Genomic DNA, 115,343 nt, shown 5'->3' on the forward strand with positions numbered 1-115,343 from the left:
CCCGCATATCAGGCAATTTCTTCTTTAGAGTCTCAATAGGTTCATCCCCGCCATATACTGATAGATCGCCTATCCTTTCCTCTGAATACTTAGAAAGGTAATCGGCTAACCGTTTTCCTTCAGTTGGATCGTTACTCTTAATGTGAATTAAAAATTCCTCATTGGGAAAGTGGGTTAATACTTTATTTAATGTAGGCATCTGCCCTATCCCTTTCCCTCGAAAAGGATAGGTCTTTCCATTGTCAGCTGTATAACCATATCCTATATCAAGCTTTCTCAGTTCTTCCATTGTATGGTCTCTTGTCTTCCCAGATCCATCCGTTCTACAATCAAGGGTCCAATCGTGGAAAATGGCAAATTCCCCATCTTCCGTAGGTTGGATATCAATTTCCACTATATCTGCTCCTGCTTTGAAAGCTGCTTCCATTGAAGGAATAGTGTTTTCCAGGTAAGGGTGCTCGGGTTCATTGATCATTTCTGCTGTACACGTTTCGCCAGTAATCCCTTCCATTGGAAAGGTTTGAGCCAAGCCCCGATGAGCCAAAAGGATTGGCTTTCCTTTTCTTTCTTCAGTAAACATAGAGCTATTATTTAGATAAACAAAAATTGTTAATGCGAGGCTGACTACTATCGTTACTTTCAAGCCTTTTTTTATTCTTTTCATTCGTTTCCCATCCCTATCAAAATAAATGATTTCCCTTACATCGAGGAAAAACCGGACGTTTCCCTTGCTTGTAAAAAAGCAGAACCGTCCGGCGCTTCCCGTTTTATATATTTAACTCTCTTTGATTACATTTGTCTACTGTTATAAAACGATCATACTTAATAAAGCCTATAAAAATAAACAATGATCCGAAAATATTACATGCAACTCTGAACCAATGTACCATTTTGAATTCTCGAACCGTTTGCTTTAGGAATTCTACAGAATGAACGTCCACCCCTTCAATAAACATGATTTCATTTCGAGGCCACTCAAATAGGATTGAAGCTGCCCCTTCCAAAATGATCGTCAGCAGACTAAATAGTATCCACTTCCTTGCGGGTTTCACTTTCCACCCTAAGATCGTTGCTAGAACACCCGTTACTATACTTACAAATCCTAAGGGCGGAAAGTAGGTATGGGGACTTGCGACTTCCATCCATTCCATAGATGATTCAAATGTTTGCGGTACGTTGTGAAAAATATTTGGATAGACCATGAATGTATTGAGCAAGATGCTCCCTAAAATAATCCATTGTATCCATAAGTGGGATATAACTGAATAATACCCTAATTTTTTTATCATAAGATAAACCCCTTTTCATTAATATGATTTTAGTCGTTCGGGAGTACGCTGTATTCCTTTCGGTAATATCCTCATCTTAATGAGGAAATCTAAAAACATTCTTATGTATTTCTTAATTAATTCTTAAATAGATGTGTTATTGTTAAGCTCCCGTGTCATTCCTTCACTTTCTTTTTTAATATCGCATCATATTTTATTGCCAAATAGAAAAAGACACTCACAAAGGAGTGTCTTTAAGTATAAATATAGCGTTACCCAATGTTGTTTTTCTTCACTGGAATCCAAATGTCACTTCTATACTTTGGATCCACTGTGTCCTAAAGGGATTACGCCTTTTGAGACTATAGTTTATTCATTACAATATTTCGATAAACCCTTCTGTTCCATTCACGCGAATTCGTTGCCCATCCCTTATCATTTTAGAAGCGTTTTCAACACCGACTACAGCCGGTAAGCCATATTCACGTGCAATGACGGCTCCGTGGGTCATCAAGCCACCAACTTCGGTGACTAAACCTTTGATGGATACAAATAATGGTGTCCAGCTGGGGTCGGTAAAGGCAGTGACTAATATATCCCCCTCTTCCAGTTCAGCTTCTTCCATATTTAAAATGACACGTGCCCGCCCCTCTATCATTCCGGAAGAGACAGGTAAACCAACGATCGCTCCGGCAGGGAGATTTTCTCTTTTATATTCACCTGTAACGATTTCACCATCAGACGTGATCACACGTGGTGGGGTCAGCTTTTCATATAGTCTGTATTCGTCTTTTCGTTTGCTGATCATCCCCTCATCCAGTTTATGGGTGCGTACGACTTCCCGAAGTTCTTCAAAAGTGAGATAGTAGATGTCTTCTTTTTCTCGAAGAATATTGGCTTGAACGAGTTTTTCGGCTTCTTTCCATAATGCCTGCTTATAAACGAAGTAGCGATTAACCATGCCGTATTTCGGATATTCACGATAACCGCTGAAATTACGGATGAGGTCGATCATTCGTTTTGTTTCTTTAACTTTTTGTTCACCATCCGGTAATTCCTTCAATCGATCTACTAACTCTTGTTCTTTTTTCAAGGCTTCCTGTCGTCCTCTCTCAAATTTCCGTTTGCTCTCATTCGGTTCAAAGTTTTTAATGTTACTGAGAATCATTGGGACAAGTGCAGTAGGCTTCTCGCTCCAACGGGCTTTCGTAATATCGATTTCTCCGCTGCATCGCATTCCGTATTTGATGAGAAAATCATCGATTGCTTCCCGGGTTTCCTGCCCACCATCAAGCGTAACCAGTTCATCCAGGAAGGTATCATCTTTGACATGTTGTAAATAATCAATGACCTCGTGATAGGGACGAATCACATCGGCGACATCCATTAAGGCCAGACCCATTTCTGAAGTAATGTTGTTTGGGACGGATTGAGACAGCGTGTCTGCCACGTTTTTTTCACCTAACCACTTGTATATTTGGTCATTGATCCAGAATGAAGCATCCATGGCAGCCATGATCACACGGGAACTTTGCGGATTAAATAGAATCTTCTTTAATTCCTGGATATCTTCTGAAATGAAATCCAACAATTCCAGTCCTGATTTCGTTTGGATAGTTTGCCTTAACTGTTCTATCGAGGTTTGACTACCCTTGATCAAATCAGATACGATTGACAGATCACCTTCCATTTCTGTTGGATCACTTGAAGTCTTATTACTATTACTATTGCTGGGACTATGCACTTTTTCATCTTCTGGTGATGATTGGATAAAATCGCCTCGCTCAACGATGGTCGTGAGAGCGTCTTTTATGAGCGGATCGGATTTTCCCAAGGCATCTATTATCATTTTTCTGCTGGCATATGAATCCAAACGAGGTGTGACATCAACAAACAATCTTCCACCAGCTGTATGCATCGGTGCAGGGGTCGTTAACAGGTAAAAGGATAATCCCAGTGGCTTCATTGCATCTGTCATCATTTGCTGATGACCGACTGATACATAGACATGATTGCCTTGATCATTCGCTTCCGGGATGGGGTATAAAGTGGTGATTGGACGACTCTGGACAATGTAAAAGGTGCCATCGACTAAACACCATTCAATATCTTGCGGAAAACCAAAATGAGCTTCGATCAGTATCCCGATAAGTGCCAGTTGTAAAATTTGGTGATCATTCAGAGTTTGTGTATCTTGCTGATCCGGATGGATTGATTGTGTCTCCGTTCCGCCTTCTTTTCGTCCGTAGATGGCCTTTTTCTTGGTCGCAATCCGTTTATCGATGATTTCCCCTTTATGCACTTTATAACAATCGGCTGAGACCAAGCCTGAGACCAATGCTTCTCCAAGTCCAAAACCGGCATCGATTGATAGCACCTTCCGGTTGGACGTAACTGGATCGGCGGTAAATAAAATCCCTGAAGCCTGTGGGAAAACCATCCTTTGAACGATAACGGACAATTGAACCTGACTGTGGTCAAACCCGTTTTTCATACGGTAGATGACTGCACGATCAGTGAAGAGTGAGGCCCAGCATTTGCTGATATGCTCCAAGATGGCTTCTTTGCCGATGATATTGAGGTAAGTGTCCTGCTGCCCTGCAAAAGAAGCATGAGGCAAGTCTTCGGCCGTTGCACTAGAACGAATGGCATAAGCATGGTCTTCTCCGAAACGGGAGAGATATTGAGTAACGGCTTTCGCAACATCGGAAGGAATGGCTACCTCTAGAAGGACTTGTCTGATCTTTCTGTTGATTTCACCAATTTGATCCCGGTCCTCTGGTTTGAGCTTGGTTAATCGATCCAATAAAGAGTGATACGCTTCGTTTTGTTCAGTCGCTCTTTGAAATCCAACGGTTGTCACGCTAAATCCTTCTGGTACTTGTATTCCCTGAATTTTTGATAACTCACCTAAATTCAACCCTTTTCCACCAACGAGCAAAAGCTGCGTTTGTTCCATTTCCTGAAAACCGAGAACCAACGAACTCATTCTACATCTCCCCTATCCATCAATGTTCTATTGATTTTAGCAGTAGAAAATGGGAATAAACAGTCTATAATAAGAATTTATATCATGCTATAATGGTATTAGGAAGAGATCAAAATTTATAATAAACGACGAATTTTTTGGGTTAAATTTCATTAAATAGTCTGTGAAAAATCTCTGAGTTATATTGCTCCAGAGCTTTTTTTATGGGGTTTTTTCGTTAAAATCACCGCTTATGGAATAAATACAATAAGAAAAGCGTAATCCAGTCTAAGGATTACGCCCTCATCATAACTAAGCTTATTCCTATGTTCTCTTTATTTCCTAACAACAGGAATCCACATTTCACCAAATATCTGCCCGTTTCGGTGGCCCATTTCGACCGTTGCATTAGGTGCACCGACATAAGCAACATCCTTTTCTTCAGGTAAGACATGACCAAAGGCAATGGCAGTAACCATATTATTTAATTCTTCAGCCGTCTTCCCTTCGCCTTTCACCACCACGTATTCTCCCTTTGGAAACTGAATCACTCTAGCCCCATCCGGTACTGGTGACGATGCCTCTGCCATGACGCCTGCATAATGCATCATTTTATTATTCACCGCTTCGTTCACTGCAAAAATGTAGTCGTTTGTGGCTATGGCTTTTAAAGTATCAAGCCTACCATCTTCGCTTACAGCTTGCCAAAAATCCGCCTTTTCCTTACTCAATCCAGCAAAATCAGTATAATCGCTCTTAAGATCGGTTCCTAATCCTATTACGATAAAACCGTCTTTTTCTTCCAACTTATACTCTGCCATATTTTAAACCATCCTTTTGTTCATGTATTTCAAGCGATTTGTTTCCATCACTTGATAAATATATAATAGCGTTAAATAGTATCAAAAAATGACACCTTTTCTGGAGGTCCTGATGAAAAAAGTTGAACGAATTAATGTGATTATGAGATATATCAACAACCGGGCTCACTTTACCATTTCTGAAATCATGCGTGAGTTTGACGTTTCCAGGTCGACAGCTATTCGAGATATCAGGGAAATTGAGTCCATGGGGATGCCACTTGTCTCAGAAGCTGGAAGGGATGGGGGTTATTTTGTCATGCACAATTCTGTCCTGCCTGAGGTCCGTTTCACCGATCATGAAGTGAAAGCTCTATTTATTGCCTTTATGGCGACACGAAATCAGCAGCTCCCTTATCTAAAGAGCCGACAATCAATAGCTGAAAAATTACTCAGCCTCATCTCAGAAAGCCAGCAAGATGACCTGATTCTCCTGAACCAGCTCTTGCTGTTTGAAGGAACCAATCCCCATAATCCCGACTTACTGGACCTATCAGACCTCCCCCATCCCATGGTGGAAACACTTTTCCAAACCCTCCTTTTGGATAGATATTTATGGCTCACGATCCAAGAAGAAAAGGATATCAAATCTTATCCCATCTATCTGCTGCACCTTTACCATGAAAAAAGCTCCTGGATCATTGAAGGTTTTGACTTAACCGAAGAAAAGAAGCGGATTTTCCCCGCCGACCTCCTCCTCGACATCAAACCATACTCGCCGAAAAAAAGACTGAGAGAGCAAGAGATTATAGAAAAACTGAAAATGCGTGAAGAAGGAATCAACCTTGTCCTTGAACTTGGTCCAAAAGCGATTGCGCAGTATAAAAAATACCATCCTTTAAGAGTTTCAATCGCCTATACGAATCCTTACCAAACCACAGCCATCCTAAAGACTTTTGTTCATGTACATAAGCCCGATGAATTAACCGAATTCACAAACTGGTTACTTTTCCTCGGCAGGGATCTCAAGATCAGGGAAATGCCAGAAAAGATCTTAGAAAATGTACGAAGGGGATTAGACCTTTACCGGGAATAACAGCTGCATGCTAGAATATACGCTTTAACTCAATTGGATGTCATAAATTTTGACGATAAGATTTTATCATTTCAAAGTATTGTGTATCTCCTAAGCCGTGGTCTTTGAAATTTTCGATTAGAAGAGACACCAGTTCTTTTATCGGGACGTCCTGGTGTTGTTGAATATACAACATAAGATCACTATCTTTCTTAAGGTAATTCAAATACAGTTCAACCCCTTTGTATAAAGGGATTGGACGAACTTCCTTAGGCATAGCTTTATGAATCATTACTTGTTTGTAGAGTTGATCATATCCTTTTGCCTTTAGGCTGTAATGACTTTCAGGTTGAAAATCATCACCAACAAGATGGAGGTCAATTGAACCTTCATAATCTGTTTGATCTAACCAGGCGAGTATCGTGAGAAGGTTCATTTGACAAAACATATCCTCATCAAACCATAGGGCTATATGATCAAAATCCCCACAAAAGAGAGGGTGCAATGGTTTTAAGGTGATTTCAGCCTATTGCGCAGTTGTTACTTGATGAACATTCGCACGCATTTCGATAAATTCATCGGAAAATAAATCTCCACAGGTTTCCCCATAACACATGGCCTCGTTGAAGGGAATCATCCATTCGGCTTCAAGAAACTGTGTCTCTTTGAAATTCTTATACATTTCTGTTCCATTTAATATATGTACGGTTCCTGTTGGATTCACATTGACACCTCCTGTTCTGTTGACTTGAATATCAGCATTTCTCTATACAGTATACTTACTTATTTCTCCCATAGCTCAATCAGTCTACCTTCAGGATCTTTAATCCAAATAAACGTGCCATATTCACTAACCTCTTTTTCCTTTACAAGGGGTACACCAACTTGTTCCAGATGCTCAATTGTCTCGTTTATATTATAAACTTGGAAATTCAACATCACTTGCTGTTCCATTGGGAAGTAAGGGTCATCTTCAGTAAAGAAAGAAAAAATGGTTTCATTTCCTGATTGGGGTTTAATAATAGTCCCATTCCAATCTTCCATTTCAATCTTCAACACTTCACTGTACCATTTTTTTAAAGCATCCAGATTTTTAGTCCTCCAAAATATTCCCCCGAAACCCTTTATCATAATAAAACTGGCTCCTTTCTCTAATTCCTTTAATGTTCCGATTAAATTAGAAATTCAAGAAATATAAACAAAATCCTTCTTCAATCATCCTATAGTTGTTGAAGGCAATACCCGTTATATATATCGTTTTCATTTATCTATTAGATTGGCTCTTTTTGCAATAATTGTTGTTTTCAAGAATAGAATCTGCCAGGGCTCTGTCAACCAGGTTTATGCCGAATGGTGAGGGGAACTGCTCCGCTTTCCGCGGACGTTCGGCCGAGCCTCCTCAGCTTCGCTTCCGGGGTCTCGGCACGCCCGTTCTTCCGCAGGAGTCTGCGCAGTTCCCCTCACCATCTTTAACAGTTTTTTCATGACAGAGCTTCAAGGTGTGCAAGAAAACAATGTAAATAGAAAAAATAATTCTTCTTCCTTAAAAGGAAATTCAATCTTTACTTACCTTTAATAAGATTGTTTGCTAAAAAGCTTGTTTAAATTGTTTTCGATTTAGGATTCATGCTCAGAAAGTTGATTGGAGAGGAAGGAGGCTCGACTCCTGCGGGAATAGCTGGACAGGTGAGACCCCGGAGGCGCAGCCGAGGAGGCTCGACTCCTGCGGGAATAGCTGGACAGGTGAGACCCCGGAGGCGCAGCCGAGGAGGCTCACCGCCAGCCCCGCGGCAAGCGAGCATCCTGGAGCGGAAATCAACTATTACTTTCTCCTCTACAATAGCAACAAACTATACGAAAAAGATCCATTAGATCTTAAAGTTTTTTTAAGGCTCACTTATGGCCCACAAGGTTTTTGAATGCACCCCAAAGAATTTTAGCTCAACTTCACCAGATTCTTCTATACTTCTTTTTTTCGGCAATATAGATGTAGAAAAAGTTTTGAAAATATTTTAGAGGATATCTCCAGTCTTACTAGAACTTATTTATAGATAGTAAATAGAAAAGGGGAAGATAAGAAGTGATCGATCAACTAATTCCGGCTATTATTGCTTTTATATTAGTCTCCGTTTTATCCCCGCTATTCATTGAACTCTTACGGAAATTAAAGCTCCTGCAACCGATACGAAAAGAACTTCCTTCCAATCATCAAATCAAAAAAGGGACTCCGTTAATGTTTGGCATCATTCTTTTTATCGGGATTATCGTATCGTTATTTTTTTCACCTACACCACTGATGTATTTCCTGGCGATTACGTATATATTATTCAGCTTTATAGGTTTCCTGGATGATTTTTGGAAAGCGTCACGCCAGGATCCTGGAGGGGTATCAAGTAGAACCAAGCTTATTTTCCAATTTCTCTTTACGGGGGCTTTGCTTTTTTATTTGATGAGCGAACTCGGAATAAACTCAACGATTGGTATTTATCAAAATCTCTCTTTGAATCTTCCAATAGTGGTATATTTTATTGTCATCACCTTATTTATTGTCGGTTCTGCAAATGCCATTAATTTTACAGATGGCTTGGACGGCCTTTTAGGAGTTGTGGCCATCCCTACCTACTTTTTCTTTTTTATGATTTCAGACAAATCAGAGGTGGAGCTTTTTTGTTTAATCATGATTGGATGCTTACTCGGGTTTCTCATTTATAATATCTTTCCTGCCAGAGCTTTTATGGGGGATACAGGGTCATTAGCGATAGGGGGTTCCCTTTCATTTCTTGCCATTATCGAGAAAGTTGAGATTCTCATTCCCGTTTTATTCTTTATCTATTTTGCTGAACAGCTATCGGTTATATTACAGGTTGCTTCATTTAAATCGACAGGGAAACGAATCTTCAGAATGACTCCGATTCATTATCACTATGGCTTAAAATATGGCTGGGGTGAAACGACCATTGTTACCGCCTTTGGGTTTGTTTCGTGGATTTGTACGTTTATCTGTTATGCTTATTGGAAGTTTGTACTCTAGCCATAAGGTAAAAGAGGCTGGGACAGAACTACAAAATTACGAAATATAAAGACGATTAATAGAAGTGTAGGTTCTTCATACCGCTAATGATTTCCGTGCAAGACTACGCTTTCCGCGGGTAGCCCGTGAGCCTCCTCGGCAAGCCTGCGGGTAGAAAAGTGGAGGGCTTCGCTCAGAGGCGGTTGGCATAAGGCGGATTGGCCTTGAAGGCGTTCTTTGCCTTCATGGACGATCTGACTTATGACATTTGCCTCTAAGCCCTATAGCTGGACAGGTCTCACATAAGCTACTTTTCCCGCAGGAGTCTTCGTCTTGCACTCCAATCAACCGCTGGAGACTGCTAAAATCAAATGGACCAAGATTAAATAATAAACCCGAACCAATCCGCCTCTAATTAGCGGATTGGTTCAGGTCTTACTTAGACTAAAACACTTTTGTCCCAGCCTCTGTTGATTTATTCACTTCTATCCATTCAGACCAAATGAAAGGAATCTTTCACCATCCCGCTGAATTTTTCTTGTTCTTCTAGATGGGGTGCATGGTTACTATTTTCAAAGATATAAAATGTTGAATTGGGTACAAGATTAAAAATTTCCTCTGAATACACAAATGGGCATTGAGAGTCATGTTTTCCACAAAAAACGATTGTCGGGGTTTTTATGTTCGAAATGTCTTCTCTGATATCAAACGTTGGCAATTCGTTATAAGCATAATACTCTAAACGTTTTTGAACCACTTTTCCACTGCTTGGCTTAGAAAAGTATTCATCATATCTGCATGGGTCATTCAGAGACATTTTCGTCCATTCCCTACGTGCGTGCTTCCGTTCTTCTCTTGTTGCCTCATCGGAATTCAGGATGGAAAATACCTCTTTCAATCGGTCGTTATAGGGATTTTCATCACAATAAATACTTTCCTGATCATTCACATACTCATTGGTAGCTGACGCCCCACCTACAATTAATCGGTTTAGAGAACCCGGATGATCAGCAGCATAAACCAGCCCTAACATCCCGCCTGTGGAATGCCCTGCAAAATTCCAGCTATCATACCCTAAAGCAGATCGGATAGCTTCTAAATCCTTGCTGGTTTCACTCATGCTTAACTCATCTTCATCTTGAATCTCAGTGGAATTCCCCGATTCTTTCAAATTGACAAGGTACACTTTAAAGTCGTCCACAAACCGGTCAGCAAAGTGGTAGCCACGCTCGTTAAACTCGCTATATAGATGAGTCACACATAATGGCTCACCATTCCCGGCTTCAAATATTTCGAAATCCCCTCGATCTGTTTTAATTAGCTTTTGTTCCCACATGTTTTATCCCCCATTCACTCTTCACGGCCCGTTACTTGAAAATAAGAAAAGCCGTAGAGGTGCTATAAATTTAACTATATTTATCTAAATTGATCTTTCCCGAAGTAGAAAGAAGTAGGATGATACTTTTCACCAAATTCTCCTTCTGTGGGATTCCTGCTCAATCAACTAGTACTTACTATCTATTAGACGTTTTTAAAAGAGTGAAAGTTTCGATTTTTTTCATTTCATTGAAAAATAAATAGGGCAATAGCTGGAGATCATATTGGTGATCTTCAGCTATTGCCCCCTTTAGTATAAGCGAAACAATTCACATACTCCTCTAATTTACAACCTCTACATATACAAGAGTGCTTCCGTTTAAATGAATACGTATTATAAAAATGAGTAGAATCCTCTTTCACAAAGCTTACTTTATTTTTGAATAAATACAAGTGTCAGTCAGCTTGCTGCCATCTGAGGATAATTCATCATTTCTTAAGATTCCTTCTAATTCAAAACCTAGTTTTACTGGAATCGAACGACTTTTATTGTTTGTTGATTCACATCTTATTTCAATCCTTCTAAAGTTGAATTGCTGAAAGCCAAGGTTAGTTAACTCACTTACTGCTTCTGTCATATAACCCTTGCCACTAAATTGCGAGTTAATCCAGTATCCAATTTCACATTTAGAAATCTTCCAATCAATTCTGTGAAGGCTGGCCGTTCCAATAAAATCATTAGTACCTTTATGAAAGATAAGATAGCGAAAGCTTTCTCTCTTCAAAAAATTTATATAGGCGTTTCTCAGGAGAATTTCTGTTTCTTCAACAGTAGGAATTTCCTGAAATAAAGCCAACCATTGCTTTAACTCATTAATTGAATCCTTAATAGCTTGGTGTACTACATTCCCTTCCCCAGCTTGTTGTGGTGCTCGAAGAATTAATCTGTCTGTTTCTAATTGAAACGGAACATCTATTAAAATAGGATTCATATAATCCCCCTCTCCAAACCTTTAAATTAAGACCTAATGAAACTCATATATTAAGATTCATTGAAATTGCTATTAATGTAATTCAACAAAAAAGCACATTAATCCTCCGGACCAAAGTACTTAAATTTGTTATTAAATTTTACTGCCCTTTAATATGATATCTATCTTCCCTATTAGGACGAGGCGACCTGCTTTGAAGCTTCAAATTATCTTACAGAAAAAAAAGAGGTTAAATGTTGCGGCTAGTTTCTTAAGAAACTTCGAAAGAACTTCAGGTATTGGGACACCACGATCAATGAAGACCAACTCAGTGGTAATAAGAATGAAAAGCGCAAACAAGGCAGAAATAACAATAAACACTGTCCATGTTTTGCGCTCGTCACTTCTTTTTACATTTTTATGCTTCTTCTTTCTGTATAAGCTTTGCACCATTCGCTGCCGTTGAGTTTTATCTTGTTATCAGAACTCATAGTTTCTATTCCCTTCTTTCAACGATCAGTTTGGTTTAGACAATAAGTTTGACATTAAACAGTTATTATAAAACCCCAAAACCATCCATACTCTCTCCAAGTATATAGTGTGAAAACCACATCAGATTCTGCTTCATAATAGCCCGGTGTATTCCTGGTTTCTCAGAGCTATATCCCATTCCTTCGAATATGATTAATACTGTATCCACTTCCATATCCCTTAGTCCTTTATAGGATCATTTGCATTGACCAGTGGGACTCTTGCATCCTTTTCACCATGTTGGATCAAGGTGGGTGTACAGGCAGATTGAATATAGGTCATGGGTGAAGATTTAGCATAGATCTCTGGGTCATTCCATGGTGTCCCTCCTACATGCATTCTGATAAATGAAGGTAAATCCGTATTCACGTAATTGGTGACCCAATTAGTAATTCCGCCTCCAACTGAGATCGCCTTAAATCGATCACTATAGGTAGTGCAGAAGGCTGAAATAAAACCACCTTGGCTCCATCCCATCACCCCTACTCGATCCTTATCTGCAATCCCCCGCTCCACGAGTGCATCCACCCCGGATATGACATCCTGGTAGTCACCGATTCCGAGGTTTCGATAGTTCGCCTTTAAGAAGTCATTTCCATATCCTGAACTTCCTCTGTAATTTGGTTCTAAAACGATAAAGCCCTTTTCAATAAACGATTCAACAGGATATTTTTCATTGAAGCAGCTTGAATGGATAGGGAAGGAAGCCCAAGCTGGACCGCCATGGATGAAGACCAATAAGGGATATTTCTTATTCCAATCAACGTCTATTGGGGTTGTTAATACCCCTTCTATTTCAAGATTATCACTGCTGATCCATGAGATGATCTCCCTGTTACTTTTGAGTTTCCCCTCAAACAGACCATTCTCGTTTGTTACTTTTTCATCATCTAGATAGACTTTGAAGGTTTCATTTGGTCCAGCCTTACGATAAGCTAGGTGATTTCCATCCCCTGTTATAGAAGCCTCCATGATACAGCACTCTGTTGTTTCGCTTAACATGTTCAGCTTTCCATCTTCAGTTAGTAAGCCGATAAGATAATTTGTTTTATCCTGCCACATCAGTAGAATCCCTTTAGCTGTCCAACGTATTGGAATAACCGTCCGGTCAAAATCTATCAATGGTTGAATCCGCTCACCGCTCGTAAGATCATAGATTTCGAGTGTACTGTCCATGATATGTGTCTTATAGTACTCTTTCTCTCGTATGCTTTCTGAATAGCATATTTTGTTACCATGAGGAGAAAAGCAAGCGTTCCCCCCCAATACTTTATCTCCACTCAGCTTCCGTAACTCTCCTGATTGACGATCGAGTATGTAGAGGTCTCCATTCTGATCATCTTCTCCATCAGGGCTTGGCGTAACCATGAGCACCACCGTTTCCCCATTGTGTGAAACATTAAATTCATGGATGTGAAAATCCCTGCCGTCCGTTAGTTGATACGGAACATTTTCATCAAGACGAGTTGAATCTTTTAATTCCACATACCATAAACAATCATTCTGGTATTCTCTGCCTACATGGTGGAAATTTCCATATGCTTCCCTTCGTTTCTTGATTTCCTCAGATTCCCGTGACTGTGTAACATAATAAAAGCCCTTGCCAGTAGGGTCCCATTTGAATTGACTTACCCCTTCTTTCTCATACGTCATTTGAACCCTGCCATCACCATCGATCGACTCCACAAAGATCTGATTCTTCTCACCGTCATCCACACTGCGAAGATAGGCAATATGTCTGGAATCCGGAGACCATAATGGGCATGTACCCTCTACCCCATTGGTTGTGAATGCGTAACATACTCCCTTATTTTTTTCATATATCCATATGTGATTCCTATATGTATTGTCTTCCCAGTCAGCTGTGTTTTTGACAAATGCTACGTTAATGCCATCCTCACTTATGTTTAAACCTGATATGGTTGGTATTGAAAGAAGCTCTTCTATACTTAGATATGTTTTTTCATTCCTATCCATTCATGAACCCCTTCCGTGTAAAATACTAATACTGCCTATCCGTTCAATGAGAAAGCAATTATTTAGTTTATATGATATGCAAGTAAATGTAGTAATCCCTCAGCTGTTTCTTTTTTACTACTATACTTTATTGGTAATTGAAATGTAGAAACAATAAAATGTTCTGATTCTTCACCATAGAGTGAACCTGTTTTATTAGCAACCATGAATTCCGCTTTGGCAGTCTCCATTCTAAGCTTTGCCCTTTCGAATAAGTACTCATGATCAACTGTATGTTCTAACTTAAAACCGACGAGTAAGACGTTTGGGTTCCATTTCTTTATTTCTGATAATACTTTTGGGGCTTTTTTAAAATGAATGATCGGGGGTTCATCACTCGTCATTTTCCCTGTCTCCAAAATCGGATTCCCTCGTTGATCCAATATTTTATCGACTACCCAATCTGATCCGGCAGCTGCCATGATTACCACATCAATAGGCTCAGATTGTACATTCGATTTGATTTTCTCACCTAAATCTTCTATGCCCTCAAATTGTATCAATCGCATGTTCACATGGTTTTCAGGAAGCTTTGCAAAATAGCCATGTATGTAAATGACCTCTGCTTCATGGCTCAACGCTTCTTCCGCTAGATAACACCCCATCGTCCCTTTTGCTAAATTAGTATGTCCCCTGACCGTATCCCATTTCTCTAGCGTACCTCCGCTTGTTATCAGGATCTTTTTACCTTTTAATAAACTCATGCATTCACCTACTATTTTCATTTCGGATCCATATGTAATTTCATTGATAAACTGGCCATCCGGTTATATCTTGGCTCTCTACCTGAATTCTTCTCAAAAAAAAGACTCTTCAAGAACCCGATATGGCAAAAACGGATTGTTCATTTCCAAAGCGTTGAATCTTCTTCTCTAAACTCATCCCTACCGATAATAATAGTTTGCAAGATGCCTTATTTTGTGACTGTGTTTCGGCCATGACTTTGTCTAATTTCAGGGTATGAATTCCATAATGTAATACCCTATTGATTACTTCTCTGGCAAGACCCTTCCCCCAGAACTCCGGTAAAAATTGATAGCCGATTTCTGTGTGAATTCCATCATGATAGGTATCAAGGAAAACCATTCCTACAAATTCCCGGGAACTTTTATTGAAAATAGTCCAATAATGTTTTTTATTTGGTGACTGGACCATTTCGTGAAATCTTTGCTTAAATGACTCTTCATTAATGGTTCCACCTAAATATTTTCGTACCTGATCGTTGTCATATAATTTTTTTATTTGGTAGGAATCACTATCCTTTAACATGTGTAACTCACATCTCTCTGTGGACAACAATGGCTTCACCCCTTTTGATAATGAGGGCTGCTGCTTGTTAAGCGATTCAGCTATTTCCCCATATTGTTATTAGTACCTAATCTTCCTATAGACCCCCACTCCCAGGTAATATAATAGACCAATCCCCATAATAATCACACCATAGACCATAAATCCTAATCCTTCAAATCCTCTGATAAAGACGATACCTGTTACAAAAGATATGTAGCCTATAATGGATATGGATAAGGGAAGAATGAACCCTCTTTTACTTTTCACCATGTAGAAATGAGTAAAACTCAAAATCAAAATTGCGGTCAACACTGATACTGCAATCACTGCATCCCCGTAGTACTGCCACCACATGGAAATTCCCCTTTCGTATTACCTTTCGACGTATTACCAAAAAAAGATAGGGTCACATATATTCCTCTTTCAGTTCATGAAGAAGATCATTCAAACGGAACACTATACCACATATAATTAAGTTTATTCCGAAACCCTATATTTTCTGCAACTGAAACAGAAGGTTCATTGATCTCCATACAATCCCAATACGGAATAATCTCATTTTCTAAACAGTCTTGAACAAAAGCATGAGCTACCTTCTGTGCAAGCTTTTTCCCTTGATGATGTGGTAACGTTTCAATGTCAATGCCCTGCACATTTCCAGCTACAACTCCTGAAAAAACAAACGCTTACAATTTCTTTTTCAAAAACAACCATATACCCGACACCATGATTTAAGAACCTTTCAAACGATGCCCAAAACTCTAATAGTTTAGAATGCAAAAATCCAACGTTTTTATATGTTACGTGACCTTTGTCTTCCAACATACTTTTTGTGATTTTAACAGTTTCATATCCTTGTTCTAAAAGAGGTTCAGTTTTCTGGATATAATGATCCTTTTGTAATTCATACACCCTTTGATTGTAACCCCTTAAATTTTCGCCAAATACGTTTTTAATCGTCTTATTCCATTTTGAATGGTCACCTATCGCTTCAAAACCTGTTAAACCCATTCTTCTGGCCTCGGGTTTGATTACTGTATTAAAAAAATGGTTCAGTTGACAATTAAAACCCTCATTCTCTTCGTTTCCAATAAAGATAAACCCATTATTGCTCCCCAGCCAAATAAATCCAGAGGTAGGAGCCTGAAGATCATCTACAAATATACGACCGGAATTCCAACCTTCAATGACGGCTTTTGATTCCAAGAGTCCCTCGTGAACTAATAATTCTTTGCATTTATAAAATTCAGACTGTTCAAGCTCTGAAATCATCCGTTTTCATCCTTTCTCCTGACTATAACCACTATTCAATTATCTGGATTGATACGCTCGATTGAACTCCCATTATTGAAGAGAACTCAGATATCGATCCTTTATCAACCTTCGATGGTGAATTTCATGCCCCGCTATAATGTACCCAAGCGCACGGGCCGTCACTTCAGAACCATTGGCGTTTCCACGCCGGCGCAACGCTTCGTCATCCATGCTGCTAAGAAGAAGAATGGTGTGTTGGCGGACAAGAGCTTGATGATGTAAAAGGTCTGATAATGAAAAGCGATTGAACTGCCCTCTCCTCACATACTCATCATCATTATATCCAGGCAGCATCTCCTGTTCTCCCCTTGCAATACAGAGAAGGCGGTAGCACATAATGCGCTCCGTGTCGGTTATGTGGCCGATGACTTCCTTGATTGTCCATTTTCCTTGAGCATACTGATACTGGGCCATTTCCTCACTTAAATCTCTTAACAAATTCATTGTTTCCTTTTGTTGATCATCAAGAATATGGAGCCGTTCTCCATCTGGGACATTGTTTACATATTCCTTATAATACGGAGGATATTCGTTTGTTTCTTGTTTCCTCAACATAGCTTCTACCCCTTTTGTATGTCATTCACTTCAGATGACAAATAATCTATATTAATCCAATTATTTCAAATGCATTTAATTCTTACAATCATTTTATTTAACCAAAAAGCACGCTATTCAATTACGGTCTAAATAATGATTTTCGAATCAAAAAAGTGCATTTCCCAATCTTGAAATGCACTTTCGAAGAATTCACTGTTACTGTTCAGGTTTTCGTTTATGCTTCTCATGAATGATCTTTTTGTTCAATATCCTCACTTCACCTACCATCAGTAACCTCATATCCTCTACGATATATTCAGCCAGCTCCTGATCAGAGATGTCATCCCCCTCTATATCAAGACGGAATTCCTGCCCCTGTATTCCACCGCCATTGGTAAAATCGATTTCAAAATCAAACTGAACCCGTTTGTCCATGTGAATCCCCCTTCAGTTTAGTTATGATCTTTACTTATTATAAGAAACGACTAAATTCCGTGTTCGCCCAAAACTAAAGGAGAGTAAGTCTTAGATACAATTTGTAATAAATATGGGAACATCCCTCTAACAATTTTTTCCAGTCAGTATGAACACTTACTCCCAATACTTCAGTGCTCTAAATGCATATCAGTTATCGATTTGCTTCTAAGAAACCCAAGGTCTTCATAAAGCCTAATCGCTTGATTATCTTTGATGACAGATAAACGGGATGCAGGGTACGCTTTACTCGAACGATTGATCGAATGGGTTAACAAGTATCGTCCAAGTCCCCTCTGTTGATGATCAGGGTCCACGACTAAACTCATGATAAGTGGATAATCCTCAAATTCCATGTGCAGACAGACGCCCACAATGTTGTTCGTACGATTATCGCTCACGACTCTTGAACACTCATCCATGATTTTATTATGTTTATGTTGATCGATAAATTCGTTTACATGGAGAAGATAATCCTCTTTCGTTCCGATTTGCTTATACGCCGGATTGGCTATATAGGCTTTCATAAGTAAACATGCAATATCATTTGCATCTTCTCTTGAAACAGCCCTTGAACTATACCCTTCAGGGAGAATGGCCATCATTGGTTCCGTCGGACGAATCATCCATACATTCACTTCATGAATCTTGCATCCAAGTTGTTCATACGTTGCCACATGATCTTCAACAACTTCTCTTACAATGATTTTATCTTCAGTCTTCGATACCTTTTTTAAATAGTTTAATAGTTTGTGGACCAACCCTTCATAATCCTTATAGGGTGGCACTACAAATAAATCCGACATGAAATTAGGTTTTAGAAATACACCGCCAATGACGGTTTCACCTTCCATAATAAAATATCCGCAATCAAAAATGGATGCGATTTCCATTAAAGTCTCAGAGGACCTTCTAAAATAGGAATCTGCATTTTTTTGTCCATGATAAATGGAATAATAGCGAGTGTATTCTTTGGGTTCTTGATAAACCAACCTTAATCCGCCTTCTATCTCGATAGGTTTATATAAAGATTGAATTTGCTCTCTCATATTTTTCACCCCTTTGTTTTAACTAAACAACCATATTCCGTATCGGAATCAACGAATCTTCTGACCATTTTATTCTCTTTCATCCCCTACTTCCTCTAAAGCGCAAGTAACTACAATTCAGATAAACAAAACTCAATGTTCTTGTTTAGAGAAATCAAATCGTCACGTGAACTTATCTTTATGTAAAAGCTTTTTAAAAATGTCTTACAGTTAGTTTCTAAAAACCAATAATTCTCTTCCTTTACATGTTCTTTCCTACGTTTCAGTTCGGCGGGTACTCCTTTTAGTAACTGTTCTATTTCCCCTACGTCCATTCCCTTTTCTAACATGGCGAGTATCGGTGTTACCATTCTCTCGTCTTCACCATGAACATAGACACTGTCAGAAACAAGTATCTTCTCCCACAGTGGACGTAACATGTCTAAAAGATCTTTCTGTTCGATTTTGTTATTGAGTATCAATTCGTCAAACGCGTCTGCCACATGCGCTATACTATGTGCCCAGCCTTTCCCTGGAACAAAGCCCCTCAGGTCATTTTCCGAGTTGATGTAGTTGATTAAATGATCTTTTGTTTTATAAACAGCGTTTTTGGGAAGAAAATCGTCCTCATTATCCTTGTATAAAATAACGGCGATAACAAGTGAGGTAAACGCCCTTGTAAACACGGTATCCGTGCCATTTTCACGTATCCCTTTGAATAACATGTCGTCACTAAAACAGTAATCCAATAGATCAATCAATAATTCATGCTCCAATTGGTTGTCTAAGGCCAACTGACAAAAGGTGCTGTAGATCAATTTGTCCCTTAGCTCACTATCGGTAGTACCGATAAAATGCATCATGGATTTCACAAGTCCAACATTATTCTTTACGTCCCATGATCTTTGCCCGCTCTTATATTCTTGTAGGTACTTTTTCAGTTCATGTTCTTCCATTTCCAACTCGGTTGATCGAAACTCCACCATCTGCTTTTTCCTCCTAATGAATAAGAACAATCCTCACTCACAATTGCTCTCTTTCCAAATAAAAAAAGAGACTATCAATAAACGATAGTCCCCACTTAATAATAAGATTAAGATAGCTCATGATTTACTATATACAATAAGCAGGTTTGGACATCGTACATTTAATTGTTCTTGTATGAAGTTTCATTGAACGCACGATTTACAACCTCCTTCACTAATCAAATTCCTAACATATTTAATTATAACAAAATGGATTATTTTAGCAATTAATGATGTAAATTTCCAGAAAAATACTAACGTGTAAAAAACTTAATTACTATAAAAATCATGCATCTTCATGCTATGAAGCTAACTCACTTTACTACTGGCCAAAACACTGAAGCATCCTATAGTTGGGAAGTGACCGATCATGGTCACTTCCCTTTTTGATAAAACCGTCGCACTTTCGCACGATTGCCGCAATCGGCCATTGAACACCAGCGGCGACTCCGGTTACGGCTCGTATCGAAGAATAACCATCCACAAGGATCTCCCTCACATTGTTTGACTCGTTCCAATTCGTTTTTTGAAACAAGTAAATTTACAGCGGATTGCAAAATGGGAGGCAACATTGTGTCCATGTTTTTCTCTGGTTGTTTAAACTTCAACATGTATTGATCCTTCTCATGGATGACTTGCAAAGAACGATAGAAGTGGCTCACGTATTCATTGAAGCATCCAAGATTCTGCTCGTGCGGCGAGGTTTTCTTTGAAATGCTCTTGAAAATTCGATACATGACTTCACGCATTTCGATCGCCTGCTTCAGGACTTCTTCTGCTTGAGAAGGGTTTTCCCCGGCTTCAACAAGAAGATCTTGTGCCTGTTGGGCAGTCAAGATTTCAGCATGGACCGACCAGTCGATCAATTTAGCATAACTCGTAAACCAATCCCGTCTTTTCTCCGCACTTTCCCGCCAACTGACGGTATTGATGAAATCCATACACAAACGTTCTCCGACCATCATATAAGGGTTTGTTTCCGACATAATCATGACTCCTTTACTCTAACCATCATAATACATATTGACAGTTAGAAACAACCGGAGTAAACTTATAACCAGCTAAAATGTTTTTGATGGTTAATCATAAATTCGGGAGGTACTAAGATGAATAATTCGATGTTGGCAGCTGTTAAAACGTTGTTGAAGGAAACATTCCAAGGACCTGAAGGAAGCGGAAGCTGGTACACAGAATCGAAGCCGGGCAGTGGTTTATTCGGAACGCTCGAAGGATTATCTGCAGAAGAAGCTTCTATACCGGTCAACGGTACGACAATCGCCGCCCAAACCGATCATACCCGCTATTATTTATGGGTTGCGAGATCATATTTGAATGGAGAAGAACCCGAAAAGGACTGGGAAGCTTCCTGGAAAATCACTAGCGTAGACAAAAACACATGGACACAGTTCGCTTCTGAAATTCAACAAGAATACACCACACTCCTTACAATGATTGATTCACTTAACTCCTTAGATGAACAGACATCAACGGGTCTGTTGGGAACGATCGCCCACTCCGCCTACCATCTCGGTTCTATACGACAAATGATCAAAGAAATCAAAGTCCCAAGCCAACCATAAGCATGAAAAAAGCTCCAGGGAGGCATACTTTGGAGCTTTGTGCTTTTCATATTTCTTTCCTGTCACTCAAATCTAATGAATTCTCCCACTGAAATGGTTAAACTAGATGGTAGTATGAACTATTCAAGTCTAATCGAGGTGACGTCATGAATCCTTTTCTGCCAATACAATCCCCTTCCATCTTACATTCAAACGGAAGTAACTATCAGGAATACACCCCCAACCATTCATTATGTCCCTATGTAGCTTGTTATTGGAGCCTGGATTATTATGCTTCAGATACCCAGGAAACCCACAGGGTATTACCAGATGGATGTATAGATATTATTGTGGACTTAACTGCCTCCTCTCCTTCAAAAGGAGCTTTCATTACAGGACTCATGACCCGTTTTGATACGTTGAACTTTACGAGCGAGCAGCATTTTTTTGGCATTCGCCTATTTTCAAATCACGCACAGCGTTTTCTACACTATCCTGTACAAGAATTTATTAATGAACGTGTCTATCTTGAAGAAGTATGGGGAATAGCAGGTCTACTATTTACCGAGGAAATTCAAGAAGCGCAAGGAAACCTTGAAAGAATGGAAATCGTGGAAACAAAACTAATTCACCTTTTAAACATATTGGGTACTCACAGGAGTCCATATATACTCCAGACATCCCTTCAGTATATTTTCTTGGATCATGGAATGAACTCCATTCAAACATTAGCAAAAAAGGTCAGCTACAGTGAACGAACGATAAGAAGAGTATTCCGGGATGAATTAGGTGTCTCTCCTAAAGAGTTCTCACGTATTATCCGCTTCCAAAGTATTTTGAAAGATCTTCATTCTGTTCATAACCCACGTCTTATGGAAGTGGCTCTTAACTACGGTTATTACGATCAAGCTCACTTCAGCAATGAATTCAAACAATTTTACGGACTTGCTCCGAGTATTGTATTTCCTACCCGAACGTAATGTTGTCCGTTTTTTACAAGTTTGGTCCCTTTGAATAAGGTATCCTAAGGAAGAAGAATCAGGAGACAAGGAGGAAAAAACAATGAAACCAAGAATTACCGTACTAACTCTCGGAGTAGATAATCTGGAAAGATCACTTGAATTTTATAAAAACGGTCTACATCTTCCAACAGAAGGGATATTGGGACAGAAATTTGAGAATGGTGCTGTGGCCTTCTTCGATCTGCAAAATGGATTCAAACTGGCCATCTGGGAACGAAAAAGCTTAGCTGCAGAAGCAAATGTACCCCTCTCTCCCAGAAGTCCCACAGAATTCACAATCGGCCATAATGTAAGCAGTAAAGCGGAAGTGGATCAGGTGATGCTGGAAGCAGAAACAGCCGGGGCGAAAATCACCGACCCTGCCAAAGATACATTTTGGGGAGGATATTCTGGTCACTTCCTGGATTTAGACGGACATTTGTGGGAAGTCGTATGGAATCCAGAATGGGTAGTAGAGGACTAAAAATCATATGGCTAAACCAGCTCATTGTTATTGTGCTGGTTTCTGTCCCCCATTCTAAAGGTCAGTAACTTTGTTTCATCCATCCAGCATCTGTTAGAAAGTCTTTTCTGGTTAGTTTTTCTCCTCTAATAATTTCCCTATACAAATTGATTGTCCCGGCTTACGATCTTCCTATTCTTCTTTCAATATTGAATACTTCCGATAAGCTTTATAATAACTTCCAGCTAAAAAAACAACCATAAATGCGGGAAACAATTTCAAAAGAACAAATGGCGTTTCAAATAAAAACGCTTTCCAAAATAATGCATTCTCCATACTCCAAAGACCTTCATGATATAATGTCGAATCCCGGTAGTACATAAAAGAATAAGCCAGAAACATCATTCCAAACCAAAATGAATAACCCATTATCCTTTTATAATAATGACCCTTTGATTGGCGATCAGAGAAGATTTCATTTTGATCATCATTTTCCTTTTGCCAATATCGTATTCCACTAAGCCAGTACCCCTTTATATAGTTCCAACCGAAATCCTCATAGATCCCTTTGTATTCCACGAACTTTTTCTTAGATAAATAGTCTTGATAATCAAGTCGCATAACATATCTTTTATCCGTTTTTTCGAAAGTGTATATTCCCAGTCCACTAATGTTTGTGCAGCGATAGCCTTTTTGTAATTGCTCGTTCAGCCAATGCTCTTCTTTTTCAATATTAATGAAAATTTTAAACTTCTTCATTCGAACCACTTCCTTCATACAATGATAAAATATGCAATAGCCTTTCTTGCTCCATTTTCAATATGGCTCTTCCTTCTGTCGTAATCATATACATTTTTCTCCGGCCTGAATCTCCAACAGGTTCAATCCAACCATGTTTATTCAAGTTTTCAATCGCACCGTATAATGTACCTGCTGCTAAAATAACGGTGCCATTACTTATTGTTTCTATCTTTTGCATCACGGCATAGCCGTGGAGTGGCTCACGGAGAGCTAATAAAATATAATGCATGGTTTCAGACAATGGTAATAATTTATGTTTCATACTCTCATCCTTTATTCAGTTCAACTATATAGTACAACTTAATAATAAGTTATTACAGTTCAACTGAATAGTCAACAACATTTTTTAAATTCATCGAAGGAACTATAGGTAAACTAAAGAAGCCGATTCCCTTTACGTTGGGAAATCGACTTTTGTGTAATCTTATTCAATTAAAAATTGGCCGATTGTTGAAAACAAGTTAAACATCAATCTTAAACTAGACTGCCCCAATAATAGATAATACATCCTCGGGAAAGCCCTTAGAACATAAGGGAGAAGAAGTATGTTTTGTACCCTTAGGTTGCAATCTTTTTTTAAACATTTTTACCTCAGTTCGTAAACACAATCTCACGCAGCAAAACAACTTGTACTAATGGGAATAATATATACGTTATTGTCCATCGTCTGGTTTATTGTATATGTAATTTTCATTAATTATCTACGAAAATGGCTATTGACTCCTATTATCCAACGTATGATGGAGAAAGCTACAGGCATTGTATTAATTGGCTTTGGGTTGAAATTGGCTTTAGAAAGACAACATTAATAGATAACAAAAAGAACATTGGGGGTTTAAGCTCTTCCCAATGTTCTTTTTCTTCAATTAACCTGCCTTATCTTATTTTCTAATTAAAAATTAAAGGGAAAGTAAATATTACGAAAGCTGCCCAAAGTCCGTATACCGGCAAATACTTAGTAACGGAATCTTGAATAGTTGAAGGTCCGGTTTTGTTTTGTAGAAAACGCATATAGGAGAACATAATCCAAATTAGATTTGCCCAGATAAGTATGTTTACACCTAAAACAGCAAGTCTGTTTGGAGTAATCCCATAAGAAGAAAGTCTGAACACTATGGCTGACAATGCCACACTGTCAATGATAAGGGCAAGAACAATCAGGGCAAAATTTATATAGTCTGAGATGTTTTTTTTCTCGTCTGAGTCGCTTTCGGTAATGGAAAATATGGTAACGACCAATACACCAAGAAGTATTCCGTTGAAGGCTATCAGGAAATTACGGTCCAAGAATGGATTTTTTCCGAGCCATATAACCGCAATAAGATAGACCAATAATGTGACCAGGACAAGAGGGCTAAAAATTTTAGCTATATAAGGTGTAATATTCTTAGCAAGTTTAAGGTTCATTGATACCAAGTATGCAGCCACAATAGCGAGAGCGGAAGCACCAAATAAAACGACATTACTAAAATAAAATTCCTCTATATCCAAGCCGATAAAGCTGAATAACTGCATGGTTAATGCTGCCAGTATCATTCCACTAACAGCCATGCTGGCGTAGAGAATTCCATATTCCAAATTAAATTTGATATAGGCTAATCTAGTACTACCTTTTGAATACTCATTTCCTGTAAATGCAAGCCCTAACACGATCCATAAGAATATGGGAATGTGTAAATAAGCAAGGATAATACTGTCTTTATCATTTAAAGGCAGCATATTAAGATAAATCCCAGAAATGAGGAACAACCCTACAAGGGAATAAATAACACTTTTTTTCGGAGTATTTTTGTAAACAAAATAGGTAGCAATAAAAGGAATTATACCAAAGGCCAGGTTAATTGGAGCAATCACTTCCTGTTCGACAAAATGGAAAATGATCCTGGTAAATATCCCTGCCATAATGGCTAAAAGGCCCATGAATATGAAATCTTTTTGGATCTTGGAAGACTTTTCTGTATTTGCTGCCTCCTTAAAATGCAATCTTTCATACCAAACGCCAAGGACCTGAGAGTCAGGATTTTGTTCCCATGCCTGTAAGAATGAATGTTTAAAAGCTTTTGGATCTTTTCTATAAATTCTCTCCAGTTCATGAGGGTTATCTACGTTTTCAATAATCGAATTGTTAGATTCCATCGTAATACCTCCCCTAATAATTGTTATTTTTTCTCCACAATGTTTACCTATCTTCGTCGCTTTTGTATTCTAAAATATCCCCTGGCTGACACTCTAAAGCCTTACAAATTGCCTCTAAGGTGGATAATCGAATCGCTTTCGCCTTTCCATTTTTCAATATAGAAAGGTTAGCCATCGTTATCCCGACCCTACCCGAAAGCTCTGTTACGCTCATTTTCCTTTTCGCTAACATCACATCAATATTGATTATAATTGCCATTGTTATTCACCTCAGACCGTTAAATCATTTTCTGATTTTATATCAATTGCTTCTTTTAAAAGTTTCTGGAGAACTGCCGCAAACACTGAGATAACCATCGAAGCAAAAGGAACAACCAATCCGACAAAGATAACTCCTGGGGCGTCGTCTACTTCCGCAAAGATATAGAAGAGCGGCAAAACTAGTACATGCAAAATACTGATTGTGATTGCACAATATTTGATATTCTTTAAAGTTTTTACAGATAAATCAGAGAAGGCTTTATTTTTGTCAATGTAGCGCAGGAGTTTAAAAGCCTGATACAAAGCAATATAAAAAGGGATTGCTGATGCATCAAAAACGATGAAAACGAAATATTTTATAACCGCAAACTCTGGAAGTAATGTTGCTGAAAGGTACGCCATCTCAGGCACCAAAAAGATGCACAGAGCAAGAACTGGGACTCCTAAAAAAATAACAGCTATTTTTAAAAACAACGTTGGAATATTTTTCATAAAAGCACCTCATTTGTTTATTCTGATTTTGATTTTAATACAAAGTTTATTGATTTACAATAAATTTTTATTAATTATTATAACAATTTTATTGTAAATTGTTTGTAAATATAATAAAAGAGGCTGGGACAAAAGTGTTTTTGCCTAAGCCTAAGTCAAACCCAAACAAATCTGCTTCTTAGAGTGCAGATTTGTTCGGGTTTATTATTTATTTTCGATTCATTTGATTTTAGCTGTTTCCAGCGGTTGATCGGAGTGCAAGACGAAGACTCCTGCGGGAAAAGTAGCTTATGTGAGACCTGTCCAGCTATAGGGCTTAGAGGCAAATGTCATAAGTCAGATCGTCCATGAAGGCAAAGAACGCCTTCAAGGCCAATCCGCTTTATGCCAACCGCCTCTGAGCGAAGCCCTCCACTTTTCTACCCGCAGGCTTGCCGAGGAGGCTCACGGGCTACCCGCGGAAAGCGTAGTCTTGCACGGAAATCATTAGCGGTATGAAGAACCTACTTCTATTGTTCGTCTTTTTATCGTGGTTTTTTAGGTTTGTCCCAGCCTCTTACTTATTCGATTAATAGCTCCCTTATTGAGAATTAACACCTTTAAGCGCCTATTTCATTAACCGCTCTTTAAATTAATACCAATTTTTTCAGAATATCACCTGTAACTTAATGATAAATTCCACAAAAAAGAAGCTAATCTTGTTCAAGATAAGCCCCCTTAGTTTAAGTGTAATCACTTAAAAGTTATTGTTTTATATTGAAGTCTTGCTTTAACAATGAATACATATATAAATCATCAAATTTTCCACAGGTAAACTCATAATTTCTCAAAAGTCCTTCTCTAATAAACCCTTGTTTTTCAGCTAATTTTTGTGACTGTTTATTAGGAGGTTCTATTAACGCTTCTATCCGTTGTAAATTCATCTGTTCAAATCCATATCTAATAACAGCTTGAAAAGCCTCACCTGCGATTCCTTTCCCCCAGTGTTCTCCACTTAACTCAACACCAATTTCAGAACGATAATGCTGTGGAATCAAGTTAAGAAATCCACAACTACCAATTACCTCCCCTTGATCCTTCAACGTAATCCCCCATCTTATTCCGGTTCTCTTTTCTAATATTGATTTATACCACGAAATCTCATCCAATGCGTCATCAATGGACTTAAATGGTTCTAAACCAACATACTTCATAACGTCTTTATCAGACAAATACTTTAGAAGGCTGTTTGCATCATCTTGTGTTACTTGTCTTAAAATCAACCTATTAGTTTCAAGTATAGGAAATTCACTTAATTCTAGCACAATAAACCTCTCCCTAAATATTATTCATTTTCAGTAGCACCCCATATGCGACTTAACTATCTATTCCATAAAAAGAGGCGTAACCCTGCTTTAGGTTACACCATATTAATTCAGTAGCTTTTCAGCTAGAATGCCCGTTAATGCAACATGTATTAAACTGAAGATCTGGTCACATACTTCAGTTATCTACCAATGATCGCAGAGTCAGGGCTTTGAATCACTTCTAATAAACCTTCTCTTTTTAAGAACATAACTTTCCACATGCAAAAATGGGGCCAACCCTTATTCTGAAGAACTAGTCCAGTGGAGTATCCTTTGAACTAGTTCTTTCAATTATTCTCTTAATTCAGGCTATCCATGATGCTCTCTAATGTTTTCCCATTCTCGGTTGATTTCGGTTCGTTTTCATGAGGGACGGTTGAATTTTCTTTTAGGAAGTTTTGTTTGATATAGTTCATGTCGACCAAATCAATTGTACCGTCAAAGTTGATATCTCCTTTGCGGTCGTTCGTACCCCAATGTTCTTCCAGGTAGATCGCATCAAGAATATCGATTACATGGTCTTTGTTCACATCTCCAGCAAGGGCTGCTTTTTTCCCAATAAATTTCTTTTCACCTACATGACCATCTAATCCGATATAGAAGGATTTTTGTACTGTAAAATGTCCAGGTAAATCAAATATTAATGTTAATGGTTCTCTAGTGGACGGCAGTGAATCCACTTCAAAAGTAGGCTTTTCCATCACTTTCCCCGGATATTGATTTCCATCCTCACCCATAACCTTAACAGTAGCACCCATTGAGGAATAATCAAATAGCTGTACAGGGCCGGATGCTGATAATTCATAGACTGCTTCTCCATTCATGGTACCCACAATGTGTGAATTGGCAGCATTTATTTTGAATGACGGATCAATTACTTCACTTGTTGTTTTCACATCAGATAAGTTTGTGAAATCGGCTTTTGTTAGTGACACTTTTGCATAGTCATTAATGTAGCTATCCTTTTTCACTTCTGCTTTTAATTGAAGCAGAGAGAGTATATCTTCGGCATTCCATGTTGTATTCTTAGCTTGTAATGTCACTTTAATCGTACCATTTTCATTCGTCACTTCTGCATTGAAGCGATCCTTCATTGTTTCTATTAGTTCAATTTCTGTAAATGAAAGAACCTTAGGATCGTATTTAAATTCCATCTCTGCTTTTTTAAACTCTCCTTGATTCGCAGCATTTACATCGAATGTGACCGTCTCACCTTGCGTCACTTCTTTCTGGTTTGCGATAGTTGTCACATATGGTGAACCTTTTTTAACAAAATAGTACTGCACGGAAGAAGATTTATTCCCCACATGATCTGTTGAGTAAAATTCAACAGGAAGTACTTTTAAGTGGCTGGGAATCGTACTTCTTGCAAAATTAAAATTCCCTTCCGCATCAACAGGTAGTCTGGATGGATAATTTGTGTTGTAACGGTAAAAGACCGTGTTATTTGCTTGAGTGATTTCGGAACCCGCAGCTTTTAAATCATTTATTGCTTGATCCACCACATTCCCATTGATATCAATCACCGGATTTGAATCATCAGGATCTACTTCAATTACTCTTCCCGCTAGATTGGTAGTCAATTCAGGATCTGAATTATCAACCGAAATCGGTTTTTCAATAATGATTTGTTTTCCATTTTCTCTCGTAAAGACAAACTTCACCTTATACGTACCCGGCTTTACTTGGATGGGTTCCATCGCTTCAACTTCTTCGTATGTGACTCCAAGAGGATAATAATCTCCATTGAAGAAAGAGTTTAGTTTAATATCTTTCCCTTCAGGCATTTCATTTCCTGCGTAATAGCCAATATATCCGATATCCTTAGAGTTTGTATCCGCTAAGAAAATATCAAGTGAGCGCATATAAGAATTTAATTTTAGACTAGCTGATGCTAAACTACTGTAATTAAAATTCCCATTATTGATGGTTGTAATTCCGGAGCTAGTTTCCAGATATTCAACTCCATCTTTCACCTTCCGAATACTAAAAGGTATACGATACTCCTCTGACGAATCTTCCTTATTTTTATAACGGATGTACCCTTCATAGTAACCGTCTTCAGCTGTCTTAGGCACGTTCAAGAAAACATTGGTTTTCTTATTCTTCCCGGCCTTTACTTTAATATTGTTATCAAAGGTCAGCTGTATTCCATTTTCTGAAGCGTCAAGAGAATGCTTTGTAAACTCTACACTTCCAATAAACGTTTTCGTTTCTTCACCGGAATTATTCATTATGATCGTTCGTTGATCTCTAAGTGAATTATCTTCATGCTGCAAACTAAAGCTCATACTCCCTGTCAGCTCATCAATCAGAATTTCCTCACCATATAAGAAGTTTTTCGTCTCATCCATCACCTGTAAGTTCATATCTGAATGAATCGCTTCATAAGCATCGATACGTCCTGCTCCCACATCAAAGACACTGTACTCTTCTGCCATTTCATCTGCCGTATTCATCAAAGATGTTTTAATATCAGATGGTTTTGCTTTGGGGTTTTTTTCAAGCATTAACGCTGCCACACCCGCTACTTGTGGAGCCGCCATAGAGGTTCCTGATAATCGGGCATAACCGTATTCGTACTGTCCTTCATATTTCTCACCGCGTAAATTGGGAGGAACCGTTGACATAATATCCAGTCCTGGTGCTGTCACCTCTGGCTTAATATCATACGTAAATAGCGCCGGTCCACGAGAGCTGAAATAGGAGAGAGTATCTTCTGGATATATCATATTTTTTTCAGGGTTTTTAAAAGTATATTGTGCCGATTCGTTCTGTAACAATTCTTTAAATGCTTTTCCTTGTTCACCACTAAGAATATAAGCATACGTATTATCTGTAGAGACGGCAATTTTATCTCCTATGAATCCGTTATAGGTACCATATATAAATACTGCTGCCGCTCCATGTTGTTTGGCTAACCTCACTTTTTCATATGTCCGATTCGTCCCGGTTGAAACCAGGGCAATCTTCCCCTTCACGTCGACACTATTGAAATCAGTTTCCAGTCCTTTACCTACATCGACTATATTAAATGTTTTTCCTTCCAATGTTCTGGGATCCTCACCATAGCCATGTGTAGAATAACGGATTTCCGAATCTACTTCTGTACTGCCGCTTTTAAATTTTCCTGTATAATTGAATTCTGCAACTTCTGGATTACTCGAACCAACTGTAATCCCAAGTGCTGAAGCGGCGGGAGTTCCAAGAGTATACTGTCCTCCACCTTCATTACCAGCGGCCAGAACACACGTAACACCTGATAATACTGCATTATTGATTCCAATCGCTAAAGGTGAGTATGGATCGTTAGAGTTTGCCCCAAGCGACAAGTTAATAACATCCATTTCATCTTTCACTGATTTCTCAATACCTGCCAAAATATCTCCCGTTGAACCAGTACCATGTGGACCAAGAACTCTATATACATAAAGGTCCGCATCTGGCGCTACCCCTTTAGTTGCATAGTCGGATTCTGCTTTCCCCTGTCCTGCAAGGATACCGGAAACGTGGGTGCCATGAATGGTAATATAATCCGACGCATTCCCCCCTGGCTTCCCGGCCTTGATCCAATCTTCATAAGTCGTTTCCATTGGATCATTATCATCATCTACAAGGTCATAGCCACCTGCGTAAGCATCTTTCAAATCTGGATGGTTATAATCAATTCCAGTATCAATCACACCAACTTTTATGTCTTTCCCTGTTAAACCTTCTTCATGCAGTTTGTCTACACCCATTATTTCTTGAGGGGTTTTCCCACTATAAGGTGACGTATCCGTATTTTCTTGAGTTGGTTCGATTAACTGTACTTGTTTATTTTCGTAAACGCTTTTAACTTCTTCAGATTGAAGTAAGGTTTCTACCTGATCCGCGGGTAATGTCAATGCAACACCATTGAATGCTTCCGTAAAAGTATCACTTACTTTATGTTTTACCTTTAGTTGAGATAAGTCCTTATTAAATTGTTCATGCGATGCTTCTATCTTTTTGTTCGCATCTTCTTTAGTTAAGGTTCTTCCCTTAAGCTTTTCCAGCATAATTGCAGTGTTTGCTGTATGCTGCTTAAACTCAACAATAACAGATATTTTATTAGAACTATCTAAATTCGTTTCAGGTGAGATATTTATTTCGGGTTTGCTTGTTGTATTCAAATCTTGGAGTGCTTTTCTTTGCTCGGTCGTTAATCCTTTTAAAAACTGGTCAATTTTTGCTGTGGTTTCTCCGTGAACAAGATTTCCTGCCTCTGCTGTTTGTAGAGTTTGTTCCCCATTTTTATTGGGTTGTTCCTCAGATGTTGCTATACCGTCAATTGGATTTAATAACATGGCACTTACAGCTAATACAGACCCTTTTACGATTTTCTTTCTATGTTTCATTATTTTCCCCCATCAGTCTATTTAATTTCATTAAAGCATGCGATTAAGCTTTTAAATGAATTTTTCAACTCCCTTTTTGGAAAACGATTTTCACCACCTTTGAACATAATCTTGAATACTTTGCAATTAGCAAACTATGACCATATCTACCATTTACAGTTAACATGGAAAAATCCCTTTATAAAATGGACTTTCCCAAATGGAAACAAACGAATTTTCCAACATCATAATTCGTTATGATTCTGACAATGTTTTCAATTGTCACAAACGTACCAATAAACAAAACCAGGATATTTAACCTACTAAATTCCCACCATATACTCTGCTCGTATTCTCTTGTATAATTTTTTAATTAGTCACTTGGTCAGGAATGGGAAAGAAAGAATGAAAAATAAATAATGGGAAGCAGGGGGACTCTGAAACACATTTGGTATAACTTCTTCCTCTAAACTGGCCCTTTAATTGAATAAAGGTGTGTGTTTGACATTCTTAGCTTTTAGATAACTAGAATGTCATCCGTTTTGTCATTAATGGGGGTTTTCTGGGTAACGTATAAAAACGAAAAACGCCAAAATCCCTTCCATAACAAGGATCCTTGGCGTTCTTCATTCATTTAGTTAATTTGGTTTTATGAAAAAGCTTTAAAGTTAAAATAAGCAGCAGAACGAAATCCATTTAAGAAAACGTTGTATGACAGCCACTTGTTTACATTAAAGATGTATATTCAATTGCTTCTTCAACAACGTGACTTTCTAAACGCACTAGAACAAGATTGATAAGTAAGTGATGGAGTTTGAGGAATATGAATTCTAACATCAATCCAGGAATAGGTATTAAAATAGCAGCGAATTTCAAAATATCTCATAATATTTTTTTTGAATTTTTCCTCCAATCAAAAAGGATCTGAAAGCTTACTTTCAGATCCTGTCCATATTGACGCGTTAAATTCCTTTATTTTCACATATTTTCACTGGTAACTACTTATTCATTCGTTTGTTAACTTCAATCGTAATGAACTCCGGCAAATAATTGGGAGTACATCCTTTTGATACCATTTCATCTTTGTAAAGACCCGTTTTCTCACCAAGTTTCATACAACGTGCTCGATACTTTTCATCATAAACGCCTATCCAGCCTGCGGTGAAATTCATAGCCCATTGAACTTCCGGTTCTTCCTGCGTAATAGTCGCTTCAATTGCAGATAGTAAGTCTGCGGTGTTATCAGGCGGTGTTTGTCCAGTCCATCTCAATCTCGCTTGAAAATACCAGAAAGCTCGCCTTTGAAGAGCAGATGGACTATTTTCCCATGACTCCATCAATGCAATGTTCTTCTTGTCTTTGGTGAGCTGATTAGCCATTAACCAATCCATTAAGTTATTTCGCTCATCATATGTGTGAGTCTGCATATCCTGATCAAGCTTATTTAGTACATCTTGTGAAAGAAATTTTTTGTCCAAAATTAAGATTGCCAATAGTCTTGGCAGAAACTCTCCGGTTGACCAAAGTTCCATAGCTAGTTCGTGATCTTTTTTAATGTCCTTCGCGATTTTTCGTAAGTCGCCCAGCTTAGTTTTACTAGTGATCTGAGGTAGAATGTTTTCTGCTTTTGATGAGCGTTTTATTTTTGTACTTTTATTAATATTCATTTGCCACAACTCCTTCTTAAAGCACTGTTAGTCCTTGGCAGGATATATCAATAACTGAATTTCGTTATAAGTGTTATTGCATACAATTGTACCATAACAATGTAAAAGGAATGATTCATTTCGCCGTTATTTATGACGGTTCATCTAAATGCATTGGTAATATATGAACACACTTAAAATTCCATTGTATAATAATACTATGGAAAAATAAGTTATCTGGAGATTGTATTATGCCAAAAAATGATTCTACCAATTTCGTTTTGAATGCAAAAAGCAAACAGTTTTACTGGGAAGGTAATGGTCAACTGTCCATTAAAACATTCTTTAATGGTAAAGCCCATTATAAGACTAACAAAGGATTCTTTGCTGTTGAAGGGAGTAGATACCTCCTCCTCAATGAAGGTGCATACACAATTTCAATTGAAGAACCTAAAGTTGTAGAATCCTTTTGTCTTTTCTTTAAAGATGGGTTTGCAGAAGAAGTCCTTCATTCCTTAAAAGAAACAAATGAGCGTCTTCTAAGCGATCCGTTTAAGGATACAAGTTCAATTGGCTTTTTTGAAAAAACCTATCATAAGAATAATATTCTATCTTATCAACTGGAATATTTCATGCAGATATTACCCAGTCTTGATATTGATTCTGTTGGTTATGAGGAACAATTCCATAAGATAATGTTTTCTATTATAAATGAACACATAAATACATATACAGAAATCGAATCATTACATGCAATTCGTAATTCTACACGTGAAGAATTATACAAAAGGGTAAGTATAGCACACGATTATATTAGGTCTAATTTTAATCAACCGATAAAACTTGAGGAAGTTGCTAAAGTTGCTTGTTTATAACCTAACCATTTATTAAGAACTTACTCTCAAATTTACGGCAGAACGCCCCATCAGCATATTTCAGTATTTAGAATACAAAAGGCAAAACAATTACTAGCAGAATTAGACCATACTATGACCGATATAACCTTTGAACTTGGATTTCAAAACCCTGTATCATTTAGCAGAATGTTTAAGCAACATGTTGGTTTATCTCCTAGAGAATATCGAAAAAAAGTGAGATCGGATAAGAAATTATAAGGGAGATTCTTTATTCTTATTAGGAATAAGAAATTTGAAGGGAGAAATATTTTATGGATACTGCAATGATTAAGAATGTTGGGCAAATTGGAATACCTGTAAAAGATATAAAGAGGGCACTGAATTTTTATAAAGATAAACTAGGACTTTCTCTATTATTTAACACGGATAGTATGGCATTTTTTGAATGCGATGGCCTGCGGCTCATGTTAACTCTGCCAGAAAAAGAGGAATTTGCTCATTCAAGTTCGGTAATTTATTTTCAAGTAAATAATATTAAAGATACATATGAGCGCTTAGTAGGTAAAGAAGTTCCTTTTATCGATGAACCACATGTGGTAACGAAAATGGGACAAACTGAAACATGGATGGTATTTTTTAAAGATACAGAAGATAATACTCATGCATTGATGAGTGAAGTACAAATTTAAGAAAACCAAAAGGAGATCGTCTAAATTACACGAACGGTCTCCTTCAAAATAAATTAGACTTTTTAATACTTCTTTATCCAGAATTACTTCTTCCCTCTGCTTTACCACTATTTGTGATACGGTTCACCGTGGTTATTTAAGAGGCAAAAAATAAACGAGTTTGCGTTCAATTCCAAGCTCGTTTAGCCCTAATTTTCAGGGTATAGCGTTTACCTTTATTACTAGTATGGATCCCTAGGACTGACTATGCATGAATGGCTGCAACTTCCTGGAATGATGGTCATCTTGGTTACGATCACCGTACTTAGTGTGAAGCAGTCCGACTAAGTACGTTTTCTGGTTTAATAAATTTCTATACGGCAAATTCTAATATACCCCCTTTTTATATGATAAGGCTTCACCTTTTGCATCTAAACATATCAGATGTCATGAACTCATGAAATCAACATTTATTTATTCTTTATCGCTTCGGCAAGCTCATATAGAGCATTCTGCTTTTTAATTCGATAGTTCCTGCCTTCTTTTTGCAAATAGCCCTTATCACAAAACTGTGTCAGCACATGCAGCAGGTGGCGGTAAGAGACTCCTAAATAATCACAAACAATTACGTGCTTTTCCAGGTAAACTCCTTTATCGGACGTCTGTAAAATAAAGTCTGCAAGCCTGTTTTCCAACGGAAAAGCAAGGCTTTGTGAATACTTGGCTGCCATCAACGTTGCCTTCAGACTCAAGAATTTTGTTAATTCACGTAGGAATTTTGTATCTTCAAGCAGTTTGGTTCGATTCTTGGAAAAAGGCATAGCAAAACAAACTGTTTTTGTGGATGCCTGAATTCCTTTTGTATAGTACACATCGTTTAATAATTCCATCTCACCAATATAATCATGCGCATTGATAAAGTTAATCAGCGAAACTTTTCCATTTTGATGCGTGACGTATATTTTTGCCTTTCCTTCTGTCACATAAAATAAGTAATCAGGTCTCTTCCCTTCTTGAATGATCCATTCATCCCGCTTATATTCCCGTACTTCAAGATATTCTTCAATTTGAAAAGAAAATCGATGAGCGATTGAGTGCTTTTCTAGATATAACCGCTTTTTCTCACCTTTATATATTTCCATCTTCCACCTCGAAAATATGAGATATCTCATATTAATCTTCCTTATTCTCATGATATCATGCGATTGATAAGGAGGATACAAATGAATACACAACGATGGATGAGCACACATTTTTTTAGTTTTTTTCTGACCTGGGGAATCTTTCTGCCTTATTGGTCAGGGTGGATGATACAAACGAAAGGCATTTCGGTTTCAGAAGCCAGTTTCATTATGAGTATTGGATTAGTTGCGAGGGGACTTTCCACGCTTTTTGCGTTTCCCTATTTATTAGAGAGGGTCAGTAATAAAGCACTCTTAAACATAGCCGGAATTGGTACACTGGTCGCAATTCTCTGCTATATCCCGGCTGACTCGTTTCCTGCCTTACTGATCGTAACCGTCATACTGCACATCTTTTACCCGACCTTAATGCCGGCTTTAGACAGCGTTGCCGGCGTTCTTGTACAAAGTAAGCAATTGAAGCACTATGGGAAAAGCCGACAGTGGGGATCCATCGGATTTGTCTCGGTAGGTATACTGTTAACGGTTTTTACAGGAATGTTTGGTGATGACGTAATTTTTTGGGCACTATTGCTGGGAATCAGCTGCTTTGTCGCTCTCAGCTTAACGAATGCCCCGGAAATTTTATCGAAGAAACCGCAAGTAAATCAATCCATAAAGGTCAATATCTTTGATTTATTCCGGACGAAACATTTCCTGGTTGTCCTTATGATTGTGGTGCTTCTTCAAGCAGCCCACGCTGCTTATTACAACTATGGATACATTTTTTTAAAGGAGATTCATGCACCGATCTATCTCATCGGTGTCATCATTAACATTGCCGTCATTGCAGAGATTATCTTTTTTTCGATGGCTGATAAGCGCTTTAATCGATTCTCACCAGGGACCTTATTGGCACTGGCTGCAGCCGGCTCTTCTCTGCGGTGGATATTGGTGTTTACGTTTCCAAACGTTGTGGTGTTTTGCATTGCACAGACGCTTCATGCATTTTCGTTTGCGATGGGGCACTATGCTTTTATGAAATACTTAACAACAAACATTCCGCATACACATATCCCAAAGGCTCAAGGCATGTATTCAGCCTTTGCACTCAGCTGGAGCACAGCGGTGTTTACGATATTCGGAGGGTTCTTATATGAAATTGAGCCAAGATATGCCTTCATCGGAATGCTTGCCTGCAGCCTGCCGGCAATGTTCATTGCTCTTGGGTATCGGAAATTGGAAGTGGAAAAGAATGTTTTGGTGTCTGCTGAATCGCGTTGATTTATTTAGTATGTTAAAAGAAAGATGCTGGGACTAGTTCCTAATAGCACTTTCTAACACCACTAATGATTTCCGTGCAAGACTTCGCTTTCCGCGGGTAGCCCGTAAGCCTCCTCGTCACTTCATTCCTGCGGGTATGAAAAGCGGAGGGGCTTTGCTCAGAGGCGGGTGGCATAAGGCGAATCGGCCACGAAGGCGTTTTTTGCCTTCTTGGACAAGTTGACTTATGACATGTGCCTCTAAGCCCCATAGCTAGACACGTCTTACATAAGCCACTCTTCCCGCAGGAGTCTTCGTCTTGCACTCCAATCAACCGCTGGAAAGAGCTAATATCTAACTGACAATAAAAACCCGAATCAATTTGCTAGATAGTTAACAAATTGATTCGGGTTTTCCTTAGGTTAAATTACTTATGTCCCATCTTCATATTTGCTAGAGGGACTCGCTGCGCTGATGCAGCAACCTCACCTCATTTTTCACTTCCCGACGATCTCATCCATCACGCGGTTGGTTCTCGCACCCGATTCTCCGGTACTTGGACACCACTCGCCGCCATCAGTTAACTCTTTAACGATCGTCGTTACTAGCGGCGGATGGACATGCTCGGGCCGTTCGAAGCTCCATTGTTGCTGTCCTTCACGGGTCGTCAAGATAACGGGGTCATCCCCAAATATAGAAAAGCTGATTTTTCCTTCACTTCCGACAATCTCATTCATATCCACATCTTCAAAAGCCGTGCTTTCCAACCCCATGAACGCTGGATTGAAACTGATATGTACCCGTCACAATATCTTCCGCATCATAATAGCCGGCTTGATTCGAAGAAAAGCCTTTTGCTCCTTGAATCGGTCCGAGCAGGAAGTCGAGAATATCGAGGGTATGGCTCGCCAAATCAAAGAACAAGCCGCCACCGGCTATTTCAGGCTGAACCTGCCATGGAAGATGGTCCAAATCCTTTACGTCGTCCCCCGCTTTTTGATACTGAGTCGAGGAGACCAAACGAACGTCGCCAATTGCCTTTTGATCCAGCAATTCTTTAATTTTCAAAAAGCGCTCCTGCGCCCGGCGGTAGTAAGCCACAAATAAAGGAACCCCAGCTTCTTTGCAGGCAGCCACCATCTCGCTGCATTCCTCTTTGTTACGGGCCATCGGCTTCTCCACATAGACAGGTTTCCCCGCAGCGGCTGCCTTCAGCGTATATTCCTTATGTGAACCGCATCCACCTCAGGATCATCAATCAATGCATCCGCATCATCGTACCACTTCGGGACCTGATGTCTTTCCGCATAATCCCTTGCCAGCCCACCCGTTCTCCGCATGACCGCCACAAGTTCCGAGTTTTCAATTTTTTAAAAGCAGGGCCGCTCTTCTTTTCCGTCACTTCCCCGCAGCCGATGATTCCCCAGCGGATTTTATTGTATTTCATGGTGGATTCCTCCTCATGAATCTTATTTTTCTGCTTGGCTTGTCTATTTATGATACGGTTCCCCACATCCAATGCTAAACTACATCTTCAACAATCTGGCCTGTTAATCCAATAACTCCAATAAAAAAAGCGTTCATCCATACTAGATCAACGCCCCTCTACTTTAACTACATTCCTTTACAAAACCAGTACAAATAGTTGATGATTTCCTAAAATCCATCTAGTGTTATTTCAAATACATTCACAACACCGGTAATCAACATATTGTTGCACTCAACCTAACTGCCGTTTAAATACTTTACTAGCTATGAAATAAGCGATGACCATAATACCCACGCACCAGGCAAGCGAGATCCAGATATCGTTGCCCACGGTCCCTTCAAATAAGAGGGCACGTATTGAATTAACGATTGAAGTCACGGGCTGGTTCTCCGCGAACGCCCGGACAATTTTAGGCATGGTTTCAGTGGGGACAAAGGCTGAACTGATGAACGGCAGAAAAATCAGCGGGTACGAGTATGCTGTGGCTCCTTCCATGGACCGTGCTGTCAATCCAGGTATAACTGCCAGCCATGTCAGCGCTAATGTAAACAGCACGAGTATCCCACCTACTGCGAGCCAATCCAGGATATCAGCACTGGGACGGAAACCCATCAAGAGTGCGACGAGGATGACCACCACAACAGTAAGCGCATTGGAAACAAGCGATGTCAATACGTGGGCCCACAATACAGACGAGCGCTTGATGGGCATGGTAATGAAGCGCGCCATCAGACCACTTTTCACATCATTAAAGAGCCGCAAAGAAGTGTAAGCGACGCCGGATGCGATCGTGATCAGCAGGATTCCCGGCAATAGATAATCGACGTAGTTGTCCGTGCCAGTCTCTATAGCGCCGCCAAATACGTAGACAAACAGCAGCATCATCATAATCGGCGTGATCGCCACCGTGATAATCGTATCCGGGCTGCGTAAGATATTGCGCATTAAACGTCCCAGTAGTACCCCTGTTTTACTTTTCATTTACATCTCCTCCTTTTTTCCAATGATTGCGAGGAAAATCTCTTCCAATGTCGGCTGCTTCTCGATGTATTCCACTTTCGCTGGCGGGAACATCTCCTTGAGTTCCGTAAGGGTACCCGTCGTGATGATTTTACCGCCATGCAGGATGGCAATGCGGTCCGCCAGTTGTTCCGCTTCCTCCAGGTATTGGGTCGTCAGCAATATGGTCGTGCCACCGCCGGCAAGCTCCTTGACGGTCTCCCAGACTTCAATCCGCGCTTCGGGATCAAGCCCCGTGGTCGGTTCATCTAGAAATATAACGGCCGGCTTCCCTATCAGGCTCATGGCAATATCAAGACGGCGCTTCATCCCCCCTGAATAATGATCTGCACGTTGGTTGGCTGCATCGGTGAGACTGAATCTTGTAAGCAGATCATCGGCGACTTGAGAGGGATTTGAAACCCCACGCAACTTGGCAATCATCATCAGATTTTCCCGCCCGGATTGCATGCCGTCTAAAGCTGCAAACTGACCAGTCAGGCTGATGCTCTGGCGAACATGATCCGGTTGCCGCTGAACATCAAAGCTGCAAATACTCACTTCACCGCAATCCTGCTTCATCAACGTCGAGAGGATATTGACGATCGTTGTCTTTCCCGCTCCATTAGAGCCCAGCAGTGCGAAAATTTCACCACGGACCACCTCTAAGTCCACTCCCTTTAAGACTTCCTTGTCTTTAAAGGATTTTTTCAACCCTTTTATACAAATCGCTGCATCATTCATCTTTTTTCCTCCTTATAAAATGCGCTAGTTTACCTTTCCCTCAGTACTCAGTAAGACTGATATTCTGTAATACTTACTACCGGATTAAAAAAAAAACTGAATAGTGAATGTACTACCACATTCAACCCGCTATTCAGTCGGTATTCTCTTTTGCATTCACTTTTTTTCACGGCCAATCGTATTGTTCAACTTAGCGCGATGCTTGTCACTCCAGGTCTCCGAGTCCTTCACCAGTTCATCACAGAAAGCAGCTACGTCCTCACCCGTGAGGTCAGTTACTTCCTTGCCTTCCGCTGCACCTTCCTCGAACAGGTCGAGAATGCCATTAAAGATACGGCTCGTGTCCTTCCAATCGGTGAGACCACCAGCGGTCCACATATATTTTTGGATCGCTTTGTATGCGTTGAGGTACTCACTTGGAAGTGTCTTCGCACGTGCTTCCATCGCCTTCCATTCCCGCTTGTCAGCCAGATTTCCGATAATCATTTCAATAAACTTCATCTTATCCTCTCCTTTTGATTTCTTTCGTTTTGAGTTCGTTCATTTTGCTTGAGACGAAATCCCATTTTCCCCAAAAAGTTTCGAGCTTCTCATGACCTGCTGCGTTGAGTGTGTAAAATTTTCTCGGTGGCCCCACAGTAGAGCGCTTTTTTTCAATGTCCACCAGATTGTTTTTCTCAAGGCGCATGGTAATCGTATAAACTGTGCCTTCAACCACATCCGTGAAGCCAAGTTCCCTCAGCTGTTGCGTGATTTCATAACCATACGTTTCACCGCGGCTGATGATTTCAAGCACACAACCCTCAAGCACTCCTTTCAGCATTTCAGTAAAATTCTCCAAATGTTCACCCCCAATTGTATTTCGTATACTCCCTGTAATTTGTCTCTCAGGTATTTTGTGCTACTGATATTCAGTAATACTGACTACTAGTATATAGTATCGCAGAATAGCTCAAATTGTCAATCAAATAATAGCCCATTTTTTAGTAACGACTAAACTTCAGCTCTGATGGTAATTGTGGAGTATTGTATTAATCGGATTCCGCTTCCCATTCACAAATCATCGTTAAATGATTCTCTTTTAATTCAGCATGAATGCTTCCGTTCATTTTTTCCATTAAGCTTTTCGCGATCGGTAAACCGAGCCCAGTACCTTTCCCGGTTCTTGTTTGATCAGCCTTATAAAAACGGTCGAACATCTGATGTACGTCAAGCTCACTCATTTTCCCGACAGAGTTTGAAATTTTCAGCTGAACGGCTGTATCCATTTCTTTAAGCTGAATGGTCACATTTCCTGTAGAGTATCGAATGGCATTCACTGCAAGATTTTCGATCACTCTTTTCATGAGAGAGGAGTCGGCCATCATCATAATGTCTTGCTCCGGGATATGGATGTCCGGTTCTATGTCCCTTTTTTTAAACTCCTCATAAAACCCTAATAGTGACTCAATAATCAAATGGTTAACACTGACCTTCTCCATTTTCAAAGGGTAATCCGCTTGTTCAATAATCGATAGCTCGAAAAAATCTTCAAGTAACACCTTTAACCTTCCTGCACTATTTTTGATTGTTTCAATGTATTTCTTCTTTTCCTCATGGCTCATTTCATCTGATTCCAGAAATTGAATATATCCTAAAATTGATGTCATGGGTGTTCGAATATCATGAGAAATATGGGATATAGCCTGTCTTAGTTCATTTTCAGTGGAGCGCTTGACTGCTTCAGCCTGTTTCGTTAAATCAATCTGGTTATTTATTTCCTGTGCTAACTCCTCGAAATCGCGGTCATAATAGCTAATCGTCATTTTTTTCGCTGAATCCTGTTGATGTAATTGCCGGAGTTGCAAGGTTGCCCTTTTCATTTCCTTTTTCAACAGATAAAAACGGATGAGGACATATGCGAAGGCTGCCAAAACTGCCATCAATAAATAGAGTATCATTTGACCTCACCCACTTTCGTTTTACTTAATTTCTTTTCTTTGAAAAATCATGCTTCCTAAAGCACCAAATAACAGAAACGTCAGAATGGGAACCACTATCATGATTAATACATCCCCACTCTTCAACGTATCCACAATGATAATGTCATAAATCAACTTAAAGATGGAATGATTTAAAATGGTTTCAAACAAGGGCACTTTTGCCGCTAACACCTGCAGGGGCCAATCAGCAAATACAAAGAACAGAAGAAGAAACCCTATCGTTTTCCCACTGTCTGTGAATAGGATAGAAAAGATCGCCATGATGGAAGCGAAGGCTGCCCCGTACAATATAATCAGTCCCAGTGTTTGCAGGTAATATGTCCACTCAGGCATCTCTGCAAATCCAAAATAGATGGCGCTGGATCCTGTCATCATAATCGGTAATATTAATGATATGATAATGGCTCCAATTGAAAATACGATAAGCTTTGCAGAGTAGATTCGGAACCTGCTATTGCCTGAAGATACGATACTTTTCATCGTACCCATGGAATATTCGCTTGTGATAAAGAAGCCTGCCAAAATACTTGGAATAAGCTTCACTATACTCGCATGAGGACCGAGAATGCTCTCCCGATAATAATCCTTTACAGTTGGTAATCCTGAAGCCCCATTATCGAATTCTATTAGTGGAAACAACACTGCAGCCGCAACTAACATCCAAGTCAGGAATCGAAATGATCGGTCCTTCCTTAATTTATACCACTCCGTTTTTAGTAGATTACCCATGCTGTACACCTCCGATGCGATGACTAAAGTACGTTTCCAAATCTTCTCCCATCGGCATAAATTCTTCTATGACCAACCCTTCACTGGTTAAGATTTTGGAAACTTCACCCGGTACGTCAACATAGGCAAACAACCTTATGGTTCCATCAGGCATCACTTCAAACTCTTGTGTTGAAAAATGATTTTCTATTACCGTTGCAGCCTTGTTTGGATCATCCACTTTAATATGCAGGTACTGCTGACATTTTTCATTCAGTTCTTTCGCAGAAAGTTGTTCTAACAATTCTCCCTCATGAATAATCCCATAGTGAGTGGCCAGTAAATGCAGCTCACTTAATATATGACTGGAGATTAGTATAGTAATTCCATATTCTCGATTAAGCTTTTTAAGTAATTCCCGTACTTCGACAACTCCCATAGGGTCCAGTCCATTGATCGGTTCATCCAGAATCAGAAACTCAGGATCCCCTAATAATGCGATACCAAGGCCTAAACGCTGCTTCATTCCTAATGAAAAATCCTTTGCTTTCTTTTTTCCTGTATTCTGCAAACCGACTAAATTCAAGGTTTTTTCGATACAGTCTTTTCCCGGTATCCCTTTCAACAGACGGTGAGCTTCCAAGTTTTCAGGGGCGGTCATTTGCGGATATAGCGCCGGCCCTTCGATGATGGTTCCAATTCTTTTTCTTGCTTCAATAATATTTCGTTCCTGGCTTTCTCCAAACAATTCAAATGTACCTGTCGTTGGATACGCGAGACCGGTTATTAGGCGAATCAACGTTGATTTCCCGGCACCGTTCTGACCGATAAATCCATAAATAGATCCTTTTTTGATCATGACACTCACTTTATGAAGCGCCATTTTATTTTGATATGTTTTTGATAATTGACTGGTTTTTAATACATACTCATTCATCAAAATTCCCCTCCTTTATTCGCTTGTTCAAAGGGCTCCTCTTTGAACACTCTTAAAGTATAAGAAGGAAAACGTAAGAAAGTCTTAAGTCATATCTTAAGAAAACCTTAAGTTTTGAGTTTATAGCCCATTCCCCAAATGGTTTCAATATACTCTTCATTCTGATTGGCTTTTGCAAGCTTACTTCTGATATTACTTACATGAACATTGATGGTATTGTCGTCCCCATGGAATTTCTCATTCCACACACTCTCAAACAAATTAGACTTTGAAAAAACCTTTTTAGGAGAGGACATCATGAGAAGCAATATCTCATATTCCCGTGCCGTTAATTTGAGTTCATTATCATTCACTGTCACTATTTTTGAGTCCGTATCCAATACGATATCTTTATAAATCATTTGATTTGTCAGTGGAGCATCTGATAGATCCCGATACCTTCTAAGACAGGAATCAATTCTGGCCGATATCTCATCAACATCGAAAGGTTTTGTAATATAGTCATCTGCACCAGCTCTTAACGAATTGATCTTCGTTTGTGTTTCAAGCTTTGCCGAAATGATAATGATCGGCACATTACTTTCATTTGTGACCTTTTTTAATAGATCTTCACCAGATAAACCCGGTAGCATGAGATCAATTAATACCATATCCCATTTCTGACTGTCCAGGTAGATCACTGCTTCCGTACCTGAGTATGCGGACTTCGGGGAATAGCCACTTTTCCTGACAATATTACATAGTAATCGATTAATATCCTCATCATCTTCAATTATTAGAATATCAACTGAATCCTTCAACTGAATCACCCTCACATTTATTACCATCATCATTGATTGAATTCACGTCAATGTCAAGTGTGGAATAATCGTTGTGTACCCACCAAAAAAAAATCGAGCCTAAAATCTTTATGATTTCAAACTCGATTTCCTATGGTGTTATTGTTTCCCCTAAATCACTTTATACTACTGGATATAAACATGGAGGCATCCTGATTCATGAAAATACGTTCTCCATGATGGAATGTCTTGATTTCCGTTGAATTAAATCCCGCTTCGGATAGCTTTTCTTTCAGTTCTTCATGGACAAAGCCGTTATGTACTTTCGGGTGGCTGATGTTATCGTTTTTGTCAAAATCAACAATAATGAGCTTGCCACCATCATTCAGAATGTTGCACAACTCATTTAGAATCTTTTTAGTATCGGGAATATGAAGAAGGACGAGTGACATTAACACGATATCAGCCTTAATATCTGGAGTTCCCTGGGTAAAATCTGAATAAAGTGCTTCTGAGTTGGTGATACCTTTTTGAGAAATCTTTGCTTTCGCAACCTCTACCATTTGTTCTGATGAATCGACCAACAAAATGGATTCCACTAAATCCGTTAATTCAAGACTAATCAGACCGGTGCCACTCCCGTAGTCGATTAGAGATTTTGATTTACTATTTTGTAGTTCTTGTTTTACTTCCTTAACAATTACTTTAGCTAATTCTATCCGAGCTTCTGTATCGTATCTTTTCGCCATCTCTTCAAAAACGTTATTTTCCATATTTCACACTCCTATCCATAGAATTGAAGCTGCGTGGTAAACATTATATCAAATCATGAAGGTCCAAGTGGACGCGATGGAACAAGGAGAGCTTTATAACTCTATTTCCATCCTCCTCATTTTTGTCTTTACATTCATTGATTCATAAAACTTTATGGCATTTTCGTTAAACTCCCACACGCCTAATTCTAATGAGTCTGCTTCTATATCCTTTGCGAATTCTAATATTTTCCCAAAGAATATTTTCCCCGCTCCTTTTCCTCTGTACATACGATCAACACCAAAATCGTCCATATAGACCACTTTCCTTGGAATGAGAATGGGTCTTTCCTCTGTATGTTTGATCGTAAGGATTGTATAAGCGATTGGTTGGTCTTCTTCCAGTAAGTAGACCTTTGTATTTTCTCCTTCTATCAAGTTATTAAAATACTCTTTGTCTAACGTAGTATCAGCCATCTTATAATGATCCGGTCTTTCCTTTGTATGAATTTCGTGCACTTGTCTTTGGATTTGATGAACCACATCATAATCATTCCGGGTGGCTTCTCTAATGTGCATATTCAATATACTTTCCCCCTGATGTTTGCTGTGTTGATTTTAATGTAAACTTCCGATACATAACAATATTAAATTAATCCTTCTATACCTTATCCTTCTTCCATTTATAAGGGATTTTCGACCAATTATATAACATCAAGAACAAGAATATAAAAAAGCAGATCATGATATTATCTATCCACTGAACTTGTCGATTATCGATTATTTGCCAAACAGTTGATGCCAAGAAATATATTAAGGGGAGACTGATGCTTTCCTTAAACATTTCTATCCTATTCCCTTCTTTGTGAATTGCTTTCACAAGTAATTATTCATCGATCAAACTACAATTATATTTAATACCAATTATTTCAAAATATAATATCTTACTCAAGAAGATTTTTTACAAAAAAAGGTTACCCACCATTGGATAAACCCCTTCACTTTAATTAAAAATAGAATCCTTTAATTATCTTGTGTACTTAAAAATAAGTTCTCCATTTGGGTCTCTTTCATTCGTTAACTCAAAACCTATGCTTTCATATAAACGATGAGCTATTTTATTTTCTTCAATGATACTTAAATAAATAACGTTTACCCCATATTCTTTCGAAACTATGTCTATAAGTTTAGTCATTGCAATTTTTCCAAAGCCTTTACCTTGAAAATTTTGATCTATCATTATTCTATCAATCCAAGTATCTTTATTTGAACCAAACGAACCATACATTGCAAATCCAATTATCTCCTCATCAGAATATATAGCTACCGGGTGCCATTCATGGTGAGCCTTAGCCTCTTCCAGACATTTTTCTACGGTTTCAATAAATTTATCTTGGCCAGGTTTTAATTTTATATTTTTTACTATACATACATTAGTTTTATCAATATCTCTAAAATACAAATTGCTCATGGAATTATCTATACCTCCACAAATTTAGAAAAAACAAATATAATTGAATGCTATCTTACTAATACCATTTTGAGCAAGAGGTCTTCCATTAACTTGACCTTTAGTAGAACAAGTACAGAGAAGTAGTGTCTGACCCTCACTACAATAAAACGCTAACATGCTGAGGGCCGAACACCAAAAACCACAATAACCGGCCAATACAAAAGTGGCCGGTTTTTATGATGAATGTGGAAATCGGTCTTGTAGACCTTTTGCTTAAAATTGTTTTAAGAAGTCGTGAACCCATGAAATATCCGTAGAAAATTCCTTATTTGCACCAACCCAATATTGAAGAAATTTTTCTTTATCCTCTTTCCATTCGGGATACGCTTCTTTAAATGTGTCAATTAATATTGAATTCCCAGCAAGGACTGCGTGGTTTTCATGAGATATTTGCAAGCCCCACTCTCCTTGTGGGGAATAGAGGGAATTCTCGACCACAAGAGGAATGGATTGATAGTCTTCGTAGGCAATGGTATTCTCGGCAATCCAGTGCTGTGGTGCCAATTCCGAGTGAAAGTCCTGTGAAAGATTAAAAGAATCTCCTTCCGACTCCGACACGAAAAAGGTCCCCTGTCCAACCTGTTCAATGGTTTTCATCAGAGCATGGAACTGATTTTCCTGAAGATAATATCCGTTGGTCGGGAAGATCAGCACCTTTTCGCTCAGGGTTTCTTGAAATGGATTGCCAAATGGATCCGATTTCTTACATACTCTCTGGAAGGCTTCCTTTAAACGGGAAATGTCGTCTGCCTTTTGTACTCTTTCCATTTATATACCTCCTTCCCTAAAGAAACTTTATTTTTCTAACGCCTTTTATGCCATTTACATCAATGGTAGGAGGACCTGATTTAGAAGATTTCCTGTATGTAAAGGTTACTCCGTTTTTGTCTTTTCCGACAAATACTCCAGGTGATACTTCCCTATGACTGGACACTTGTGCATTGAAGAAATCCCAGGCATCGGACGCAGTGCCGTACATTTTTTTGATATCATTTTGATCTGCTTTTGGAAGTGATTTTAAATCGTCTGCACTCCATTTTTTCTTTAAGCTTTGTTTCAAGGCATTCTTTACGGCTGTTTTTCCAAACTTTTTAATAGCATACTTTATACCTAATCTTAATACAATACCCACTATAATCGGAATAACTGAAGCTTGTAGAGTGGTAGAGTTGATCTCGTACTCTTCACCTGTTTGCGTATCGGTTAAAGTAGCGATCAGTATCTCATCATCTACTTCGTGGAAGACAACATGGTAGGATTCATCATATTCATTTCCTGATTCATCCATGATCTTACCTGTGATCATCGCATCTTGACTCTCTAGGTCCATGGTAAGTTCTGTATCAACTTTAAGATCTTCCTCATCCACTTTCATATCTAAAACAATTTTCTCATCCGTATCTTCTTTAATCTCTACTTTCACCTGTTCTGAAAGATCGACATCATGTTCCTCACTAAGCGACCTTTCAGCCTGTTCTAAATCGATTCCTTGTGGTTGAGCGTTTTCCTCTGTTGCTGCCATGGTCCCTTGAGGGAGTATGGAGAACAATAATGTGATGACCAAACACTTTAATACTAGTTTTCTCAATGTGCGCACCTCTTTATTTTATTCTTACAAGTCCATGTCCATAGTCTTGATCCGGTCCTGTTTCTCCTAAATCGATCGCTTCTTTTTGTAACATCTTGTAAATGTTCTTGATCCCTTTGTGCTCACGATTTAGTATGCGGGCAGTATATCCAGATATTTGGGCAGCAGCGAAGGAAGTACCGCTGAATGTTTCCAAGTCCCCATCTTTATTGGTCGAAAGAACCTCTGTTCCAGTTGCGGCGAAATCAACCTTCCCCTTTGCGGCCAATGAAGACCGGACCATTTCGGAGTTTACAGATGTGATGGACCATACGCCTTCATAGCGTGCCGGATAGTCAGCCTCTTGCCCAAGTGTATTCCCTGCTGCCGCTATGATGATAATCCCTGAAGAAAGCGCCTCTTCAATGGCTTTCTTAAGATGTTGATCATCTACTTGAAAACCGGAACTGATATTGATGATGTCTACCTTCTCTTGGATACACCAGTTAATTCCTTTGACCAAATCAGCTACCTTCCCGTTGCCTTTCTTATCTAGAACCTTTACATCATAAATGGACACATGTTGAGCCAGTCCGCTCATTTCGCCTCCCGAATCCTCGGCAGCTATGATGCCTGCGATTGGAGTCCCGTGACCATAATGATCTTCAATCGGCTGATTCGGCTGAATGGCATTAAATGATTTATGTATCTTTCCTTTTAATGCCGGATGGTCTTTATTGATTCCACTATCAAGTACAGCTACCTTGATTGGCTGCTTCTCATTAATCAAGTGCAACAGCGCTACTCCGAACAACAATGCAATTATGCCTATTACACGATAAGTCTCTTTACGTTTCATTTTGTTTGACATAACCTTCCTCTTGGTCAACCCACTTTTTGACAAGATCCATTCTGTTGATAAATCGATCGATTCAACCTTTTTTGAAGAATTCTTCCTTTACCATTATACTGGTGGAAATTTACAGGAAGCTTAACGGAAGCTTAAAGGAACCTTAACTTTTCTTTCCTTATTAAAAGCACAAAAAATACGCCCAATCCCACCAGAGAAAAAGCGTATTTTCTACCTTTTTTCACACTAATCCCTTATCTCAAATCAATCTGCCTTCATCATTCAGGAAGATGATCAGGGGGCCAGATAGCCAGGTCTTTTCCTGGTAAGGCAATTACGAGTTCACTAACCCCATCAACCCCTGCTTGCCAACATTCAAATTCGTCATGATATCCGTTTATAAATAATGAATGATCGTTTTCAAATCGAATGAGTAAGTGGGGAGCATGCTCGTCAACCAGTTCAACTTTTACCACCACTTGTCTTCTCATTCGAATGATTTGAAGATAGTTTTCCTCTTCAGAAAGATCTTCTATTTCATCCTCTTTTGAAGGATACTGTTTTACATTTGAGGACAAAAGGCACCACTTAGATTCAATGTTTAAAAAGAGTTGAGCATCCTCGACATCGGTGTTTTTATAATGAAAGAAAGATAGCCTAAAAGGGCCTGGTGATATCCCGAATTGAACTCCATCCAGTTGAGATCCTCGGAAAAGGTGGTTGAGCAGGGTCTCTGCTTGAACTTTATCTTTTGTTTCCATTTGGTTCATACTCCTTATTTCTCGAATTCTTCAATTAGCTTAATATTGTGGCAGGTTAGAATTCTTGTAAAGTTATGTGAGTTTAATAATCTATTTTATCTAGACTCACTTTATCAAATATCAGTACTGGTTATGTATTTTTGTTACACTACAAATAGACTATTCTAAGAGAAACGAGGTGATTGACTCATGGAAAATATGACAGCTGAAGAAAAGCAGCATTCAATTGAAGCGTTTCTATCGATCATTCGTAAATCGGAAAATGCCCTTGCTCATATGAAACCTGGTGCCACTCAGACAAAGTTGCTTGAGAAGCGATTGAAAGCAGCAAGGATTGGCACAGATGTGCTGCATGCACGTTGGGAAGGCAAGGATTTAGATGTCAGCAAAGAAGATTTGAAAGAGGCAAAAGGGGTTTTGGAGGGCTTGCTGTTGACGCTTCCTTCCTTTCTTGAGAAGCTGAAGCCCGGAAGTGGGCAGCGTACCTACATCGAGAGAAGGATAAAGGCATTTCGGATTGCCGTTTCCTATCTGCGTGATTCGGTAAACTAACATAGCTGACCGGGGACGGTTCCATTATCGTTTTTGGATAGAGAGGAAACTGTCCCCGCTTTACTATGGCCGACTTCTCTTCAAAAATAACTGAAGGTGACAGCATTTTTAAATGAGGTAAGTTTTTTAACACTTTAAACATTTCATTAATTTATTATTATTTACTCTATCTTGATATTTGTTCTCATAGCTTCTTCAAATATTCCTTCCATTCTTCTTCTTTTTCTTTATAGGAATGCGTTATATGTACTAATATAAATCATTTCAAAATATAAAGAGACTTACGTAAAAAAGGGAAATATACGATTCCCCTCATTTTCAACCGCGTTTTCTTTTACTTTTACAATTTACGACCTATTGGCTCTACAGTCAAATTTCACAAAAAAATGAACCAACTATTTTTTCATCAAATGGTAGATGCAGGTAATTCATCAATATTCATACGAAGTAAACTATAAGGTTTTTGTCGCAGGTCTTTTCCATAATGAAATCTTGCCTGTCGATGTAATTGGTTCACAATGACATATAAGTTTTCATCCGGACCAATCGAAAAAGTATCCGGCCATAAAATTCTCGGATCATGTGCGATGGTTTCCATTGTGCCATTCGGCAATATCTTTCGAATACTATTGTTCTCATAATCTCCAGCATAAACGACCCCTTTTGCATCTGTAATCATTCCATCAGATGCACCTTTTTCTCCCCAATACTCCACATGATAAGGTAGATCCATGTCCGGTATATTTCTGTCTCTCAGGGCCTCTGTTGGGATCGAGAATAGATGACGACTTGTTAGTGGACAAAAAAACAAAACCTTTCCATCAGGAGAAATCGCAATACCGTCAGAAGCCAATCTAAAGGGATAAGTCCCGCCATCTTTATTTCGATTCATCAACACTTTTCCTTCTACTTTCGGTATAAAATAGGGATCGGGTGAAGTTGAATTTGCTCCATTTAACCGTCTAAATGCGTTTCCATTTTCTAAATCTACGACGATAATAGCTCCTGGTCCTTTGGAAGAAGAATCCGTTATATAAGCGTAACCAGCGTTTCCAACACGAAAATCAAACCGGACATCATTCAGGTAAGTTGTTGGCAGGACAACATCCTCTGTAAAGGTATATACTCTTCTAATTGTATTGGTTTTTAAATCAACAGCGACTAATTTCGCCCCACCATTAATTGGTTCAGAAAAATTGGGTGCCCCTGTATCTAATACCCAAAGCGTTCCCCTTCCATCAGCAACTACACTTTGGACACTGATGAAAGTCATTGTGATATTCTCAGGGTTAACCGAATTGGTTTGTAAATTAGGATAAGGCTGCAATATATCCTCAACAATTTCCGCTACCGTAAATTTAACATCGTCTCCCCATTTCGGAAAACAAATAAAAATACGACCAGTTTCCGAAACACTAACACCTGTAGGCATAGCCCCATAAAATGAATAAACTAGTTCTAAATTGCCGAAATATTTTTCACTAGGTAACATAGGTGGTTTCATAATATCCTCCTCAAGCATTCAAACGGGATATCACCTATATATGATTTATATTTTTTCTAGTGCATGTTTCCTAATAAGTTTTTTTATACGAAAAGATTATTGAATTGATCGTTTTCTGAATTTTATAAGTCTGTCAGGAAGAATAAACGCTGAAGATCAGCTGTCTGATCGATCTTCAGCTATAGCTTCCGTTAATGGAATAAGCCTATTATTCACAAAGATTAAATACTCTTTCAAATTCACCATCTATTATTAGTTGTTTAACAACTCTTTTAATATCTTCCCGCCTAATCCTCTTCACTAAAATCATATCGCTTGACCAAAAATATCCCCCATTTAAACACTCACCTGTTTGTTCATTTTTCTCAGGAGAGCATAAGGTTGCTTATACTATACGAGAATAGTAAGCTATATCGGCAACTCTGCCTCTTAAATTCGATTCAGGCAACACCGCTACCAAAGTAAACCTGAGTTTTTCAATTAACTTTTTTGACGGCATATTTTTATTATCTATAGTAGCACATAGGCGTTTAAGGTTTAATGTGCTTTTACAATGCTCAATGACCGCAGAAACCGCTTCATACGCAAAACCGCATCCCCAATGCTCCCTCATGAAGCGATAACCAATTTCGCCAAGGTAACCTTCTGCTATTTCTGGAATCATTACATCACCGATGAATTCATCCGTATCTTTTAATGTGACAGCCCATTTTGTTTCAGTACGATTCCTAACCATTTCTAACATTGAATGTTCATCACGAGGGGGATTAATTCCAAGAAATTCTCTTACTTCATCATTGTTAAACATTTTAATCATATTGGGAAAGTCTTTTTCCGCTCTCGGACGTAAAACCAATCGTTCGGTTTGAATTTTCGGTGCTTCTTTTTTTGCCATGATTTATTCCAGCCTTTCGTACATTATATAAACAATCTATCAATGAGAACGGTATTGAACTTCATCGTTTGTTATCTCCTTATGAAATTTATAATATAATTCGATACCGATTATTTGGATTCCTTCTTCAAGTAACCTGCCCGTTAATCCACTACCTTCAACAAAAAAACGTTAATCCTTTTTAGATCAACGCCCTCTTAACTTGAAGATTGGGGACATAATACATTATTGTCGTGTACCTACATACAAGTAGCTGGACAGCAACAAAAGGTTCCGATGAGGAATACTTTATAAACGACTAAAAAGAAATGACCACAATTGTACTCATCTAGTCATAATGTGGTTATTATTTTCAAACCAATTCCATTCTCCAGGTCCGGACTTAATTTATCCAACCACCGAATATCATCTCCCCCTTTAGCAAGTGGAGAAGTTCCGCGCTGAAAATCATTGTCTAAATAGAGGCTGGCTTTCTCCAGGCTGTAAAGAAAAACTGATCAACCAAATCATAGGGCAGTGGATAAGGAACAATAGTAACCGGACGTTCAATCTGCTCCTTAAGTAATTGGGAGATTTCCTTCAATAGTGGGTGAATCCTATACGCACTTTCTAAAATTGTTCGAAGAATGACAAGGTGTTGATGTAATAATAAGTCATGATTTCTTACGTTTTCGTTCTAAAAATATAGGGGCTATATTTAGTAAGATAGAAACAATTGTCAAGAACCATAGTGCCCTTGCCATACCAGGAACTACATCCGATAAAGCCGCCCAATCTTCCACTCTTACCCACCGAGATACATAACTGTAATCTGCACAAAGTGTTAATGCTGTAAATGATAATCCTAACGCCATAGCGAGCTTATAGTCCTTTCCTGCTGTATACATATAAAGATTTATAAAAGTTGCTACTATTGCAATAACTCCTAATATTACCCACATAACTATTCCCCTCCAATATATTTTTATTTATGTCATGCAATAATGTTCTTCATCTAAATTTCCTATTATTCCTACTAACCTTCCCAACAATGGAAGGTGGAAATTGCCTGGGAACAGTTGGCTGACCTTCAGTTATTGCCCCCTATAGCGGAAGAGTACTCTATCTATTTAAACCGATTAAATCTTTATTTGAACCAAAAACTATAATTAAATTGCAATAGTCCACTTTCCTAGAATGTATCCAGTTAAAAGACATAAAAAGGCGAAATTAACAAGAAAACTATATTTTAAGAATGGGTGTTTCTTTACAATAACTTTTATCTATATCCTCCTAAGTCACTAATAAAAATAAATATCTTTATTCAACTAACCTGCCCTTTAACTTAATACCGATTATTTCAAAAAATGGCATTTTACTCAAGGAAAACTTTAAACAAAAAAGAAGCTTATCCTGCTCCGGATAAGCCCCGTTAATGGAATAATTCTCTTCTATTAGATGGCATTTTTATATTGGTTTAATTGAAAATCATTCAGCTGATTTCCATTTATAAGCCCGTTTACGAAAGATACTAAATATCTGCAGTCCCAGGTAAAAAAGAATTCCAATTGCCATTATGATATTTCCCCAAACCATCCACCCCATTCCAGTCCAACCTCTAATATAGACAATCCCTATAATAAAAGCGATGTAACCTAGAAGCGTTACGACGAAGGGAGTGATTAACACTTTTTTAAACTTTGTAAACAAAAAGTGAACAAAAAAACACGATCACAATTGCACCTAAGACTTCCACAGATGTTACCGATTCCCCCAATAATTCCCTCATACAACAATCTCCCCCCAATATTGACTTTTACATTTAACGTTTACCATTTGTTTTTTAACTGAGCTAAATTAACCAAAATATCGTATGGGCTCAACCGCCTATTCCCTTTGCTAATAATATGAAAAATACAAAAATAAGAACAGCTCCATTCGTTAAAACACCCTCAACAACAATCTGCGTTGGGTCCTCAACACAGCTACACTAATAGCAAATTACTACTGATATAAAGCATATTTGTTCATTGGCACTGTTAAAATTTATTTTATTTTGATAAAAGAAATAAAAATAAGAGCTGCCAATTTTACAGCTTCTTTATAAAGGTTTATCTCTTATCTTTTTTTATTAGTACAATATCATTTTCAGAGACCTCTTCGAATTTAATTACTTTTTCATATGAAATTAAGTCATCATTAGTTGCCCAATCCACTACCGAAGTAATGATATATTCATCTTTTTCCTTGCGGGCGTATAAGTCAGTAGAAATATACTCATTTTCTGTGGGGGCAATTTTATAGTATATATAGGTGTAATTATCTAAATGATGGATAGTGAAACCTTCATTTTGAGACTTAGTTGATATGTCATCCTGAATTTGGGTTGGAACATCCTTGACATTTAGGACTTCGTATTCTACTTTTTGGTTCAGAAATTTAAAAATTGAAAATGAAGCTATAAAGAAAAAAAATATAAATATTATTACTATTGTTTTTTTCAATACTTACCTCCTACTTTACAACTTTATTACTCAGACGAATTATCATAAGCAGCTGTTAACCTGCCCAATTGAACAATGCAGGGGCGACTGCTTGTTCGGCAAACGCCCCCAGTTTGTGTAATATCAATAAATGTGAAAGAGATGCATAAATCGCTACTTCTTTATGGACATATTCGCTGCTTCAAGAGCATGAATATAAGTTGTGTCAAACAGAGGAACATCGGATTCCTCCTGTTTTATCAATAATCCAATTTCTGTACAACCTAATACAATAGCTTTAGCTCCAGTTTCGATTAAACCTTGGATAACTTTTCTATAATAATCTCTAGATGTTTGTTGAACCTTACCTAAACATAACTCTTCATAAATAACCTTATTTACAATCTCTCTTTCATTGTCATTTGGTATGATAACCTTTATACCCTTAGACTCTAAACGTAATTTGTAAAAGTCTTGCTCCATCGTATACCTTGTGCCGAGTAACCCTACTGAATTAATTCCTTGCTCTTTAATTTGATGAGCTGTTGCATCTGCAATATGCAAAATAGGTATATTTATTTTTTCCTGTATATCACCAATAACCTTATGCATGGTATTGGTGCATATGACGATAAAATCTGCGCCAGCTTTTTCAAGAGAGTGTGCAACGTCCCCCAATGTTTCACCAGCCTTTTTCCAGTCACCCTCTGACTGATAACGCTCAATTACTTCAAAGTCAACGCTGTATAAAAGGCATCTTGCAGAATGTAACCCCCCTAATCTTCTTTTCACTTCTTCGTTAATAATCCGATAATATTCAGCAGAGGATTCCCAACTCATTCCACCAATAAGACCAATAACCTTCATGTTAAAACCCCGTCTCAGCCTTTTTTGTTATTCTAATTCAAATCAACGTTCCTATGGAACAAAAATACATCTTCTTAAAACATTCAATAAACTGATTGATAATCCCTACGTAGTATTCAATAATATGGTACTAAAATGAAAATGAACACTTATCCTTGTTACAGAATAGCGCCCAATAACGGAATAACCGTTTTTATTTTACATAAAATTTTTCTTCTAAAGCATTCTCCGCAAGTTTTAAATTTTTCTTTAAATACTCAGGCAATTCCTGGTTTCTCAGGATTTCAGAAGTAGCCATCCATAAAACATCATCAACTTCTTCTGTACTTTTAGCGTATGGCTCCCCCGATTCTGGTCGACACAGAAACACAACATCAATTACATTGATTCCTGCTTGAGTTACAAAAGAGGAACTGTTCACATACTTAAGATCAATAACTTTGATGCCTACTTCTTCAAAAACTTCTCTAATTAACGTTCTTTCAAGGATATCACTTGAAAATCCTTCAACTTCACACTTACCTCCAACTAGTGAAAGCATACCACCAGCATGGTCCTCTTTTTTACTTCTTCGGATTAGCAACCACTTACCATTACGATGAATAGCACCTTCGACATTTACTACAAACATATAAAATCCCTCCTAAAAATATTGGCTACCAATTAAAATCTAACCAACCTTTATTGTATTCAACAAAAGAGGCATAATCCTTCTTGGATTATCGCCCCCTTATAAGCTAATTCATTTTTATTTCTTGTTTTTGTGCATAATCGTTAATTTCTTTTAGTAGGTTTTTTCTATAAATAGATGTACTATATGGAATATCTCTTTGGCTTTCACCACGAAATGTATATTCTGGAAAGATAATGAAGTTCTCTTGGTCCATTTTTTTTATAATAAACTCGTTACCTTCAAACTCACCATTTCTTATATGAACGTTTGAGATGAAATTTATTATTTCATCATATAAATCTTGATACATTATTTCTGATTGTAAAAACCTTTTTATCACGTTATCCATATAACTCACTCCCTCATTTTCCCATAGGACAACATTTACAAAGTATTCTATTAACCTGCCCTTTTCTTGAACAAAGGGCGGCTGTTCCTTCAATGTGAAACGGGGCTGTCCCCCCGACATACTAACGCTTTCGTGTGCCGGGTGTCAGACCCCAAATCCACTTATAAGTATTTATCACTAATCACTTTCAAATGGTGTAACTCGTGCCCGGCAATCCCATATGCAATGATGCCTACCGAAACTGGGCTATCCATTACAGTTCCACTGCGAACCCAAGCTGCATCATCAATGGTTGATATAAGGCTTAGAGTGTTAGAGCGCACCGCTTCTAAACCAGCTAGTAACTGCTCCCAGGATAATTTGTTGAAGTTTGCCATAGAGACGTATTGATCCTGTTCCATTGATGGGAGTGGTTCACTTTCATTTCGTGCAATGGCAAGCATGCGATACGACATCACACGTTCTGAGTCGGTCATATGCCCAATAACTTCTTTTAAAGTCCATTTCCCCGGTGCGTACGCCTTCCTTGCTGACTCCTCTGATACACTGCTTAAGAGTGCATTGGTCTTTGTCCGTTGGTTACTAAATATTTCTTCAATATCTCCATCTGGAACAAGACGAACATACCTATCATGCTCTGGATTATCAATACATAATGGTCGTGGATGCACAAGAATCCTCCTCATTGGAATTAGTTAATTTTGCTTTTAGTCTATTATTCGTCTGGCAAAGGGATATTTCCTTTACTTATGATTTTTACCGCAAAATAATTACTTTATTATCTCTGTACAACTGATTTATACAACTAGTATTGGATTCATTCACTTTAATTCCACTAACCTGCCCGTTAATCCAATAACTTCAACAAAAAAAGCGTAAATCCTTCTTAAATCAACGCCCCCGATTGTTGAATATTCAATGTTTGCGTCATAAACATACTAATCATAAATGATAGGAATTCTTTTTGTCTGTTATCCCTTTTTTTACTGAGACCACATTCAACTATTAAAAGCAATTTATGAAAAGAATGTGCTCTAACAATTACTTAATGAGTCTTTGTTATATAAAACATGCCGTTCTTCTTTATAGACATATTGACAGGAATTAATTTATATCATAAATTATACATATAATAACTATGCATAGATTTACTATGCATTAGGAAGGTGGACTGTATATGAAGATAAGCAAAGAATTGCTAAAGGGTAGTACCACTACTCTTATTTTGAGTTTGCTTAATTCTAAACCAATGTACGGCTATGAAATTATCAAAGAACTGGAATCGAAGTCTAATGGAATTTTTAGTTTTAAGGAAGGCACGATCTATCCCATCCTTCACAGCCTTGAGGAAAAAGAATTAATTGTATCTTACTGGGGCGAAGGGACCGGAAAGAGAAAGAGGAAATATTACAAGATTAATAACCAGGGCAAAGAATTTATTCAAGAAAAAAAAGAAGAGTGGTCCGTTTTCAAGAATGCTGTTGACGAAGTTTTAAGTGGGGAGAAAATCGTATGGGATTAGATAATAGGTTTGAAATGTATATTAGAGATTTGTGTAAACGGATTAAAAATAAGGATGTACATGCCCAAATAAAACTGGAAATTAACGATCACCTTCATACGCTCAAAGAGGAGGCCATGAGTACGGGAATTTCAGAAGAAGAGGCTATAGATCAAGCATTAGCACGTATGGGAGATGCAGGAGTTTTGGGAAAGCAGTTTAACAAAACACATAAAGCACCAATGGATGTGAAAACATTGCTGCCAGTGCTGACAGCTTCTCTATTCGGGCTACTGGTTATGTATTATTTGCAATTCCATTCGGCTTTTACAGAACTTCAAGAACTGAAAGTTTTCAATAAAAGTCTTGGCTTCTACTTGTTGGGTGTCGTGCTCATGCTAAGCATATTTATGTTTGATTACAGAAGATTGATGAAATACTCCAAGCACTTCTATGCGGCAACAATCCTCATACTTTTATTGACCGTTCTCATTGGTGTTAGAGTTGATGATGTGCCATTTTTAAATGTAGGCTTTGCCACTATTAATTTCACTGAAATAACTCCATTCCTTTTGGTCATTGCCTTTGCTGGAATCTTTCATTCTGGGATTGGAATGATAATCGAAAGTCTTGGTTTGGAATAGGTATCATGTCCATACCAATCTCATTAATGGCGACTACAGGTGCCTTCGCAGCTACTATAATTAGCATCATTGTATGCGCTACAATCATGCATACGTCAAGGTCCAGCCTTAAGCAAACTATAACTTTAGCAGTTGTTGCTTCTATATGGCCCATCTGGAATCTGCTGTCTCTTTCTCAGATATACTCCATGGTAAGCTCCTATAAAGCTCTTAAAATAGGTGAGGCTTATTTTATAGGAAGTGCCCTTCAGGTGAGCCCAAGTTTCATTTCTGAGGTCCATACAGATTTTATCTTGGCGTACATCATCTATTCGTTTGGGTGGCTAGCCGCAATCACGGCTATAACCCTGGTTATATTTTTTATTTATAGAATATCGATTACCGCCAAAAGTGTGAATTCACCTTATGGAAAGTTGCTTATTACAGGATTGGCAGCAGTCTTTTCAGCTCAGTTTATACTAAGCCTACTGACGAATCTCGGTTTATCTCCACTCACTGGTGTTTCCGTGCCATTCATGAGTTATGGAGGTTCACATTTATTGCTGGAGATGATATCCGCAGGACTGATTCTAAGTGTATATAGAAGGCGAAGAACCAAGGAGACAGTTTCCTTGACTCACGGTCCGCAAAGTAATTAGAAGCGATCCATAATGGATTCAAGCTGCAAGAAGCCATTACTAAAAATCTCAGACTATTTGCCAGTCTGAGATTTTTTAATGGGCTACTTTATTAATGATAAAAAAGTGCCAAATCCTTTATACTCAAGCGGTTCTTACCGTTGCGGTCTTTAATTACCTTCTTCCACGAACCTGCTACATCTTTTAATAAATTCATTAAAAAAAGCGTTAATCTTTCTTGAATTAACGCCCCCTTTAATTGAAGATAGTTTGAACCTTTAAAGCAACTTCTTTAGGTTTGATATCAATAGATGATAATTTATCTAAATCAACCCACATAGGTAAATATGTACCTCTATCTCTATTTTCATCTATGTACTCTTCGCCTTGTCCAGTTCCGAATTCCCCATTAATTATTTCAGATAGGAAAAAGTATTGGGTTCCGTTGTATTCAAACTGTGCAATGCAGTTATTCACCTTAACTTCTACACCCAATTCTTCCAACGCTTCTCTTTTCGCTCCATCTACCGGTGCTTCTCCATTTTCTATTCCACCACCGGGAAAAACATAATATACTTTTCCCTCTCTAATTCTCTTAATTAGTCCAACCCTATGGTTTTCTACAATTACTACCGAAGCTCTATCTCGCAATCCCATAACCCCTTAATCCGTTATTTTAAAAAATGTGGAGGCAGCTTGTTTAGCAAACGACCCCTATAATAGAAGTTGAAATATCCAGTGAATTACTGTTTTTTATGCATAATAAATTGTGATTTGCTGTATTTAAAACTATTTTTTTCATAGAAAGGTATTAAATGTTCTTCACAAAACAAACTAATTACATCAATATGTGAAAGTTCATCTAACAATTTTGATACGAGTTTTGTTCCAATATGTTCCTTTCGGTATGAACTATGTATAACCACATCTTCAACATAAGCTCTAAATTTCCCGTCTGAGACAGCCCTCGCAAAACCAACAAGGGTTCCATCTACCCACGCTCCTACTGATAGCCCTTTGATTAACATTTCCTCAATATCTTGTTCTTGCCTTTCCCCCCACCAACTTACATCCTGATATAGTTTCATCACACCTTGAGTTTTAATTGCTCTTTCGGTATAGCTCAAAATTTCTGTATTCAAGGTTTGATTCCCCCATGTTTTTACATCAATATTTCACAAAAATCTAACAGAGTTTCTTCTTCAACTAAACTGCCCGTTAGCCGAAGATGCTAACGCTTACTGGCGTAGTGGAGGGAGGCGGCTGCTTGTTCAGCAAACGCTCCCGTTTGTTCAACAAGGAAGAATTATTTTTTCAAATTTTCGAACCACACCAAGGACAAAAATAAATGCTGATACTTGACGTCCCGCCATCATGAATTATCAAACCATAGTCATTATCCTTTTCGTCAAAAATGATTATCTTGTCGGGACATGTAAAGGGGTTCTTATGTATATCACACTCGAAGTTAGCATGATAAGCCATATCCTCACAACAATGCTTTTTCATAATTTCATTTCTCCTTATTTAGTACAAACACTGGTTAGTGAAGTAACGGAAATTCATTATAGTTTGTTAAAATCATTTTCTTGTTTTTGCTGTTCTTTTAATTCTTTTCTAAGGTTCTCTATTCTTTTTAACTTTCTTAAAGTCGATAATGAGAAAAGTGTGACAAGAATATATTTCATTGTAATTTCGTATTTGTTTTGCTGAATAATCCTTTCGATCAAATCTCCCTTTTTTATTGGAAATCACTTAGTTCTTCGAGTAAACTGCCCTTTAACTTAATACCAATTATTTCAAAACCAAGCAGCTTACTCAAGAAAAATTTCAAACACAAAAGAAGCTCAGCCAGCTCATGATAAGCCCCGGTCTTTTGAATAAGAAAAGTAATTGCCCTTTATTTGTACTGCTCAGCAAATAAATCTGTTATTTTCTCATCTTACTTATTCAACAATTGCGCTTTGTTTGCTGAATAGTGAAAAATCCGGATAGAGCTTTAAAAACTGACCAATTTAGTAAATAGATCTTTATGTACTGCTGTCGTTTTTAATATTATTTGGCGTAGTTAGCAAGTGTTTTGTCGCCATTCGCTAGTTACAAAGCATCGTTGGAGAGTTACTATTAATCTGTACCATTAGCAAAGAAGGACACGCTTAAACTACTAATGAAAATAGATAAAGGAGGCCCATATGTATGACGTTCTATACCTCTGATCGTATAAAAATCCCTGCAGGATTTTGGACAGGATTACGTCAATTGGGAATAGTCGCCAACGAGGTAGTTCAAAAAGCACAATTGCCAATCTCCATTGTTTCCGATCCATTTGTCACCACAGCCCAATATTTTGCGATCTGGCAGGCTTTTTCCGAACTCATTGATGACACCTCCAAAGGAATCATCAAGCTCGCGACATCCTTTGAAACAGATCATTTCCCTCCGACTGTCTTAGCAACTTACCACGCTCGTGACTACCGTGATGCTTTAAAGCGAATGGCCAAGTACAAACAACTTTGCCCACCTGAAAGCTTACATATCACCGAGGAAGATGAACACTGTACAATTGAAATAAAAACATTTCATAGTGAACAACCCGGTCTGTCCATATTAATTGGCATTACTTTGGCATTTCTTCTCGAACTGGGGCGCCGGGGCACAGGTCAACCTTTGACAGCAAAGTTAGTAGAATTTTCTACCCATTCAATTGGCGACATGCAGATACTTGAAGATTACTTCGGCTGCCGAATTCAGATCGGTACAAATTGTAACAGGTTGACTATACATCGAGCAGATCTGGATCGTCCCTTTGTCTCGTATAATGCAGAATTGCTAGAGATACTGACTCCGGTACTCGAACAGTCGTTGAATGAGCAGCCACGCAGCCCTTCAATTAGCGAGACGGTCAAGTGGATCATGAAACGTAGCTTAGCAGGAGGTCGCCCTGACATTCAGACTATTGCGAGCGAGTTAGGGATAAGTGATCGAACCTTGCAACGACGGCTTACTGAAGAAGGCACAAGCTTCAAGCATTTGTTAGTAAAAGTTCGACATGAGGAGGCAAGAGAATACCTGGCAGACCCGTCGTTGGATATTAAAGAGGTTGCCTTTTTGATTGGATATGAAGACCAAAACTCATTCTACCGCGCCTTTCACATATGGGAAGGTGCTACCCCTTTACAATGGCGTACTGAACATCTCGGTGCAAACTTGATAAATTGACTAGTTTACTTTTCGACACTGTATTATCAGCAGGATAACTGAATAAGAACTACAGAGGAAAAGGAATATCTTTCAATCTAAAAGGAGCAATGTATTATGGATATGGACTTAAAAAATAAAACAGCTTTAGTCACTGGTTCAACAAGAGGGATCGGTAAAGCAATTGCCATTGAACTTGCAAAGGAAGGTGTTAATGTACTAATTAATGGACGAAATTACGAAGAGGTAGAACGAACTGTAAATGAAATTAAGCTAGAGTTCCCTGATATCCTCCCTCAAAATGCTGCTGCCGATATTGTAGATAATCAACAAAGGGAAGCATTATGTAAAAAACATCCCCAAATTGATATTTTAGTTAACAATATGGGGATTTATGAAATTATGAAGTATGAGGACGTTGACGATGAAGTATGGGAAAAGTATATCCGTACTAATGTTCTTGCAGCAAATGGACTATCCAAATTTTACTTACCTAAAATGATAAAAAATAATTTTGGCCGAATTATCTTTATTGCGAGTGAAGAAGCAGTTATGCCATCGGGACAAATGCCTCAATATTGTATGACAAAATCAATGCTATTATCATTGTCAAAAAGCCTATCTAAATTAACAATAGGAAAAGAAGTTACAATCAATACCATCTTGCCAGGACCATCGCTCTCTGAAAATGTGCATCATATAATTGAGGGGATGTATCCAAATGAAGATATGACTTTTTCAGCAAAAGAGAAAGAATTTATGACTAAAAATCTACCTCAATCTGAAATTCAACGATTTATCAAGCCAGCTGAAATAGGTAGATTAACTACCTTTATATGTAGCCCTTATGCTTCCGCTTTTAAAGGTTCTCCGATTCGTATGGATGGAGGCATGGTACCGACTATTTTCTAGCACTTTTTCCCTTACTTACCTCTCAAGGTGAGTAAGAATCCTTGCAAAAAACAAATCTTCGTTAAACGATCAACAATCTGGCCTGATTGTTGAAAACTTATTTCCCATAAATAAAATCTCTATTAAGATGCATTACTTAATAGAAAATTATTTGTTATTACATAGTAAAAGTCTACTCTGTAATAAAGATTTGTTCTATTAACTGGCCAAATACAGGAAAAGGACGCGTACTTCAATAAACGCCCCCGTTTGTTGAACACTTTAATACAAGATAAAGTCTCTACTTTCTCATAGTAAACCATCAAATCAAGCCAATTAGATACCAAAAATCAACGACTTTCATCCTACCGCTTCCTTTATTAAGTATGATAAAAAGCCAGCACCTAATGTTGGCTTTCAATCTTTCTTATTCAATTAAAGCACTTGCATGAAATAAGCACCTTATACCAATTAGTCTCTAATGGTTGACTCAATTTATTTAATTAATTCGCTCGAAAAGCTTCCTGATAATACTCCTTTAATTCAGAGGCATTATCTTTCCATTCCACTGGATGTCCGTTGACTATCTGGCGAAGGACATCCAAGCACCGATGCCATCCTGCAGCGGTATTAACTGCCCAGGAATCGTCGTCAAAAGTATGGGTGAAGATCATTAGAGAACCTTTATCCCTTTCCTGCAAAGATATGTTCACTAGATCACCTTCTTCACGGAAACCAAATAAATATGGCTTTTCTAACTCAGTAATGGTAGCCTTATAAGTCGTTCCTTCTCCGTCATCGAAGTCAATTTTGCCCCCAAGTCTGACATCCATCTCTCCAGTGGCAAAAGGGTACCATTGGGAGAAGTACCTCGGAGTTGTAATAACAAGGAAAACATCTTCTGGCTTTTGAGGGAAAAATCGTTCAAATCTTAAAGCATAACGACCATTTGATTCATGTAATGTACCATACTTATTCATCATTTCATCTCCTTTTCTTTATCCTTGAAGTTTCTCCAGCTACTAATTCAAAAAAACAAACTAATGTTTGTTCAGCTCAGGAAAATATCAACCATTTATTCCATGCTTTTAAAGTACCATAATACTTAAACCGCAGATTATAATGTTCCATTCGTTCTTTAGTGTTGATGTTTTTTATTCGAATTCCCTCCCAAGTTCGAATAATATCAAGCCTATAATGGCAGTAAAAAAATAACTAAATGCACCAATTCTTTTCGTTTTAATATCAACCGTTTTCTGCTCGAATTTTTTTATGTAGTCAAAGATTATCCACAAACCTATTAAAGGAACTATCCCTAACAAATAATTATCTACTATATGAAATAACGTAAAAACTGTCACTACTGCAAATGCTACATTGCTCAATATTGTTTTAATAATAGTCACTTCCCAAAATGCTTCTTGTTTAATTAACCTTCCCTTTAATGGAGTATCGATAAAGCTGAAGAATCGACCCATTATTAGCTATCGCCACGATTAATTCAAGTGTAATTTTTCACAATCTAACTTCAAACACTGTCAATCAACTTTTTCACAGCACTTACTACCACTTCTGGTTCATCATTTTGTATATAATGAGCACTGTTTTCAGCAATCACCAATTCACCTACATAGGATATTTCAAGTATCTCTTTCTGCATTTCATTCCATAACTCTTGTGATTCCTTTGAATAATGAGCTTTTTTTCCAGCTGAAAGAACAATTAGTGGGACATTTAATTTAAGTCTAGTGTCTTTCAACTGCTTTAAGCTCTCCATAAATTCATCATAATTTCCTTCATAAATGAATTGCTTATTGTAAGCTTGTTGAAAATCCTCTGACATTGTTGGGAAAAATCTTTCTCTATAATCTTCAGGTGTAGAATCAATCAAGACAAGTCCACAAACTTCATTTTGATATTCAGTTGCAAACATTCTCAAGTTTACTCCACCAAAGGAATGGCCTACTAATATATAGGGGGGATTAATGTCGGTTTCAATAAGAAGTTCCTTCAATTCTTTTACCATCTCACCGCTAGTTCTGGGATTAGAACTTGTCTCACTTTTCCCAAGTCCCGCTCTATCATAAATTAGAACATTAGAGAGCATTGAAAGATCTTCGATTACTGAATCCCAAGCCTTCGAAAAATCACCATATCCAGCATCCATTACAACAGTTGGTTTTTCATGATTTTCTCCCACCAATTTTGCATATAGTTTACAACCATTTATTTGCACTAACATTTCTTTAGTCATTTAATCTATCCCTTCATTTGGCCAACTATCAATAGCATAAAAGCTGCTTTTTCGCCTAAACTGCAGCGATAATCGAATCAAGAAGCTACCGACATTCAGATCGGAGAAATTATAAATATCGAAGTCTCTTAACCAAACACCTGAGCAGCAATTCCAAATAATTCACCATTTCTCTGTGGCACCTTAGTGGAATTAAACATCATAATGGGTGGATTACTCACGTTTACAAACCCGCATTTCTCTACGGCTTCCATAAACACTCCATTACCTGATGGTATATCGATCCTTAATTTGCCTTGATGTCCAATAGCCAGCTTTTCTAGAATCATAGATGCTACCTGAGCATCCGGTGCTATAATGGGACCTATTATTAGATTGATAGGGCCTAATATAGATAATCCAAAACCTATAATGTTCCCTATGGTATCTTTCACCATTACACAATCCTTGGATTGATTAATTCTATGTTCAAGAAAGCTGCTTCTTTTATCTCCATAAGCCTCTTCATCTAACTCAATTATTTTATATAAGTCGCTCTCATTAAATTGTTCAATGATAACTTTTCTATTGGCTCGATTAGAAGTTGAATAGGTATCACATATGTACTTGTGCACATGGTCAACGATTTGAAATCCCATTTTTTCATAGAGAGGCTTTCCGTTTTCAGTTGAAATTAGCATAATTGAAAAGTCACTTGAAAGAGAATTCATACATTGTTGTGTCACTTCTTTTCCTAATCCCATTCCTCTATATTCTTTGTTGACTATGACCATACCAATAGAGGCTAGATTCGTTTCATAAGGGATAATGGCTGCGCTTGAAACAATCTTACCCTCATTATTTTTATGGCCAAATACTTTACCAGATGACATAACAGTCCAAATCTCGTGTTCATCATAATCCCACCCAACTGATTCAGACAGTCCAATTAAAGCCGGGATGTCTTTTTTGTCAAACTGGACTAAGTGTAACTTCGCCATCTTACTTGTAATCATTAAATTCTCTCCTTAATCGATTCCATATTGAGAGTATTACTTTCTTCCCCAGTTACCCATATATAAGAAAAAATTTTAGTATTCTTTTCGTAAAAGACCATATATACATCAACATCTTCATACTTTTCGTGTAGTAGCCTATTCTGCCTTAATACTCCTTCTTTTTGTAAACCAGCTTTCTGTAAGACCATTGATGAAGCCTGATTTCTGGAAATAGCTGATGCCTAAATGCCTGACTGGGGACGGTTCCATTATACTTTTGGTATAGAGAGCCTTATCGCCCTTTTAGTCATACATAAAGACTTACACATCAATTGCATATTATATTAATAATGTAACAATAAGTAATTATCTCTTACCTTTTCGTTCTAAAAGTATAGGGGCTATATTTAGTAAGATAGAAACAATTGTCAAAAACCATAATGCCCTTGACATACCAGGAACTACATCCGATAAAGCCGCCCAATCTTCCACTTTTACCACCGGGATACATAACTGTAATCTGCACAAAGTGTTAATGCTGTAAATGATAGTCCCATCGCCATAGCAAGCTTATAATCCTTTCCTGCTGTATACATATAAAGATTTATAAGAGTTGCTACTTCCTCCATATATTTTTATTGTTTACTAATGTGCTTCATCTCCATTTTTTGCATTACTTTCTTATTAGACATTCATACGTCAAATCTTCTTATTTTATAGTTAATGCTCTTCCTTTTATGATTTCTTATTGGACAAACCTGCTCATCAGTTTAAGTACCTTCTTCCACTAATCTGCACGTTAACCCTTCTTAGATCAAGGTCCTCTTTAATTGAAGGTAGAAATACCCCACCAAGAAGATTTTCCTTACTAAGAAACGAATTTCAGAAAAATGAACTCACACTATCATTAGTTTCCTATTTTAGAATGATAAGTAACTCCTAATCTTCGGGAAGTGAATGGTCGTCCTTGTGAATATGTCTTTCTTTGATTCGATTGATAGGTCATGACCTAATTTAGTTGCTAACCTCTTAGCAAGGTAAAGTCCCATTCCGGTGGACTTGGAATAATTCCTGCCCGTTTCTCCAGTAAATCCTTTTTCAAATACACGACGGATATCTCCCTCTTCGATTCCAATTCCGTTATCTTCTATAAGAATTCTTTTTTCCTTGGAATCTTCCTCGAAACGGATTGAAATCTCTCCTTTTACATCGGTGTATTTCAATGAATTCGCTATGATTTGATCAATGACAAATCCAAGCCATTTACTATCACTTTGAACGTTCATCTCTACATCAGTCATGTGTAAGCGAATACCTTTATTAATAAAAATCTTGGCATATTTTTTTATGCTAGTTATCATAATTTTATTCGCATGTACTTCTCCTATAAAATAATCCTTCGAGAATGAATCAATACGAGAATAAAAAAGGGCCTGCTCGACGTAATCATCAATCTTATTCAGTTCATCTTCGAATTTATCTGTCATATACTCCACTGATCTGTTTTCGCTATTTTCGATAAGCAACCGGCTGGCTGCAATCGGAAGCTTGACTTCATGAATCCATGATAGGATAAATTCTTGCTGCTCCTTCTTTTCTTGATGAAGAAGTTGAAGTTGCTTTTGATAATTTCCCAGCATTTTTTGAAATAAATTCAAAAAAAGGCTTTGCTCCAGTTTTTGAGCATCTGGTAAAACGGCAAGCACTTCTTCTTGATTACTTTCAACCATATATTTGAATTCACTGTAAAACTTTTTTCTGTATAAGAAACCTGCAGAGATGTAAAGAACGAGAAGAAAGAAACAGCTGATGTTGATGTACAGCATTAATGACAAACCTTTTTCTTGCACATTGCCGAAGAAAACCACAAGTGAAATGAATACCATCATACACAGGTAAAAAGTTAAGAAGTAGCGTTTGTCTTTAATATAATCTGGTAAACTCATTGGATGATGTACCCCTCACCTTTCTTAGTTGTGATGAATTGTTCTTTGCCTAAATCGGCAAGCTTTTTTCTCAATCGGGTGATATTGACGGTCAATGTATTATCATCAACAAAGCTTTCATCCTTCCAAAGAGCCCTCATTAGTTTCGTCCTATTGACGACCGCCCCTTTATTTTGCAAGAGGATCTTGAGAATGGTGAATTCCGTTTTAGTCAATTCGCTTGCACTCCCCTCATAAGACAACTGCCAATCCTTCAGATTCAAAACGACTCCTTCATGCTCCAATATGTTGGCATCTGCATTTATATAGGAATAAGAACGGCGCAGGAGAGCATTGACCTTTGCCATCAACACATCTGTGTCAAAAGGCTTTTGGATGTAATCATCTCCCCCCATGTTCATGGCCATGATCATGTCCATGGGGGTGTTACGAGAAGAGATGAATATAATAGGAACACTGGAAACATCCCTGATTTTATTACACCAATAAAAACCATCAAATGCCGGTAAATTAATGTCCAATAATATTAATTGTGGATTTTCGTTGGTAAACTGCCCAAATACATCATTGAATTCCTCCGTTTTATTTACATCAAATCCCCATTTCAAGACTGTTTCTTCCAGCATATCCCTAATTATTTCTTCATCTTCTACGATCATGATTTTCAAAACGGTATCCTCCAAAATGTCCGATTTAAAATAGATAATTGCTTATTCTCTTACTTATACTATAGAAAATGACGGCGGAATGCATTATCCTGACAAAAATGTAAGGTTGGAAACCTGATCTGTAAGGTAGAAGTCGATTGATATCTTTTACAATGAAACTGTAAGATACAATATAGCTTCATATGGAGGATAACTAAATGAGTGCAATCTTAAAAGCAAACTAATTAAAAAAGATATATGGTGCCAAGGGAAATTTGTACACAGCACTAGAAGAAATCGATCTTGAGGTATCAAAGGGTGAATTCGTCGGCATTATGGGGCCCTCCGGAGCCGGGAAGTCCACACTGTTAAATATCCTGGCAACGATTGATCAGCCAACTTCCGGCGATCTATTCATTGATGGAGAAAGCATTCTTCATATGAAGGAAGATGAAGTTTCTTCATTCCGACGGGATAAGCTGGGGTTTATCTTCCAGGATTACAACCTGTTAGACACACTTACGGTGAAGGAAAATATCCTGCTGCCACTGGCCTTGGCAAAAATGAATGTAAAAGAGCTTGAAGCCAAAGTCCATCAAGTAACAGGAAAATTCGGGATACAGTCCATATTAGAAAAATACTCCTACCAGATTTCAGGCGGTCAAAAACAGCGTACAGCAGCCGCTCGGGCAATCGTTGCCAATCCAAGTCTTGTATTGGCGGATGAGCCTACAGGAGCTTTGGATTCTAAGTCGGCAACCGATTTATTGGAAAGCTTAAAAGAATTGAGTGAACAGGATGCAGCGACCATTTTAATGGTTACGCATGATGCCTTTGCAGCAAGTTACTGTCAGCGTGTTCTATTTATCAAGGACGGCAGGCTTTTCACAGAACTGGTGAAAGGAAAAGAATCACGGAAAGAATTCTTCAATAAAATAATGGATGTATTGTCTGCCATTGGAGGTGGAATACATGACTCTATTTAGTCTGGCCAAAAAGAATATAAGAGGAAATTTCAGCAGTTACCTCGTTTACTTTATTTCACTTGTTTTCAGTATGGTCATTTACTTTACCTTCGTTTCGCTTCAATACAGTGAGAAAATACAGGAAAATATTCTTCTCTCTGACACGATGAACTTTATGTTCATGGCTGCCTCTTTCGTTTTAATCATTTTTGCAGCTGTCTTCATTATCTACTCCAACTCATTCTTTATGAGAAATCGGAAGAGAGAAGTCGGACTCTATTCGATGTTGGGGTTGAAAAAGAAGACCATTGGCAGAATGTTGTTTTATGAGAATCTTATTATGGGAGTTCTTTCATTGGCGGTAGGGATTCTTTTCGGAACTATTTTATCAAAATTATTCTCGATGATCTTGATCCATCTCATGGGCTCAACATCTGAGATCGATTTCGGATTTTCACTAGAAGCCATCGCACAAACGGCGCTTGTATTCATGGTGATCATCCTGTTCACTTCTATCCAAGGGTACCGCTTGATCTATCGATTCAAATTAATAGAATTATTTAATGCAGCAAAAAAAGGAGAGCAGCAACCAAAAGCCTCCCTAATCTCAAGTATTATCGGAGTAATCTTGCTTGCCATCAGTTATTGGCTGATTTTGAGACCGTTTCCCGAAGAAATGACCATCGAATATATCCAATTAAATTACGGTACGGCTTTAATCATCCTTATCATAGGGACGCACCTATTCTTCAGGTCCGTCACCGTCTCATTGTTAAAACTGACGCAAAAAAAGAAAGGCTATTATTATAAAGGGACAAATCTAATAGAAACAGCTCAATTGATCTTCCGCCTAAGAGGAAATGCACGCACATTCACACTCATTGCTATCTTAAGTGCTGCAACCATCAGCTTCTTCGGGGCAACATACGGCGGATACTACGGAAATGCCCGACAATCAGAAGAAGATGTTCCATTCAGTTATTCGCATTTATCAAAAGGAGAAACATTTGATACAAAGATTGAAAAAATCATCAAGGATGATCGGCAACACCCAGTGAAGGCCCAGCTCACCATACCTGTGGTGACAGCGAAAGGAGACCTCTCCTTTTCCCTGGATTACCTCACTGATCCGATTAAAATCATTTCAGAAGAATCGTTTAATTCAGTTTCATCAGCACTGGACCGTGAAGATACGGTTTCACTTCGTGGCAATGAGGCAGCTGTGATTAAACCGCGTCTGACAAAGTTCACGGATGATGATTTTCAGGGTGAAACGATTAATCTGGAGCTGCCTGCCATTGGCGAAAAGCTGAAAATGATTGATATGGTTGAAGGCAATGTCCTTCCCTTTGACTACCCTGATTTTTTCGTAGTAGTAAGCAACGATAAGTTTGAAGAATTCGCCAGCGAATCTGCTCCACTGGTGTATAAAGCGTATGAAGTGGTTGATGAAAAAGCAACTGTGGAAACGTCAAAGGAATTAAACAGCTTGTTTGGAGAAGATTTTCAGGCATCCTCAACCTATTATCTTGAATATAAAGAAGGTAAAGAAGGTAACGCCCTCAACCTCTTTATTATGGGATTCTTAGGACTGGTTTTCCTGGCCGCAACAGGAAGCATCATTTATTTCAAACAGCTGACAGAAGCTAATGAAGTAAAACCTCAATACGATATATTAAGGAAGGTGGGGGTCAGCAGGAAAGAAGTCTCAAAGTCCATTAAAAAGCAAACGCTTTTCATCTTCGGCTTACCATTATTAGTTGGTATAATACACGGTTCCGCTATTTTACATTTTACAAGCAACTTTATGTCAAACTTGATAGGCGCTAACATGTTCGTTCCAATGCTGACTGCTATGCTTGCCTTCATTGTTATTTATCTTCTTTATTATATTTTGACTGTTAAGACGTATAACCGGATAGTAAATAAATAAGAAGAGAACACCTCCACTGGGGTGTTCTCTTCTTATTTCTCCTTTGAAGATACTTAAAATTCATTGATTTATGTACCAAGGGCTAATCTCCGGTTAAATGTAGAACACACTATTACTGTGGAATTAGGCTATAATTTCTTAACAATCGTGCCAGTGGAGCATGGACTTGACAACAACTTATGATGGTGGAGAACTTTTTTGAAGGGACTGATACATGCGTCTATTACCCCTTTATCGGCTTTTTCAATATCTTCTCCCTCTAGATGCTGATAGCTTGATTACTTCTACACCCTTTTTTGTGGTGTCAGAAGGTAACTCAGCACTAGGTGTGGGGGTAACACCGATCCCGGACATTCTAGTAGAGACAGGTTTTCTTACTAACAGTTTTGATGTTTCGCTTCTTAGCACCCGCCCCGAGGAGTTTGCTGCAGCGATTGCGGCACCAATCATTCCTAGGCTAGGGATATCTCCGGATAACAGAACTATCAGAATAGTATTATAACTTTGTTGTCACAGGTATGATAGATAAATAGGCTTTACATCCAAAATAAATACCAAGATCATCCCACACCAGATAAAGTTGGTGGTGCTGGAATCGGAAGTTCAGTCAATCCAAATAAAAAGCCAATCAGTAAACCAGCAAAACAGCTAACATAACTTAATATGCCACATTGTCCTCACCTTCTTCTAAAGTGTGACAAAAGTACTTAGTCACTCTGTATTAAGTTTTCGAAGCTCCCAAGCAATATGCGCACTTTCCTCTAATTCTTCTAATGCAAAAAATGCTTCCATGATACTTTTTCCCGGCACTACCGGACCGTGATGGCTCAACAGCCATCCATCACTTGAATGTACGCGTCTTTCAAAAACGTGAAACAGTTCTGTACTGCCGGGTTTTTCATAAGGAATTAAGCCGACTGTTCCCAGTTTCATTTTCAGGTATGGAGTATGATCCGGCATACAATCTGATTCATTAAGGCCAGGCAGACAACTCCAGAGCACACTATACGTGCTGTGCACATGAAGAACTGCACCCGTATCCGGTTGTGCTTTGTATACCGATAAATGCAACGGCCATTCTTTGCTTGGTTTTGTTTCATCATATTGGACGCCATCCATGTCCAGTACAGCAAACTCATCCGGTTTCAGATTTCCAAAGCATGTACCAGTAGCAGTCACATATATCTTGCCTTCATGCAGAAAACTCAGGTTCGCGACACTCCCGGTTGCTTTACCGCGTTGAAAGAGGCTTTTGGCAGCCCAAATAGCATCTTTAATCTTTTGATCTAATGTTTGCTCCATATTTTCCACTTCTCTCTTATGTTAAAGATAAGGCTTGAAGGAAGAAATCAGATTGTCCAAAGTTTCCACTTTTAAACACCATTCGGATACGCTTATCTTCTATTGGTATCATGACAGGTACTCCTGGTGAAATACTATCTCCAATATGATATCCCTTGTATCCAAGCCTTTTTGCCACCGCTCCACTCGTTTCTCCGCCTGCAACAATGATTCTGTGAAACCCGGCTTGAACAGCAAGTTCTGCTAAATCCGCCGTTGCTTTTTCTAATCTTCCTGCAACTTCTTCTTTCCCTTGTTGCTGAATATCCCGTACCTTCTCAGGTGTGTCACTGCTGTATACCAGGATTGATTCTTCTTTGTTTTGAGAGATCACATCCCAAATCTTCTCGACAGATTCTTCACCTGAAATCAATTTAAGAGGATCCATGAAGTAGGCTTTACCACCTGATCTTTGATATTCTGTAATCTGGTTACGAGTGGCTTCACTGCAGCTTCCTGCTAATAATAACGCTGGTGAATCTGATCGCTCAAAGCCATTCGCTTCCGCATTTTCCTTATACATTTTCGCCAATGGATAGGCAAGGCCGCTGCCGCCGGTAATGAGTTTGAGTCCTCCAAAAACCTGGACCAGCTTTTCCGCGTCTTCTTCTTTCTCGTAATCCGGGATAATATAAAAATGCGATTGCTTATTTTGTGCTGCTATTCTTGTAATCTCCTCATTTACTTCTTCCTTGTATAAAGTGTCTGACATTTTCACACTGGGAAATTTGCTTTGCGCATCCATTAAATGAACCAGATCACAATCCCACATTGGCGTAAGCGGATGATCCTTCATAGGACTCTTATCGAGTGGAACTCCATTAACATATAAACATCCTTCTTTAACAATACGTCCATTTACCGGAAGTGCAGGACAAAGAATCGTATAAGGAACGTCCAGCTCTTCCATTACAGCATCACAAATCGGGCCGATATTCCCCTCAGGTGTCGAATCAAATGTGGAGCAATATTTTATATAAAACTGTTGGGCACCTTGCTCTTTTAACCAGGCTATCGCCTCGAGCGAATCTTTGACAGCGTCTTTTGGATTTTGAGTACGTGTTTTTAAGGCAATGACACATACTTCTGCTTTTGGAGCCTCATCAATTTTAGGTATTCCAGTGTATAAAACTGTACTAAGTCCGCCTTTCACAAAGAAAGAAGCGATGTCACTGGCACCGGTAAAATCATCTGCAATAACACCAAAGCGCAATTGATTCACCCCCCTGCTATGTTTTTATGTACTACTTTACCAATTCAGCTTCTGCTTCTTGATAGCTCTTGTTCCGTACCTTTACACCCAACAAATCTTCAAAATAACAAATCATGGCATGCTTGTAGAAATCGCCTTGTCCGTTTTGTAAGGCAAGTTGATACGTTTGCATCGTTCCACTCAACGTTGGCAGTGGAATCTGATATTTCATTAACACTTCATTCATGCTTTCCATGTCTTTATAGGCTCTTTCAAGTGAAAAACTATGTTCAAAATCCCCTTCTAACACCTTAGGAATCAATGTTTTTGAAGCAAAACTGGATCCAGTTGCCGTCATTAATACATCACCGAGCTTCTCTGGATCCAAACCAAGCTTCACTCCAACCGGTAATAATTCACTAAAGCTTGCACAACAAATATTTAATACACAGTTATTAATCATCTTCGTCAGTTGACCAGCCCCGTTTTCACCCATATAGAGTATTTGTTTCCCCATCCGGTTAAGCATAGGTTTTATTGTATTAAATAGTTCTTCATTTCCGCCGCACATGATTGTAAGTGTTCCTTCGATCGTTGTTCTCGGATGACCGGAAATAGGGCAATCCATATAGTCAATTCCATTCTCTTTGCAGGTTTCTGCGATTTCTACTGCACCTAAATAACTTATTGTGCTGAAATCAACAATTTTCTGTCCTGGCTCCATATGTTTAAGTAAACCGTTTTCTCCGACTATAACCTTTTTTACAATCTCTAAGTCCGGCAGGCAGAGAAAGATATAATCACTATCTGCTGTATCCAGAATATTGGTTGTAGTGTTAATCCCTTGTGTATTGAATTGCTCTAATGCAGTTGGATTTGCATCACAGACGAGATACTCATACTCACCTTCTTTTTCGCCTTTTGCAAGATTTAATGCCATACCGGTGCCCATTACGCCTAATCCAATAAAACTTACTTTCATTGAAATCTCTCCTTTTTCTTTGAAATTATTTCAAGGGCTAAAAAACGAAGAAGTACTGTATTTTTTGTTTTTTTCTGTAACTAAGCGTTTACTTTATCCCGTTCTAATGCACTGATCACCACTTTTACCGCTTCTTTCGGACTTGTTAACACCGGGAGTCCCAATGTACTCGTTTCACCTTCTGCACATGCTTGTGTAATCTGGGCAAGAATGATGACTTCACATCCTCTTTTTTGCAATTCCGCTGCCGCAAGACGATTAAGCTGATTATGTTCTTCCTCATTGCCAGCCTTCAATTTTGTCATAGCCTGCGTAGTGATTTCTGTATCTACCTCAATTTCTTTCCTCAATTCCTTGGCAAGCTTCTCTAATTGGGCTTTTGTGGCTGGTCCGGATGGTGCAGTCGTTGCAACGACGCCTATCTTTGAATAAGTAGTAACTGCCTTTTCTAACATCGGACGATCTACTGCAAAGATCGGTACTGATATAAATGGCTTAACAGAATCCACTACAGGGGTCAGGACGGTACATGCTACAATAATCGCATCCACTCCCGCTTCCTGTGCTTTACTGGCCATATTGATAAAATCCCGATATAATTTATCATCGATTCCATTGATTTGGTTCGCATGATACTGGATATTCTCATCAACAAAGTTTAAGACCGTTACTTCCGGTGCCAGTCGTTTGAAGGCTGCATTTAAAGGTGGTACAGCATTACAAGTTGCATGTATAATACCAATTTTCATATCGATTCTCCTCTATTCATTAGTCATTAGAGAGTTCCTTTTATAGAGTGACCTTTACCTTACCTGAAGTTTTTTTTAGCACATTAATCATTTGATTGATATCTAATACTTTTTCATTGACATTTAATGTATTGCATAACCGGCTGATATGAGGCTGTTTTAACATCGCTTCTTCCAGGACACCATGGTTCCAGAAAACATCTTGCTTATGACTATCCTGAACGACTCTTTTATTTGCCATCACGATGACACGTTCAAAGTTGTTCACGACAAATTCCATATCATGTGTAATGGTAATGATCGTTTTCCCTTCTTGAACTAATGAATCAATAATGTACCCCAGTCTTTTAATGGCCAGGGAGTCTTGTCCGGCCGTTGGCTCGTCTAAGATAATCGTATCTGTATCCATTGCAATGACCGAGGCAATGGTGACAAATTTCTTCATGGAATAAGGCAAGTTATACGGATGTATATCCAAGAATGGCACGATTCCTGTCAATTCTGCTGCCTTCATTACGTTTTCTTCAATCTTCTGCTCTGAAAATCCAAGGTTTTTAGGTCCGAACCTAATTTCACTTTTTACAGTTTCGTGAAAAATTTGATCATCAGGGTTTTGAAAGACATATCCCACTTTTTTGGATATCTGAGCTGTTGTGTAATCTTTTGTATTCAACCCATCAATGATCACATCACCTTGAGTTGGCTTTGTTAATCCATTCATCATTTTCACTGTTGTGGTTTTCCCGGCACCATTTTGTCCAACAATGGCTACTGATTCACCCTTTTCGAACGACATGCTGACGTTTTCAACCGCTTTAAAACCATTGGGATAACAATAGGTAACATCATTTAAAGTTAAATAGCTCATAATTTCACCCCTTGTAATTCCATCCATTGTTTCATCACTTGAACGGAGTCCCTTTCAGTAATGGGTATTCTTTCTGTATGCATATTGTGTTTTCGCATTTCTAAATCCAATAGCGTATACTGGGTTAAACCTAAACCGTAGTCCTGTGTATCTTCTTCAGAAAGCACGTCTTCCGTTCTTCCTTGTTTCTTAATCTGTCCATCCTGAAGAACGATCACATAGTCTGCATACTCAGCAATTAACTCGATCTTGTGCTCTACTAAAATAATTGTTTTTCCTTTTTTCTTCATAATATCGATTACCCTGAATATTTCCTCCGTACCTTGTGGATCCAACTGTGATGTCGGCTCATCAAAAATGAGAATATCCGGCTCCATTACGATAATCGAGGCTAAAGCCACCCGTTGTTTTTGTCCTCCTGATAGCTCATTCGGGTTTTTGTCTTGGATATACTCAATACCCAATAATTTAATGATGTCTTGAACTTTCTGTTTAATCACACTGATTTCGACCCCGAGATTCTCCAGTCCGAAAGCTATCTCATCAAAAACAGTTTCCTTCACGCCACTGATCTGGGTGAATGGATTTTGAAACACAAACCCCACCTTCTGGGCAAGATCACTTGGATCCCAATCTTGAACATCCTTCCCATCAATCAGCACTTCTCCAGTTCGTTCTCCCTTGAAAAAGTGGGGAATGAACCCCCGGATCACATTGCAGAGCGTTGTCTTCCCTCCGCCGTTCACGCCGGCGAGCGCATAGAACTTCCCGCTTTCAATCGTAAGATTCAGATCATGCAATACCTTTTCACTTCCGGTAGGGTACTGGTATGATAGATTTCTAATCTCTATTCCACTCATAATAAAAACCTCCAGATCAGGATGGAAACAACTACAATCAATAAGATGGCTCTTACTACATGATCACTCTTCGTCTTTTCCAAATGGTGCAAGCTTGTCTTTTTGGTCCGGGCTGTGAAAGCTCTGGATTCCAACGTGATGGCTTTCTCATCTGTGCTTGAAAATGAGGATAATATCAGTGGGGTCAATGCCGGTACAAATGCTTTTATTCGTATACTTAGGTTTCCTTCCGTTTCAACACCGCGGGTTCTTTGTGCATCCATGATCCGTAATAAATGCAGCCTCATTTCCGGGATAATTGTAAGTGCGGATGAAAGTACATAGGTAGCCTTTGGCGAAACTCCTGCTATTTCTAAAGCCCGCGATAAATCATTGATTTTTGTAATCTGAAAAAATAAAACAATGGCTGATCCCACCGCCAATATTTTCGAGGTTAATTGTAAACTGAATTCAATTCCTTCTTGTTTAATGGAGAAGATGCTCCATGACCACAATATGTTCTCTCCCGGATAGAAAAATGATTGCAAAAGAAAAATCATGACAACAATCGGTACCAATCCTTTTAAGACGAAGTCTACGTACAGTTTTGTTTTTCCAGCTGCCATTGCAATAATCAAACACAGCACGGGAACCAAATAGGAATAGATATAACCTGGCAACAGTAACGGGGTCATCATTAATAAGGCGGTAAATAAGAATTTAGTAGTTGGATAAAGACTTAGAATAAAGCTTCTTAGTTTTTCCATAAGTATATCTCCCCTATCATAGTAAGGTTCATTTTTTCACTGATTCATGGAAAGAATCGGATGAATGCATACAAGCCCTTTTGTACAAAATGATGGGGTGATTGATGCAGTGACCGCAGATTTATCAACATGTTCACACCATGCCTTTATGAAATGCTTTTAAGCTCCAATTTTAGTGTTTTTATGATTGTAAGTATTAAGATATAAGTGGCCATATTTCTGTTTTGACAGGTATTGATCTGACATCTTTCGAACAATCATATAGGCAACCATGATCGAAAGGATTTTATCAATACTTTCAACAAATATCTTCTGTGTTAAAACAGCTGTCCATATTTCTTTGCCTGAAGCTAAAAGGACGGCAGTGACTGTATCTGATCCAGTTCCTGAAGCTCCGCCAAACACGATAACCGTTGTCGGGGTAGCGATTAATATGGCAACGATGGCCACAATAAACCCTGTAAAAGCAACCTTCCAAACATTTTTTGTCATCCCCTTTTTTGCCATGAAACCGACAACAATTCCTGAAGCCATCGCAACCGGCATAAACGCCAGCTGAGTAGGATTGAATATCCCGAATATTAGTTTTGAGACCCCACCAGTTACTGCCCCGACCCAAGGACCGGCTACCATCGCAACAATCATCGTGCCAATTTGATTTAAGAAGAGAGGGATTTTTAATATTTCAACCAATTCACCAGCAACTACATTGACTGCTACACCAATGGGAATGAGCAATATGGAAATAAGCGTAAAATCCTTTGCTATACTTTTCATCTTTTATCCTCCTTTTTATATGGGCTTTTACTAAGATTTAATTTCTTCAGACATTCCTTGCTAATGAGCAGCATCAAACCTGCTGCCAGCTTTTTTCTCCTCAAGATGATGATGAAACTTTTTATACATATTGGTGAAATACGGCTCATATTCATTCGCCAATTGAATACTTGCCTGGCTTTTTTTAACAAGGGACTCATGTTTTTCTTTTACTGTTTGGAGTACCGCTTCTTCATCGAATGTAACAATGTTGCGATTCCTGAGAACCCATTCTCCCTTGACCATGACCGATTCTATCGAACTCCCATTCTCGTAATACACAAGCTGAGAGATAAGATCTTCGTTCATCGCCAAAGCAGGTGAACGTTTGGTTAGTAAAACAAGATCCGCTTCATAACCTTGTTTAATTTTCCCCCGCTTTTTCTCTTCACCCAATAAGTGTGCCCCGCCAATTGTAGCCATTTTCAGCACATCTATTGGTTTCAGCCATTCTTGGAATTGAGAATGTTCCTGCCGGCTGTGCATAACAGCTATCCTCATTGCTTCAAAAAGGTTATGGGAGATTCCGCAATTGGAGGAATCCGTCCCCAAGGCCACGTTCATTCCTTTTCGCAGATAGGATGATACGTTCGCTCTCCCGCTGCCAAGCATCATATTACTGACTGGATTATGAACAATGGAAACACCACGATCAGCTAACACCTCTGCCTCATCATCTTCAATCCAAATGGAATGAGCCGCTGACAACCTTCTTGAAAGCAATTGTTGTTCCCGCAGTCTGCCAACTATCCCACCGGAAAATGCAGCATCCCCGACTTCCTTTTGAATTTTTGTTTCCAGAAGATGAGTATGAACATATGCCCCTCTTTGTTCACTTAATTCTCTACATAACGCCAGCATTTCCTCGGAACATCGCTGCGGAGCATTCGGACCTAACAAAATTTGAATACGATTATTTTTATCATGCCACTTGTTGAAAAGGGAGTTATAAAACGCTTTCATTTCTTCATCTGATATCGGTGCTGCTTCGTCTAGTTTTCGCTTCCTGTCGCTCGGCAGCTCAACTGGAAGGAAATGATGATCAGGTACATCATGCATCATGGGAGCAAATCCAACTCTAATCGATGATGCCTCATATGCTTTAAGTGCGGCTTCTGATCTTCTGATATGCGGAAAATGGTCAATACAACTGGTCACACCGCTTTTAATCATATCGATTACACCTAAAAGTACTGCATTGTAGATATCTTCGTCATCAAGTGAATATCCATATGCTGTTGTATAAAGGGACCATATCTCCAATGGAAAATGGCTGGTTGTCCCTTTTAACAGATTTGAATAGGAATGATAATGAGCATTTGTCATACCAGGCATGACGATCATTTCGGATCCATCGATTGTTTCATTGGCTCCAATTGGCGGTTCACTCCCGGGGTTATGCGGGATCACTTCTTTTATGAGTCCGTTTTCCACCAGGACACTGCCCTGGATGATACCTGCATCATCATCCATCGTAATGATTGTGACGTTTTTAATGAGAGTTGACATGATGTCACCCCTTCGAGGTCTAATTATCTAAAAATTCAAATATTTTAATGCGTTATTTAGGCGATTCGGCATATTGTGTTTCTAAAGTAGAAATACGTTCAGCAAATCTTCCTGCCAGGGTCTCTCCGTCAACATCCATCAGGATAGAGGTATTGGGTTCTGAATGACCCCACTGTCCTGTAAACTCAGTGACAGTCTGACCAGCTGTAAGTTCCCCTGACGTTTCAATGGAAACATAGGCCGGCTGTACCTCAAAGAGTTCAGGCCAAAGCGCATAGGCTACGGCTGGTACGTCATTAAAGAAAACGCCGGTCTCCGTTTCTGACGATTGCTGGACAGCAACGTAAGCCTTACGCCGGAATTCAGCGGCCTCTAAGAGGAAGGATCCTGGACGGGTATTCGTATCCCTTATGCGTTTTAGATTTTCTGGTGAGATTCTCACCTTCGTACATACATCGAGACCGACCTGAACGATTGGCGCACCCGAATCGTACACTGCCCTTGCAGCCTCAGGATCAGCTGCCAGATTGAAGGACGCAACCGGTGAATAGTTCCCGGCGACACGGACTGCACCGCCCATGACAATAATTCTTTTCACTTTCTGCGCGATACCAGGGTCTATAGAGAGAGCCAGCGCCACGTTCGTCAGTGGACCTATCGCCAAAATAGTGATTTCGTTCGGTGCTTCGTTACAAATCCTCACAATCTCCATTGCCGCATACTCCCCCGCCTCCGATACAGAAGGGTCTGGAACCTCTACTCCGCCAAAACCATTATTGCCGTGGATATGCTTGGCAAAGTGCGGTTTGCGTATAAGCGGCTTGCTTGCTCCGCGATAAACAGGGATATCTGTTCTGCCTGCTAATTCAAGTAATGAAAGTGCATTATGCGTCGCAGTTTCCACCTCGATATTTCCATGTACTGTCGTTAAAGCTTCGATACGCAGTTCCGGAGACGCGAGCGCAAGATAGATTGCGGCAAGGTCGTCGACTCCCGGATCAGTGTCAATAATTACTCGTTCCATCATCATGTTAACTCCTCCTATTATCTTTTCTATAAGAATACCGAGAGACAAACATCAGCACTAAACCCTTAATGAAAATAAGGTTTCGTATGTATGAGGGGCCATGATCGGTCCCAACGCCTTCAATACTCTGCTTCTATTAAAACTAAACCAATTGAGAGTTTCTTTCTCTGTCTACCCCTTCGCAGAAGCGGCGTGTTTTGTCTTCGTCAACCGGGTTCGTCATAATATCATCGATTTTTGCCCCATATCCAAAGACAGCTCCATCCGCATATTTGAGTAGATTTGCAGTTTCAACTTTCATTCCGCTGCCAATGATGATTGGAACATCAGGGACTGCATTCCTCACCGCCTCTAAATTCTCAATTGAAGGAGGTTGAGCTGATTCTTCACCTGCAAGAATAATCGCGTCTGCCATTCCGCGATAGGCAGTATCGCGAGCCAAGACATCAATAGGTCGGGCGGCTAAAGGAGCTGCATGTTTTGTTTGAATATCTGCGAAAATCTTGACTTTCTTCTCTAAACCAAGAAATTTACGATATCTTGCCACCAGGTGGGCCGTACCGTTAATGAGCCCCTGATCGGTCACATACGCATCTGTCAGGACGTTAAGTCTAATAAAATCAGCCCCTACTGTTCCAGCTACTGCTAATGCTGATTTCCAAGAGTTTCTCAGGATATTAATCCCCATTGGAAGCTTCACTTCGCGTCGAATTTCATGAGCAATCAATGTCATCGCTGCCACTGTTTCAGGTTCCTCTGTTTCAGGGTAAAACGGGTAGTCATTAAAGTTTTCTACCATGACCGAGCTGGCTCCGCCCTTTTCAAGACTTTTCGCATCACGGATGGCAGCTTCTAATACTTGATCGATATTCCCTTCATATAGAGGTGATCCAGGGAGCGGACCTAAATGAACCATACCTAATACAGGTTTTTCCACACCGAAAATATTTGTGAATGACGTTTTCATATTATTTTCCTCCTCCTTTTTTCTATTTATCATGTACTTAATCTGGATGACTTCTGGTCATATGATTGAACTCTCCATCTTTTCTATGAAACCAGTCAGAGTTGTGGGGGAATGCATTTATCCTTTGCTTCCGGTTGAAGCCATCCCTAAATCGATTTCGTCGAGAGAGAGTGCAACATCGGCATCCATACTTGGCGCCCGGAGCTGAGAAGTGAGTCCGCCATCAATGACTAAGACATGACCTGTAATGTATGAAGCTTCAGGCGATGCCAGGAAGCAAACTCCATTCCCAACGTCTTGCGGCATTCCGAGCCTGCCGAGTGGGATGAGAAGGTCAGGTGAAGACTCATTTCCGACTGCTGTACGGTTTTCAACCCACATGGAGCCCGGCATCACAGCATTCACCCGAATTTTCCATGGAGCCAGATCAAGTGCCATTGCTCTTGTAGCGGCCTCAATTGCACCCTTCGTCGCATCATAAGCGACACGATTTCGATGAGCGCGTGTTGCCCCTCCAGAACTCATATTGATAATGCTTCCGCCCTCACCCTGGTGGACCATTGCCCTTGCTGCCAATTGGCTGCAGTAGTAAAGTCCATTAAGGTGTACATTCATGAGGTTCTCCCACATAGCGAAGTCCGTTTTCAGAAAGTGTCTTTCTGAGAGCGGCCCGTGACCAATACCAGCATTGTTAACGAGCACATCTATACCGCCTTGGAAATGACGGGCTTCCTCAAATAGGTTTTTCACATCTTCACTTGACGCTACATCCGTATAGACGAACAGACCTTTTCCTCCAGATTCGATGATCTCCTCCACACAGCGCTCGCCCGCTTCAGCATCAACATCAGCAATGACCACCGATGCACCTGCCTCTGCGAAAGCCAGGGCAATTCCGCGTCCAAGTCCCTTAGAGCCGCCAGTCACGATCACACGTTGCTTTTTTATATCACTCATTTGTTTTCACACCTCATTTAATTTCAATTATCAATTTCGTTTGGATTAAATTCTTCAGGCAAACGATTATTTTTATCTATTACTAAAACGCTGACTTGCGATAGAAAATACATGTAAGCCTTTTCATTTTTTTATTGAACACCCCCTTAAATATTGCCGAAATATGGGTAGTCCTACTTGGTCTGTTCAGCTAACGCTGATTCATCTGCCAATTCGATCGTTGTATAATCCTCCAATGTATCAGAAAACCAGTATTGCAAATCTGCTTTTCTTTCATCGAGATAAACAGGTTCCCCGTTAACAAGTTTCATGGGGATATCGTGTCCAGGTACTAAAATACTGTTCTCCCTTTTTCTCCACAATCTCCAAAGGTAATCGATTGATTGTTGGCTTTCTGATAGATTCAGTGTCATATCCGCATTCCTTGATAAGAGTTCCGCCCTGTTCTTAGCGGCATCCCCGCTGAATATCAGATTATAATCACCATTGTCTACGGTGTACGCCAAGTGACCCGGTGAATGTCCATCCGTCTGATGCGCAACAATCCCAGGAACGATTTCTTCAAGATGGTTGACCAACCTTATTTGTGAAGAAGAATTTAATTCCTTCACATACAATTCAGGAACATGCCATCCTCCAGGCGGTTCGTTTAATGCCCACTTCATATCCGCCTGCCCCACTACGATGGTCGCGTTAGGAAACATAGTCCAATTAACGCAATGATCCCAATGCGTATGTGTCAGTAAAACCATCGATATGTCACTCGGAGATAAACCTCTTGCTTCGAGTTTATCTAATATTAATGGCCTGACCCCGAAACTGCCGACATCAATAATAATATGTTGGTCCTTGTGGGACAATAAGGTGACTGTACTCCATCCTAACCCCCCATGGGTTGATGACTTTCCGGGAAACCCTTGAATAAATATGTTGTAGTCGAACATTACAATCCCCTTTCATCGTTGTGATTAAGTATGATACCTCGAATGAATCAAAAGGTATATTTTAAATGAGATCAATTTAGATGGTTTAGATTGATCAATGATCAGTAAACGAATATCAGATAGTGTTAAAAGACTATTTCTGGAAACGTTTCCACACAACCTCATTCCATCCCACTTAATTTTGACATTTACGATCTGGATATCAGCCAGATAGAATAAAGAGCTATTTTTTAGAGCTTTATGGAGGTTTGTGGACATAAAAGGTATATTTTGGAGCTGATTAATCGCACAAATACCAAGATATTTAGTTGAGTAAATAATATATATTGTATTCAGACAAAAAAATTGATTTAAATAAGATGGAAACGTTTCCACTTATTTAAATCAAATTATACATACTTAGTAAACCACTTTCAATGATTTTTTTGAAAATTTATAAAATTATATTAATTAACACAGAATCATCAAACGTCTTTTAAACATTATTCTAAGTCATCCTTTTGGAATTACCTGCTTCTATCGCCATAGTTGACTCCCTTTCAATTAGATTTGGATAAAAGAGGACTGTTTCTTTAATTATTTGCTTTTCCTTAATTGCTTTAACCATGATTTCTATAGCCCTTTGACCCATTTCATTAATAGGAGTACGAATAGTCGTAAGCATAGGAGACAAAATTTCCGCATATTGAGAATCATCAAAACCAACAACTGATAATTGCTCTGGAATTCTTATATTTAACTCCCTTGCAGCTTTGTAGACACCTACAGCAACACTATCGCTTACCGCAAAAATTGCCGTAGGTCTATCATTTTTTTGTAATAATCTCATTGCATTTTTATACCCGCTTTGAATATAAAACTTGTCAAAAATCACATAATCGTCATTTATAGGAACGCCTCTTTCATTCAATGCTAACTTGTACCCCTGGTGCCTTTCGATTGATGCATAAGATTCAAGGTCCCCGCCGATAAAGGCAATATCCTTATGCCCTAAATCCAGAAGATGTCTCATCGCTTTATATGCTCCATCAACATTATCAACTACGATCTCATTAAGAATTAATTTCGGGAATTTCCCCCCTAATATGACAACTGGTAGCTCAGGATAGTTTTCCTTCAATTCTTTTATATTTCCATCATCAACCTCTGGAGATGAAAAGATGATACCATCGACTCCCTTAGCGATCAGTAGGTGTATATACTCTGCTTCTTTCTGCAGATTGTTATCTGTATTACATAAAAAGATGTTGAATCCATGACTATTTGCTCGATCTTCTATTGTTCTAGTCAAATCTGAATAAAAAATATTCTTTATATCAGGTATGATTAAACCAAGAGTTAATGTCTGTTTCTTCTTCATTGCAGCAGCTACCAGACTCCCTTGGTAGTTAAGTTTCTTTACTGCATTCAGAACCTTTTCTTTCGTTTTTTCACTTGTATATCCGCTCTTATTAAGTACTCTCGATACAGTGGAAATTGAAACTTTAGCTTCTTTAGCAACTTCCTTTATTGTTACCATCACCAACACATCCTTATGGAAACGTTTCCTCATTTATTAATGCTAATATAATTCTACAAATTTTGTCGTTTTCCTTTTATTTCAAACAATTTTCTCAATAAATTCACACGATAGTTATTCGGATACCGGATTATGTATGTTTCATATTATTCCATTAAGCTGCCTTTTAGTGGAACAATCTTATATACTTATACTAACAGAAATCCTCTTAACTTTTTTGATTCTATATTACACTAAATGCTTCACATTATAATAAGACCAAGGAAGTGGGTATAGTTTTCTCCTTGGTCTTTTTCACCTTTAAATATGCTGACTGTATCGATGTAAATCCCAATCATTTCAAATAAAACTGATTAAACGCAAGAAGAATTTAACAATTCCTATTAAATCTATGACCTTGGGGAAGAAGTTAAGGTTCTGGCAGGTCAAACAGTATTTTTGTCGAAATTTATACATAAGACGTATTTAAATGGGGGAGAAAATGATGGCAGAAGTTTTGTTGTTACACCATGTTTTAGGCAAGACCAAGGGGATTGAATCTATCGCAGATCAGCTGAGAGATGCTGGGCATATAGTGCATGTGCCAGATTTATTTGAAGGTCGAACATTTCCCTCCCTGGAGGAAGGCTTAGGATATGTGAAGGAAATCGGATTTGAAGAAGTGACGGCGCGTGGCATTCAGGCAGCAGGCGACCTTTCTCGAGATGTCGTCTATGCTGGTTTTTCACTCGGTGTCCCGGCAGCACAGCAGCTCGCTCAAACCCGCGAAGGCTCAAGAGGTGCACTGTTTTTCCATGCCTGCCTCCCGACCTCGGAGTTTGAATCTCCGTGGCCAGCCGACCTGCCTGTACAAATACATGCCATGAATGAAGATCCTTTCTTCGTTGAAGACGGCGATATCAATGCGGCACGTGAACTGGTGGAGTCTGCCAATCACGCTGAGCTTTTTTTGTATGAGGGCAAGGAACATCTCTTCACTGACAGCAGCATACCTTCATACAATGCTGAGGCGACGAGGCTTGTGATCAAGCGGGTTCTCGACTTTCTTGCATAGTCATCAGGAAGCATGGGGACTGTTCTTGTGCTTCCTTTTCGATAAAAGGAAGCGGCAAAACCGCCCCCATGAATAGCCGGGTCAATTAGTCGTTCTTCAACCCTCTCTCCAGTTACATTAAGATGAGTTAATGACATTTATACTCCATCTTTAGAAACTCATATGTACTACTATTTGTATCTTGCATAAAAGTCTCTACATCTTTAAACCCAACTTTTCTGTATAGTTTTATCGCTCTTTGATTAATGGTTGCCACTGATAATGTGATTTTTTCAGATTTAAATTCTAAGTGTACATAATTTATACCTGCCCTTAAGGCTTCCAATAGAAACTCCCACTTATACCTAACTACCAGTTCTCTGCTTTATTTACTAGTAACAGTATTAATTAACCCTTAAACAGAATCTTCCATTAACCTGCCCAATAATGGAAGAAGGACAATACCTGATTATTTAGCTGATCTTCAGGTAGTACCCCTTTTAGTTTACTAACAAATTTATAAAAGCGGTTCCCCAATAAAGAAAACTCATAGTTAAAAACACAGATGCAAATACAGTAAGTGCTTTTGGGAATTTTCCATAAAAATAAATTATTGTTAATCCTATAAATATATGAACGATAATAAAAAGAAAAATATTCACTCTTTCACCCCTACCAAATTGTAACATTTTGTATTAAGTGAGTGTATACTTCCTTATTCCATTACTTCCCGTTCGTGTTATTGAAGAAGGGCAATAGCGACTTAATTAGTTGATCTTAAGTTATTGCCCCCGTTAGTTCAATAAGAAACACTAAGAATTTCTTGTTTCTAACCATTCATCTTCTAAAATACTCATTTCCCACAAGTTCCAATATTCATCATCATTTTTTCTTGCGTCCCTTAGTAACCCCTCTTTGATAAAACCCGCCTTTTCATAACAAGCAATAGCAGATAGATTGAAATCAAACACTCCAAGACTAACTCTATGTAAATTAAGTTCATCAAATGCCACTTTGAGGATTTCTTCCATCAATAGTTCACCTACTCCTTTACCTCTGACATTTTTATCACCAACTAATACTTTTCCTACTCGTGCAGATTTATTTATTCTATCAATTTTCCCCAAAGAAATATGACCAATTACGTTTCCAGTTTCATTATCGATTACTTTATAAATCAAAGTATCAGAGTTATCATTATTGGCATTCTCAATGTATTTTTCTAACTGATTTTCAGTTAAGGGATATGAGAAAGCAGGACCTCCCCATTGAAGTAAAAACTGAGGTGAATCAATCCAATCAATAAGCTGTTTGAAATCTATACTTTCAAAGTATTTTAGTTTGACCATTAGAACTTCTCCTTTTCTTTGTATTTTCTATTCTATTATATAATTTCTTGTTCAACTAAAATGCCCAATAACGGAATAAAGAAAAAGCTGAAGATCAGCTGCCCAATCTTCAGTTATTGCCCCTTTAATGGAATAATTCTCTGCTATTAGATGGCATTTTTATTTTGGTTTAAATGAAAATCATTCAGCTGATTTCCATTTATAAGCCCGTTTGCGAAAGATACTAAATATCTGCAATCCAAGGTAAAAAAGAATTCCAATTGCCATTATGATATTTCCCCAAACTATCCACCCCATTCCAGTCCAACCTCTAATATAGACAATCCCTATAATAAAAGCGATGTAACCAAGAAACATTACGACGAAGGGAGTGATTAACACTTTTTTTAACTTTGTAAACAAAAAGTGAACAAAAAACAAGATCACAATTGCACCTAAGATTTCCACAGATGTTATCGCTTCCCCCAATAATTCCCTCATACAACAATCTCCCCCTAAATATTGACTTTTACATTTAACGTTTACCATTTGTTTTTATTTTAACTGAGCTAAATTAAACCTAAATATCGTTTTGGCTCAACCGCCTATTCCATTTGCTAATAATAAGAAAAATACAAAAACAAGAACTGTTCCATTCGTTAAAACACCCATAATACCTAATAACCACTTTTTAGACAGAACGGCAAAAACGATTCCAATTACCGAAAGAATACCCAAAATGGTAATCACCAACGACAAATCTGCGTTGGGTCCTCTAAGAATCAGAAACACAGCTACACTAATTAGCACCATTAAAACTGATAACAAAGCGTATTTGTTCATCTTTTCATCCCCCCTCTTTAATTATCTTGTGTTTTTACTTTGTTTTTCCTTTCTTAATTAGACGGAAACCGAGTCATTTAGGATCGAATTATTCCATTAAACTGCCTTTAGCGGAGTAAAGTGAAAGCTGATGATAAAGGAGAAAACGAAATCAAGATTTTCTTTTGATCCAACAAAACCTAATACTAGAAATATAAAACTCATAGTGAACAAAATGACTATTACTCTCCTTGTACTCATTCATCACCGCTTTTACTAACATATTTAAGTTAACAGTTTGGCTTCTTATTATAGATTGTTCGATATGTACTCATGATTATGGATAAAACAAATACGTATAATAAAAAAGTTTTTCCTGCATTTTTTAAGATTTCACTGTCATAGTAACCAGCAAAGTGAAAGGCAATAAAAACAATCATTGTATAAATAAGATACATTATCTTATTTAAATTTTTCCTAAACAATAATACGAATATTTGAGAAAGTGCCAAAAATATACCTACAACACGAGTGCAAAAAAACGGTTCGTAAAAAAATAGACTAATAAATAACCCTAGCGCAGCAATAGAGTCGATAATTATGGACCATTTGATGATAGACAAAGACTGTCCCCCATTTCTTTTTTGCGAAAATTTGATCACAGAACGAATAAGCTTTTGGGATGCCTTACCTTAAGAAAATTTTCAAACCTACCATTACATAATCATCCCTTAAGCTATTTTCTTTAACGTTAAATCGATTTAACGCAGACCTGTCTACTTTTTTGAGAAAGAACTTCTTATTTAATCCTCAACATAACTTGCCTATCCCTGTAGAATCAATTACCAGTGGACCTTTATTCCCACTTAAAAGAACTTCAATTTTGATGTCATTAATCCTTATAAGCTGAATAATACTTCTCATTCCTTTCATTATCTAGCATTTAATACCAATTATTTCAAATTTTATGACTTTGAGCAATGCTCTTGTTCCATTAAATGGCCCTTTAACTGAACAAGGGTTACCTGGGGACCTTCCTCATTTTCATCAAAAAAACGCCCCATGGCCTGCCCAAGGGACGTTTTTTTGAAAGTTTTTCCTCAAAATAGTCTTTTCCAACCTTTCAGTCCTTCCATCTTATCCCCTTGAAAAGGGGTATAGCGAAGATTCATGCGTAATTTACAATTAACGTGCGGGATTTGGAAAAATCATGCGGCTTCCGTAATAATCGTGCGAGTTTCAGATGCATTCATGCGAGAAATTCGATAATCGTGCCAAAATGTCGAATTTTCTTTATCTGTAAGAATCAAACCGAGGCTCCTTTTAAAAGCCAAGTGACCCCGTCCCCATGGCCACCCCCTCCTCAACTCAACAAACTTCCTTTCATCCAAGCCCGCTCCCGAAAAGGTCCGATCGGTATTTGGATCAAGGTCGTTTGACCCTTTGAATCTAATTTGTACATTCTATCTGTCAATGCCGTATCAAACCCAAGAAGCGGGTGTCCGCCTAACCCGACCGCAGACGAGGCTAAAAGCAGGCGCTGTACAAGCATTCCTGCTTCCATTTGCATGATCCTGTAGCCTCTGTATCCCAGGGCTTGATAGTAATCTTTGTTTCCAATGATTTGAAGGCACAACGGCACCTGAAGCAAATTGACGTTATCAAGGGACAGACCCGATTGAAGCTGAAGACGATAATCTCCTGTGCTGATTTCCCGTAATGAATGACGGACACTGTCATATGCGTATGCGCCATCCGGTACGCCTTCCACATTATAGAAACAGCCAAAAATAGATACACCGGATTTATCTCCGTAAGGAACTTCGTCTATGTCACTACGAAACGAGTAGGACTGAGTGGCTTTTTTAAGTATCGTCGCGAGTTTCTGCTGACTGACCTTCCCCATGACAAAATCCATTTCGGGGGAATAACGATTTTTGCATATCTCAACAAAACCATGGGAGAATGGTTCGATCTCCGGCAGATGAATTTCTTTTTCTCCGTTTCTAAAAGCCGGTTGGTTTCTGAGTTTCTGAAAATCGCCGGTTGAATCGATTTTAGAAGCTTCATTCGCTGCCAGTAACATAGGAAACTCTCTAATTCTTTCAGACTTTTCGTAGAGTTCCACAGAAATAGCAGGTAGCTCCCTGCATACTTCTTCAGCGGTGAATGCCCGTTCCACTCCTTTCCCGTTTCCAGCCCAATTCGTTGCAGCAACTGAAAGCGGGATGACGGAATAGACACTTTCCTCTTCCTCGGTCAGTCCAAGTAAATGATTGATCGCTGAGTCCAGAAATTGAACATACACCCCTGACTCGAATCCAAACCGTTTGGCCGTTTCCAGCAGCTGTCCCTTAAGGACACCGGCATCCAGTCCTTGCAGCCGGTAGGAAAAGTTATTGTATTTAAAAAAGTTTTTCCAAAATCGGGTGGAAACAAAAGCTGTGCCAAAACACGTCGAGATATCGCAGCGATTGCCAAGTGCCCGTTCTAGATATGAATCGACATTCCCTTCCCGGAGCAGGACTAGGCGATGGTGGGATACATCATAATGGTAGATTCCATCGGGCAAATCATCCAACTTTAAATAGATATATAGTTCATTCGGATACAGCGCCCCTCCTGATGGAGCAAACCGCCGATAGGAGTGGATGGGGTATGACTCCTGATCCAGAGAATCATCCGGATCCATTGACTGGCTTACCCCAGTGATGCCATAGACATACCAGAGAAAATGCCCGATTTTTTCTAAATCGGGTGTTGACGGCGGCTGGCTCTCGAACAGTGACACAGGTACTTCCAAAGACAATGGCACAACCCGCAGCCCCCGGTAAAGCTTGTAAGGAAGAGGGGTATCCTCCCAGTCCACTTCCCAGTTTGGCTGATTGGCCCGATTGATATTACATTGCAGATTGTATAAAAATTCTTCCAGACTCATCCTCCTTACCTCCTAATACCTTAAGGAAACGGATGCGGTTTTTGATTAAGCTGATCATAGGTCAATGGCCGGTCGGCATATCCCAGTTCCACCGGGACGTTAAGGACTCTTTCCAATCCTGTCAGACGGGTGAGGTGATGACCGAATGTCATGGGGAGCATGCCGGGAATCAAGACTTTCACACAGTATAGTCCGTTCTTTTCAAGTTCTGGGGCGGTTTGATCAACAACAATGACATCAAGGTTCCGGTTTCGAAATCTGTCAAGAATATCCTTCAGGTCATCCGTAAGATCACTGTGATCGGACCTCCAGTTGAATTCCTCCTTGAAACTTCGCAATGGCCGGCTGTCATCCTGTAAAAACGTGAAACGTTTCTCGGCCTGGGGCAGTCCATACAGCATGCCGTGATCATCCATCTGTCTTACAAGGGAATCATCGACCAGCATTTTTTCATAATTCGCCTTGTTCTTCTCCAATTTTTCATCGAGATTCAGCATCATCCCGGCGAGCTCCTGTATCGCGCTTTTTGCCGCTCTCACTGGATCCAGATGGGCACCTGCCGCGAGGATCAGATTCAATCCTTTATCCTTCCTGTTCTTGGCCATCGCAAAGACGCTTGGAATTCCGTGCTCCATGGTAGAGTCATACAAATAGAGATCATACCCTGCGACCGCCCGCATCCGTTCGATCATTAACTGCAGCTCCTCGTCCCTTGATGTAAGAGGATCAAGACGCGGCAGATTGAGCTCTGCATACCAGGTCAAAAGGAACGAGTCCCGTTCGACCACCTCCATGATTCCGTAAAAAATCGCTTCCTCCCTGCTTCCTCCAAGTGCACAGCCATTGGACGTTTCATAAACAAAACCGGATGAGCTGCAGCCCAGACTGTAATAGGCAAGGAGCTCAGGGACGAGAATCGGACGTTCTTCGATGAGTGAATAACCCCACACCCAGTCAATAGCCCTGTCAGGGTCAAACTTTTCAAATGGAAAACCTGGCATCGCGTACTGTTCTTCGGTGTGGACGCCGACCTTCAGCGGATTCAGTGCATGCTCCTCCAACTGTCGGTAGCTATCATGGACGACTGTCCGTTTGCCCCGGGGCTGCAGGCCGCAGTGACGCTCCAATCCTTCAAGAATGGCTGTCAGCTCGCTGTCTGAGTAGACTTGTGTCCGTCCGGCCGTCCCTTCATCTCCGGAGAACATCGGCATATTGACACTCGCATCTGCAAATGGCGTCACCAGGTCATACATCTTGCTGTTGAAAAGTCCGGTCCGATTATCCAGATAGTCTTTTATCAGGACATCTTTCAGTTCATCCAGAGGGGTACAGCGGAAACTGTCTGCACGAATTTTCTGGCTAGGCTTGAGGGAAACACGAGCTAACTCCGGCGAATCGTCCGGTATCGGGCTGCAATTATGGCATAATGAGTCGGGAACGAAGGAATGCCAGGAGCTGTTCAATGTTTTCAAGTCGGTTAAACATACCTGTCCTTTGGAATGTGGCTTTGCACCTTCAAGGACCCGGCCAACTTCTGCTGCGATGATATGAGTCATATGCACTAACCCGGTATTCGAAGCCCATGGATCTTTCATGATTCCACCGTCTTCAGCGAGTTTTTCCTGTACCTCCCGCATCTCATTCCGTTCCTTTCCTCCAAGGAGACGTCTCAAATCGGCACATTGCGAGCATCCTGGTGTGTTCGGATGAACCAGTGGGCCGATGATTCCCTCTCCAAACGAAACAAAGCCTCTCAGCCATGGGATAGACGACTGCCGCATCACTTCTTCCGCCATTTGATGCACAGCCGGATTCCATGTATCATCAAGTGTCAGTACCAAATCTGTCTGTGCCGGGAACTTTTTTTCAACGTTTTCTTGCCGGAAAACGGGATACCGCGCTGAAATTTGTGAACATACAAGGTCCGCAAGCAGCCCATCCCCCACAATCACCACGAAAGAATTCATCAGGTTTCCTCCTCTCGCAGCAGCACACCAAACACGCCTTCGAGCTCCTGTTTAAAAACGGGCTCAATATTCAGTTCAAATACCACTACCTGCTTCTGATTCCTTTTTAAGGTTTCGATTGCTTCTTTCAGGGGCTGGGGTGTGTCTTCACTGGCTGGAATGGTGATCCTCTCTGGCTTTCCTTGCTCTATTGCAACAACAACCGGTTTTGCGTCGAAAGCCTCCTTATCGTTCTGGGCTTGAAAGAGTGCATGCTTAAGAGAGTGCCTCAGTGCCATGGTGATCGTGAAATCGGTATTCCCATACCAGCCATTCCTTCCACGAACATAGACGACAGGAAATCCAGCCAAATCCTCCCCTAATCCGATTTCCGGCTTTCCTTGCATGGTGGTCAGTGCCTGTAAATAATAACGGCATGTTTCATCCTCAACCCTATCCAATTCAAGGCGGGAAATCGTGCTGCTTTGAACCGATTCTCTTTTCCTCAGCCCATCAGTCAAACACTCACGAAGACCGCGGCCGACGCATTCTGCAAACGTCGCTCCTGTGCAGGTGGCCATATATTCACCCGTCTCTCGAGGAACGATCAAACTGGCCAATCTTGAAGCGTATCTCTCAATCCCTTTTAACCCTGCTTCCCGGCGTGCTTCTTCATGGGTCAAGCCGCTGCAAATCACCTCATCCAACAGTTCGGCAGGTCCCTCGGACAGGACATCGACCGGCTGGACACGGCATTGAGCCAATGGCAGCTGCTTCGTATCTCCTTCTTCCCACACATGAAAAATCCCCGTCTCTTTAGACGTCAGCAGAGTAAAGAGATACAACACTTTTTCAGGGTCAGATCTTTCTGAAACCTGTTCTATCCGTGTTTCCACATTCTGAACACCTTCAGCTCCTGAATATCCAATCTCCAAGGAATGAGGTAAAAAGGAATGCCAGCTTCCTTCAAGCGTTTCTGTATCCAGCAGAAAGATTCGATTTCGCTGATCTGATTTTGTCACTCCCGTTATCTCTTTGAATAGTTCAAAGACGACTATGTTCGCAAGCATCGCTCCAGGGATCGCCGATTCGATCGAAACCTGATCTTCTTTTCGTAAGGCTGTAGTGTGAATGCGCCTCCAAGCAGATTTCCAACCAGCCTCGGAATCAGGGTGGATGATGGGTCCTGCGATTCCTGTCTGCCTGTTGCAAATCGCCAGAATAAACAACTTCTTATCAGCCCGGCAAATGGCATGAATGAGCTCCAATTCCTCAAGGTTTTCGTTTTGACTACCATATAAAATGGAATCGAAGGGCTTCAGGGTCTCCCGCCATCCGTCTTCACTGAATCCGACTTCCTGGAGCTCTACCTCCGGATCCGTTTTACGCGCATGTTCCACGAGTTCCTGCAGCCGGCCTCTATTCGTCGGTACCTCATCGGTCAAGAGCACCTGCAGCTTAGCCAATCCCGATTCAATCAGCGATGAAACGAGTGAAGTCAGAAAAGGACCAGACCCCACTGCCAGGACATTGGCCCCGCGGTAGGTTTCAAACCTTGATGCGCCCGAACCTGCCAAACTATCGACAAATTCAATCTGTGATGCGAATTTTTCCACTGCATGTTGGGGCAGCTGGTGTGGCAGATCCTTGCTTACGTCCCGAACAAATCCATTTTTATGCAAAACCTCTGCTATTTCCATGACCCTGTTTTTATAAGGTACAGGCAGTCCGTTCGTCAAATACTCAAGGGAGTACTCCCCATTGAATATCGGAAGCAGCTTCTCAACCCATTGATCAATTCCACTTCCCTCCATGCGGAAAGAGCATTGGTTATTCCTAAAGAAAACACCGCTGTTTGGTTCAGGGAGATAAAACGTATCCCTCATTACTTTTAAACGCATAGAAGGGTCCAATTTTTCCATAGCGCTCCTCCTTACACCCGCTAATGTGACTATCATTATCATGGTATGAGACTCACTTTGTCCCTTATGTATAAAAAAAAGACCCCTGCACTGACTCGTACAGGGATCATGTTGAATACGAAATTCTAAAAGCTGATTAACGGCCGCAGCGTCCACATCTGCCGCAGCCGCCACACCGGCCACCTCCGCCGCATCTTCCGCACCCGCCGCAACGGAAGCATCCACCACAGCCACCACAACCAAAACAGCTAAAGAAGCATGAGAAACCAACGCCGAAACAGCCTCCAAATCCAAGAAAGAGTCGTTCGTCATTCGGATCATACATGTTTTGATCCCAAGAAACAGGCTGTGTTGCCTGGAAATCACCTACATTCAGATTTTGAAGTTCATTGTGAAAATGATTCATCAATTTCATTACCTCCCCAAAAAATTACCCAATGTCACTCTCAATAAGGAACAAAAACAATTGAGCTTTCTAAGAAAAAATTTCTGTCATTTAGGTACATTCACTAAAATGTGAACACTCCCAAACAATTTATGTGATCTTGCTGGGTATTGTTACTGATAAAAAAGCCTATTTTACAGGGGAAGAACAAAAAAACACTCCAGTCAATGGACCGGAGCTTGAACAGGTTTATACTGTACGAACCACTTACACCCCAATTAAATTTGAAGTGGGCGATTTTTAGAACATTAAATAGAGGAGCCGGCATCTGCCAGCTCCTCTTAAGACTTATTGATGATTCCTGCACACTTCTCTTAAATCCTTCATCACTTTTTCTTTTTCTTCCCATGAATAAATCGAAGCCCCTGCAGCCAATGGATGTCCGCCGCCGTTGTACTTTTTGGCGATGGTGTTGATGACTGGTCCCTTGGAACGCAGACGGACTCTGATTTGATCACTTTCTTCAATGAAGAAGACCCACGCTTTGATGCCTTTTACGTTACCCAATGTACTGACCAGTAAAGAAGCTTCTGAAGGAATGACTTGATGCTCTTCCAAAATTTCTTTCGTCATGATCATGCTTGCACAGCCATCCTGATCCATTTCGAAGTTTTGAAGGACAAACCCGTGCAGCTTGATGACATTGGCATCGATCTCGTACATTTTATTGAATAGTTCATTACGGTCAAAATCAAAGCGGATCAATTCGCCTGCGATATCAAACGTATTCTGGGTTGTACTTGGATAAAGGAATCTTCCCGTGTCTCCCACGATCCCGGCAAACAAAAGTCTTGCGCCTTCATCAGAGAGCGTGAGTCCTTTATCCTTACCGAACAGGTAGAATTCATAAATCATTTCGCTTACTGAGCTTGCGGATGTATCGATCCATAAATAGTCTCCGTATGCATCTTCATTGGGGTGATGGTCGATTTTCACGAGCTTATCCCCTAATTTATATCGTCTGTCACAGATTCGCTCTTCATTCGCCGTATCGCAAACGATGATTAAAGCTCCTTCGAACACATGGTCTTCAATGACATCCAGGCGTTTTAAATAATGAAGACTTTCATCTTCTTGCCCGACGGCATATATCTTTTTATCCGGGAAGGACGTTTTCAGCATTTCCACCAGTCCTCCCTGGGAGCCGTATGCATCAGGATCCGGGCGAACATGTCTATGTACGATGATGGTTTCATATTGTTTGATGAGTTCCAGTATTTGTTCTTTCATGGGAATCTCCTTTGTAGTGGATTTTTTATTTGGCATTCTGTCCTGATATCTGTAAAATAGTAGCGAGAGAAGTCAACGATGGAGGACAAAACTATGTATTTTCTCGCACTACTGATTGTCGTAGCATTCACGTTTTATGTCTTTTATAAAATCAGACAGGTTCGAACGAATCGACCAATGGAAAAGAAATGGTTATCGGCGAAGGCAAGCATTGCCCTCGGGTTATTTGTTGCCCTATTCGGTATAAACCAGCTGTTCTTATTTCCTGGGACGCTGACGTATTTTATCGGCGGCCTTTTCATCCTTATTGGACTTGGAAGCTGCTGGGCCGGCTATAAGCTGTACAAGCACGTGCTTCCTTATGCTCAAAGGGAAGCGAAGGAACTGGATAATCAATAAAGGCGACAATAGACTGGATGCTTATCCGGTCTTTTTTTCTGATTTCTTAGTCGGTGGATTGATTTTTTCAGGTAAAAAAAGCATCATTTTTTTCAATTATCGGGTGAAAGATGTCCTTTTAAGTAGCCTATGGATGAAAAAGCGGTCATTCTTCAACTTTCCGAACAGATTTTGGCTACTTATGACCCTCTTCCCGGATTTATGAACCGGATTTCGTTACTTATGATCCTCTTTCCAGATTTATGATCCGGTTTCGGCAACTTATGATCCGGAAATCCATTTTATGAACCCTTTGTCGAACTACAAATGATCCCCGAAATCCCCACATTCATCATTCGCTTTTTTAGAAAAAAACTTAATGACGATCTATCAACTGACAGATCATCAATGATTTTCCGACCATTACACCTTCACAATATACTTCTACATCCACTTTACCAAATTTTCTTCCGACGTCGAGCACTTTTGGGTGAATTTCGAGCATGCTCTCCATTTGGACAGGCTTGATGAAATAGATGGTCATGTTTTCGATGACGATATCGCCTTTTTTGAAGGGCTTCAATGAACGATTGGCCGCTTCTGTCATTAGAGTCGTGAATACGCCATACGAAATTGTACCAATTCCCGTGGTCATCTGTGGAGTCACCGCAAAAAGGTAGACTTCTTTATCGCCTTTCTTCTCAACGGCTGCTTCTACTCCGTTACTGATCAGATCATCAATCGTTTCCCCGACCTGTGGCTGCCTTTGGATCATTTGAAGTGCTTTCAATACGTCCTGACGGCTTATGATTCCCTGGAGCCTGTTTTGTTCATTCACGACGGGAAGTAATTCGATCCCTTCCCAGATCATGATATGGGCGGCTGAGGCAACGCTTGTATTCGGGCTGACGGTGATCGGTTGTTTGGTCATGATTTTATCGATGCCCGTATATTTTTCCTGCCCCATGACGTCTTTTGATGTGACCATGCCATGTACTTTCAGGTTGTTATCGACCACCGGGAAACGGCTGTGGAATGTATACTGATTTTTTTCGTACCATTCTTCCAACGTATCATTAATATGCAGGTAAGCCGTGTCATCCGCTTTTGTTAAAATATCTTCTACCAATACGATTTCCTTTTTGATGAGCTGATCATAAATCGCCCTGTTGATCATGGTCGCTACTGTAAAGGTGTCGTAGGAAGTAGAAATGATCGGGAGTTCGAGCTCGTCTGCAAGCTTCTTGACATGATCTTCTGTATCGAATCCACCGGTGATCAATACAGCAGCCCCTGCTCTAAGTGCGTGCTCGTGGGCCTGGGTCCGGTTCCCGATGATCAACAGGTTCCCTGCTTCCGTGTATCTCATCATGGCTTCAAGCTTCATCGCTCCAATGACGAACTTATTGAGCATTTTATGTAGTCCCGTTCTTCCACCCAATACTTGTCCATCAATGATATTGACCACTTCTGCATAGGTGAGCTTTTCGATGTTATCTTTCTTCTTTTGTTCGATCCGGATCGTACCAACCCGCTCGATGGTGCTGACATATCCTTTAGTTTCCGCATCTTTAATCGCCCTGTACGCGGTGCCTTCGCTCACGTTCAGTGCTTTCGCAATTTGGCGGACAGAGATTTTTTCACCGACTGGCAAGGTATCTATGTAGTCTAATATTTGTTCGTGTTTAGTAGCCAAGCTTTTCACCCTTCTTTATAACGTCCTGCTTCATATGTTTATTATAATGTGAAAAGCGTGGTGTTTCAATTTAATCGGGGCTTACATTGGTGTAAGCCCCATTGATTGGGAGAACTTTGATGCTTTTGTACAGAGAGAGTGCAGGTTGATTTCCGCTCCAGGTGCTCGCTTTCCGCGGGGCATGAGTTGAGCCTCCTCGGGCTAAAGCCCTGTGGAGTTTCAACTTTCCCACTATTCCCGCAGGAGTCGAGCACCTTCCGCTTCAATCAACTTGAGAGGTTCACCTTAAACAAACACCATTTTCTTAAAAAACTTATCCAAACGACCTTGATCTGACTTTCCGCACCGGCTTCGATTTCAACTTCTTGCCCTTACTTGTCCCTTTAGGTGTGTAAAGAAGGGCTGCAAGATTCCCCGCTACAACAAACGTGGCAAGTACGAGCCAGCTGATCGCAAAGATGCCTTGAAGACCTTCTGCAAAAATGGACATGCGGGGAGCTCCATAATAGATGAATGCTCCTGCTAAGAGTAAACATAAGATGTATCGTTGTTTCACACGTTTTTCCTCCTCTCTAGGCTTGTATCATGTATATGCGAGGGAGTGGAGGATATTGTGTAAACATGAGAAAAAGGGCGATGCAAATGCACCACCCTTTCCCTATTAGTATTCGATTACGTCTCCGGCCTTCATGACCTGACCTTCAGAATCCTCCAGCATGTCGATGAATTTCTGCGGATCCTGTTTGATCGGCGGGAATGTATCATAGTGGATCGGCACGACTTTCTTCGCTTTTAAGAAGCTTGCAGCCGTTGCCGCATCTTCAGGTCCCATCGTGAAGTTATCCCCGATTGGAAGGAACGCAAGATCAATCGGATGACGCTCCCCGATCAGTTTCATATCGGAGAATAATCCGGTATCCCCTGCATGGAAGATGGTTTTCCCTTCAATCATCAAGAGAATTCCCGCAGGCATTCCCATATAGATAATTTCATTGCCGTCCGTAATTAGACCTGAGCCGTGGAACGCTTGTGTGAATTTCACTTTCCCGAAGTCAAATTCATACGCTCCCCCGACATGCATCGGATGGGTCTTCACTAATTGCCAGCTTAAGTATGTTGCCAGTTCATGGTTGGCGATTACCAACGAATCATTCTTTTTCGCAAGCTCGACGGTGTCCCCTACGTGATCGTTGTGACCGTGTGTAAGGATGATCACATCGGGTTTCTCGTCATCCACTTTAAGATCCGTCAGTTCGTTTCCATTGATGAAGGGATCGATTAAAATCGTTTTTCCGTTTGTTTCGATTTTCACTACTGAATGTCCATGATATGAAATCTTCATTTTGCATCTCCTCCATATAAACTTATCTATTTTTCTTACTCTCGTATGCTACTTTATGTTATACCCCAATTTTATAAAAATAAGCGAGTAGTGGCAATTAAGTTGTTGTCTCTACTCATATAAAACAGTAAAAAAACCAAGGTTAACCCTTGGTTAGAAAGACTATCTATTTTACCGCTGATTGATCATCCGTTTCCTTTTCCAACACATTCTCGACATAATCTTTGCCCCACTCATACATAGCCTCTAAAATCGGTAACAGTCTTTCACCATGCTCGGTAAGTGAGTATTCAACTTTTGGTGGGACTACAGGATAAACTTCTCGGTGTACGATTAAATGATCTTCAAGTTCGCGTAATTGGTTTACAAGCATTCTTTGGGTAATTCCCGGCATAAGGGACTTTAATTCACCAAATCGTTTCGTTCCTTCCTTGCCTAGATGCCATAAAATTAACATTTTCCATTTACCACCGATTACTGCGAGCGTTAATTCTTTCTCACAGTTAAAATTTTTCTCTCCTAAATTTGGCATTAACGTCAACTCTCCTTTATTTCATCCAATAGTATACTTTTTGTTACTATATGCGATAAAAGTGCGTACTTTAAATTTATTTACATACTGATTATACTAAACAGCATGCTAGTGAGTAAATACATTCTCATGACAACACTTAGCATAACCAATTAAAATTTATTATAAGGAGCGAATATAAATGAAGTTACAATTAGCATTAGATCTTGTGGATATTCCAGGAGCCATTGCATTAGTAAAAGAGGTAGAAGAGTATATTGATGTTGTAGAAATTGGTACACCTGTGGTGATCAATGAAGGCCTAAAAGCAGTGAAAGAAGTAAAAGCAGCATTCCCTGACTTAACCGTATTAGCGGACTTAAAAATTATGGATGCAGCTGGATATGAAGTAAGCCAAGCCTCTGCTGCAGGTGCTGACATCATTACGATTCTGGGAACGGCAGAAGACGAGTCAATCAAAGGCGCAGTAGAAGAAGCCCGAAAACAAGGGAAACAAATCCTTGTTGATATGATCGCCGTGAAAGACGTTGCAGCCCGTGCGAAGGAATTGGACGAACTTGGTGCCGATTATATCTGTGTACACACAGGTTATGATCTGCAAGCTGTAGGAAAAAATTCCTTTGAAGATCTACACACGATCAAAAGCGTTGTGAAAAATGCCAAAACGGCAATTGCCGGTGGAATCAAATTAGAAACACTACCGGAGGTTATAAAAGAACAGCCTGACCTCATCATTGTAGGTGGCGGGATTACAAGCAAAGAAGATAAACGAGCGACTGCACGTGAAATGCAGGAATTAATTCACCAAGGGTAATGAAACGATGAAATCTACTCAATATTTAGCCAAAGTCGTGGAAGAATTAAGACAAACAGTGCACTTAATCTCTGATGAAGAGGCAGAGAAATTTGTAAACCTGATTCTAGAATCCAAGAAAATCTTTGTCGCTGGTGCTGGCAGATCTGGATTGATGGGGAAATCTTTTGTGATGCGTATGATGCACATGGGGATTGATGCCTATGTCGTTGGGGAAACAGTAACAGCTAACTTAGAAAAGGATGATCTATTAATCATTGGATCAGGCTCAGGAGAAACCAAAACGTTAGTGGCCATTGCTGAAAAAGCAAAAAGCTTGGGAGGTACCGTCGCAGCAATAACCATTTCTCCTGAATCGACCATCGGAGAATTAGCTGATTTGGCCGTTACATTACCAGGAGTAACGAAAGACCAGTCCGAAGGTGATTACAAAACGATCCAGCCAATGGGCTCTCTATTTGAGCAAACGATGTTGTTATTTTATGATGCCATCATTCTGCGCTTTATGGAGAAAAAGGGATTGGATTCTACTAAAATGTATGGGAAGCACGCAAATCTCGAATAGAGTAAAAAATACAGAAAAAGCCACATTTCAGGATGTGGCCTTTTCTGTATACTCCCATTTTGTTATGTAAAATATTGCACTCCAATCACCATAAGGACATAACACCAAGGGCTTCATAATCTTTCCTATATTTACATAAAAAAAGCCGACTGAACATTCCCATGCAGTCGGCTTCGTGGTGTTATTGTTGCTCTAATTGTGTTCTAGTATCTGAATAGTCTACAGCATGCGCTTCAGCAACCGCTTGGTACGTCACATATCCGTTCAATGTGTTGATACCTTTTAATAATGCTTCGTTGTCTAAACACGCTTTTTTGTAGCCTTTGTTTGCGATTTGAACCGCATAAGGTACAGTTACGTTTGTAAGTGCGATCGTAGACGTACGTGGTACGGCACCAGGCATGTTGGCAACGGCATAGTGCACAACGCCGTGCTTCACGTAAGTTGGATCATCATGAGTTGTGATGCGGTCCGTTGTTTCGAAGATTCCACCTTGGTCGATGGCGATATCGACGACAACAGAACCAGGCGTCATCGCTTTGATCATGTCTTCTGTTACCAATTTAGGTGCTTTCGCTCCCGGAATCAGAACAGCTCCGATGACAAGGTCCGCTTCTCTTACAGCTTGTTCGATATTCAGCGGGTTGGACATAAGCGTCGTTACGTCACTTCCGAAGATATCATCAAGCTGACGAAGGCGATCCGGGTTAAGGTCAAGGATTGTTACGTTGGCACCAAGTCCGACAGCCATTTTCGCTGCGTTCGTACCGGCAACTCCTCCACCGATGATCGTTACTTTACTGCGGCGAACCCCTGGTACACCTGAAAGTAATACACCTTTACCACCGTGGATCTTCTCTAGGAACTGTGCACCGATTTGAGTCGCCATACGTCCAGCCACTTCACTCATCGGAGTCAATAATGGAAGGGCACGATTCAGTTCAACCGTTTCGTACGCGATTCCGATCACTTTATTATCGATTAACGCTTTCGTTAATTCAGGTTCTGGAGCAAGATGTAAATATGTAAATAAGATAAGTCCCTCACGGAAATAAGAGTACTCACTTGGAAGTGGCTCTTTTACCTTCATGACCATGTCCATGGACCATGCTTCCGCTGCAGAATCAACGATGTGTCCACCTGCTGCTACATAATCTTCGTCTGTAAATCCTGAGCCCAATCCAGCTCCTGATTCGATGTAAACCTCATGTCCAAAAAGAACCAGATTCACAACACCTGCGGGAGTCATAGCCACCCGATTTTCATTATTTTTAATTTCCGTTGGTACACCAATACGCATACTAAGCCAACCTCCTAAATGCACTATTGCTCCTTGGAGCATTTACTTCCTAAATATAACACTATTCATATATAATAGCGAAGGGCAATTACTCACCCTGTAAGCACTTACATTCTAACAAATAAATAAGGAAATATCTCTATTTTTCTTTAAAAAATTCAATGATTATTTCTTCGCTTTTTTCCAAAAATTCTTTAAAATAGAAACCATGCATCTTAGTATACCCAAAGGAGATTATTCCATGAAACAACCCATGATCGAAAGACTTGGACTTGAAAAGGTCCCACCACAATTAAAATCAACCACATGGATCGAATACTTCATCATACAGCTCGCCTTCTCCGTGAACGCAGGAAACTTCCTCATCCCGGCACTGGCCGTCCTTGAAGGGGGACTATCCTTCCAGGCAGCGTTCCTTGCCACCGTACTCGGAGCAAGCGTTGCCTTCCTATTCGTATCATTCCTGTCTCTACCGGGATCCCGCTACGGCCTGCCCGCACAATACGTCCTGCGGTCCATCATCGGAACCCGGCTGTCGATGCTCATCGCATCCCCCATCCGGTCCCTGACGTCCCTCTACTGGTTCAGCGTCCAAACCATCGGAGGAACCTTCGTCATCATCTCCATGGTGGAAAAAGTAACACCGTACACCATACCATTCATACCCGTCGCCATCGGACTCGCCATCATCATGACCCTTCTAGCCCTCATCGGCTTCGAAGCCGTCAAAAAAGCGACCAAACTATTCATCCCGATCCTCGTGATCGGCCAGGGAATCATCCTGTACCTGTTCCTAACAAAAGGAGCCGATTCCCTCACAACACTAAGCCAAGGCCAGGAACCATTCTCCATCGGAACGTTCCTATTCTACTCAAGCCTCGTCTTCGTCCAATACATCTCAGGCGTCAGCGCATCCTCCGACATCACCCGCTACAGCAAAAGCGATCGCCACGGATTCTGGGGACTGTATAGTGGAAACGTCGTCGGATTCATGATGACGGCGCTCCTTGGAGGATTGAGTGCCAGCTTGTTCAAGGATCTGAATCCATTCGTGGCAGCGGGTCAACTTACCGACTCCAGTCTGCTTCTGTTAGTGATCACGGCTTGTGCGATGGTGTCGATGATTTCTATTAATCTTAGTAATGCGTATACAGGGGGATATAGTCTGCTTAATGCACTGCCGTCCCTATCGCGGATTCAGAGTGCTCTGGTGTTCAGTGTCGCAGGGATTATTTTAAGTTCGTTTCCGCAGCTGGTTTATAATGCGCAGGAGTATATTTCTTATCTGGGGATCCTTATCATTCCGATATCGGCGATTGTGGTGGCTGATTATTTAGTTATTCGGAAAGGACGGATTTCTGAGAGTGCGCTTGTGAGGCTGGCGAGTGGGGAGTCGAATTTTAATCGTGAGGCGTTGGTCGTTCTAGTCATTGGAATGGTGGTTTATTTGGGGATTCCGGATTCGTTTTCGCCGGGGTTTAGTTGTTTTATTGTTACTTGTTTGGTTTATGCGGTGGGGAAGGTACGGGAGAGGGTGGAAGAGAAGGGTGTTATTCATAACTTGGTTAAAGGAAGAGATTAGACACTCTCTTCCTTTTCAAACAAGATTCGAACCAATAAAGCATTCACGTATTATATTAAAACCTGCTTCAAAAAAGTTTGTTATGAAGACATATAAACATTAGGTTAGGTATCGATACCATTGGTAAAATTTGTATTTTTATTATTGGTATTGAGATAACAATCCATACTGTTTCCCTAACAAATATTTTAGTGCATACTTATTTCTGTGAAATGAATTATCTACTACCTCTATATTATTGATTACAAATAATTTATTTAAAATCTTAAACAAATCTAATGTTTGATTAATTCTATTTTTTTTGTTTCGTTTAGTAATAATGTCTACTCCATTAACACAGTCTTCGAAATTGTCTACTAAATGATCAGTTAGTTTATATCCTCCATGAATATACGAACATGATATTTTATACTCATTCATTATTTTACTATATTCTGCCTCTTTTAAGATCAACTTATTTTGGTCCTTTAAATCTAAAAAAGATTGAGAAGTAATATGTGTAATGTACTCATCTTTTTTTAAAATTAACCTAATATAGTTTTCTATAATAGATCTTTCGTTTAAATAGAGATATCTAGTAGACTCATTTATATCATTGAGAATAAAATTAAAAAAATCTGAGATTAAAACTTTGGCAAAATAAGTTTGTGGATACGTGTTCAAGATATGTTTTAAAAACAGAGTTTGCTTAGCTATCATTCTATAATATTCAACTGTTTGACTATCTATTGGCGAGAATTGTCGCTCAATATTATTTATTAGATTATTGATTTCTTCTTTACAAATTCTCAAACCTATTTCATTCATAACTATAACCAACCATCAAATGTATTACTGTCTTTGGATTTAGAAATATCAATACGTTTAACAATGAATTTATACAATTTGTTTTTATAATCTAAATACTGTTTATCCTCACTATCTGCAATCAGTCTTATTGTTCTAGAAACTATCAAAGTTCTAGAAGCATACACATACAAATTAAAATCCTTATTAAATACTTCCTTCAATAGAATTTTTGTATCTATGTTTTTTTTAAACAATTCTGTAGATAATAATATTTCACTTACAATACCTATTAACTTGTATTTTGGAGGCTTTGTATTCTTTAATTCATTTCTAAAAATTTTTAATTCTTCCATTTTCAATCCTCCAACACCTAAATATTGCACTGGTCCAATTTAAATGAAATCTTTTCTAACATTTCTTCTGTTATAGATTCAATATCTTCCAACGAGGATTTATATTTTGTAGGTAAAGTTCCGCTGTATCCGTATTGTATATGATTAACAATATGACTAACTGAGTCGAAAATATCTATATCATTAACAGACTTCTTTGATTCAAAATCCGTTTTTATTTTCTGTTGTTTTAAATTCATATTTTTATTTACCATTGTATAAACGATACCTAAACATTTTAAATCAATACCCTCGGAAGAGATTAAATTACCCACCGCTGTTTGTAAAGAATCAATACCTATAATAGAATATCTATCAATTCTATTTGGAATCATGTAGAAATCAGATGCTAAAAGTGCACTATCAGTATAAATAGTTAATGTAGGCGGACAATCAATTATGATATAATCATATTCTTCTCTTAAACTATTCTCGGAAATAAAATTCTTCAGTCGCTTAACCAAACTAAAATCACTATTCTTATTTGCTAATACTAAGTTTAAATCTCCAGATAATAAATCTAAACCATCTTTCAAGTTAATTATTAAGTCTTCTGCTTTTGGTAACTTATATCTTTTAGACATATCTAGTTGAGGCTTAAATAATTGGAAAATAGTTTTATTTTTATTTAATACTTCTGAAGTATAAAAACTATTACTTACTTCCTCGTCTTCGTCTTCGTCATCATCTCTTGAATTCCTTTGAATAGCTTCTTCTACAGCTGTTTTTATATCTATTATTTCATCGTCTATCACCGTATCATCTATCACACTTTTCTTTATATATGCATCTATTAAAGAGTGAGTTGCATTAAATTGAGGGTCTATATCAATTACTAACACTCTACTATTTTTAAATTTTGCTAGGTAATCTGCAATACCTATACTTAGTGTAGTTTTACCTACACCTCCTTTCATGTTTATATATGAAATAACTATACCTTTTTTATCCATCAAGACACCCCTTTTTCAGATTAAGGAAACTAACTATTAAAATATTGCACATTTAGCAAGATTATGCAAAGGTATTTGGTATTTATTACTAATAAAATCCCCTGAAATTTTAAGCATGCTTATGTTACCATTTATACAATTTACCAGTATGAGTGTTTGCTTCTGAGACTTTGACGTCAGATATGATGACTAACTAGTGAAAACGTTTTCGGATATTAGCTTGTTTAAATTTTCTATGATCTTGAAAGAACTCCAAAGGCAGGTATGAGTTTAATATAGAAAAGAATGAATTCCAATGTTGAAGAGGGGGGACCAATGTGACGGGCTGCATATTCAGAGTGTAAAGTACCAAGTTTTAAGTTAATGAAATAATGGGGTCAGATCCCCACCACATTGACGCTTCACTGTGCCGAGGGTCTGACCCCATTATTCCGATAAATAGCCCAAAAGTTAAGTTTTTTAACGAACTGTCTTAAATGATTTATTTAGTTTTCATATTTGTATTTAGACTAATTGCCTAGATTTATTAATTCACATATATTCTTCCATATTTATTTGCGCTTGTCCTATATTATCTTGTTTAGAATCCTCAATATTTTTAAAGTATTTAGCCGATATTCCCAAAAATTTTTTTTCTATTTTTTCTTTATCCAAACCTTGTGCAATAGCAAGTTGAATAAGTGAAACTACTTTCTCATCAATCTCTGTTTGAGAATTTAAATTAGTGGAATTTCCCTTTTTAAAAATTTCTTCCAATGAAGTGTATTCCTTTGCATTACCTTCTGCTTTCAGTTTTTCTACCCCTTCACTATTTCCTAAAACAAACAAAGATGACCATTGGTATTTAATATTTTCCAATACTCCTTCCCAGGTACCACTTGATTTCTTTCCTGAGATTTTTGATGAAGCAATTAGTACAGCATTAGAGGGTGCATGGATATATCTATTTCGTTGCATTGCATAAAATCCAGTAAACGGTGCGTCAAGCCTTTGTGAAGACATTAAAAGTAGTTGTCCATTTGAAACATAATTTCGAATAACACTCTTTTTAACCCATTTTGCTAACCCATCAGAGGGGAAAACTATAGCTTTTCCACCGTTTTCTAAAGATGCTTCAACTGCTGTTGTATCGACACCTTTTGCTCCCCCTGATATTATTACCACTCCACTAGAAACTGCTTTTTTTGCAATTTCAGCAGTCTTAGATAGTTCATCAGCATTGGCGTTTCTAGCACCTACAACAGCTAATGTTGGTTGTGTGAAAATTGTTGCGTCTCCTACATAATAGAAGAAAGCTGGGATAAATTTTTGTGTTAACTTTTTTAAAGAATTTGGCATCTGAGAACGAAACATAATACTATACCCCTGATGAACGATTTCCTTAAGCTCTAACATTGATATTCCCAACTTTTGTCGGGCATCTATTTTCTTAATGATATTAATTTTTTGTGCCTCTGTTGCTTTTGTTAAAACTTTAAGTAATTGAGAAGACGTTATTTTAAGCAATGCCTCTGGCTGCATTCTATGCTCACCTAATGATTTTACAACTGCATTCCATTCTAGAATTGTTAGCGGAGTTGTCTTTGTCTGTGCCAGTTGTGCACAAAATAAATAAGTAGCAATTTCGTTATTTGTCAACTGCATAATGTTCACCTCATTTTAATCACTACTACTAGTATCTGCTAGGGCGAACGGCGTTATAGTAATATTTTCAAACACCTTACCAAGTAGCTCTGTGGCCACTGTAAAAGTCCACCTTGAATCCACAAAGTCATCTACTAAAAGAATATTTGCATCATTTATATTTACGTCATCCTGAATATATAAATGATCACGAATACTTTGCTCTTGAAGACGATTATTTAGAAATGATTTTTGTTCTGGTTCATTTGGATTTTTAGCAAGAATATTAACATACTTACATTGTAATGTGTATGCAAGTCGTTGTGCAAACTCTGGAACAAGTTTTGGTCTCCTGTTTGAAGGAATTGGAATTATTACTAATTCTTTTATATCAATTTCTTTTTCTCTTAAGAACCTTCTTAACTTATCGGCTGATGCATTGACGAGCACATCAGAGAAGTAGTTGTTATCGTATTTCCCACGACTCGCCTCCTGGCCAAGCTGTTCATGGTAATAACTCAACGCAATCCCTTGTTCATGTATAAACTCTAGGTTTCTATTAGTTAATGAGGATCTTTTACGAGGTTCAATTAAAATATAATTCTTTTTGAAAAATTTAGTAACATTAGCAATATCATCGCTAATTAAAACATCATTGGTTAAATCCCAAGCATCCTCTAGACATGCACTACATTTTCCACACCGTCTGGAATTAGGGTCATCCAATGCATGTGTTAAGTAAGCCATTTGGCAATCCTTTGTTTGTTGAAAATTAAGTAATTCCTGATATTCACGAACCTTTATACCAATGATAGAGTTATAATAATCCTGTTGGGAGATATAAGGTTTCAATGTGCGGTAATATTGTGATCTGGAATCCTTCCCAATAAAACCTTCAATTAATAATAACTTCAAAATTTGGTCTAGAGTAGACGACTTAATATTTATCTCTTGTTCAAGAGACGACTTCTTAACCTCATTGTTTTGACTTAAGAAATGGAGAACTAGATTAATATGTTCTTGCTTAGGGAAGGAATTATAGATAAAATACTCATTTATTTTACTTTCTTGCCCTCCCCCATAAAGAAGCACACATACAGCTTGATCTATGCCTCGCCCCGCCCTGCCTATTTGCTGATAATGCTCAACAACAGATTTAGGTGTGTAATAATGAATGACGAAGCTAATATCCACCTTATCAAAGCCCATACCAAGTGCAATAGTGGAAACAAGTACTTTAAGTTTATTATTTATTAGTCTATTTTCTAAATCAACTTTCACTTCTTCATTAAGACCACTATGATAAGCACTAGCATCAATCGCATTTTGCCGAAGCCATATAGCCAGACGTTCGCACTCTTTAATTGTTGTAGCATAGATAATTCCCGAACCCTCAAACCGTTCTAGGTTTTTCGCGATCCAAGCATACTTTTCCTCGGCAGTTGGTAGAAATACCTTATGTAGATGTAAAGATTCTCGTTGTAAGTCTCCACGAATAACTTCACAATCGCCTAATTGAGCTACTACATCCTCAATTACTCTGTTGTTTGCTGTTGCTGTAGTGGCTAAAACTGCAATGTTTTGTGGCAAAATTTGAAGAAGGTGGTGAATACGCCTATAATCTGGTCGAAAATCATGTCCCCAATCCGATATACAATGTGCTTCATCAACCACAAATAATCCTATTTCAAGTTGTGATAATAGTCTAACAAATTCTTCGTTTTGTAGTTGTTCTGGTGTAATAAACAGGACATCACATTCTCCAGTATTACAGCGATGAACAACAATTTCCCTTTCCTCTTTTGTCTTGTTTACTTGGTTATTTATACACTCTGCAATAATTCCATATCTTTCTGTACTTTCAATTTGATTTCTAGTCAACGCTAACAAGGGACTAATGATTAGTGTAACCCCTTCTCCCCGCTGTCGTAAAATCTTTGTAGCAAGGAAATAAACTAAACTTTTTCCCCAACCTGTCTTCTGAACAACAAGAACACGTTCCTTATGTAAAATACGGTTAATAGCTGTGTCTTGACCGTCTCGAAAACTCGCTTTTGTACCAAACACCTTTTTTAGTTCCTGTATATACATATTTTCACCCTTTACGATTTAATTTTGGATAAATTACGTCCTAATGTATTAATTGCAGTTCACTACTCAAAAGACCCTTTTCCCAAAAAGGTTAAAACAAAATATTTATCTAATCCCCATAATTCTTTGGTCTCCCCCCTACGATCTTTACATTTTTGGTAATTTATTCTTATTATATCACCCTATTAATTCCATTTAGTGATAAAATTTACTTTGTATCAAATTTAGAGAGAAATAGTAAGTATTATGATGTTTATTCTTTCGAAGTAGAAAGGGAAGAACTTATCGATATGACTTAAACTGTATATCTTCTTCGTAAAGTTAAACCAAAAAATGAATTTCTCACCCTTCTTAGATGCACTTAGTCTTAATTTAATTTAATAGTTTGTTTATTATCCTTAATGATTTAAGAAATATTTCCCTAAAGAGTATCCGATCAAAAGTAGTGAAAGGAGGCGTTTCTTTTGGTCTATGAATTCGGATTATTTAATAACCTTATGAGATCATATCCAACAGAAAAAGAGCATTTGTTTCATGCAATTGAATATATGATAAGCCATGGTACAGGAGGAGATATTTTAGATGAAATCTCACGAAAATCATTCAAAGACTCAAATGACGAGTATTTGAATCGTATAAAAAAAGAAGCTATCTCTCGTGAGGATGGATTATTTATTATCTATAGAGCATTGATAAAATGGTACGAGACTTGGAAAGATTCCTTTAGTAATTTTAGTAATAAAAACGCGCTTGTAAAATATAGAGAGCAGCCTACCCATACTTGGCTTCACTGTTTTTTAACTGGTCAACAAGCCCTTTTTCAAAATCTAATTGGAGAAGAATATGTTGTAGTTGAAAAAAACAAATGGGAAGAAAGCAAAAAAGAAGCTAAAAATTCAATTCAATATCTAACTCATGAAAAAAAAGAATTTGATTATAATCAGGAAAAAATAAACAGATTGCTTAAACTTTATAGAGTTGATGAAGAAATAAAATATAAAGAGTTATTACTTGATAAAAGAATAGCTGTTTTTCTTGAAGATCAGTGGACAGACAATCAAATAAACGAAATAAAAATAAAATATCACCTAAAAACAATAAAACAGTTTTCTGCTATTGAACCTACACATGATGTAGGAAATTTCGATTTTTACTTATTTCTTACTTCAAAAGCATCTCACTCTGCAAAATATAAATTAGAAAGTAGGGTTCCAAAAGACAATCTTTTTCTCATCAGCTCTACAAATTATTTTCTCGTAATAGAACAGTTTATAGAACAATTGAAAGGGAGAATTGCCCAATGAACAAAGAAAAGAAACAAACAGGCATATTGAAATCAATCCAAAAACGATTAGAAACTTTTCCAGACGTAAGTGAAGAGTACTTAGATAAAAATTTGTACTATAAAGAATTTAAATTTCAAGAAGATAACCTAGAAGAAATTGTTAACATGTTAGCAATAATACAATACACAATTAATTTAAACGAAGGAAAGTACCGTCAATTATTAGATAAAAAACTTCTAGATGCACAAGAGTCATTAATTAGAGCATGTAGTAATATTTATAGCGAAAGAATTAAGCTTAATCCAAA

General features: G+C 38.9%; 118 protein-coding genes and 4 pseudogenes (2 of these 122 running past the window's edge). 24 read left to right on the forward strand and 98 right to left on the reverse strand.

Features of this window, described 5'->3' with window-relative positions:
• The 4 genes from FZC88_RS18450 to FZC88_RS18465 all read right to left on the reverse strand — a co-directional run.
• Positions 1-664, reverse strand: the 5' portion of a protein-coding gene (locus FZC88_RS18450) for a glycerophosphodiester phosphodiesterase family protein (protein WP_148995959.1). The gene continues 314 nt to the left of window position 1, outside the view; only the first 664 of its 978 coding nucleotides appear in the window; the start codon lies at positions 662-664; the stop codon falls past the left edge of the window.
• 103 nt (positions 665-767) lie between these two features.
• Entirely contained in the window at positions 768-1,289 is a 522-nt protein-coding gene (locus FZC88_RS18455; RefSeq protein WP_148995960.1) for a hypothetical protein, read from the reverse strand.
• A 355-nt stretch (positions 1,290-1,644) separates the two neighbouring features.
• Complete coding sequence (ppsA, locus tag FZC88_RS18460) at positions 1,645-4,257, reverse strand: phosphoenolpyruvate synthase (protein WP_148995961.1); 2,613 nt, start codon at positions 4,255-4,257, stop codon at positions 1,645-1,647.
• A gap of 314 nt (positions 4,258-4,571) precedes the next feature.
• Positions 4,572-5,057, reverse strand: a complete 486-nt coding sequence (locus tag FZC88_RS18465; protein WP_148995962.1) for a GyrI-like domain-containing protein — start codon at positions 5,055-5,057, stop codon at positions 4,572-4,574.
• Between the two features lie 112 nt (positions 5,058-5,169).
• Between FZC88_RS18465 and FZC88_RS18470 the strand changes: the two genes are divergently transcribed.
• On the forward strand, positions 5,170-6,132 hold the full coding sequence (locus FZC88_RS18470; RefSeq protein ID WP_148995963.1) for a helix-turn-helix transcriptional regulator: 963 nt from the start codon (positions 5,170-5,172) through the stop codon (positions 6,130-6,132).
• A gap of 40 nt (positions 6,133-6,172) precedes the next feature.
• Here the strand turns inward: FZC88_RS18470 and FZC88_RS18475 are convergent, their stop codons facing one another.
• The 3 genes from FZC88_RS18475 to FZC88_RS18485 form a co-directional block, all read right to left on the reverse strand.
• Complete coding sequence (locus FZC88_RS18475; RefSeq protein WP_148995964.1) at positions 6,173-6,547, reverse strand: hypothetical protein; 375 nt, start codon at positions 6,545-6,547, stop codon at positions 6,173-6,175.
• Positions 6,548-6,637: 90 nt separating this feature from the next.
• Positions 6,638-6,835, reverse strand: a complete 198-nt coding sequence (locus tag FZC88_RS18480; RefSeq protein ID WP_148995965.1) for a hypothetical protein — start codon at positions 6,833-6,835, stop codon at positions 6,638-6,640.
• 59 nt (positions 6,836-6,894) lie between these two features.
• On the reverse strand, positions 6,895-7,242 hold the full coding sequence (locus FZC88_RS18485; protein WP_148995966.1) for a VOC family protein: 348 nt from the start codon (positions 7,240-7,242) through the stop codon (positions 6,895-6,897).
• A gap of 949 nt (positions 7,243-8,191) precedes the next feature.
• Between FZC88_RS18485 and mraY the strand changes: the two genes are divergently transcribed.
• Positions 8,192-9,142, forward strand: coding sequence for a phospho-N-acetylmuramoyl-pentapeptide-transferase (gene mraY / locus FZC88_RS18495; RefSeq protein ID WP_148995967.1), 951 nt, complete (start codon positions 8,192-8,194; stop codon positions 9,140-9,142).
• Positions 9,143-9,614: 472 nt separating this feature from the next.
• On the opposite strand, the gene FZC88_RS18500 is transcribed toward mraY, so the two are convergent.
• From FZC88_RS18500 to FZC88_RS18555, 12 genes and pseudogenes are all read right to left on the reverse strand, one after another.
• Positions 9,615-10,457: an alpha/beta fold hydrolase gene (locus tag FZC88_RS18500; protein ID WP_148995968.1), complete on the reverse strand. Its 843-nt coding sequence runs from the start codon at positions 10,455-10,457 to the stop codon at positions 9,615-9,617.
• Positions 10,458-10,866: 409 nt separating this feature from the next.
• Entirely contained in the window at positions 10,867-11,430 is a 564-nt protein-coding gene (locus FZC88_RS18505; protein ID WP_148969960.1) for a GNAT family N-acetyltransferase, read from the reverse strand.
• Between the two features lie 535 nt (positions 11,431-11,965).
• Positions 11,966-13,917 (reverse strand): annotated as a pseudogene (locus FZC88_RS18510) (S9 family peptidase).
• 62 nt (positions 13,918-13,979) lie between these two features.
• Positions 13,980-14,660 carry a phosphopantothenoylcysteine decarboxylase domain-containing protein gene (locus tag FZC88_RS18515; protein ID WP_148995969.1) on the reverse strand — a complete coding sequence of 227 codons (681 nt, stop codon included), beginning with the start codon at positions 14,658-14,660 and terminating at the stop codon, positions 13,980-13,982.
• 109 nt (positions 14,661-14,769) lie between these two features.
• A complete protein-coding gene (locus FZC88_RS18520) occupies positions 14,770-15,252 on the reverse strand; it encodes a GNAT family N-acetyltransferase (protein ID WP_262371968.1) in 483 nt (160 codons plus the stop codon).
• Between the two features lie 72 nt (positions 15,253-15,324).
• Positions 15,325-15,600, reverse strand: coding sequence for a hypothetical protein (locus tag FZC88_RS18525; protein WP_148995971.1), 276 nt, complete (start codon positions 15,598-15,600; stop codon positions 15,325-15,327).
• Positions 15,601-15,686: 86 nt separating this feature from the next.
• Positions 15,687-16,518 (reverse strand): annotated as a pseudogene (locus tag FZC88_RS18530) (GNAT family N-acetyltransferase).
• Positions 16,519-16,590: 72 nt separating this feature from the next.
• A complete protein-coding gene (locus FZC88_RS18535) occupies positions 16,591-17,115 on the reverse strand; it encodes a DinB family protein (protein WP_148995972.1) in 525 nt (174 codons plus the stop codon).
• A 198-nt stretch (positions 17,116-17,313) separates the two neighbouring features.
• Positions 17,314-17,532, reverse strand: coding sequence for a cyclase (locus FZC88_RS18540; RefSeq protein ID WP_148969966.1), 219 nt, complete (start codon positions 17,530-17,532; stop codon positions 17,314-17,316).
• A gap of 170 nt (positions 17,533-17,702) precedes the next feature.
• Positions 17,703-18,620, reverse strand: coding sequence for a GNAT family N-acetyltransferase (locus FZC88_RS18545; RefSeq protein WP_148995973.1), 918 nt, complete (start codon positions 18,618-18,620; stop codon positions 17,703-17,705).
• Positions 18,621-18,730: 110 nt separating this feature from the next.
• Entirely contained in the window at positions 18,731-19,585 is an 855-nt protein-coding gene (locus FZC88_RS18550; RefSeq protein WP_148995974.1) for a DUF2785 domain-containing protein, read from the reverse strand.
• A 413-nt stretch (positions 19,586-19,998) separates the two neighbouring features.
• Positions 19,999-20,610 (reverse strand): CGNR zinc finger domain-containing protein, encoded by a 612-nt coding sequence (locus FZC88_RS18555; protein ID WP_148995975.1) that lies wholly within the window; start codon positions 20,608-20,610, stop codon positions 19,999-20,001.
• 120 nt (positions 20,611-20,730) lie between these two features.
• Between FZC88_RS18555 and FZC88_RS18560 the strand changes: the two genes are divergently transcribed.
• The 3 genes from FZC88_RS18560 to FZC88_RS18570 all read left to right on the forward strand — a co-directional run bounded on the left by FZC88_RS18560 (position 20,731) and on the right by FZC88_RS18570 (position 22,668).
• The gene (locus FZC88_RS18560) at positions 20,731-21,204 is read left to right on the forward strand and encodes a hypothetical protein (RefSeq protein ID WP_148995976.1); all 474 of its coding nucleotides are present in this window, start codon (positions 20,731-20,733) and stop codon (positions 21,202-21,204) included.
• 146 nt (positions 21,205-21,350) lie between these two features.
• Positions 21,351-22,163, forward strand: coding sequence for an AraC family transcriptional regulator (locus FZC88_RS18565; protein ID WP_148995977.1), 813 nt, complete (start codon positions 21,351-21,353; stop codon positions 22,161-22,163).
• An 82-nt stretch (positions 22,164-22,245) separates the two neighbouring features.
• On the forward strand, positions 22,246-22,668 hold the full coding sequence (locus tag FZC88_RS18570) for a VOC family protein (RefSeq protein ID WP_148995978.1): 423 nt from the start codon (positions 22,246-22,248) through the stop codon (positions 22,666-22,668).
• 171 nt (positions 22,669-22,839) lie between these two features.
• Here the strand turns inward: FZC88_RS18570 and FZC88_RS18575 are convergent, their stop codons facing one another.
• Positions 22,840-23,406, reverse strand: coding sequence for a DUF2812 domain-containing protein (locus FZC88_RS18575; RefSeq protein ID WP_148995979.1), 567 nt, complete (start codon positions 23,404-23,406; stop codon positions 22,840-22,842).
• Positions 23,393-23,710 (reverse strand): PadR family transcriptional regulator, encoded by a 318-nt coding sequence (locus tag FZC88_RS18580; protein ID WP_148995980.1) that lies wholly within the window; start codon positions 23,708-23,710, stop codon positions 23,393-23,395. The genes FZC88_RS18575 and FZC88_RS18580 overlap by 14 nt, the downstream gene beginning before the upstream one ends.
• A gap of 373 nt (positions 23,711-24,083) precedes the next feature.
• On the opposite strand from FZC88_RS18580, the gene FZC88_RS24565 reads away from it, so the two are divergent.
• Positions 24,084-24,257 carry a LysE family transporter gene (locus FZC88_RS24565; RefSeq protein ID WP_262371969.1) on the forward strand — a complete coding sequence of 58 codons (174 nt, stop codon included), beginning with the start codon at positions 24,084-24,086 and terminating at the stop codon, positions 24,255-24,257.
• A 79-nt stretch (positions 24,258-24,336) separates the two neighbouring features.
• Here FZC88_RS24565 and FZC88_RS18590 read toward each other — a convergent pair whose 3' ends face one another.
• From FZC88_RS18590 to FZC88_RS18615, 6 genes are all read right to left on the reverse strand, one after another.
• On the reverse strand, positions 24,337-25,584 hold the full coding sequence (locus FZC88_RS18590; protein WP_148995981.1) for a DUF4153 domain-containing protein: 1,248 nt from the start codon (positions 25,582-25,584) through the stop codon (positions 24,337-24,339).
• Between the two features lie 43 nt (positions 25,585-25,627).
• A complete protein-coding gene (locus FZC88_RS18595; RefSeq protein WP_148995982.1) occupies positions 25,628-25,843 on the reverse strand; it encodes a helix-turn-helix domain-containing protein in 216 nt (71 codons plus the stop codon).
• An 11-nt stretch (positions 25,844-25,854) separates the two neighbouring features.
• Entirely contained in the window at positions 25,855-26,337 is a 483-nt protein-coding gene (locus FZC88_RS18600; RefSeq protein WP_148995983.1) for a DUF2975 domain-containing protein, read from the reverse strand.
• A gap of 743 nt (positions 26,338-27,080) precedes the next feature.
• Positions 27,081-27,641, reverse strand: a complete 561-nt coding sequence (locus tag FZC88_RS18605) for a GNAT family N-acetyltransferase (protein ID WP_397541204.1) — start codon at positions 27,639-27,641, stop codon at positions 27,081-27,083.
• Between the two features lie 341 nt (positions 27,642-27,982).
• On the reverse strand, positions 27,983-32,062 hold the full coding sequence (locus FZC88_RS18610; RefSeq protein ID WP_148995985.1) for a S8 family serine peptidase: 4,080 nt from the start codon (positions 32,060-32,062) through the stop codon (positions 27,983-27,985).
• Between the two features lie 977 nt (positions 32,063-33,039).
• The gene (locus tag FZC88_RS18615; RefSeq protein ID WP_148995986.1) at positions 33,040-33,708 is read right to left on the reverse strand and encodes a DNA alkylation repair protein; all 669 of its coding nucleotides are present in this window, start codon (positions 33,706-33,708) and stop codon (positions 33,040-33,042) included.
• Positions 33,709-33,938: 230 nt separating this feature from the next.
• On the opposite strand from FZC88_RS18615, the pseudogene FZC88_RS18620 reads away from it, so the two are divergent.
• A pseudogene (locus FZC88_RS18620) lies at positions 33,939-34,802 on the forward strand (helix-turn-helix domain-containing protein).
• Positions 34,803-34,855: 53 nt separating this feature from the next.
• Entirely contained in the window at positions 34,856-35,233 is a 378-nt protein-coding gene (locus tag FZC88_RS18625) for a VOC family protein (protein ID WP_148995987.1), read from the forward strand.
• A 234-nt stretch (positions 35,234-35,467) separates the two neighbouring features.
• On the opposite strand, the gene FZC88_RS24570 is transcribed toward FZC88_RS18625, so the two are convergent.
• Positions 35,468-35,596 carry a hypothetical protein gene (locus tag FZC88_RS24570; RefSeq protein WP_262371970.1) on the reverse strand — a complete coding sequence of 43 codons (129 nt, stop codon included), beginning with the start codon at positions 35,594-35,596 and terminating at the stop codon, positions 35,468-35,470.
• An 86-nt stretch (positions 35,597-35,682) separates the two neighbouring features.
• Complete coding sequence (yeiL, locus tag FZC88_RS18630) at positions 35,683-36,354, reverse strand: transcriptional regulator YeiL (protein ID WP_148969982.1); 672 nt, start codon at positions 36,352-36,354, stop codon at positions 35,683-35,685.
• Positions 36,355-36,435: 81 nt separating this feature from the next.
• Between yeiL and FZC88_RS18635 the strand changes: the two genes are divergently transcribed.
• Positions 36,436-37,617, forward strand: a complete 1,182-nt coding sequence (locus tag FZC88_RS18635; protein ID WP_148995988.1) for an MFS transporter — start codon at positions 36,436-36,438, stop codon at positions 37,615-37,617.
• Between the two features lie 476 nt (positions 37,618-38,093).
• Here FZC88_RS18635 and FZC88_RS24685 read toward each other — a convergent pair whose 3' ends face one another.
• From FZC88_RS24685 to FZC88_RS18715, 18 genes are all read right to left on the reverse strand, one after another.
• Entirely contained in the window at positions 38,094-38,333 is a 240-nt protein-coding gene (locus FZC88_RS24685; protein ID WP_316247540.1) for a hypothetical protein, read from the reverse strand.
• A 10-nt stretch (positions 38,334-38,343) separates the two neighbouring features.
• Positions 38,344-38,736 (reverse strand): Gfo/Idh/MocA family protein, encoded by a 393-nt coding sequence (locus FZC88_RS24690; RefSeq protein WP_316247546.1) that lies wholly within the window; start codon positions 38,734-38,736, stop codon positions 38,344-38,346.
• A 118-nt stretch (positions 38,737-38,854) separates the two neighbouring features.
• Complete coding sequence (locus FZC88_RS24695; protein WP_316247541.1) at positions 38,855-39,043, reverse strand: hypothetical protein; 189 nt, start codon at positions 39,041-39,043, stop codon at positions 38,855-38,857.
• A gap of 273 nt (positions 39,044-39,316) precedes the next feature.
• Positions 39,317-40,066, reverse strand: a complete 750-nt coding sequence (locus FZC88_RS18645) for an ABC transporter permease (RefSeq protein ID WP_148995989.1) — start codon at positions 40,064-40,066, stop codon at positions 39,317-39,319.
• Positions 40,067-40,828, reverse strand: coding sequence for an ABC transporter ATP-binding protein (locus FZC88_RS18650; RefSeq protein WP_148995990.1), 762 nt, complete (start codon positions 40,826-40,828; stop codon positions 40,067-40,069).
• 156 nt (positions 40,829-40,984) lie between these two features.
• Positions 40,985-41,329, reverse strand: a complete 345-nt coding sequence (locus tag FZC88_RS18655; RefSeq protein WP_148995991.1) for a DUF1048 domain-containing protein — start codon at positions 41,327-41,329, stop codon at positions 40,985-40,987.
• 1 nt (position 41,330) lies between these two features.
• Positions 41,331-41,669, reverse strand: coding sequence for a PadR family transcriptional regulator (locus tag FZC88_RS18660; RefSeq protein ID WP_148969987.1), 339 nt, complete (start codon positions 41,667-41,669; stop codon positions 41,331-41,333).
• 190 nt (positions 41,670-41,859) lie between these two features.
• A complete protein-coding gene (locus tag FZC88_RS18665; protein WP_262371971.1) occupies positions 41,860-42,768 on the reverse strand; it encodes a sensor histidine kinase in 909 nt (302 codons plus the stop codon).
• Positions 42,769-42,789: 21 nt separating this feature from the next.
• Positions 42,790-43,539, reverse strand: a complete 750-nt coding sequence (locus tag FZC88_RS18670) for an ABC transporter permease (RefSeq protein ID WP_148995992.1) — start codon at positions 43,537-43,539, stop codon at positions 42,790-42,792.
• Positions 43,532-44,455: an ABC transporter ATP-binding protein gene (locus FZC88_RS18675; protein ID WP_148995993.1), complete on the reverse strand. Its 924-nt coding sequence runs from the start codon at positions 44,453-44,455 to the stop codon at positions 43,532-43,534. The genes FZC88_RS18670 and FZC88_RS18675 overlap by 8 nt, the downstream gene beginning before the upstream one ends.
• A 107-nt stretch (positions 44,456-44,562) precedes the next feature.
• Positions 44,563-45,255: a response regulator transcription factor gene (locus FZC88_RS18680; protein ID WP_148995994.1), complete on the reverse strand. Its 693-nt coding sequence runs from the start codon at positions 45,253-45,255 to the stop codon at positions 44,563-44,565.
• Positions 45,256-45,410: 155 nt separating this feature from the next.
• Positions 45,411-46,007 carry a class I SAM-dependent methyltransferase gene (locus tag FZC88_RS18685; protein ID WP_148995995.1) on the reverse strand — a complete coding sequence of 199 codons (597 nt, stop codon included), beginning with the start codon at positions 46,005-46,007 and terminating at the stop codon, positions 45,411-45,413.
• Positions 46,008-46,100: 93 nt separating this feature from the next.
• Positions 46,101-46,565, reverse strand: a complete 465-nt coding sequence (locus FZC88_RS18690; protein WP_148996196.1) for a GNAT family N-acetyltransferase — start codon at positions 46,563-46,565, stop codon at positions 46,101-46,103.
• A gap of 448 nt (positions 46,566-47,013) precedes the next feature.
• A complete protein-coding gene (locus tag FZC88_RS18695) occupies positions 47,014-47,457 on the reverse strand; it encodes a GNAT family N-acetyltransferase (protein ID WP_148995996.1) in 444 nt (147 codons plus the stop codon).
• Between the two features lie 255 nt (positions 47,458-47,712).
• The gene (locus FZC88_RS18700) at positions 47,713-48,267 is read right to left on the reverse strand and encodes a hypothetical protein (protein WP_148995997.1); all 555 of its coding nucleotides are present in this window, start codon (positions 48,265-48,267) and stop codon (positions 47,713-47,715) included.
• Between the two features lie 16 nt (positions 48,268-48,283).
• Complete coding sequence (locus FZC88_RS18705) at positions 48,284-49,087, reverse strand: SAR2788 family putative toxin (protein WP_148995998.1); 804 nt, start codon at positions 49,085-49,087, stop codon at positions 48,284-48,286.
• Positions 49,088-49,100: 13 nt separating this feature from the next.
• Complete coding sequence (locus FZC88_RS18710) at positions 49,101-49,937, reverse strand: S8 family serine peptidase (protein ID WP_262371972.1); 837 nt, start codon at positions 49,935-49,937, stop codon at positions 49,101-49,103.
• A gap of 257 nt (positions 49,938-50,194) precedes the next feature.
• Complete coding sequence (locus FZC88_RS18715; RefSeq protein WP_148995999.1) at positions 50,195-50,677, reverse strand: hypothetical protein; 483 nt, start codon at positions 50,675-50,677, stop codon at positions 50,195-50,197.
• Between the two features lie 189 nt (positions 50,678-50,866).
• Between FZC88_RS18715 and FZC88_RS18720 the strand changes: the two genes are divergently transcribed.
• A complete protein-coding gene (locus FZC88_RS18720) occupies positions 50,867-51,229 on the forward strand; it encodes a hypothetical protein (RefSeq protein ID WP_148996000.1) in 363 nt (120 codons plus the stop codon).
• A 406-nt stretch (positions 51,230-51,635) separates the two neighbouring features.
• On the opposite strand, the gene FZC88_RS18725 is transcribed toward FZC88_RS18720, so the two are convergent.
• The 8 genes from FZC88_RS18725 to FZC88_RS18760 all read right to left on the reverse strand — a co-directional run bounded on the left by FZC88_RS18725 (position 51,636) and on the right by FZC88_RS18760 (position 58,650).
• The gene (locus FZC88_RS18725) at positions 51,636-52,751 is read right to left on the reverse strand and encodes an L-dopachrome tautomerase-related protein (protein ID WP_397541205.1); all 1,116 of its coding nucleotides are present in this window, start codon (positions 52,749-52,751) and stop codon (positions 51,636-51,638) included.
• Positions 52,752-53,118: 367 nt separating this feature from the next.
• Positions 53,119-53,628: a GNAT family N-acetyltransferase gene (locus FZC88_RS18730; protein ID WP_148996002.1), complete on the reverse strand. Its 510-nt coding sequence runs from the start codon at positions 53,626-53,628 to the stop codon at positions 53,119-53,121.
• Between the two features lie 653 nt (positions 53,629-54,281).
• Entirely contained in the window at positions 54,282-54,569 is a 288-nt protein-coding gene (locus FZC88_RS18735; protein WP_148996003.1) for a hypothetical protein, read from the reverse strand.
• 1,149 nt (positions 54,570-55,718) lie between these two features.
• A complete protein-coding gene (locus tag FZC88_RS18740) occupies positions 55,719-56,111 on the reverse strand; it encodes a hypothetical protein (protein WP_148996004.1) in 393 nt (130 codons plus the stop codon).
• 153 nt (positions 56,112-56,264) lie between these two features.
• The gene (locus FZC88_RS18745) at positions 56,265-56,957 is read right to left on the reverse strand and encodes an aspartate/glutamate racemase family protein (RefSeq protein WP_148996005.1); all 693 of its coding nucleotides are present in this window, start codon (positions 56,955-56,957) and stop codon (positions 56,265-56,267) included.
• A gap of 193 nt (positions 56,958-57,150) precedes the next feature.
• Positions 57,151-57,588 (reverse strand): NUDIX domain-containing protein, encoded by a 438-nt coding sequence (locus FZC88_RS18750; RefSeq protein ID WP_148996006.1) that lies wholly within the window; start codon positions 57,586-57,588, stop codon positions 57,151-57,153.
• Between the two features lie 106 nt (positions 57,589-57,694).
• Entirely contained in the window at positions 57,695-57,979 is a 285-nt protein-coding gene (locus tag FZC88_RS18755) for a hypothetical protein (protein WP_148996007.1), read from the reverse strand.
• A 161-nt stretch (positions 57,980-58,140) separates the two neighbouring features.
• Positions 58,141-58,650: a DinB family protein gene (locus tag FZC88_RS18760; RefSeq protein WP_148996008.1), complete on the reverse strand. Its 510-nt coding sequence runs from the start codon at positions 58,648-58,650 to the stop codon at positions 58,141-58,143.
• Between the two features lie 506 nt (positions 58,651-59,156).
• Here FZC88_RS18760 and FZC88_RS18765 point away from each other — a divergent pair.
• The 3 genes from FZC88_RS18765 to FZC88_RS24580 are packed head-to-tail and all read left to right on the forward strand — an operon-like array spanning position 59,157 to position 60,762.
• Positions 59,157-59,501 (forward strand): PadR family transcriptional regulator, encoded by a 345-nt coding sequence (locus tag FZC88_RS18765; RefSeq protein WP_125479584.1) that lies wholly within the window; start codon positions 59,157-59,159, stop codon positions 59,499-59,501.
• The gene (locus FZC88_RS24575; protein WP_262371974.1) at positions 59,492-60,124 is read left to right on the forward strand and encodes a permease prefix domain 1-containing protein; all 633 of its coding nucleotides are present in this window, start codon (positions 59,492-59,494) and stop codon (positions 60,122-60,124) included. The genes FZC88_RS18765 and FZC88_RS24575 overlap by 10 nt, the downstream gene beginning before the upstream one ends.
• A gap of 5 nt (positions 60,125-60,129) precedes the next feature.
• Positions 60,130-60,762: an FtsW/RodA/SpoVE family cell cycle protein gene (locus tag FZC88_RS24580; RefSeq protein ID WP_262371975.1), complete on the forward strand. Its 633-nt coding sequence runs from the start codon at positions 60,130-60,132 to the stop codon at positions 60,760-60,762.
• Between the two features lie 234 nt (positions 60,763-60,996).
• Here the strand turns inward: FZC88_RS24580 and FZC88_RS18775 are convergent, their stop codons facing one another.
• From FZC88_RS18775 to FZC88_RS24760, 3 genes are all read right to left on the reverse strand, one after another.
• Entirely contained in the window at positions 60,997-61,392 is a 396-nt protein-coding gene (locus tag FZC88_RS18775) for an NUDIX hydrolase (protein WP_148996009.1), read from the reverse strand.
• Positions 61,393-61,484: 92 nt separating this feature from the next.
• Positions 61,485-61,883, reverse strand: a complete 399-nt coding sequence (locus FZC88_RS18780; protein ID WP_262371976.1) for a GNAT family N-acetyltransferase — start codon at positions 61,881-61,883, stop codon at positions 61,485-61,487.
• A gap of 172 nt (positions 61,884-62,055) precedes the next feature.
• Positions 62,056-62,250, reverse strand: a complete 195-nt coding sequence (locus FZC88_RS24760) for a DUF6980 family protein (protein ID WP_148996010.1) — start codon at positions 62,248-62,250, stop codon at positions 62,056-62,058.
• A gap of 687 nt (positions 62,251-62,937) precedes the next feature.
• On the opposite strand from FZC88_RS24760, the gene FZC88_RS18790 reads away from it, so the two are divergent.
• Together FZC88_RS18790 and FZC88_RS18795 are read left to right on the forward strand one after the other, a co-directional pair.
• Complete coding sequence (locus FZC88_RS18790; protein ID WP_148996011.1) at positions 62,938-63,960, forward strand: AraC family transcriptional regulator; 1,023 nt, start codon at positions 62,938-62,940, stop codon at positions 63,958-63,960.
• Between the two features lie 96 nt (positions 63,961-64,056).
• Positions 64,057-64,851, forward strand: a complete 795-nt coding sequence (locus FZC88_RS18795; RefSeq protein WP_148996012.1) for an SDR family NAD(P)-dependent oxidoreductase — start codon at positions 64,057-64,059, stop codon at positions 64,849-64,851.
• 482 nt (positions 64,852-65,333) lie between these two features.
• Here FZC88_RS18795 and FZC88_RS18800 read toward each other — a convergent pair whose 3' ends face one another.
• The 7 genes and pseudogenes from FZC88_RS18800 to FZC88_RS18830 all read right to left on the reverse strand — a co-directional run bounded on the left by FZC88_RS18800 (position 65,334) and on the right by FZC88_RS18830 (position 70,675).
• On the reverse strand, positions 65,334-65,810 hold the full coding sequence (locus tag FZC88_RS18800; RefSeq protein WP_148996199.1) for an SRPBCC family protein: 477 nt from the start codon (positions 65,808-65,810) through the stop codon (positions 65,334-65,336).
• Between the two features lie 174 nt (positions 65,811-65,984).
• On the reverse strand, positions 65,985-66,308 hold the full coding sequence (locus tag FZC88_RS18805) for a hypothetical protein (RefSeq protein ID WP_148996013.1): 324 nt from the start codon (positions 66,306-66,308) through the stop codon (positions 65,985-65,987).
• Between the two features lie 50 nt (positions 66,309-66,358).
• Positions 66,359-67,084 carry an alpha/beta fold hydrolase gene (locus tag FZC88_RS18810; protein WP_148996014.1) on the reverse strand — a complete coding sequence of 242 codons (726 nt, stop codon included), beginning with the start codon at positions 67,082-67,084 and terminating at the stop codon, positions 66,359-66,361.
• Between the two features lie 128 nt (positions 67,085-67,212).
• Complete coding sequence (locus tag FZC88_RS18815) at positions 67,213-68,079, reverse strand: GNAT family N-acetyltransferase (protein WP_148996015.1); 867 nt, start codon at positions 68,077-68,079, stop codon at positions 67,213-67,215.
• Positions 68,080-68,427: 348 nt separating this feature from the next.
• Positions 68,428-68,690: pseudogene (locus tag FZC88_RS24585) on the reverse strand (hypothetical protein).
• Between the two features lie 291 nt (positions 68,691-68,981).
• Complete coding sequence (locus tag FZC88_RS18825) at positions 68,982-70,007, reverse strand: sensor histidine kinase (protein WP_148996016.1); 1,026 nt, start codon at positions 70,005-70,007, stop codon at positions 68,982-68,984.
• Entirely contained in the window at positions 70,004-70,675 is a 672-nt protein-coding gene (locus FZC88_RS18830; protein WP_148996017.1) for a response regulator transcription factor, read from the reverse strand. Before FZC88_RS18830 ends, FZC88_RS18825 begins: the two co-directional genes overlap by 4 nt.
• Positions 70,676-70,929: 254 nt before the next feature.
• On the opposite strand from FZC88_RS18830, the gene FZC88_RS18835 reads away from it, so the two are divergent.
• Both FZC88_RS18835 and FZC88_RS18840 read left to right on the forward strand, forming a co-directional pair.
• Positions 70,930-71,640 carry an ABC transporter ATP-binding protein gene (locus FZC88_RS18835; protein ID WP_397541206.1) on the forward strand — a complete coding sequence of 237 codons (711 nt, stop codon included), beginning with the start codon at positions 70,930-70,932 and terminating at the stop codon, positions 71,638-71,640.
• Positions 71,627-73,552 (forward strand): ABC transporter permease, encoded by a 1,926-nt coding sequence (locus tag FZC88_RS18840; protein WP_148996019.1) that lies wholly within the window; start codon positions 71,627-71,629, stop codon positions 73,550-73,552. The genes FZC88_RS18835 and FZC88_RS18840 overlap by 14 nt, the downstream gene beginning before the upstream one ends.
• 560 nt (positions 73,553-74,112) lie before the next feature.
• Here the strand turns inward: FZC88_RS18840 and FZC88_RS24765 are convergent.
• The 15 genes from FZC88_RS24765 to FZC88_RS18915 all read right to left on the reverse strand — a co-directional run bounded on the left by FZC88_RS24765 (position 74,113) and on the right by FZC88_RS18915 (position 88,029).
• Positions 74,113-74,217: a XapX domain-containing protein gene (locus FZC88_RS24765; protein ID WP_148996200.1), complete on the reverse strand. Its 105-nt coding sequence runs from the start codon at positions 74,215-74,217 to the stop codon at positions 74,113-74,115.
• A gap of 46 nt (positions 74,218-74,263) precedes the next feature.
• On the reverse strand, positions 74,264-74,854 hold the full coding sequence (locus tag FZC88_RS18850) for a class II aldolase/adducin family protein (protein WP_148996020.1): 591 nt from the start codon (positions 74,852-74,854) through the stop codon (positions 74,264-74,266).
• 16 nt (positions 74,855-74,870) lie between these two features.
• Positions 74,871-76,106 (reverse strand): 3-oxo-tetronate kinase, encoded by a 1,236-nt coding sequence (gene otnK / locus FZC88_RS18855; RefSeq protein ID WP_148996021.1) that lies wholly within the window; start codon positions 76,104-76,106, stop codon positions 74,871-74,873.
• 31 nt (positions 76,107-76,137) lie between these two features.
• Positions 76,138-77,067 carry an NAD(P)-dependent oxidoreductase gene (locus tag FZC88_RS18860; RefSeq protein ID WP_148996022.1) on the reverse strand — a complete coding sequence of 310 codons (930 nt, stop codon included), beginning with the start codon at positions 77,065-77,067 and terminating at the stop codon, positions 76,138-76,140.
• Positions 77,068-77,147: 80 nt separating this feature from the next.
• A complete protein-coding gene (locus FZC88_RS18865; RefSeq protein ID WP_148996023.1) occupies positions 77,148-77,816 on the reverse strand; it encodes an aspartate/glutamate racemase family protein in 669 nt (222 codons plus the stop codon).
• Between the two features lie 40 nt (positions 77,817-77,856).
• On the reverse strand, positions 77,857-78,684 hold the full coding sequence (locus tag FZC88_RS18870; RefSeq protein ID WP_148996024.1) for an energy-coupling factor ABC transporter ATP-binding protein: 828 nt from the start codon (positions 78,682-78,684) through the stop codon (positions 77,857-77,859).
• Complete coding sequence (locus tag FZC88_RS18875) at positions 78,681-79,544, reverse strand: energy-coupling factor ABC transporter ATP-binding protein (RefSeq protein WP_148996025.1); 864 nt, start codon at positions 79,542-79,544, stop codon at positions 78,681-78,683. The genes FZC88_RS18870 and FZC88_RS18875 overlap by 4 nt, the downstream gene beginning before the upstream one ends.
• Complete coding sequence (locus FZC88_RS18880) at positions 79,541-80,290, reverse strand: energy-coupling factor transporter transmembrane component T family protein (RefSeq protein ID WP_148996026.1); 750 nt, start codon at positions 80,288-80,290, stop codon at positions 79,541-79,543. The genes FZC88_RS18875 and FZC88_RS18880 overlap by 4 nt, the downstream gene beginning before the upstream one ends.
• Positions 80,291-80,449: 159 nt before the next feature.
• Positions 80,450-81,067, reverse strand: a complete 618-nt coding sequence (locus FZC88_RS18885) for an ECF transporter S component family protein (protein WP_148996027.1) — start codon at positions 81,065-81,067, stop codon at positions 80,450-80,452.
• 60 nt (positions 81,068-81,127) lie between these two features.
• The gene (locus FZC88_RS18890) at positions 81,128-82,615 is read right to left on the reverse strand and encodes an amidohydrolase family protein (protein ID WP_148996028.1); all 1,488 of its coding nucleotides are present in this window, start codon (positions 82,613-82,615) and stop codon (positions 81,128-81,130) included.
• 52 nt (positions 82,616-82,667) lie between these two features.
• Positions 82,668-83,645, reverse strand: a complete 978-nt coding sequence (locus tag FZC88_RS18895) for a nucleoside hydrolase (RefSeq protein WP_148996029.1) — start codon at positions 83,643-83,645, stop codon at positions 82,668-82,670.
• 139 nt (positions 83,646-83,784) lie between these two features.
• Complete coding sequence (locus FZC88_RS18900; protein WP_187443694.1) at positions 83,785-84,609, reverse strand: BtpA/SgcQ family protein; 825 nt, start codon at positions 84,607-84,609, stop codon at positions 83,785-83,787.
• Between the two features lie 117 nt (positions 84,610-84,726).
• Complete coding sequence (locus FZC88_RS18905) at positions 84,727-85,566, reverse strand: SDR family NAD(P)-dependent oxidoreductase (RefSeq protein WP_148996031.1); 840 nt, start codon at positions 85,564-85,566, stop codon at positions 84,727-84,729.
• 173 nt (positions 85,567-85,739) lie between these two features.
• Entirely contained in the window at positions 85,740-86,510 is a 771-nt protein-coding gene (locus FZC88_RS18910) for an MBL fold metallo-hydrolase (protein ID WP_148996032.1), read from the reverse strand.
• A 487-nt stretch (positions 86,511-86,997) separates the two neighbouring features.
• Entirely contained in the window at positions 86,998-88,029 is a 1,032-nt protein-coding gene (locus FZC88_RS18915; RefSeq protein WP_187443695.1) for a LacI family DNA-binding transcriptional regulator, read from the reverse strand.
• Between the two features lie 484 nt (positions 88,030-88,513).
• Here FZC88_RS18915 and FZC88_RS18920 point away from each other — a divergent pair, with 484 nt between their 5' ends.
• Positions 88,514-89,083, forward strand: coding sequence for a dienelactone hydrolase family protein (locus FZC88_RS18920; protein ID WP_148996201.1), 570 nt, complete (start codon positions 88,514-88,516; stop codon positions 89,081-89,083).
• 791 nt (positions 89,084-89,874) lie between these two features.
• Here FZC88_RS18920 and FZC88_RS18930 read toward each other — a convergent pair.
• From FZC88_RS18930 to FZC88_RS18965, 8 genes are all read right to left on the reverse strand, one after another.
• On the reverse strand, positions 89,875-90,411 hold the full coding sequence (locus FZC88_RS18930; protein ID WP_148996034.1) for a GNAT family N-acetyltransferase: 537 nt from the start codon (positions 90,409-90,411) through the stop codon (positions 89,875-89,877).
• Between the two features lie 180 nt (positions 90,412-90,591).
• Complete coding sequence (locus FZC88_RS18935; RefSeq protein ID WP_148996035.1) at positions 90,592-90,891, reverse strand: hypothetical protein; 300 nt, start codon at positions 90,889-90,891, stop codon at positions 90,592-90,594.
• Positions 90,892-90,987: 96 nt separating this feature from the next.
• Positions 90,988-91,233, reverse strand: coding sequence for a hypothetical protein (locus tag FZC88_RS18940; protein ID WP_148996036.1), 246 nt, complete (start codon positions 91,231-91,233; stop codon positions 90,988-90,990).
• A 1,342-nt stretch (positions 91,234-92,575) separates the two neighbouring features.
• The gene (locus FZC88_RS18945) at positions 92,576-94,150 is read right to left on the reverse strand and encodes a SagB family peptide dehydrogenase (RefSeq protein WP_148996037.1); all 1,575 of its coding nucleotides are present in this window, start codon (positions 94,148-94,150) and stop codon (positions 92,576-92,578) included.
• A 20-nt stretch (positions 94,151-94,170) separates the two neighbouring features.
• A complete protein-coding gene (locus FZC88_RS18950; RefSeq protein WP_148996038.1) occupies positions 94,171-96,117 on the reverse strand; it encodes a TOMM precursor leader peptide-binding protein in 1,947 nt (648 codons plus the stop codon).
• Entirely contained in the window at positions 96,117-98,018 is a 1,902-nt protein-coding gene (locus FZC88_RS18955) for a putative thiazole-containing bacteriocin maturation protein (protein ID WP_148996039.1), read from the reverse strand. Before FZC88_RS18955 ends, FZC88_RS18950 begins: the two co-directional genes overlap by 1 nt.
• A 136-nt stretch (positions 98,019-98,154) precedes the next feature.
• Positions 98,155-98,433 carry a heterocycloanthracin/sonorensin family bacteriocin gene (locus FZC88_RS18960; protein WP_397541046.1) on the reverse strand — a complete coding sequence of 93 codons (279 nt, stop codon included), beginning with the start codon at positions 98,431-98,433 and terminating at the stop codon, positions 98,155-98,157.
• A 318-nt stretch (positions 98,434-98,751) separates the two neighbouring features.
• Complete coding sequence (locus FZC88_RS18965; RefSeq protein WP_148996040.1) at positions 98,752-99,693, reverse strand: DHH family phosphoesterase; 942 nt, start codon at positions 99,691-99,693, stop codon at positions 98,752-98,754.
• A 93-nt stretch (positions 99,694-99,786) separates the two neighbouring features.
• Here FZC88_RS18965 and FZC88_RS18970 point away from each other — a divergent pair, with 93 nt between their 5' ends.
• Positions 99,787-100,092, forward strand: a complete 306-nt coding sequence (locus FZC88_RS18970; RefSeq protein ID WP_148996041.1) for a YtpI family protein — start codon at positions 99,787-99,789, stop codon at positions 100,090-100,092.
• A gap of 355 nt (positions 100,093-100,447) precedes the next feature.
• Here FZC88_RS18970 and FZC88_RS18975 read toward each other — a convergent pair whose 3' ends face one another.
• The 4 genes from FZC88_RS18975 to FZC88_RS18990 form a co-directional block, all read right to left on the reverse strand.
• Positions 100,448-101,767 (reverse strand): DRTGG domain-containing protein, encoded by a 1,320-nt coding sequence (locus tag FZC88_RS18975; protein WP_148996042.1) that lies wholly within the window; start codon positions 101,765-101,767, stop codon positions 100,448-100,450.
• 313 nt (positions 101,768-102,080) lie between these two features.
• Positions 102,081-102,323, reverse strand: coding sequence for a hypothetical protein (locus FZC88_RS18980; RefSeq protein WP_148996043.1), 243 nt, complete (start codon positions 102,321-102,323; stop codon positions 102,081-102,083).
• A 105-nt stretch (positions 102,324-102,428) separates the two neighbouring features.
• Entirely contained in the window at positions 102,429-103,109 is a 681-nt protein-coding gene (locus tag FZC88_RS18985) for a metal-dependent hydrolase (RefSeq protein ID WP_148970860.1), read from the reverse strand.
• 166 nt (positions 103,110-103,275) lie between these two features.
• Positions 103,276-103,641 carry a winged helix-turn-helix transcriptional regulator gene (locus FZC88_RS18990; RefSeq protein ID WP_148996044.1) on the reverse strand — a complete coding sequence of 122 codons (366 nt, stop codon included), beginning with the start codon at positions 103,639-103,641 and terminating at the stop codon, positions 103,276-103,278.
• Between the two features lie 181 nt (positions 103,642-103,822).
• On the opposite strand from FZC88_RS18990, the gene hxlA reads away from it, so the two are divergent.
• Complete coding sequence (hxlA, locus tag FZC88_RS18995; RefSeq protein ID WP_044339358.1) at positions 103,823-104,455, forward strand: 3-hexulose-6-phosphate synthase; 633 nt, start codon at positions 103,823-103,825, stop codon at positions 104,453-104,455.
• 7 nt (positions 104,456-104,462) lie between these two features.
• The gene (hxlB, locus tag FZC88_RS19000; RefSeq protein ID WP_148996045.1) at positions 104,463-105,020 is read left to right on the forward strand and encodes a 6-phospho-3-hexuloisomerase; all 558 of its coding nucleotides are present in this window, start codon (positions 104,463-104,465) and stop codon (positions 105,018-105,020) included.
• Positions 105,021-105,201: 181 nt separating this feature from the next.
• On the opposite strand, the gene ald is transcribed toward hxlB, so the two are convergent.
• Positions 105,202-106,320 (reverse strand): alanine dehydrogenase, encoded by a 1,119-nt coding sequence (gene ald / locus FZC88_RS19005; RefSeq protein WP_148970863.1) that lies wholly within the window; start codon positions 106,318-106,320, stop codon positions 105,202-105,204.
• Between the two features lie 241 nt (positions 106,321-106,561).
• Here ald and FZC88_RS19010 point away from each other — a divergent pair, with 241 nt between their 5' ends.
• On the forward strand, positions 106,562-107,902 hold the full coding sequence (locus FZC88_RS19010; protein WP_148996046.1) for a purine-cytosine permease family protein: 1,341 nt from the start codon (positions 106,562-106,564) through the stop codon (positions 107,900-107,902).
• 141 nt (positions 107,903-108,043) lie between these two features.
• Here the strand turns inward: FZC88_RS19010 and FZC88_RS19015 are convergent, their stop codons facing one another.
• The 5 genes from FZC88_RS19015 to FZC88_RS19035 all read right to left on the reverse strand — a co-directional run bounded on the left by FZC88_RS19015 (position 108,044) and on the right by FZC88_RS19035 (position 113,750).
• Entirely contained in the window at positions 108,044-108,709 is a 666-nt protein-coding gene (locus FZC88_RS19015; RefSeq protein WP_148996047.1) for a hypothetical protein, read from the reverse strand.
• 2 nt (positions 108,710-108,711) lie between these two features.
• A complete protein-coding gene (locus tag FZC88_RS19020) occupies positions 108,712-109,044 on the reverse strand; it encodes a hypothetical protein (RefSeq protein ID WP_148996048.1) in 333 nt (110 codons plus the stop codon).
• A 17-nt stretch (positions 109,045-109,061) separates the two neighbouring features.
• Entirely contained in the window at positions 109,062-110,036 is a 975-nt protein-coding gene (locus FZC88_RS19025) for a ParA family protein (RefSeq protein WP_148996049.1), read from the reverse strand.
• Between the two features lie 531 nt (positions 110,037-110,567).
• Positions 110,568-111,680, reverse strand: a complete 1,113-nt coding sequence (locus FZC88_RS19030; protein WP_148996050.1) for a DNA-processing protein DprA — start codon at positions 111,678-111,680, stop codon at positions 110,568-110,570.
• A 15-nt stretch (positions 111,681-111,695) separates the two neighbouring features.
• Complete coding sequence (locus FZC88_RS19035) at positions 111,696-113,750, reverse strand: RecQ family ATP-dependent DNA helicase (protein ID WP_148996051.1); 2,055 nt, start codon at positions 113,748-113,750, stop codon at positions 111,696-111,698.
• Positions 113,751-114,214: 464 nt separating this feature from the next.
• Between FZC88_RS19035 and FZC88_RS19040 the strand changes: the two genes are divergently transcribed.
• Together FZC88_RS19040 and FZC88_RS19045 are read left to right on the forward strand one after the other, a co-directional pair.
• Positions 114,215-115,054 (forward strand): hypothetical protein, encoded by an 840-nt coding sequence (locus tag FZC88_RS19040; protein ID WP_148996052.1) that lies wholly within the window; start codon positions 114,215-114,217, stop codon positions 115,052-115,054.
• Positions 115,051-115,343, forward strand: the 5' portion of a protein-coding gene (locus FZC88_RS19045; protein ID WP_148996053.1) for a hypothetical protein. 1,783 nt of this gene lie beyond the right edge of the window; the window shows 293 of its 2,076 coding nt (coding positions 1-293); it begins with the start codon at positions 115,051-115,053; its stop codon lies off the right edge, out of view. Before FZC88_RS19040 ends, FZC88_RS19045 begins: the two co-directional genes overlap by 4 nt.

The organism is Rossellomorea aquimaris, assembly GCF_008180865.1.
Lineage (GTDB): Bacteria > Bacillota > Bacilli > Bacillales > Bacillaceae_B > Rossellomorea > Rossellomorea yichunensis.

What these genes read in the sequence shown, in the direction of transcription:
- FZC88_RS18570 (WP_148995978.1), top strand. Translation starts at nt 22,246, where the DNA reads ATGAAACCAAGAATTACCGTACTAACTCTCGGAGTAGATAATCTGGAA.
- FZC88_RS18795 (WP_148996012.1), top strand. Translation starts at nt 64,057, where the DNA reads ATGGATATGGACTTAAAAAATAAAACAGCTTTAGTCACTGGTTCAACA.
- FZC88_RS18825 (WP_148996016.1), bottom strand. Translation starts at nt 70,007, where the DNA reads ATGAGTTTACCAGATTATATTAAAGACAAACGCTACTTCTTAACTTTT.
- FZC88_RS24685 (WP_316247540.1), bottom strand. Translation starts at nt 38,333, where the DNA reads ATGAATGAGATTGTCGGAAGTGAAGGAAAAATCAGCTTTTCTATATTT.
- FZC88_RS18800 (WP_148996199.1), bottom strand. Translation starts at nt 65,810, where the DNA reads ATGAATAAGTATGGTACATTACATGAATCAAATGGTCGTTATGCTTTA.
- FZC88_RS18895 (WP_148996029.1), bottom strand. Translation starts at nt 83,645, where the DNA reads ATGATGATGGAACGAGTAATTATTGACACTGATCCGGGAGTCGACGAC.
- FZC88_RS18935 (WP_148996035.1), bottom strand. Translation starts at nt 90,891, where the DNA reads ATGAGGGAATTATTGGGGGAAGCGATAACATCTGTGGAAATCTTAGGT.
- FZC88_RS18525 (WP_148995971.1), bottom strand. Translation starts at nt 15,600, where the DNA reads ATGTGGTGGCAGTACTACGGGGATGCAGTGATTGCAGTATCAGTGTTG.
- FZC88_RS24690 (WP_316247546.1), bottom strand. Translation starts at nt 38,736, where the DNA reads ATGGTGGCTGCCTGCAAAGAAGCTGGGGTTCCTTTATTTGTGGCTTAC.
- FZC88_RS18880 (WP_148996026.1), bottom strand. Translation starts at nt 80,290, where the DNA reads ATGGAAAAACTAAGAAGCTTTATTCTAAGTCTTTATCCAACTACTAAA.
- FZC88_RS18870 (WP_148996024.1), bottom strand. Translation starts at nt 78,684, where the DNA reads ATGAGCTATTTAACTTTAAATGATGTTACCTATTGTTATCCCAATGGT.
- FZC88_RS18455 (WP_148995960.1), bottom strand. Translation starts at nt 1,289, where the DNA reads ATGATAAAAAAATTAGGGTATTATTCAGTTATATCCCACTTATGGATA.
- FZC88_RS18565 (WP_148995977.1), top strand. Translation starts at nt 21,351, where the DNA reads ATGAATCCTTTTCTGCCAATACAATCCCCTTCCATCTTACATTCAAAC.
- FZC88_RS18695 (WP_148995996.1), bottom strand. Translation starts at nt 47,457, where the DNA reads ATGAGCAATTTGTATTTTAGAGATATTGATAAAACTAATGTATGTATA.
- FZC88_RS18790 (WP_148996011.1), top strand. Translation starts at nt 62,938, where the DNA reads ATGACGTTCTATACCTCTGATCGTATAAAAATCCCTGCAGGATTTTGG.
- hxlA (WP_044339358.1), top strand. Translation starts at nt 103,823, where the DNA reads ATGAAGTTACAATTAGCATTAGATCTTGTGGATATTCCAGGAGCCATT.
- FZC88_RS18580 (WP_148995980.1), bottom strand. Translation starts at nt 23,710, where the DNA reads ATGAAACATAAATTATTACCATTGTCTGAAACCATGCATTATATTTTA.
- FZC88_RS18635 (WP_148995988.1), top strand. Translation starts at nt 36,436, where the DNA reads ATGAATACACAACGATGGATGAGCACACATTTTTTTAGTTTTTTTCTG.
- yeiL (WP_148969982.1), bottom strand. Translation starts at nt 36,354, where the DNA reads ATGGAAATATATAAAGGTGAGAAAAAGCGGTTATATCTAGAAAAGCAC.
- FZC88_RS18715 (WP_148995999.1), bottom strand. Translation starts at nt 50,677, where the DNA reads ATGGAAACAAAAGATAAAGTTCAAGCAGAGACCCTGCTCAACCACCTT.
- FZC88_RS18815 (WP_148996015.1), bottom strand. Translation starts at nt 68,079, where the DNA reads ATGATTACAAGTAAGATGGCGAAGTTACACTTAGTCCAGTTTGACAAA.
- FZC88_RS18965 (WP_148996040.1), bottom strand. Translation starts at nt 99,693, where the DNA reads ATGAAAGAACAAATACTGGAACTCATCAAACAATATGAAACCATCATC.
- FZC88_RS18720 (WP_148996000.1), top strand. Translation starts at nt 50,867, where the DNA reads ATGGAAAATATGACAGCTGAAGAAAAGCAGCATTCAATTGAAGCGTTT.
- FZC88_RS18945 (WP_148996037.1), bottom strand. Translation starts at nt 94,150, where the DNA reads ATGAGTCTGGAAGAATTTTTATACAATCTGCAATGTAATATCAATCGG.
- FZC88_RS18915 (WP_187443695.1), bottom strand. Translation starts at nt 88,029, where the DNA reads ATGGTAACAATAAAGGAAGTTGCTAAAGAAGCTAAAGTTTCAATTTCC.
- FZC88_RS18750 (WP_148996006.1), bottom strand. Translation starts at nt 57,588, where the DNA reads ATGTTTGTAGTAAATGTCGAAGGTGCTATTCATCGTAATGGTAAGTGG.
- FZC88_RS18470 (WP_148995963.1), top strand. Translation starts at nt 5,170, where the DNA reads ATGAAAAAAGTTGAACGAATTAATGTGATTATGAGATATATCAACAAC.
- FZC88_RS18625 (WP_148995987.1), top strand. Translation starts at nt 34,856, where the DNA reads ATGGATACTGCAATGATTAAGAATGTTGGGCAAATTGGAATACCTGTA.
- FZC88_RS18755 (WP_148996007.1), bottom strand. Translation starts at nt 57,979, where the DNA reads ATGGATAACGTGATAAAAAGGTTTTTACAATCAGAAATAATGTATCAA.
- FZC88_RS18500 (WP_148995968.1), bottom strand. Translation starts at nt 10,457, where the DNA reads ATGTGGGAACAAAAGCTAATTAAAACAGATCGAGGGGATTTCGAAATA.
- ppsA (WP_148995961.1), bottom strand. Translation starts at nt 4,257, where the DNA reads ATGAGTTCGTTGGTTCTCGGTTTTCAGGAAATGGAACAAACGCAGCTT.
- FZC88_RS18590 (WP_148995981.1), bottom strand. Translation starts at nt 25,584, where the DNA reads ATGGAATCTAACAATTCGATTATTGAAAACGTAGATAACCCTCATGAA.
- FZC88_RS19010 (WP_148996046.1), top strand. Translation starts at nt 106,562, where the DNA reads ATGAAACAACCCATGATCGAAAGACTTGGACTTGAAAAGGTCCCACCA.
- FZC88_RS19035 (WP_148996051.1), bottom strand. Translation starts at nt 113,750, where the DNA reads ATGTATATACAGGAACTAAAAAAGGTGTTTGGTACAAAAGCGAGTTTT.
- FZC88_RS18545 (WP_148995973.1), bottom strand. Translation starts at nt 18,620, where the DNA reads ATGAGAGAGCAAATTCAATCTTTATATAAACCTATCGAGATAGAAGGC.
- FZC88_RS18865 (WP_148996023.1), bottom strand. Translation starts at nt 77,816, where the DNA reads ATGAAAATTGGTATTATACATGCAACTTGTAATGCTGTACCACCTTTA.
- FZC88_RS18985 (WP_148970860.1), bottom strand. Translation starts at nt 103,109, where the DNA reads ATGAAGATTTCATATCATGGACATTCAGTAGTGAAAATCGAAACAAAC.
- FZC88_RS18535 (WP_148995972.1), bottom strand. Translation starts at nt 17,115, where the DNA reads ATGTTGAGGAAACAAGAAACAAACGAATATCCTCCGTATTATAAGGAA.
- FZC88_RS24565 (WP_262371969.1), top strand. Translation starts at nt 24,084, where the DNA reads ATGGGAATAATATATACGTTATTGTCCATCGTCTGGTTTATTGTATAT.
- FZC88_RS24580 (WP_262371975.1), top strand. Translation starts at nt 60,130, where the DNA reads ATGTCCATACCAATCTCATTAATGGCGACTACAGGTGCCTTCGCAGCT.
- FZC88_RS18615 (WP_148995986.1), bottom strand. Translation starts at nt 33,708, where the DNA reads ATGAATATTAATAAAAGTACAAAAATAAAACGCTCATCAAAAGCAGAA.
- FZC88_RS18485 (WP_148995966.1), bottom strand. Translation starts at nt 7,242, where the DNA reads ATGATAAAGGGTTTCGGGGGAATATTTTGGAGGACTAAAAATCTGGAT.
- FZC88_RS18850 (WP_148996020.1), bottom strand. Translation starts at nt 74,854, where the DNA reads ATGGAGCAAACATTAGATCAAAAGATTAAAGATGCTATTTGGGCTGCC.
- FZC88_RS19030 (WP_148996050.1), bottom strand. Translation starts at nt 111,680, where the DNA reads ATGCAGTTGACAAATAACGAAATTGCTACTTATTTATTTTGTGCACAA.
- hxlB (WP_148996045.1), top strand. Translation starts at nt 104,463, where the DNA reads ATGAAATCTACTCAATATTTAGCCAAAGTCGTGGAAGAATTAAGACAA.
- FZC88_RS24695 (WP_316247541.1), bottom strand. Translation starts at nt 39,043, where the DNA reads ATGAAATACAATAAAATCCGCTGGGGAATCATCGGCTGCGGGGAAGTG.
- FZC88_RS18860 (WP_148996022.1), bottom strand. Translation starts at nt 77,067, where the DNA reads ATGAAAGTAAGTTTTATTGGATTAGGCGTAATGGGCACCGGTATGGCA.
- FZC88_RS18930 (WP_148996034.1), bottom strand. Translation starts at nt 90,411, where the DNA reads ATGGTCAAACTAAAATACTTTGAAAGTATAGATTTCAAACAGCTTATT.
- FZC88_RS18665 (WP_262371971.1), bottom strand. Translation starts at nt 42,768, where the DNA reads ATGATACTCTATTTATTGATGGCAGTTTTGGCAGCCTTCGCATATGTC.
- FZC88_RS24760 (WP_148996010.1), bottom strand. Translation starts at nt 62,250, where the DNA reads ATGAAAAAGCATTGTTGTGAGGATATGGCTTATCATGCTAACTTCGAG.
- FZC88_RS18840 (WP_148996019.1), top strand. Translation starts at nt 71,627, where the DNA reads ATGACTCTATTTAGTCTGGCCAAAAAGAATATAAGAGGAAATTTCAGC.
- FZC88_RS18610 (WP_148995985.1), bottom strand. Translation starts at nt 32,062, where the DNA reads ATGAAACATAGAAAGAAAATCGTAAAAGGGTCTGTATTAGCTGTAAGT.
- FZC88_RS18560 (WP_148995976.1), top strand. Translation starts at nt 20,731, where the DNA reads ATGAATAATTCGATGTTGGCAGCTGTTAAAACGTTGTTGAAGGAAACA.
- FZC88_RS18700 (WP_148995997.1), bottom strand. Translation starts at nt 48,267, where the DNA reads ATGGAAAGAGTACAAAAGGCAGACGACATTTCCCGTTTAAAGGAAGCC.
- FZC88_RS18885 (WP_148996027.1), bottom strand. Translation starts at nt 81,067, where the DNA reads ATGAAAAGTATAGCAAAGGATTTTACGCTTATTTCCATATTGCTCATT.
- FZC88_RS18685 (WP_148995995.1), bottom strand. Translation starts at nt 46,007, where the DNA reads ATGGAAAATAACGTTTTTGAAGAGATGGCGAAAAGATACGATACAGAA.
- FZC88_RS18670 (WP_148995992.1), bottom strand. Translation starts at nt 43,539, where the DNA reads ATGGGTAATCTACTAAAAACGGAGTGGTATAAATTAAGGAAGGACCGA.
- FZC88_RS18550 (WP_148995974.1), bottom strand. Translation starts at nt 19,585, where the DNA reads ATGGTGGAGTTTCGATCAACCGAGTTGGAAATGGAAGAACATGAACTG.
- FZC88_RS18940 (WP_148996036.1), bottom strand. Translation starts at nt 91,233, where the DNA reads ATGAACAAATACGCTTTGTTATCAGTTTTAATGGTGCTAATTAGTGTA.
- FZC88_RS18655 (WP_148995991.1), bottom strand. Translation starts at nt 41,329, where the DNA reads ATGAAGTTTATTGAAATGATTATCGGAAATCTGGCTGACAAGCGGGAA.
- FZC88_RS24575 (WP_262371974.1), top strand. Translation starts at nt 59,492, where the DNA reads ATGGGATTAGATAATAGGTTTGAAATGTATATTAGAGATTTGTGTAAA.
- FZC88_RS18725 (WP_397541205.1), bottom strand. Translation starts at nt 52,751, where the DNA reads ATGCTTGAGGAGGATATTATGAAACCACCTATGTTACCTAGTGAAAAA.
- FZC88_RS18690 (WP_148996196.1), bottom strand. Translation starts at nt 46,565, where the DNA reads ATGCACATTAGAGAAGCCACCCGGAATGATTATGATGTGGTTCATCAA.
- FZC88_RS18575 (WP_148995979.1), bottom strand. Translation starts at nt 23,406, where the DNA reads ATGAAGAAGTTTAAAATTTTCATTAATATTGAAAAAGAAGAGCATTGG.
- FZC88_RS18970 (WP_148996041.1), top strand. Translation starts at nt 99,787, where the DNA reads ATGTATTTTCTCGCACTACTGATTGTCGTAGCATTCACGTTTTATGTC.
- FZC88_RS18765 (WP_125479584.1), top strand. Translation starts at nt 59,157, where the DNA reads ATGAAGATAAGCAAAGAATTGCTAAAGGGTAGTACCACTACTCTTATT.
- FZC88_RS18730 (WP_148996002.1), bottom strand. Translation starts at nt 53,628, where the DNA reads ATGGCAAAAAAAGAAGCACCGAAAATTCAAACCGAACGATTGGTTTTA.
- FZC88_RS18555 (WP_148995975.1), bottom strand. Translation starts at nt 20,610, where the DNA reads ATGTCGGAAACAAACCCTTATATGATGGTCGGAGAACGTTTGTGTATG.
- FZC88_RS18810 (WP_148996014.1), bottom strand. Translation starts at nt 67,084, where the DNA reads ATGACTAAAGAAATGTTAGTGCAAATAAATGGTTGTAAACTATATGCA.
- FZC88_RS18540 (WP_148969966.1), bottom strand. Translation starts at nt 17,532, where the DNA reads ATGGACAAACGGGTTCAGTTTGATTTTGAAATCGATTTTACCAATGGC.
- FZC88_RS18910 (WP_148996032.1), bottom strand. Translation starts at nt 86,510, where the DNA reads ATGTTCGACTACAACATATTTATTCAAGGGTTTCCCGGAAAGTCATCA.
- FZC88_RS18960 (WP_397541046.1), bottom strand. Translation starts at nt 98,433, where the DNA reads ATGAAATTGATGAATCATTTTCACAATGAACTTCAAAATCTGAATGTA.
- FZC88_RS18735 (WP_148996003.1), bottom strand. Translation starts at nt 54,569, where the DNA reads ATGTGGGTAATATTAGGAGTTATTGCAATAGTAGCAACTTTTATAAAT.
- FZC88_RS18505 (WP_148969960.1), bottom strand. Translation starts at nt 11,430, where the DNA reads ATGAATCCTATTTTAATAGATGTTCCGTTTCAATTAGAAACAGACAGA.
- FZC88_RS18515 (WP_148995969.1), bottom strand. Translation starts at nt 14,660, where the DNA reads ATGAGTTTATTAAAAGGTAAAAAGATCCTGATAACAAGCGGAGGTACG.
- FZC88_RS18675 (WP_148995993.1), bottom strand. Translation starts at nt 44,455, where the DNA reads ATGAATGAGTATGTATTAAAAACCAGTCAATTATCAAAAACATATCAA.
- FZC88_RS18950 (WP_148996038.1), bottom strand. Translation starts at nt 96,117, where the DNA reads ATGAATTCTTTCGTGGTGATTGTGGGGGATGGGCTGCTTGCGGACCTT.
- FZC88_RS18745 (WP_148996005.1), bottom strand. Translation starts at nt 56,957, where the DNA reads ATGAAGGTTATTGGTCTTATTGGTGGAATGAGTTGGGAATCCTCTGCT.
- FZC88_RS18595 (WP_148995982.1), bottom strand. Translation starts at nt 25,843, where the DNA reads ATGGCAATTATAATCAATATTGATGTGATGTTAGCGAAAAGGAAAATG.
- FZC88_RS19015 (WP_148996047.1), bottom strand. Translation starts at nt 108,709, where the DNA reads ATGAATGAAATAGGTTTGAGAATTTGTAAAGAAGAAATCAATAATCTA.
- FZC88_RS18920 (WP_148996201.1), top strand. Translation starts at nt 88,514, where the DNA reads ATGGCAGAAGTTTTGTTGTTACACCATGTTTTAGGCAAGACCAAGGGG.
- FZC88_RS18650 (WP_148995990.1), bottom strand. Translation starts at nt 40,828, where the DNA reads ATGAATGATGCAGCGATTTGTATAAAAGGGTTGAAAAAATCCTTTAAA.
- FZC88_RS18990 (WP_148996044.1), bottom strand. Translation starts at nt 103,641, where the DNA reads ATGCCAAATTTAGGAGAGAAAAATTTTAACTGTGAGAAAGAATTAACG.
- FZC88_RS18645 (WP_148995989.1), bottom strand. Translation starts at nt 40,066, where the DNA reads ATGAAAAGTAAAACAGGGGTACTACTGGGACGTTTAATGCGCAATATC.
- FZC88_RS18955 (WP_148996039.1), bottom strand. Translation starts at nt 98,018, where the DNA reads ATGGAAAAATTGGACCCTTCTATGCGTTTAAAAGTAATGAGGGATACG.
- FZC88_RS18900 (WP_187443694.1), bottom strand. Translation starts at nt 84,609, where the DNA reads ATGAAAACGTCATTCACAAATATTTTCGGTGTGGAAAAACCTGTATTA.
- FZC88_RS18875 (WP_148996025.1), bottom strand. Translation starts at nt 79,544, where the DNA reads ATGAGTGGAATAGAGATTAGAAATCTATCATACCAGTACCCTACCGGA.
- FZC88_RS18890 (WP_148996028.1), bottom strand. Translation starts at nt 82,615, where the DNA reads ATGTCAACTCTCATTAAAAACGTCACAATCATTACGATGGATGATGAT.
- ald (WP_148970863.1), bottom strand. Translation starts at nt 106,320, where the DNA reads ATGCGTATTGGTGTACCAACGGAAATTAAAAATAATGAAAATCGGGTG.
- FZC88_RS18905 (WP_148996031.1), bottom strand. Translation starts at nt 85,566, where the DNA reads ATGAGTGATATAAAAAAGCAACGTGTGATCGTGACTGGCGGCTCTAAG.
- FZC88_RS18475 (WP_148995964.1), bottom strand. Translation starts at nt 6,547, where the DNA reads ATGAACCTTCTCACGATACTCGCCTGGTTAGATCAAACAGATTATGAA.
- FZC88_RS18805 (WP_148996013.1), bottom strand. Translation starts at nt 66,308, where the DNA reads ATGGGTCGATTCTTCAGCTTTATCGATACTCCATTAAAGGGAAGGTTA.
- FZC88_RS19020 (WP_148996048.1), bottom strand. Translation starts at nt 109,044, where the DNA reads ATGGAAGAATTAAAAATTTTTAGAAATGAATTAAAGAATACAAAGCCT.
- FZC88_RS18465 (WP_148995962.1), bottom strand. Translation starts at nt 5,057, where the DNA reads ATGGCAGAGTATAAGTTGGAAGAAAAAGACGGTTTTATCGTAATAGGA.
- FZC88_RS18600 (WP_148995983.1), bottom strand. Translation starts at nt 26,337, where the DNA reads ATGAAAAATATTCCAACGTTGTTTTTAAAAATAGCTGTTATTTTTTTA.
- FZC88_RS18710 (WP_262371972.1), bottom strand. Translation starts at nt 49,937, where the DNA reads ATGTCAAACAAAATGAAACGTAAAGAGACTTATCGTGTAATAGGCATA.
- FZC88_RS19025 (WP_148996049.1), bottom strand. Translation starts at nt 110,036, where the DNA reads ATGGATAAAAAAGGTATAGTTATTTCATATATAAACATGAAAGGAGGT.